The sequence below is a fragment of the Nocardia sp. NPDC047038 genome, from assembly GCF_040644075.1.
In the GTDB taxonomy this organism is placed as follows: Bacteria; Actinomycetota; Actinomycetes; order Mycobacteriales; family Mycobacteriaceae; genus Nocardia; species Nocardia sichangensis.
The window spans coordinates 111,281-200,703 of record NZ_JBEYVQ010000004.1 but is presented as its reverse complement, the minus strand read 5'-3'; the positions used below and the strand labels follow the sequence as shown (position 1 = coordinate 200,703).

The 89,423-nt window shown below is 66.5% G+C and carries 77 protein-coding genes and 9 pseudogenes; 54 read left to right on the top strand and 32 right to left on the bottom strand.

Annotation, left to right across the window (positions count from 1 at the left end; all coding sequences use genetic code 11):
- Positions 1 to 192: 192 nt before the first annotated feature.
- A complete protein-coding gene (locus ABZ824_RS17435; RefSeq protein WP_356964102.1) occupies positions 193 to 501 on the bottom strand; it encodes a hypothetical protein in 309 nt (102 codons plus the stop codon).
- Between the two features lie 344 nt (positions 502 to 845).
- Between ABZ824_RS17435 and ABZ824_RS17430 the strand changes: the two genes are divergently transcribed.
- The 5 genes from ABZ824_RS17430 to ABZ824_RS17410 all read left to right on the top strand — a co-directional run bounded on the left by ABZ824_RS17430 (position 846) and on the right by ABZ824_RS17410 (position 3,854).
- A complete protein-coding gene (locus ABZ824_RS17430; protein ID WP_356964551.1) occupies positions 846 to 1,382 on the top strand; it encodes a putative immunity protein in 537 nt (178 codons plus the stop codon).
- Entirely contained in the window at positions 1,379 to 1,888 is a 510-nt protein-coding gene (locus tag ABZ824_RS17425; protein ID WP_355078110.1) for a putative immunity protein, read from the top strand. The genes ABZ824_RS17430 and ABZ824_RS17425 overlap by 4 nt, the downstream gene beginning before the upstream one ends.
- Before the next feature lie 173 nt (positions 1,889 to 2,061).
- The gene (locus ABZ824_RS17420; protein WP_355078104.1) at positions 2,062 to 2,679 is read left to right on the top strand and encodes a helix-turn-helix domain-containing protein; all 618 of its coding nucleotides are present in this window, start codon (positions 2,062 to 2,064) and stop codon (positions 2,677 to 2,679) included.
- A gap of 11 nt (positions 2,680 to 2,690) precedes the next feature.
- A complete protein-coding gene (locus tag ABZ824_RS17415; RefSeq protein WP_356964100.1) occupies positions 2,691 to 3,338 on the top strand; it encodes an enoyl-CoA hydratase/isomerase family protein in 648 nt (215 codons plus the stop codon).
- 27 nt (positions 3,339 to 3,365) lie between these two features.
- Positions 3,366 to 3,854, top strand: a complete 489-nt coding sequence (locus tag ABZ824_RS17410; RefSeq protein ID WP_356964098.1) for a hotdog fold domain-containing protein — start codon at positions 3,366 to 3,368, stop codon at positions 3,852 to 3,854.
- Positions 3,855 to 3,993: 139 nt separating this feature from the next.
- On the opposite strand, the gene ABZ824_RS17405 is transcribed toward ABZ824_RS17410, so the two are convergent.
- Positions 3,994 to 4,587 (bottom strand): RDD family protein, encoded by a 594-nt coding sequence (locus tag ABZ824_RS17405; RefSeq protein ID WP_356964097.1) that lies wholly within the window; start codon positions 4,585 to 4,587, stop codon positions 3,994 to 3,996.
- Positions 4,588 to 5,165: 578 nt separating this feature from the next.
- Here ABZ824_RS17405 and ABZ824_RS17400 point away from each other — a divergent pair.
- Both ABZ824_RS17400 and ABZ824_RS17395 read left to right on the top strand, forming a co-directional pair.
- Positions 5,166 to 5,636 carry an RDD family protein gene (locus ABZ824_RS17400; protein WP_356964096.1) on the top strand — a complete coding sequence of 157 codons (471 nt, stop codon included), beginning with the start codon at positions 5,166 to 5,168 and terminating at the stop codon, positions 5,634 to 5,636.
- Positions 5,637 to 6,451: 815 nt separating this feature from the next.
- Positions 6,452 to 7,573, top strand: a complete 1,122-nt coding sequence (locus ABZ824_RS17395) for an alpha/beta fold hydrolase (RefSeq protein ID WP_356964094.1) — start codon at positions 6,452 to 6,454, stop codon at positions 7,571 to 7,573.
- A gap of 37 nt (positions 7,574 to 7,610) precedes the next feature.
- Here ABZ824_RS17395 and ABZ824_RS17390 read toward each other — a convergent pair whose 3' ends face one another.
- From ABZ824_RS17390 to ABZ824_RS17375, 4 genes and pseudogenes are all read right to left on the bottom strand, one after another.
- On the bottom strand, positions 7,611 to 8,171 hold the full coding sequence (locus ABZ824_RS17390) for a helix-turn-helix domain-containing protein (RefSeq protein ID WP_356964093.1): 561 nt from the start codon (positions 8,169 to 8,171) through the stop codon (positions 7,611 to 7,613).
- A 128-nt stretch (positions 8,172 to 8,299) separates the two neighbouring features.
- Positions 8,300 to 8,431: pseudogene (locus ABZ824_RS17385) on the bottom strand (ATP-binding protein); the annotation flags it as partial.
- 6 nt (positions 8,432 to 8,437) lie between these two features.
- Positions 8,438 to 9,221 (bottom strand): annotated as a pseudogene (gene istA, locus ABZ824_RS17380) (IS21 family transposase); the annotation flags it as partial.
- A gap of 328 nt (positions 9,222 to 9,549) precedes the next feature.
- Complete coding sequence (locus ABZ824_RS17375; protein WP_355078097.1) at positions 9,550 to 10,035, bottom strand: hypothetical protein; 486 nt, start codon at positions 10,033 to 10,035, stop codon at positions 9,550 to 9,552.
- Positions 10,036 to 10,847: 812 nt separating this feature from the next.
- On the opposite strand from ABZ824_RS17375, the gene ABZ824_RS17370 reads away from it, so the two are divergent.
- The 3 genes from ABZ824_RS17370 (at position 10,848) to ABZ824_RS17360 (ending at position 13,732) form a co-directional block, all read left to right on the top strand.
- Positions 10,848 to 11,021 carry a hypothetical protein gene (locus ABZ824_RS17370; RefSeq protein WP_356964092.1) on the top strand — a complete coding sequence of 58 codons (174 nt, stop codon included), beginning with the start codon at positions 10,848 to 10,850 and terminating at the stop codon, positions 11,019 to 11,021.
- Positions 11,022 to 11,434: 413 nt separating this feature from the next.
- A complete protein-coding gene (locus ABZ824_RS17365) occupies positions 11,435 to 11,662 on the top strand; it encodes a hypothetical protein (RefSeq protein ID WP_356964091.1) in 228 nt (75 codons plus the stop codon).
- A 255-nt stretch (positions 11,663 to 11,917) separates the two neighbouring features.
- Entirely contained in the window at positions 11,918 to 13,732 is a 1,815-nt protein-coding gene (locus ABZ824_RS17360; RefSeq protein WP_356964089.1) for an ATP-binding cassette domain-containing protein, read from the top strand.
- A gap of 208 nt (positions 13,733 to 13,940) precedes the next feature.
- Here ABZ824_RS17360 and ABZ824_RS17355 read toward each other — a convergent pair whose 3' ends face one another.
- Complete coding sequence (locus tag ABZ824_RS17355) at positions 13,941 to 15,533, bottom strand: HD domain-containing phosphohydrolase (protein ID WP_356964087.1); 1,593 nt, start codon at positions 15,531 to 15,533, stop codon at positions 13,941 to 13,943.
- Positions 15,534 to 15,975: 442 nt separating this feature from the next.
- Entirely contained in the window at positions 15,976 to 18,684 is a 2,709-nt protein-coding gene (locus tag ABZ824_RS17350) for a TIR domain-containing protein (RefSeq protein WP_356964085.1), read from the bottom strand.
- A gap of 739 nt (positions 18,685 to 19,423) precedes the next feature.
- Here ABZ824_RS17350 and ABZ824_RS17345 point away from each other — a divergent pair.
- Complete coding sequence (locus ABZ824_RS17345) at positions 19,424 to 19,732, top strand: DUF6802 family protein (RefSeq protein ID WP_356964083.1); 309 nt, start codon at positions 19,424 to 19,426, stop codon at positions 19,730 to 19,732.
- Between the two features lie 517 nt (positions 19,733 to 20,249).
- Here ABZ824_RS17345 and ABZ824_RS17340 read toward each other — a convergent pair.
- The gene (locus ABZ824_RS17340; protein WP_356964082.1) at positions 20,250 to 20,456 is read right to left on the bottom strand and encodes a hypothetical protein; all 207 of its coding nucleotides are present in this window, start codon (positions 20,454 to 20,456) and stop codon (positions 20,250 to 20,252) included.
- Positions 20,457 to 20,771: 315 nt separating this feature from the next.
- Positions 20,772 to 21,536 (bottom strand): TetR/AcrR family transcriptional regulator C-terminal domain-containing protein, encoded by a 765-nt coding sequence (locus ABZ824_RS17335; protein WP_356964080.1) that lies wholly within the window; start codon positions 21,534 to 21,536, stop codon positions 20,772 to 20,774.
- 32 nt (positions 21,537 to 21,568) lie between these two features.
- On the opposite strand from ABZ824_RS17335, the gene ABZ824_RS17330 reads away from it, so the two are divergent.
- Both ABZ824_RS17330 and ABZ824_RS17325 read left to right on the top strand, forming a co-directional pair.
- A complete protein-coding gene (locus ABZ824_RS17330; protein ID WP_356964078.1) occupies positions 21,569 to 22,081 on the top strand; it encodes an FAD-dependent monooxygenase in 513 nt (170 codons plus the stop codon).
- A gap of 306 nt (positions 22,082 to 22,387) precedes the next feature.
- Positions 22,388 to 23,794, top strand: a complete 1,407-nt coding sequence (locus tag ABZ824_RS17325; protein WP_356964076.1) for a selenium-binding protein SBP56-related protein — start codon at positions 22,388 to 22,390, stop codon at positions 23,792 to 23,794.
- Positions 23,795 to 24,125: 331 nt separating this feature from the next.
- Here ABZ824_RS17325 and ABZ824_RS17320 read toward each other — a convergent pair whose 3' ends face one another.
- Entirely contained in the window at positions 24,126 to 24,341 is a 216-nt protein-coding gene (locus ABZ824_RS17320; RefSeq protein ID WP_356964075.1) for an excalibur calcium-binding domain-containing protein, read from the bottom strand.
- 393 nt (positions 24,342 to 24,734) lie between these two features.
- On the bottom strand, positions 24,735 to 26,114 hold the full coding sequence (locus ABZ824_RS17315; RefSeq protein ID WP_356964074.1) for a DEAD/DEAH box helicase: 1,380 nt from the start codon (positions 26,112 to 26,114) through the stop codon (positions 24,735 to 24,737).
- 211 nt (positions 26,115 to 26,325) lie between these two features.
- On the opposite strand from ABZ824_RS17315, the gene ABZ824_RS17310 reads away from it, so the two are divergent.
- The gene (locus ABZ824_RS17310) at positions 26,326 to 26,751 is read left to right on the top strand and encodes a MarR family transcriptional regulator (protein ID WP_356964073.1); all 426 of its coding nucleotides are present in this window, start codon (positions 26,326 to 26,328) and stop codon (positions 26,749 to 26,751) included.
- A gap of 181 nt (positions 26,752 to 26,932) precedes the next feature.
- Here ABZ824_RS17310 and ABZ824_RS17305 read toward each other — a convergent pair whose 3' ends face one another.
- Positions 26,933 to 27,493 carry a TetR family transcriptional regulator gene (locus tag ABZ824_RS17305; RefSeq protein ID WP_356964072.1) on the bottom strand — a complete coding sequence of 187 codons (561 nt, stop codon included), beginning with the start codon at positions 27,491 to 27,493 and terminating at the stop codon, positions 26,933 to 26,935.
- A gap of 181 nt (positions 27,494 to 27,674) precedes the next feature.
- Between ABZ824_RS17305 and ABZ824_RS17300 the strand changes: the two genes are divergently transcribed.
- Positions 27,675 to 28,904, top strand: a complete 1,230-nt coding sequence (locus tag ABZ824_RS17300; RefSeq protein WP_356964071.1) for an alpha/beta fold hydrolase — start codon at positions 27,675 to 27,677, stop codon at positions 28,902 to 28,904.
- 374 nt (positions 28,905 to 29,278) lie between these two features.
- Positions 29,279 to 29,500 (top strand): WXG100 family type VII secretion target, encoded by a 222-nt coding sequence (locus ABZ824_RS17295; protein WP_356964069.1) that lies wholly within the window; start codon positions 29,279 to 29,281, stop codon positions 29,498 to 29,500.
- A 35-nt stretch (positions 29,501 to 29,535) separates the two neighbouring features.
- Here the strand turns inward: ABZ824_RS17295 and ABZ824_RS17290 are convergent, their stop codons facing one another.
- Positions 29,536 to 30,438 carry a LysR family transcriptional regulator gene (locus ABZ824_RS17290; protein WP_356964068.1) on the bottom strand — a complete coding sequence of 301 codons (903 nt, stop codon included), beginning with the start codon at positions 30,436 to 30,438 and terminating at the stop codon, positions 29,536 to 29,538.
- Between the two features lie 188 nt (positions 30,439 to 30,626).
- On the opposite strand from ABZ824_RS17290, the gene ABZ824_RS17285 reads away from it, so the two are divergent.
- A complete protein-coding gene (locus ABZ824_RS17285; RefSeq protein ID WP_355184981.1) occupies positions 30,627 to 30,920 on the top strand; it encodes a DUF1330 domain-containing protein in 294 nt (97 codons plus the stop codon).
- Positions 30,921 to 31,048: 128 nt separating this feature from the next.
- Here ABZ824_RS17285 and ABZ824_RS17280 read toward each other — a convergent pair whose 3' ends face one another.
- The gene (locus ABZ824_RS17280) at positions 31,049 to 31,252 is read right to left on the bottom strand and encodes a cold-shock protein (protein ID WP_067806012.1); all 204 of its coding nucleotides are present in this window, start codon (positions 31,250 to 31,252) and stop codon (positions 31,049 to 31,051) included.
- Between the two features lie 490 nt (positions 31,253 to 31,742).
- Here ABZ824_RS17280 and ABZ824_RS17275 point away from each other — a divergent pair, with 490 nt between their 5' ends.
- Positions 31,743 to 32,150 (top strand): ATP-binding protein, encoded by a 408-nt coding sequence (locus ABZ824_RS17275; RefSeq protein ID WP_356964067.1) that lies wholly within the window; start codon positions 31,743 to 31,745, stop codon positions 32,148 to 32,150.
- 7 nt (positions 32,151 to 32,157) lie between these two features.
- Here ABZ824_RS17275 and ABZ824_RS17270 read toward each other — a convergent pair whose 3' ends face one another.
- The 4 genes from ABZ824_RS17270 to ABZ824_RS17255 form a co-directional block, all read right to left on the bottom strand.
- Positions 32,158 to 32,532 carry a MerR family transcriptional regulator gene (locus ABZ824_RS17270; protein WP_356964066.1) on the bottom strand — a complete coding sequence of 125 codons (375 nt, stop codon included), beginning with the start codon at positions 32,530 to 32,532 and terminating at the stop codon, positions 32,158 to 32,160.
- A gap of 549 nt (positions 32,533 to 33,081) precedes the next feature.
- Positions 33,082 to 34,377, bottom strand: a complete 1,296-nt coding sequence (locus tag ABZ824_RS17265; protein ID WP_356964065.1) for a DUF2254 domain-containing protein — start codon at positions 34,375 to 34,377, stop codon at positions 33,082 to 33,084.
- A gap of 110 nt (positions 34,378 to 34,487) precedes the next feature.
- The gene (locus ABZ824_RS17260) at positions 34,488 to 34,901 is read right to left on the bottom strand and encodes a heme-binding protein (protein ID WP_355078076.1); all 414 of its coding nucleotides are present in this window, start codon (positions 34,899 to 34,901) and stop codon (positions 34,488 to 34,490) included.
- Positions 34,902 to 34,983: 82 nt separating this feature from the next.
- Positions 34,984 to 36,123: a glutathione-independent formaldehyde dehydrogenase gene (locus tag ABZ824_RS17255; RefSeq protein ID WP_356964064.1), complete on the bottom strand. Its 1,140-nt coding sequence runs from the start codon at positions 36,121 to 36,123 to the stop codon at positions 34,984 to 34,986.
- Between the two features lie 349 nt (positions 36,124 to 36,472).
- On the opposite strand from ABZ824_RS17255, the gene ABZ824_RS17250 reads away from it, so the two are divergent.
- The 18 genes and pseudogenes from ABZ824_RS17250 (at position 36,473) to ABZ824_RS17165 (ending at position 52,956) form a co-directional block, all read left to right on the top strand.
- Positions 36,473 to 36,769 (top strand): antibiotic biosynthesis monooxygenase, encoded by a 297-nt coding sequence (locus ABZ824_RS17250; protein ID WP_356964063.1) that lies wholly within the window; start codon positions 36,473 to 36,475, stop codon positions 36,767 to 36,769.
- Positions 36,770 to 37,251: 482 nt separating this feature from the next.
- Positions 37,252 to 37,754, top strand: a pseudogene (locus ABZ824_RS17245) (general stress protein).
- A gap of 3 nt (positions 37,755 to 37,757) precedes the next feature.
- Complete coding sequence (gene dnaK, locus ABZ824_RS17240; RefSeq protein ID WP_356964062.1) at positions 37,758 to 39,641, top strand: molecular chaperone DnaK; 1,884 nt, start codon at positions 37,758 to 37,760, stop codon at positions 39,639 to 39,641.
- An 8-nt stretch (positions 39,642 to 39,649) separates the two neighbouring features.
- Positions 39,650 to 40,165 (top strand): nucleotide exchange factor GrpE, encoded by a 516-nt coding sequence (locus tag ABZ824_RS17235; RefSeq protein WP_356964061.1) that lies wholly within the window; start codon positions 39,650 to 39,652, stop codon positions 40,163 to 40,165.
- Between the two features lie 6 nt (positions 40,166 to 40,171).
- Complete coding sequence (locus ABZ824_RS17230; RefSeq protein WP_356964059.1) at positions 40,172 to 41,077, top strand: J domain-containing protein; 906 nt, start codon at positions 40,172 to 40,174, stop codon at positions 41,075 to 41,077.
- A pseudogene (locus tag ABZ824_RS17225) lies at positions 41,074 to 41,402 on the top strand (chaperone modulator CbpM). The gene ABZ824_RS17230 and the pseudogene ABZ824_RS17225 overlap by 4 nt, the downstream one beginning before the upstream one ends.
- On the top strand, positions 41,384 to 44,017 hold the full coding sequence (gene clpB, locus ABZ824_RS17220; protein ID WP_356964058.1) for an ATP-dependent chaperone ClpB: 2,634 nt from the start codon (positions 41,384 to 41,386) through the stop codon (positions 44,015 to 44,017). Before ABZ824_RS17225 ends, clpB begins: the two are co-directional and overlap by 19 nt.
- Before the next feature lie 14 nt (positions 44,018 to 44,031).
- Positions 44,032 to 44,484, top strand: a complete 453-nt coding sequence (trxA, locus tag ABZ824_RS17215) for a thioredoxin (RefSeq protein WP_356964057.1) — start codon at positions 44,032 to 44,034, stop codon at positions 44,482 to 44,484.
- Entirely contained in the window at positions 44,481 to 44,747 is a 267-nt protein-coding gene (locus tag ABZ824_RS17210) for a UBP-type zinc finger domain-containing protein (RefSeq protein ID WP_356964056.1), read from the top strand. Before trxA ends, ABZ824_RS17210 begins: the two co-directional genes overlap by 4 nt.
- Positions 44,725 to 46,449, top strand: coding sequence for an FAD-dependent oxidoreductase (locus ABZ824_RS17205; protein WP_356964055.1), 1,725 nt, complete (start codon positions 44,725 to 44,727; stop codon positions 46,447 to 46,449). The genes ABZ824_RS17210 and ABZ824_RS17205 overlap by 23 nt, the downstream gene beginning before the upstream one ends.
- 13 nt (positions 46,450 to 46,462) lie before the next feature.
- A complete protein-coding gene (locus ABZ824_RS17200; protein ID WP_356964550.1) occupies positions 46,463 to 46,903 on the top strand; it encodes a DUF1931 family protein in 441 nt (146 codons plus the stop codon).
- A 583-nt stretch (positions 46,904 to 47,486) separates the two neighbouring features.
- Positions 47,487 to 48,122 carry a hypothetical protein gene (locus tag ABZ824_RS17195; RefSeq protein WP_356964054.1) on the top strand — a complete coding sequence of 212 codons (636 nt, stop codon included), beginning with the start codon at positions 47,487 to 47,489 and terminating at the stop codon, positions 48,120 to 48,122.
- Positions 48,123 to 48,305: 183 nt separating this feature from the next.
- On the top strand, positions 48,306 to 48,968 hold the full coding sequence (locus ABZ824_RS17190; RefSeq protein WP_356964053.1) for a YcnI family protein: 663 nt from the start codon (positions 48,306 to 48,308) through the stop codon (positions 48,966 to 48,968).
- 111 nt (positions 48,969 to 49,079) lie between these two features.
- Positions 49,080 to 49,649, top strand: coding sequence for a hypothetical protein (locus tag ABZ824_RS17185; protein WP_356964052.1), 570 nt, complete (start codon positions 49,080 to 49,082; stop codon positions 49,647 to 49,649).
- Positions 49,650 to 50,040: 391 nt separating this feature from the next.
- Positions 50,041 to 50,574: pseudogene (sigC, locus tag ABZ824_RS17180) on the top strand (RNA polymerase sigma factor SigC); the annotation flags it as partial.
- 128 nt (positions 50,575 to 50,702) lie between these two features.
- The gene (locus tag ABZ824_RS17175; protein ID WP_356964051.1) at positions 50,703 to 51,338 is read left to right on the top strand and encodes an ABC transporter ATP-binding protein; all 636 of its coding nucleotides are present in this window, start codon (positions 50,703 to 50,705) and stop codon (positions 51,336 to 51,338) included.
- Positions 51,335 to 52,177: a metal ABC transporter permease gene (locus tag ABZ824_RS17170; RefSeq protein ID WP_356964050.1), complete on the top strand. Its 843-nt coding sequence runs from the start codon at positions 51,335 to 51,337 to the stop codon at positions 52,175 to 52,177. The genes ABZ824_RS17175 and ABZ824_RS17170 overlap by 4 nt, the downstream gene beginning before the upstream one ends.
- An 8-nt stretch (positions 52,178 to 52,185) precedes the next feature.
- Entirely contained in the window at positions 52,186 to 52,956 is a 771-nt protein-coding gene (locus ABZ824_RS17165) for a zinc ABC transporter substrate-binding protein (RefSeq protein WP_356964049.1), read from the top strand.
- A 52-nt stretch (positions 52,957 to 53,008) separates the two neighbouring features.
- Here ABZ824_RS17165 and ABZ824_RS17160 read toward each other — a convergent pair whose 3' ends face one another.
- A complete protein-coding gene (locus ABZ824_RS17160) occupies positions 53,009 to 54,646 on the bottom strand; it encodes a class I adenylate-forming enzyme family protein (protein ID WP_356964048.1) in 1,638 nt (545 codons plus the stop codon).
- The gene (locus ABZ824_RS17155; RefSeq protein ID WP_356964047.1) at positions 54,643 to 56,442 is read right to left on the bottom strand and encodes a CoA transferase; all 1,800 of its coding nucleotides are present in this window, start codon (positions 56,440 to 56,442) and stop codon (positions 54,643 to 54,645) included. Before ABZ824_RS17155 ends, ABZ824_RS17160 begins: the two co-directional genes overlap by 4 nt.
- Before the next feature lie 123 nt (positions 56,443 to 56,565).
- On the opposite strand from ABZ824_RS17155, the gene ABZ824_RS17150 reads away from it, so the two are divergent.
- Positions 56,566 to 57,741: an acyl-CoA dehydrogenase family protein gene (locus ABZ824_RS17150; protein WP_356964046.1), complete on the top strand. Its 1,176-nt coding sequence runs from the start codon at positions 56,566 to 56,568 to the stop codon at positions 57,739 to 57,741.
- Between the two features lie 7 nt (positions 57,742 to 57,748).
- On the opposite strand, the gene ABZ824_RS17145 is transcribed toward ABZ824_RS17150, so the two are convergent.
- Entirely contained in the window at positions 57,749 to 58,804 is a 1,056-nt protein-coding gene (locus ABZ824_RS17145) for a hypothetical protein (RefSeq protein ID WP_356964045.1), read from the bottom strand.
- A 112-nt stretch (positions 58,805 to 58,916) separates the two neighbouring features.
- Complete coding sequence (locus ABZ824_RS17140) at positions 58,917 to 60,143, bottom strand: MFS transporter (protein WP_356964044.1); 1,227 nt, start codon at positions 60,141 to 60,143, stop codon at positions 58,917 to 58,919.
- Between the two features lie 298 nt (positions 60,144 to 60,441).
- Here ABZ824_RS17140 and ABZ824_RS17135 point away from each other — a divergent pair, with 298 nt between their 5' ends.
- Positions 60,442 to 62,352 (top strand): cytochrome c oxidase assembly protein, encoded by a 1,911-nt coding sequence (locus ABZ824_RS17135; protein WP_356964043.1) that lies wholly within the window; start codon positions 60,442 to 60,444, stop codon positions 62,350 to 62,352.
- A 39-nt stretch (positions 62,353 to 62,391) separates the two neighbouring features.
- Here the strand turns inward: ABZ824_RS17135 and ABZ824_RS17130 are convergent, their stop codons facing one another.
- The 3 genes and pseudogenes from ABZ824_RS17130 to ABZ824_RS17120 form a co-directional block, all read right to left on the bottom strand.
- Positions 62,392 to 64,650, bottom strand: a complete 2,259-nt coding sequence (locus ABZ824_RS17130) for a heavy metal translocating P-type ATPase (protein WP_356964041.1) — start codon at positions 64,648 to 64,650, stop codon at positions 62,392 to 62,394.
- A gap of 14 nt (positions 64,651 to 64,664) precedes the next feature.
- On the bottom strand, positions 64,665 to 65,276 hold the full coding sequence (locus ABZ824_RS17125) for a hypothetical protein (RefSeq protein ID WP_356964580.1): 612 nt from the start codon (positions 65,274 to 65,276) through the stop codon (positions 64,665 to 64,667).
- Positions 65,277 to 65,309: 33 nt separating this feature from the next.
- Positions 65,310 to 65,405: pseudogene (locus tag ABZ824_RS17120) on the bottom strand (zf-HC2 domain-containing protein); the annotation flags it as partial.
- Positions 65,406 to 66,203: 798 nt separating this feature from the next.
- Between ABZ824_RS17120 and ABZ824_RS17115 the strand changes: the two are divergent.
- Positions 66,204 to 67,031: an Lrp/AsnC ligand binding domain-containing protein gene (locus tag ABZ824_RS17115; protein WP_356964039.1), complete on the top strand. Its 828-nt coding sequence runs from the start codon at positions 66,204 to 66,206 to the stop codon at positions 67,029 to 67,031.
- Between the two features lie 532 nt (positions 67,032 to 67,563).
- On the opposite strand, the gene ABZ824_RS17110 is transcribed toward ABZ824_RS17115, so the two are convergent.
- The gene (locus ABZ824_RS17110; RefSeq protein WP_356964578.1) at positions 67,564 to 67,929 is read right to left on the bottom strand and encodes a hypothetical protein; all 366 of its coding nucleotides are present in this window, start codon (positions 67,927 to 67,929) and stop codon (positions 67,564 to 67,566) included.
- Here ABZ824_RS17110 and ABZ824_RS17105 point away from each other — a divergent pair.
- From ABZ824_RS17105 to ABZ824_RS17065, 9 genes and pseudogenes are all read left to right on the top strand, one after another.
- On the top strand, positions 67,813 to 69,567 hold the full coding sequence (locus ABZ824_RS17105; protein WP_356964549.1) for a glycoside hydrolase family 15 protein: 1,755 nt from the start codon (positions 67,813 to 67,815) through the stop codon (positions 69,565 to 69,567). The genes ABZ824_RS17110 and ABZ824_RS17105 overlap by 117 nt on opposite strands.
- Positions 69,564 to 70,937 carry a glucose-6-phosphate dehydrogenase gene (locus ABZ824_RS17100; RefSeq protein WP_356964038.1) on the top strand — a complete coding sequence of 458 codons (1,374 nt, stop codon included), beginning with the start codon at positions 69,564 to 69,566 and terminating at the stop codon, positions 70,935 to 70,937. Before ABZ824_RS17105 ends, ABZ824_RS17100 begins: the two co-directional genes overlap by 4 nt.
- Positions 70,934 to 71,107: pseudogene (locus tag ABZ824_RS17095) on the top strand (shikimate kinase); the annotation flags it as partial. The gene ABZ824_RS17100 and the pseudogene ABZ824_RS17095, both read left to right, overlap by 4 nt.
- 107 nt (positions 71,108 to 71,214) lie before the next feature.
- A complete protein-coding gene (locus tag ABZ824_RS17090; protein WP_356964037.1) occupies positions 71,215 to 72,069 on the top strand; it encodes an SMP-30/gluconolactonase/LRE family protein in 855 nt (284 codons plus the stop codon).
- Positions 72,070 to 72,250: 181 nt separating this feature from the next.
- Positions 72,251 to 72,529 (top strand): universal stress protein, encoded by a 279-nt coding sequence (locus ABZ824_RS17085; protein WP_356964548.1) that lies wholly within the window; start codon positions 72,251 to 72,253, stop codon positions 72,527 to 72,529.
- 92 nt (positions 72,530 to 72,621) lie between these two features.
- On the top strand, positions 72,622 to 74,403 hold the full coding sequence (locus ABZ824_RS17080; protein ID WP_356964036.1) for an IlvD/Edd family dehydratase: 1,782 nt from the start codon (positions 72,622 to 72,624) through the stop codon (positions 74,401 to 74,403).
- The gene (locus ABZ824_RS17075) at positions 74,390 to 75,409 is read left to right on the top strand and encodes a C-terminal binding protein (protein WP_356964035.1); all 1,020 of its coding nucleotides are present in this window, start codon (positions 74,390 to 74,392) and stop codon (positions 75,407 to 75,409) included. Before ABZ824_RS17080 ends, ABZ824_RS17075 begins: the two co-directional genes overlap by 14 nt.
- Entirely contained in the window at positions 75,406 to 76,035 is a 630-nt protein-coding gene (gene eda, locus ABZ824_RS17070) for a bifunctional 4-hydroxy-2-oxoglutarate aldolase/2-dehydro-3-deoxy-phosphogluconate aldolase (RefSeq protein WP_356964034.1), read from the top strand. The genes ABZ824_RS17075 and eda overlap by 4 nt, the downstream gene beginning before the upstream one ends.
- On the top strand, positions 76,032 to 77,069 hold the full coding sequence (locus ABZ824_RS17065; RefSeq protein ID WP_356964033.1) for a sugar kinase: 1,038 nt from the start codon (positions 76,032 to 76,034) through the stop codon (positions 77,067 to 77,069). The genes eda and ABZ824_RS17065 overlap by 4 nt, the downstream gene beginning before the upstream one ends.
- A gap of 145 nt (positions 77,070 to 77,214) precedes the next feature.
- Here the strand turns inward: ABZ824_RS17065 and ABZ824_RS17060 are convergent.
- A pseudogene (locus ABZ824_RS17060) lies at positions 77,215 to 77,409 on the bottom strand (IS256 family transposase); the annotation flags it as partial.
- 99 nt (positions 77,410 to 77,508) lie between these two features.
- Here ABZ824_RS17060 and ABZ824_RS17055 point away from each other — a divergent pair.
- Positions 77,509 to 77,856 (top strand): STAS domain-containing protein, encoded by a 348-nt coding sequence (locus tag ABZ824_RS17055; protein ID WP_356964031.1) that lies wholly within the window; start codon positions 77,509 to 77,511, stop codon positions 77,854 to 77,856.
- Positions 77,853 to 78,800, top strand: coding sequence for a sensor histidine kinase (locus ABZ824_RS17050; RefSeq protein ID WP_356964030.1), 948 nt, complete (start codon positions 77,853 to 77,855; stop codon positions 78,798 to 78,800). Before ABZ824_RS17055 ends, ABZ824_RS17050 begins: the two co-directional genes overlap by 4 nt.
- A gap of 228 nt (positions 78,801 to 79,028) precedes the next feature.
- Here ABZ824_RS17050 and ABZ824_RS17045 read toward each other — a convergent pair whose 3' ends face one another.
- Both ABZ824_RS17045 and ABZ824_RS17040 read right to left on the bottom strand, forming a co-directional pair.
- Positions 79,029 to 81,407, bottom strand: a complete 2,379-nt coding sequence (locus ABZ824_RS17045; RefSeq protein ID WP_356964029.1) for a SpoIIE family protein phosphatase — start codon at positions 81,405 to 81,407, stop codon at positions 79,029 to 79,031.
- Positions 81,407 to 85,936 (bottom strand): HAMP domain-containing protein, encoded by a 4,530-nt coding sequence (locus ABZ824_RS17040; RefSeq protein ID WP_356964028.1) that lies wholly within the window; start codon positions 85,934 to 85,936, stop codon positions 81,407 to 81,409. The genes ABZ824_RS17045 and ABZ824_RS17040 overlap by 1 nt, the downstream gene beginning before the upstream one ends.
- A gap of 546 nt (positions 85,937 to 86,482) precedes the next feature.
- Here ABZ824_RS17040 and ABZ824_RS17035 point away from each other — a divergent pair.
- Positions 86,483 to 87,070: a VanZ family protein gene (locus tag ABZ824_RS17035; protein WP_356964027.1), complete on the top strand. Its 588-nt coding sequence runs from the start codon at positions 86,483 to 86,485 to the stop codon at positions 87,068 to 87,070.
- A 216-nt stretch (positions 87,071 to 87,286) separates the two neighbouring features.
- On the opposite strand, the gene ABZ824_RS17030 is transcribed toward ABZ824_RS17035, so the two are convergent.
- Positions 87,287 to 88,357 (bottom strand): hypothetical protein, encoded by a 1,071-nt coding sequence (locus ABZ824_RS17030; protein ID WP_356964026.1) that lies wholly within the window; start codon positions 88,355 to 88,357, stop codon positions 87,287 to 87,289.
- A 22-nt stretch (positions 88,358 to 88,379) separates the two neighbouring features.
- Here ABZ824_RS17030 and ABZ824_RS17025 point away from each other — a divergent pair, with 22 nt between their 5' ends.
- The 3 genes from ABZ824_RS17025 to ABZ824_RS17015 all read left to right on the top strand — a co-directional run bounded on the left by ABZ824_RS17025 (position 88,380) and on the right by ABZ824_RS17015 (position 89,062).
- Positions 88,380 to 88,502: a hypothetical protein gene (locus ABZ824_RS17025; RefSeq protein WP_356964024.1), complete on the top strand. Its 123-nt coding sequence runs from the start codon at positions 88,380 to 88,382 to the stop codon at positions 88,500 to 88,502.
- A 212-nt stretch (positions 88,503 to 88,714) separates the two neighbouring features.
- A complete protein-coding gene (locus tag ABZ824_RS17020; RefSeq protein WP_356964022.1) occupies positions 88,715 to 88,879 on the top strand; it encodes a hypothetical protein in 165 nt (54 codons plus the stop codon).
- Between the two features lie 3 nt (positions 88,880 to 88,882).
- Positions 88,883 to 89,062 carry a hypothetical protein gene (locus ABZ824_RS17015; protein WP_356964577.1) on the top strand — a complete coding sequence of 60 codons (180 nt, stop codon included), beginning with the start codon at positions 88,883 to 88,885 and terminating at the stop codon, positions 89,060 to 89,062.
- Positions 89,063 to 89,096: 34 nt separating this feature from the next.
- Here ABZ824_RS17015 and ABZ824_RS17010 read toward each other — a convergent pair.
- Positions 89,097 to 89,213, bottom strand: a pseudogene (locus tag ABZ824_RS17010) (aldehyde dehydrogenase family protein); the annotation flags it as partial.
- Positions 89,214 to 89,423 lie beyond the last annotated feature (210 nt).

The following is an 89,423-nucleotide window of genomic DNA, read 5'->3' as shown; positions in this document are numbered from 1 at the left end:
TGATCAAGGAAATCTGATCCCTACTTGGGAGTGTCCGCTCAAAACGCATTCCGAACGGCATTTCTATCGACCGGACACACCGCTACCCTTCCGACGTGGGTCGCGGACCATAGCTCGAGTCCAAGTATGCCTAGTACACAGGGCGGCCCCGGAACCGAAGACGGTATTCCGGGGCCGCCCTACGTACTGGGTTCAGGCGCTGGTCGGATGTCCTCGATTCGGATCGTGGCGACGGTGAAGTACCGCACCGCGCGGGAACTGCTGATCTTGCAGCCACTCGCCGGTGAGGGTGTCCCCTGCGGTGGTGAGCGCCTCGTCATGCCCAATTCGCTCGCTCAGAGCGAGCGCCTGGCGTTCGTCCTGCACGAGATGTTCGCGGTCCCATTCCAGGAAATCGGCGAGATCTTGGGTAGATCGACCGATGCCACCAAGATGATCGCCAGCCGGGCTCGTCGCAACGTCCAAGCCACAGATCAGCCGACGGGCCTCGGTCGTGATCATCGAGAAATCGTCCAAGCCTTCCCTGGGCGGCGATTCGAAGCGCTCCTGCGCGTCCTCAACCCGAACGTGAAGCTGACCGTAGACACCTCCGACCAGGGTCAGTGGTCCGATGGCGTGGAAGCGGCGCTGGACGGGTGGGCCCGTCTCAGGTGTGGGGATGCTCGTTTCGGCTGTCCGGTCATTCGCGGCTGCCGTGGAATCACTTTGAGGGTTTATGGTCACATCCCCTGGTTATATGGCCACAACGTTCAACCGAACGTTCAAGGTTACGATCGGAGGGTGTGAACCTCCGGTCAGAGCCTCCCCTCCGGCGCAAGCAACGCACCCCAGACTTCGCGTTGACCATGGACGAGATCAGGGCAGTGACGGCTTTTGCCATGACCTCGGCAGAGCAGGTACTTCCGCTGTTCGAGGCATGTCACCCCGATGACAGCAGACCCCGCGACGCGCTCGCCGCCGCAGCCGCGTTCGTCCACGGAGACCACCGCTCTCGCGCCCAGCGTGTGACGGCACCTGCCGCCCACCGTGCTGGGCGAGAAGCGGCGGCGCCCGTGCCGTTTCACGCCGCGATGGCCGCGGGCGATGCCGCCGCGTCGGCGTATCTGCATCCGCTGGCGGATGCCGCTCAGGTCAACCACATCCTGCGCGCGTCTGCGCACACCATCCGAGTATTCGAGCTGCGCCCCAGCGACGAATACGGCGACTCGGTCGAGCGCATCGTCGACCTCGCGACGCCACTGGTGATCGACGTCCTCCGTCGTTATCCGAGGATCGGTGCCGGCACGAACCGGGTCGGCCAGCTCGTGCACCAGCTCGACAACCGCCTGCGAGATGAGCGCACCCCGTCACCGCGGCACGAGCGAGGGGCGGAGCGGCGATGATCCTGCCCAAGGTCCGAGACCCCCGGATGGTGACGATCCGTCGGGGTGGCCGCCTGACCGATGCCGACCATCAGTTGCTCGCGCTGTGGGCGGCGGCATGCGCCGAGCACGTTCTCGGCCATTTCGAGCACGAACAGCCCGACGATCCACGCCCACGAGACGCCATCGCCGCCGCCAGAGCGTGGGCGCGAGGCGACATGCCGATGATGCAAGCCCGGGCAGCAGGCGGACACGCGATGGGCGCCGCCCGCCCGCTGACCGGCGCGGCCCGGTTCGCCGCCTACGCCGCCGGACAAGCCGCATGCGTTGGACACGTCGCCGAACACGACCTCGGTGCCGCCGCCTACGCGATCAAAGCCGTTCGAAGCGCGCATCCCGGCAATCCCCAGGCGGGCCGGATCGAGCGTGACTGGCAGCGAGACCAGCTCACCGACCCCATCCGCGCCCTGGTCCTCGAAGACCAGGCCCGGCGCAACAGCATCTGCTGGTCGGTCTTCTCCGACTGAGCCGCACGGCATCTCCGCCGTATCGACCGCTGTCCTGGCAGTTTCCGGTCGGGGTGATCCGGTCTTCGAAGGGACCGCGAACGCGGTGCGTGCGGGCTTCACCTCAGCTGGGAAATTCACCATCGACCACCCTGTCCGTAGTTACGGAGCGAATGCTCTGTTATGCTCCGGCCATGCCCCGTCCTCGCGTACACGCTCTGGATCAGCTCATGGATGCCGCAGAACGGTTGGCAGTCGACTCCGGACCCGCTGCGGTCACCGTCCGCGCGCTCTCGGAGGCCGCGTCGGTGTCCAATGGCGCGATCTATCACGCCTTCGGCTCCCGCGCCGGGCTGATGGGACGTGTCTGGCTGCGCGCCGCGCAGCGGTTTCTGACTTTGCAGCGTGAGGCCGCGGATCGTGCACTGGCGCACGGGGGTGCCGTCGAGGCGGTCGTCGCGGCCGCCGACGCCCCTGCCGAATTCCTGGTGCAGCAGCCGGTTTCGGGGCGTTTCCTGCTGACCGTGCCCCGCCGGGAACTCCTCGGTTCCAGCGAGATCCCCGACGACATCGCCGAGCAACTACGCCGACTCGATCAGACCCTGACCGAGCTGTTCGTAAATCTGTCGCGCGGCGTGTTCGACCGCGCCGACCGTGAGGCCGTCGCCGTCATCCGTGATTGCGTGGTGGAACTGCCCACCGCGCTGCTGCTGCGCGGCCGCCGGAGCCCCGATACCGCAGTGCGCCAACGCCTCGCCGCGGCGGTCCGCGCGGTACTGGCCGTACCCCTGCACCCCACCACAACGAAGTGAAAGGAAACACCATGACCGCGAACCTGCACTACCAGGACAAGATCGCCGTACTGAACCTCGGCGACGACGAAAACCGTTTCTCCCCGGACTGGCTCGACACCGTCAACACCCACCTCGACGCCATCGAGCGCGACGCGCAAGGGGTGGTCACCACCGGCAGCGGCAAGTTCTACTCCAACGGTCTCGACCTGGACTGGCTGATGGCCAACGGCGACCGCGCCGAATGGTACGTCGGCCGCGTCCAGGAACTGTTCGCCCGCATCCTCACCTTCCCGCTGCCCACCATCGCCGCGGTGAACGGCCACGCCTTCGGCGCCGGCGCCATGCTGGCCACCGCCCACGACTACCGCGTCATGCGTGAAGACCGCGGCTACTACTGCTTTCCCGAGGTCGACATCAACATCCCCTTCACCCCAGGCATGGCCGCGCTCATCCAGGCCAAGCTCGGCCCCCAGGCCGCCGTGACAGCGATGACCACCGGTTACCGTTTCAACGGTCCGGACGCCCTGGCTGCCGGGCTCGTCGACGCCACCGCCGCCGATACCGAGGTCCTCGCCACCTCCATAACCCGGCTCACCCCCATTCTCGGCAAGGACCCCGCCACCCTCGCCGCCATCAAGACCACCATGTACAGCGCGGTCACCACCGCACTGCGCTGACACCGCTCGAACCGAGGAAGACCGTCGATGACAACCACCACGGACAAGCCGGCCGGCACCAATCTCGCGCTCTGGAACACACTGCAGCGCTTGCCATTCGGCAACTGGTTCTTCACCCAGGCGCTTTGCTTCAAAGCCCCCTATTTCCGCAGCGTGCACCCCCTTCTCCAAGAGCTGCGGCCCGGACTGTGCCGGGTCAGCGCCCCCAACCGGCGCAGCGTCCACAACCACCTCGGCACCTACCACGCCATCGCCTCCTGCAACATGGCCGAGCTCGCCGGCGGCATGATGACCGACGCCACCATCCCCGCCACCCATCGGTGGATCCCGGTCGGCATGACCGTGGAATACAAGTCCAAGGCAACCACCGCAGTGACCGCCGTCGCCTCCCTCGACCCCATTCCCGACTTCGGCGACGAACCCACCGAACTCGTCGTCCCGGTCGATATCCTCGACGCCGACGGCAAAGCCTTCGTCACCGCCCGGATCACCATGCACGTTTCCAAGAAACGCTGACGCCCACACCGGCTCACAAGCCCCTGGCACCACGCTGCGCGAACCAGGTGACCAGAAACGACGCCTCGAGACCGCTTCGGTTGGAGTGCACAATTTCTTGTGCTCCGGTTCAGCGATTGCGAGGCCGAAACGGACTGGTCTATGGTCGCTTTCGCATGTCCACGCGGCCCGGCAGTACCATGGGGATGTCGTTCTTCCAGTCGATCTTTCGCTTGGCCGCGCGTACCACCCGGCTGCCAGTTGCTAGATCGTGTAGGGCCAGGCGTTTTCCCGCGGGAATCGCCGCGAGGAAGAAGCTCACAATGAGCGTTAGGAAGCCGACAACGGCGATCCCATTGAGTACGGCTGATTCCGGATTCGATCCCGAAAGGGACATGAATACGAACGGCAGGAAGATGATCAGCATGCGCGAGGCTGCCGGCAGCAATTCCAGCCTTGGCCGAGCCCACTCTCCAGAAGGTACTACCCGAAGTCCGAGAATCCCTTTGCCGAGAGTCTGTCCGTCGCGGCGGATCAACAGAAAGACCTCCAATCCAACGTAGGCGATGAAGTAGCACAACCACGCCGCTGATCCGTAGACCACCGCTTCATGGGCTTCGGTCGTCAGCAAGGCGACCGGGACCAACAGAATTCCGACGGGTACGGCGACGACGAATGTGAGTAGCAGGCAGAAAGCAAGGTCGAGGAGCCTTGCGGCGAGACGCCGGAAGAACGGAGCGGATTCGTAGGGCATCTGACCTCATCTGTGGCTTTTCTTCGATGGCGAGTTGCCCTCGGCGAGAGCGGCTCTGGGTACTGTGTCGCAATCGCCGCGCCCCCGCGCTTCGTTACTCGACTGACAAAGGGAGCGTGAGCTGAAAGGTCGGTCAAGACAGCCGCGAGTGGCGATCGAATCCAATGCGCTGATCGATCCGGCCATGGACGGCGTGCTGTCCGTCGGCGAGGCGTAAGGGCTGATCCAGCAGGGTCTGTCCGGTGGTGACGCGTTCGGTCGCGAGGCGCGGCGGAGACCGCGCAGCCGCTCCGAAACAGCAGTAGCCGTGGATCGCCGTGGCGGCAGGTCACAAGAGCAACCTGAACGCCGCCACCGAGGCGAGGAGACTTGGGCGGGCTCAGTATCCAATTTCAGAAGTGGTGCGCAGCAGATGAATTCACGTCCGGCGAACGGGCGATAGTGCACTGGAGTCGGTACTCTCGGTCTACAGTGGTCGCTGCGATCTGTGCATTGCCCTGAGTGACAGGTTTTCGGGCGACGCGCCAGTCCGGCGGGTGAGTGCGCGGTCGGACATGGGATCGATATGAGGAGGAATGATGACTGCGGGTGGGTACGGCCAGAATCCGGGGCAGGTGGTCGGTGTCGCTGCGGCCGGGATCGGAGGCCGTGCCGCGGCCAGATTCATCGACTGGATCATTGCCGGCATCATCGGCGGATTACTGTTCTGGGTGCTCGAGCGGGTATCCGACCTGCCGGGATGGGTTTCGATTCTTCCTGGCGCCGGATTCGGGTTCCTGTACTTCGTATTCTTCGAGGTGGTGACCGGGTCGACGCCGGGCAAGAAGGTCCTCGGACTGCATGTCACCGGGGCCGGTGGCGCGGCGAAGCCGAATGTCGTGGAATCGGCGAAACGCAACGCGTACATGCTGTTCAACTTGATTCCGTGGGTCGGCGGTATCTTCTGGTTCTTCGCGGCCATCGCGATCGCCGTCACAGTGACCGCGAGTTCGACGAAGCAAGGCTGGCACGACAACTTCGCGGGTGGCACGCAGGTGGTCAAGCGCTGACGCGAGCGCGCTGGTTGCCTTCGCCCGGACGGTGCGATCACGTCGGCGCCCGGATCGGCCGGATCCGCCGACGACCCGGACATCGGTGCAGCCGTCCCTCCGACACACGCCGCCAGCGCCTCCTCGAACTCGGAGGGACTCAGCGAGTTCTGCCGTAACGCCGCCAGCACCCGCGCGTCATCACGAGCACGTACCCGGCGGGGATGCCATACCGCCAGCGCGGCCGCGCAGCCGACGACGGCCGGCGCGTACACCCCCGTAGATGCGAGTGCCACGGCTTGCCGTTCGGCGATGTCCGCGACCTTGGGTGCAACGACCATCGCGGCGACCGCGGTCATGAACATCAACGCCGCCGCATCCGACCCGCGGCGACCACGTCGTCTTCGCATCCTCGTGCCCCCTTCAGCAGCTTGCCCGGCTCTTGCTCGGCCTGGCCGGTCGGCCGATCTCGATCGTCACGGCTGCCGCCCGATTCCGCCCACGTCGGAGGCCTCTCGGTGATGGCGCCGAGGCAGAACGCGGCGGGAGGTGGGTGGCCGGGCTATCCCGCGGGCCGCAGCGCGTGAATCCAACGCCGAACTGTCAACTCCGGCCCAACCGTGACCCATCTCTTCCGGCTCAACGGTGACCCATCCGAGTCCGACGGCGTCCGGCTAATGCGGATTACAGCGCAATTGGGCGGTTGAGTTGCCGCCACCGTGGATCAGTGACCCCGCCACTTCTTGACTGACGCCCAAGAAGTCCTTACCGTAGCTGCGACCTGCTTCTTGGATGGCGTCCAAGAAGAGTGGTGGTGAAGCGGGAGGACGCGAGTCATGGACATGAGTGGGCCGGCCGATCGGCGCGAGGCGGTAGCGGTGCGGCGGCGTGAGGTTTCGTTCGCCTCTGGCCAGGACGAGTGCGCGGCCTGGTTGTACACCGCGCCTGACCTGAACGGTCCGCGCCCGATGGTGATCATGGGACACGGGCTCGGGGCGGTGCGGGAGATGCGCCTGGATGCCTACGCGGAACGGTTCGCCGACGCGGGGTGGTCGGTGCTGGTGTTCGACTACCGTCACCTCGGGGCCAGCGGCGGAGCACCGCGCCAACTCCTCGATATCGGCCGCCAACGCGCCGATTGGCATGCCGCCCTGGCCTTCGTACGCACACTGTCGGAGGTTGATGTCGACCGCATCGCGTTGTGGGGCAGCTCTTTCGGCGGCGGACATGTCCTTCAGGTCGCCTCCGAAGACACCCGCATCGCGGCGGTCGTGGCCCAGTGCCCCTTCACCGATGGACCGGCGTCGTTGCGCTCGCGTATCCGGACCGGCCCGCTGAGCGTGGTAGCGCTGACCGTGGCAGGCATCCTCGACACGGTCGGTTCCTGGTTCGGCGCGAAGCCGATCCTGTTGCCGATGGCGGGGACGTCCTGGATGCCCGCGTTCGTGGCCTCACCCGACGCCCTCGCCGGTGCTTCCGCACTCCTGCCTGCGGGGACCCGGCTCTCGCGGCGCACCAGCGCGTTGTTGAAACGGCTGCCGTCGGTGCGGGCTCAGGTGTCGAAGAACATCGCGCTGACCGAGATCGACGGTGGGGAAGAACCCGTGACCGGTGTCGGTCGCGACAGCATATGGGGTGTACTGCGCGGCCCGGACGGTGAATTCGATGCCGCCAACGCCCTGGCCGCACGGCTGGTGCTGCACCTCCCGATCGATCGGCCCGGTCGCGCGCTGGCTCGCTTCAGCACTCCGACGCTGCTGTGTGTCTGCGACAACGACGCGGCCGCGCCCGCGAAGACCACGAAGCGTCGCGCGCAGGGCCTGGCACACGTGCACGTCCAGAACTACCCCTGCGACCACTTCGGCATCTACCTGGGCGAGCACTTCGAACGCGCCGTGCGTGACCAAATCTATTTCCTGGCAACACAATTCGACAACACCGCACACAACACGCAGTAGGTCGCCCCTGGCTCGTGGACGTGCGGAGAGCAGGCACTCAGTCGGCGGCTGCGGCGAGACTGCGAGCGCTGTTCAGCAGCGTCTCGATCACCGCGCGCCGCTGGACCTGCTCCGTCGGATGCGTCAGCAAGCCTTCGACAACGAAGACGCCGATCGCGACCAGCGGATCCAGTTCGTCAGCGGGCACGCCGAGCTCGATCAGCTCTGCCCGGAACAATCCTTCGGCCAGCGCGTGGAACTGCTCGTGCCATTCGTGAATGGACGCGGACTCCTTGGCGCGCGTGTGCACCGTGCTCACCAACCGGCCCAGTTGCTCCAATTCCTCGACCAGCCACAACAGCCGATCAGCCAGCCCCGAGCCGAGCATTTCGCTGTAGGAGGCCATCGAGTCGGCCAGGACCGCGTCCAGGACCGCGATCAACACCGCGTCCTTGTCCTGGAAGTACCAGTACAGCGTGTTCGACACGACTCCGGCGTCGCGGGCGATCCGCGACATCGACGCCGCGTCGTATCCCTGCTCGACGAACAACCGCCGAGCAGCCACCACGATCTCCGCGCGCTTCTCTTCCCGATCCTGCGGACGTCTGTTGCGAGGCATCTCCAGTCCTGACCTAGTGCCAGCCCCGATGCTATCTTGACCAGCCCCCAAGAACGGCCCCGGCAGGCGAACGGTCAAGCAGGCGGTCCGACGAACATCCTCAAATGCCGCATATCGCGCGTTCGGGGTCAGGTGTTGGTCTTGGCGGCGGGGACGCGGCCGAGGTCGCGGTCCTTGAGCCGGTAGCTGTCGCCTTTGAGGGAGATGACCTCGGCGTGGTGGACCAGCCTGTCGATCATGGCCGCGGCGACGACGTCGTCCTTGCCGAGCCAGTCACGCAATTGAGCGTTGAAATCAGCTGGGCTGGTGAAGGTTCGGCCAAGCAGGAATGAGGTTTCCGGATAGCCGTTCGCGCGCTCGACGAGGCCCTTGGCTTCGGGATCGCCGGGGCGGCATTGGATCACCTTGATCCCCAGCATCCCGCGGAAGGCGTTCATCGCATCGGTCAGCTGCGGCTTGCCGCCACGCCACTGCCCGACCGCGGACTCGTTGTCCCACACCAGCACTCGCGGCACCCGGCCGCACCCCGAGATCAACGCCCAATGGCCTGCCAGCAGGTCAGGGCTCTGACGCGTCGGGATCATCACCGCCGCGATCATCCGGGAAGACCCGGTCACCATGACCAGCACCGGCGGGCGACAGAGGTGACCGAACCTTAGAGGAATATCAACCGGCGGGAACCACGGATCGCACTGCGCGAGCTCGCCAGCCTGATATTCCGTCCGCGAGGCCGGATCCGGCGGTTTGAACACGGACGCAGCTGCGCGACACGAGCGAAGAACACCGTCTTGCCACGCTGCCAGCCGACCCGTTCCATGATCACCGTCGTCGGCATGTCCGGGAACTCGGCCAGCAACGCACGGATCCGCGGCGCGAACGCATCGACCGCCGACCCTTCAGCACGCGTTCATATCTCGGTGGCTCATGCGCCGCCAGCGCCTTCTTCACCGTGTTCTTCGAGATCTGCAGATGCCGGGCGCTCGCCCGGATCGGCATCCCCTCGCCACGATGCAACCGACGAATCTCCGCCCAATCCTCCACGTTCAGCACCTCACGATTCGTCACAGGGTGGGGATCAGCGTTCACCCGGAACCTGGAGGTCAGTATTGGGCCGGAATCGACACGAACATCCGGTTGCCCGGTCGGGACGCGGCTTGTCGGTGGCTGAAGACCCCCTCTCACGGCTCGCTGATCGGCTGATCGTGTCGGGCTCTCGCGTCATACTGACGGTCGTGGGGTGCGAAGCCGTGCGGGTGCATTCACGCAGAGGGCGGGTTGGCGGCGGTTACGTGAGGGGGTCGGTCCGCTTCACCGATCGCCGCGCACCGCAGCGGCCGGGGCGCCACTCTATGGGTACCGCCGGAGACGGCACTTGCGCTCAGTTCAGTGTGAACGTCGCCGTACCCGAGATCTGCTCCATCTCCCTGTTGTTCGAGTCCAGCGCGACGATTCGAGCCTCCACCCGGCCGACGCCCGGAGCGGTGCCGAAACCGACGATGACGCCGTCCACCGTGTCTTGAACGACACCGTTCACGACGCGGTGCTGCTGCCCGTCCGCGTACCCGGTATCGAGGTTCTTGAAGCGCACAGCGACCTTCCAGTCCGAGCAGTTTTCCCCGGTCTGGGTGACGTTCACCCGCACGCCGAATGTGCCGGCCTTCTCCTGTCGCACGGTGACCGCGTCGATGATCGCCGAGCAGCTGGTCGGAACCAGGCGCGTCAGCGTCGGCGAGAACGGAAAGCCCGGGTCATGCGGTACCGCGGGAGATGGCGCGGCGAACCCGACCATCCCGGCGGCGGTCAACGCTGCGGTGACACCTGCGCGAGCCAAAAACCGTTGCGGCTGTTTGCGATTGAGAGACATGTCCGGTTTGTCGGATCACCGGCGGCCGGTGTTACAACAGTCGTCGCGTTAGTAGAGTCACTGTAACGTCTGGCATGGATACTGGTCGGGATCGCTTCGCCCATCGCGGGTACCAGGAATGCTGGCACTTATTCGAAAGTGTTGTCGTCGCATGCGCTCACGCGCCGCGTGCACCGAATGCCGGTGCGTCCCATCCTGTCGCGGAAGAGCGGCGTCACCTCATAGCGTCGCCGCGCGACCAGGAATGTTGGTTCGCCGAACGATGGTGATTGCCGCCGACCTGATCGAAAACGGACTGGTGCTCGCACCACGTCGCAGGCGGCTAGAAGCACTCTGGTCCCTCATGCTGTCCCGGCACCCGGTTACCAGCAGCAACCTTTACCCCGCCCGATCCGACCGTGGCCGGACCCACCCCCACGCCGCACGGCGCGGAAGCGCTCACCGGCCGGGCACCATGCGGAAGCAGTTCGTTCGATTGATGTCGGGCCATCCGGCCCCAGTCGGATCGGTGTGTCAGCGAGGTCGGATCCTTGCGGTCAGAGCCCGCTGCTGCCGAGGGACAGTACGCTGCTTCCGGCGCTGAGCAGCAGCGACAGAATCGACAAGAAATTCACTTCAGACCCTCTTTCTCCTGGTCACCGCCAGGGCTCTCATAGGCTGGCCCGGGAAGGTTTCGAGCGCTTCGGCGCCTCGTTTGCGGACCGCTGGCTGCAGCGTAAACACTCACCGCGGTCCGCCAGCGGGTTGCACTGCCCACCTCTGGCAACAACCGACACCGAGCAAGCTCCATGGCGTGTCCTGCCGCGCGATCGGTGAACCAGACAAGCTGCCACAACATCAAGCAAGACCCGGCCGAGTGGGCGATCCTCGGCAACGCGCCGTTGCGCATCGGCGGCCTGGGAGAGCGGATATGGCCGGGCCGACAGCAGGAACGAGAGCGCACCGGTAACGAGGTGGTCGAGCTGGGTGCGGTAGGTGTGCGTTGAAACGGACTCGGCACCCAAGGACGCTGCTCGGGGCCTGATCCGGGTGAGAACGACCTGTGACGCACCCGCAGAGGTCGCTACCCGGTCGAGCCGAACTCGGCGTCGCTGCCGTCCTCGATCGCGCCGTCGACGAACAGTGCAGTAATCGAATACATGCACTCCACCGGTGCAGGCAGGTTCGACTGAGGTGTCCGGTAGTGGGTGCCCTGGGATGCCGTCAAGCCAGACTGAACCACCGATCCGTTCTCTTGGCATTGGGCCGCCTCCGGGCATTCTGTTGCAGATCGCGTGCGGCCGCATGAACTGGGTATCACACTCGAACACCGAAAACGGCGAACAGCGGACGGATGAGAGTCACCTGAAGGGACAACCGGACGCTGCATGTCGATTGTTGTCGGACGGAGGAGAGCGTCATGGCGGTGCGCGACCGGACCTACCTCGTTCGCCTCGACCCATACCTGCGCGACGAGAGTGCGCCACAGGGCGGCGTTCGAGGGGTGTTCTTCGACTGGCTGCAGACCGTCGATGCGGAGCCCATCGAGCTCTGCGGCGCCGATCGCGTCGTCATCTGCTGTTCGCCGGAAGCCGCCGACCGCATCCGCGACCTCGAGTACGTCCTGGACGTCGAACAGCGCGCCTAGATATCCGCGCCGATAGCGTCGCCCGAGCAGACGTTCACCCCGGCCGGACGCTGGAGACGGATGATCAGCTGGGAGCGTGTACAGGCGGTCAGGTCGGGTATCAGCCACGTGAGGTGGTCCAGACTGCTGCTGTGGCAGCTGACCACGCTCAGCCCGACCCGGCCACCCCGCACACCCTGTCGCTCGGGCTAGCGCGTGGGCCCGCTGCCCGGGGGGTGATGGATTCTTGGTGGGCGTATTTGAGGCAAACGCCTCATGCGACCACGGAGGCGGCGGACCGATGATCAGGGCATGACGAAGCGAGTTCAGGAATCACGGAGATCACCGGTCACGACCGAATCGACATTCGAACCACCGACCGTCGAGCGAGGCGGTAAGCGTACTTCGGATCACGCACTCGGCGTGCCGGGCGGCGGGCGGGTCGATGCGGTCAACGTAAGCAGGAAGGTCGGGACGCGGCAAATTCTCCAGGAGCTGTCGTTGTCGATCGAACCAGGCGAATTGGTCGCCATTGCCGGCGGCAGCGGCGCAGGAAAGAGCACATTGCTGGAGATCCTCGCGGGACTGCGACCACCATCTGCCGGGGAGGTTCGGCATGACGGCGTCGTGCGCGGGGCCCGAGTCAGCGCCGATTCCCGTATCGGCTACGTGCCCCAAGAGGACATCATCCACCTCGAGATGCCCCTGCGCCGCACGCTGCGCTACGCGGCGCGGCTGCGGCTGCCCGCAGGCACATCGGCGGCCGAGGCGGACCGGGTGGTCGAAGAGACTATGCATGATCTCGACCTGGCTGATCGGGCCGAGGTGCCGGTCCGTGCGCTCTCCGGCGGTCAGCGCAAGCGGGCCAGTATCGCCGTGGAGCTACTGACCCGGCCGCACCTTTTCTTCCTCGACGAACCCACCTCCGGACTCGATCCATCGACCGCAGCCGACGTGATGCGCCTGCTGCGCCGACTCAGCCAGCGCGGAGTCACAGTCGTCCTCACGACGCATGAGCCGGCCGGCATCGACCGGTGTGACCGGGTGGTATTTCTGGCGCGCGACGGCCACCTGGCTTTCACCGGCAGCCCGGCCGAGGCTCGGCGCTACTTCGGCGTGGAGGATCTCGCCGAGGTGTACGACCGGCTGGCTCGTGAGCACACCCCCAAGATCTGGGCGAAGCGATTCGCGGACAGCGGTGGGCAGTCGAAAGCCCGGCCCGGCTCGGCTCTGATGCCCGCACCTGCCATCAGTTCAGACGTGAAGCGCACGGGCCCGGTCCGGCAATGGTGGCTACTTACCCAACGCAATGTCGATGTTCTCGTTCGCAACCGGCTGACCCTGGCGGTCCTGCTCGGGTCACCGGTGCTGGTCACTGCGATGATGGCGACGCTGTTCAAGCGCGGCGCGTTCGATCCGCGTAGCGAAGCCGACCTCGGCCCGGCCCAGATCGTGTTCTGGATCGCATTTGCAGGCTTCTTCTTCGGCCTTACGTACGGCCTGCTCCAGATCGTCGGGGAAATGGCCGTCTTCCGGCGGGAGCGCCTGGCCGGACTCAACGTGGGCGCCTACGTGACATCCAAGGTGACAGCGCTGCTTCCGGTGCTGGCAGGAGTGAGCGCGGTGCTCCTCGGTGTGCTGCGGGCCCTCGGTCGGCTCCCCGCCGTTGGGTGGGACGTGTCCGCCTTCCTGTTTCTGACGATTGTGATCGAGGCGGCCTCGGCGCTGGCCCTCGGATTGCTCGCCTCGGCCGCGGTCTCCAACGCCGCGCAGGCCGCCCTCGCCCTGCCGATGCTCTGCTTCCCTCAGGTTCTGTTCGGTGGCGCCATAGTCCCCGTTGACGAGATGGCCTTCCCGGGACGCCTGATGAGTCTCGGCCTATCCAACCGCCACGCATTCGAAGCGCTGGGTCGCGACCTGGATCTCGACCGGTACACCGCCACGCTGCCGGCCATGTCCGCCTACGGTGACACCTTCCACGGAGGCACCGGCGCCAGTCTCATCGCGCTCGCCTCGTTTGCCGGTGGCCTCATGCTGGCCACGGTATGGGTTTTGGATCGTCGATCCCGGCCCGGCGCGTCCCGGCGATGAAGGCCCAGCGCAGTCGGTCCCGCCAATTCTGAACAGATGTCGGCGGGACCCGGGCGTGCGGCAGTTCCGCACTTCCGAGTACACAGTCTGACGTCCAGACCGGCCCGTCGATACGAGTGCGGGGCCGAAACGGCACTGAGTCGCTGCCTGGGCCACGAACCCGACGCGCGCTGTCGGCTCGGCCAATCGGTGATCGGTCCCGACTGCTTCAATCTCCCACGGCCGCATTGACCGGGAAGCCAGCCAGACCCCGATCGATCGCGGCGAGACTGGCCTGCGTGCGGTTGTTGACACCGAGCTTGGTGTAGACGCGTTCGACGTGGTTCCGTGCCGTTTTCTCGGCGATGAACAGTTCGGCGGCGATTTCTCGGTTCGACCGGCCCTGCGCGACGAGTCGCAGAATCTGCACCTCGCGGTCGGTCAGCCCGGCCGGCCAGGGCGTCCGCCGCGATATCCGCGGACCGGCCACCGCAAGCACGGCCGCAGCCGATTCGGCGTCGAAGCGTCCGGCACGTGCCTCCTTGTGTAACTGATCGGCAGCGTCGCGAGGATCGAGCGGTGGCCGGTCGGGCCGCGGCTCTAGCAGTCCCTGATAAGCCTCCGCCGTGGCAAGCAGCCGGTCCTGGGCGGTCAACTCCGCGCCGGTGATTCCCCGGGGGAAGCCGGACCCGTCGATCCGTTCCCGGTGCTTCATCGCGACGGGCACCACCGACTCCAAGCCGTTAACTCGGCTCAGTATCCGGCCGGTCAGATCTGGATACATCCGTACCCGCTCCCATTCAGCCGTAGTGAGCGGCCCCTTCTTCTCCCAGATCTGATTGGACACTCCCATTTTGCCGAGGCCGTGCACTAGGCCGGCACGGTAGAGAAGCGTGATGTCCGACGGCGACATGCCCAGGTGTCGGGCTGAGGCGGCCACCAGATTCGCGACGCCACGCGAATGCCCCAGTGTGAAAGGAGATTTGAGATCGACGAAATCAGCCATAGCCTCGAGTAACTCGTCGCTCTCCTCGGCCGTCAGGGTTCGGTCACGATCCGGTGCTTGGGCCAACGCGTGGGTCCATACGTCGATTTCGAGTAACCCGTCCACGATCGCCGCCGCGTCACGATCGAACACCGCCGCCACGGCTGGACTGAACTGACTGCCGCGCCGAGAACGGAGCACATCCTTCGCGTGCTCGAGCCCACCCGTCCGCAGGTGTACCTCGATCACGTCTGCGACGTGAGCGATGTGGATCTCGACCGGGATATCCTCGCCGCGAGAACCGTTGGGCAATCCCCGGCCGTCCCAGCGTTCGAAGACATAGGCCAGCGCCTTTCCGACCTGCCCGTCCAAGCCCATCCGATCGGAGAGGACTCGGGCGGAACTGCAATGCGACTGGATCAGTGTGGCGACCTGGCCGCGAGCCGCGACCAGAAAGGTCGTGGCACGGAGGCCGCGCTCCCAGCCCGGCAATCCGCGTCCAACATGACTCATCATCAGCCGCAGAAACGGCAGGCCGGTCATGTCCACCGTGTAGGTGTCGGCCCGGAAGGCGATGTCGTCGCCGAAGAGCGCGGAGAGCTCGTGGGAATCGGCGTGACAACCGATCCATCCGACCAGATTGGCGTAGTACACGGTCGCTCGCTGTTGGAGGTCGAGCCCCATCCGCTCGGCGATCCGTGTCGCGATCAAGGACGACCGAAGCATGTGTTCCATCGGCTGACCCAGACCGAGGTCGATCGCAAGCGATATCGCGGCCAGCAGTTCAGCTCTACTCAGACCCTTCCGCGAGCCGGGCAGCGTCCCGTGCGGGTGCATCTTCCCATTGTCCACCCGAACAACGGCCATCTCGGCGGAAGACGAGACACCGGCCTGATCAGCCCGCGGGCCCCACGGCAAGATCAAGCCATCCGATGCCGATTCAGGGACGTACCTTACACACGCCGACGTCGTGAATCAGCTGCCCGATCCGACAAAGCAGACCTCTACCAGGCCCTCTACGGCTGCCCGTCCACGATCGGGGAGGGGGCGCCCCACTGGCGCAGCGTTTCGACGATTTCGGCCGCCGCCACTTTTGGGAGCCGGATGGAGGGTGCGGGCGACAGACTTAGGAGCGACCGCGTCGTATCTGGGTAGTAGGCGGTGTCGCTACTGGAGTCAGCAGGTCGCCGACGCTGATTCCGCTGCGCGGTATCAGCAGTTGTCGGCGTGAGAGGGTGGGGGACGCTTCGATAGTGCCGTGCGGCCGGACCGGGGAGGGCTATGGGCAAAGTTTCCTGTACTTTGGGCCCTTTGGTACGTACTGCATCCATCGATGCTGTGTGAAGGTGCCGTTGGCCCATTCACAGAGTGCGGACGCGGGGTCGATCGTGAAGCCGATATCCCACAACCGGACTGTGTGATCGTCGCCCCCGGTGGCCAGGTTTCTACCGTCCGGGCTGAAAGCCACGGAGCGGACTTGGTCTGCGTGGCGAGCGAGGGGGGCGCCGATCGGTTGGTGGGTGGTGATATCCCACAGCCGGGTCGTGCGGTCGGCGCTGCCGGTGGCGAGTGTTTTCCCGTCCGGGCTGAATGCCATCGAGTACACCACAGCGGTATGCCCGATGAGCGAATTACCGGTTTCACGGTGCTCGGCGATGTCCCACAACCTGATGGTTCCGCCGCCGATACTGACGGCGAGAGTCTTGCCGTCCGGGCTGAACGCTACCGAGTCGCCACCGAGTTGTGTGTCGATGTACAGAGCGAGCTGGTCGTGTGTCACGTCCCAGAGTTGAGTCGTTCCGGGGTTGGTGCTGATGGCGAGATTTTTGCCATCCGGGCTGAAGACCACAGAGTTCACCACGCCGTCTTGGCTGACGAGGGGGTCGCCGATGGACCGATGGGTGGCCACGTCCCACAGCCGTACCGTGCCGTGACTGCTGCCGGTGGCGAGGGTCTTTCCGTCCGGGCTGAACGCCACCTCGTACATTGCGCCGTCTTGGCTGACGAGGGGGTCGCCGATGGACCGATGGGTGGCCACGTCCCATAGCCGTACCGTGCCGTCGCCGCTGCCAGCGGCGAGAGATTTCCCGTCCGGGCTGAACGTCACTGACCAGATCGCACTGGTGTGCCCGGTGAGGGTGTCGCCGATAGGTTGGTGTGTCGTCACGTCCCACAGGCGCACGGTGTCCCCGCTGCCGGTGGCGAGAGTTTTGCCGTCGACGCTCAACGCCACTGACTCGACCCGATCGGTCTGGGCGGTGAGCAGAGTGCTGATCGGCTGGTCACCCGTTACCTGCCAAGTTCGGATCGTGTGGTCCCAGCTGCCGGTGGCGAGGAACTTGCCGTCCGGGCTGAACGCCAGCGACCATATAGCGTCGGTATGGCCGGTGAGGGGCGCACCGATCTGCTGGTGGGTCGTGGTATCCCACAGCCGAGCCGTGCGGTCGGCACTGCCGGTGGCGAGTGTTTTCCCGTCCGGGCTGAACGCTACGGACCACACATCTTTGGTGTGACCTTTCAAGGCCGTGCCGAGTTGCTGGTGGGTGGCGGCATCCCATAGCCGCGCGGTGTTGTCCTGGCTGCCGGTGGCGAGTGTTTTTCCGTCCGGGCTGAACTTCAGTGAGACGACCGTCATGCTGTGGCCGGTGAGCGGGGCACCGATCTGCCGATGCTGGTCCATGTCCCACAGCCGGACCGTGCCGTCAGGACCGCTCGCAGCGAGGGTCTTCCCATCCGGGCTCCACGCGACAGTCGAGACCATCTGGATGGTTCCGTGCTCTGTGTAGAGGGTGAACGGGGCGCCGATGAGTCGGTGAGTGGCGATGTCCCATAGCCGGATAGTGCGGTCGCCACCGCTGGTGGCGAGGGTTTTCCCGTCCGGGCTGAACGTTACCGAGGCTACGGTATTGGTGTGGCCGGTCAGTGGCTCTCCGATCGGCCGACGGGTCGCGATATCCCAGAGTCGCACGGTGTAGTCCCCGCTGCCGGTGGCAAGGGTCCTTCCATCCGGGCTGAACGCTAGGGAGGGCACCTGATCGGTGTGGCCGGTGAGGGGTTCGCCGATCGGGGACTGCGTACTCGTATCCCAAAGCCGGATAGTGCCCTCGCGGCTCCCTGTGGCGAGAGTCCTTCCGTCAGGGCTGAACGCCATCGAGATCACTCCGGTCATGTTTCGGCTCGTCAGCACCCCCGTTCCGGGATTGCGTGCGGCGACCAGCATGGCATGGCGGGCTCCCGGGCGGGGGTCTATCCGCCACGCGGCCAGGCTGTCGAATCTGGCTCCGTATGGGTCGGACTCGGCCAAATCTTCGCTCGAGTCGATCAGTCCGCGAGCTATCGCTATATCACGCTGTTTGCGAGCCTCGTTGCGCTGCAGTAGAAACCCAACACCCGCAACGATCGACAGGACCAGCAGCACGATAAGTCCAGCCACCGCCGTCCGCCGCCATCGCATCGACCGCCGATGCGCACTGACGTCGGCGCTGTCGAGCTGCTCCATCGGCAAGCCCCTCGGCCGGGACGCCAGCGACGCGACCGCCCTACGGAAACTACTGTCGCGCAATGACCGAATGTCTTCGTCGTGCGCGAATGCCAGTGATACCCAATGTGGTTCAGCTTCGAAGTATCCGCGCAGCGAGCGCGGCAGAGCGGTCGTGACCGTCCAGTCGAAATCACCGTCTCCCCATGCGATGACACCATCGGTCATCGCGATCAGGAACGTGTCCGGGGTTCCGTTGCGCCGCCAGAAATCGACCTCCTTCCCGACCCATGCCGAACTGGCAGCGGTCGGCGAAGCCAGCAGCAGAAAGTACCGCGAATGTGACAGTGCGGATTCGATTTCGGCTGGCAGGTCATGCGCTGCCGACAGGTCGGTCCGGTCACGGAACACCCGTATCGCCCTCGGCTGATTCCACGGCTTGGCCAACCGCGACAACGCCCGCTGCAAGTCAGATGCCAGCTTCTCGTCCGCGTCGTGGCTGTAGGACATAAACACATCGAACTTCTCCGGCCCACGTGCGGGGAACGAACTCGACCAGGATCCGCCCCCAAGTAACCGGCCCAACCGCCAGGCAAACATCACCAGTCACCTCCATAACCGATCAGCTGGCCTCGAATATCGACGTGGTCTATCTCGCTAACGGCTCCTCTCTGTGTCAAGTCTCGGTGAGTAGAGAGGTACTGACTTGTTGAATCGGAGCCGGAGTTCGTGGTCTGCAGCCATGATCTTCGAGGCTGCGGTCGGGGTCGCTCGGCAAACACCTGTCGCCTGCTGGGGCGGACCTTCTGACGGCTTGCGTCCCGGCCGCGGCCGCCGACGGGGGTTGGCGGTCTGGGTTCGGATACGGATCAGATCGTCGCGGTACTCGGTGAGCGTGCGCAGCACCTGCGCCGTCTCGTCGGTGTGCACCGATCGCAGTCCGGTGCTGTTGAGTGCGGCGATGCCGACCGACAGCGCATCGGCTCCGGCGTTCTTGCGGCCGTGCCCGGTGGAAAGCATTCGCACACGGTGGGCGAGTTTCGCTGGCACATCGAGGCATTCGATTCCGTCTTCGGCCAGCCCTTGGCGCGGGCCTTGGCCATGCCTCCTTTGCGGTGCGCAGGTGGCCTAGGTTGGCTTCGAATCCGGCGACCAGTGGTACCAGGTGTTGAATGGCGGCAAAGACCTCGATACTCTGGGCCGATGCTGGCCGAGTTCTTCGAAGGCATGGCGCCAGAAAGCAGGGGCCATGGTCACGTCGGGTGATTTGCCGGGACTGGATCTACCGCATGTCGACGCGCACTCCGAATTAGGCGGCCTCGGCGCCGTCGAGCTGCACCATCCCACCCAGGACATCGACCAAGACGGTCTGCTCGACAGCGTGACCATCACCGGTGACGATGCCATGCAGGTGTGGACCGACGTCGATCACGACGGCTTCGCCGATCACGTCAAGGTGGTGGAGAAGGACGGCGACTATACCGCCTGGGAGTTCCATCGACACCCGGACGGAACCTCGGAGTGGATTCGGACGGATCAGGGGCGGCTGGGCATGTGAGCGGTGCCGCCTTCGCACAGTTGACGTTCGAGATCACCATCGCGGAACCGACCTCATGAGTCAGCACAGCTGCAGTGGTTGGATGCGAAAGCTGTGACTGAAAGAACGACGATGGCTTGACCACGAAGACATCTTGCAGCGGCTCGGGCTGCGGATGGGCTTGGTCGGCGCTCGGCGGGACTGCCGATGAGGTCGGTCGGTGTGCTGGAGTTCGGGTTTCGTGGCGACGCGGGGGTTCGCGGACGAAGAGTTTTTGAGATCGGGTGGCAAGCCATCCCGTTGAGGGAGGGTGCGGCAGCGCCGGGTCGGGCTATGTCGGAACTGCGCCGACACTCGTTGCACGACACCACGCGGATGGTTGTTGATTCGGCGGGATAGCCACTCCCGTCAGCACTTTGCAGCGTCTGAAACAGCTACCAGCTGGTAGTCGGCCACCGAGAGATCCATCGGCCTCCGGGCGGGTGCGGCGGAATCGATCTCGCCGCGGGCGCGGAACCACCCCGATACTGTATCCCCCTCAGCGGCGAAACAGTTCGAACTGGCTGCCGGTTTGACGGCAGAACCAGGTCTTACCCAGCTCTTCTTGACCGAATTTAGCCACCCCATTCGCGACACAGGCTCCGTGAGTGGGGTAGTAGTCAACGGTTTCATCGGCCGCCGCCGAACCAGCCGAGCCGAAGGAGAAGGCCGCGATCATCGCCCCACTGATCAGATACTTCACCATGACGGGGAGTCTATAGCGTGACACTACTGCGCCGCGCATGAAATACGTTGGCCAGGTGCAGGTTCCGTCGGTGTCGAGGACAAGGCGGCCGAAGAAGGACTGTGTTGACCGTGACAGCACAGTTGTTTTCGGAGTTGTGGCATTGATTGCAGGGCTGGCGTGGAGTACCTGCCGCGACAGGTACTCCACGGAGTGATCACGGGTCGGCTCAGCGCGGCCGAACGGCGCCTGGTGGGGGTCGGCGGCCAGCAGGACCCGGTCGTGGATGCGGATCCCCGCGCCGCAACGGACCGGCGCCTGCAGCGACAGGTGCCCCTACTTGCTGACACCGCGGCGGCCGCAACCAGGGCGGGTGATCACGATCAACCCGCCGCCGATCCGCCACGACAGCAGATCCCCGGCCGCCAGTCCAGCGCCGTCAACACGGCTTTGTCGACCACGCGGCCGTTGGCATCGACCGGGCGGATGCCGTGCACGGCGGTGCTCGGCGGGTGTTTCTCCACAACGCCCAAAGGCGGACCAGGTGCATCCGCAACCGATTGATCGCCCACGGCGCGGTCGACCGTCGAGAAGGACGGAAGCACTGGTAGAAGTGCGTCCTCCGTCGCATCCTGGACCGGCTGGAGAACTTGTCAGGCTGAGGTTGTTCATGATCAGGCAGAGACTGAACGCGAAGCGGTCGGGCTCGGTGCCGGAGATCAGCTCGGCGGCATAGCGCCGGGTCTGCGGAAACGTGTCGGCGGGCAGTGCGGTGAACCGGCGCACCAGCTCCGCGCGGCTGACTACCCACTCCTGATCCGGGTGTTTCCGCCGGTGCTGGACCAGTGACTGTTCCAGGGCGTAGGCGCTGACGTAGAGGGACAGTGCGTCCAGCGTCCAGGCGGCCATCCGGGGTTCGATCCCGCCCGCGAGCAGGCTCGCGAACATCCCCTCCCGGCCCCGCAACGCCTCGAGGTTGGTGGGAACCATGGCCAGTGCGGCGCGCGAGACGCCGGGGTATTCCAGGTACTGGTCGCGGATCTGGGTGAACACGTCGAGGAGCTGACTGCGCCACATGGCCGGGTCCGGTTCGGGAAGCACGATCTCTGCGCTGAGCCTGCCGACGGGGACGGGTGAGCCTGCTACTCGGCGCGGTGCGCTTCCGTACCCCGCCGAAGGAGGCGGTCGAGGCGCTGGCACCCGAGGTGACCCTGCCCGATATGCGCGATTACGTGCGCTGGGCCACGATCGTGCCGTCGAACGGCTCACTCGGCACCGCGACCCCGCAGGAGGCCGTGCTGTCCAGGATGCCGGGCCGGCACCCGGACCTGCGGGCGCTGATCGAACAGGCCGATCCGGACAACAGCACCCTGCTCTCCATCCGAGTGGTCGAGCCCGGCGAACGCTGGTCGCCCGGTCCGGTCACGCTGCTCGGCGATGCCATCCACGCCACCTCACCGACCGGCGGCAACGGCGCCAACACCGCCTGCGCGACGCCGACCTGCTCCGCCGCTGCCGCACCGGCGGCCGCGACTCCTCGGCGCGATCGGCGACTACGAGCGCCAGATGCTCGAATACGGCGCCGAGGCCGTCCGCTTCAGCCTCAGGCGCTGCCCGCCATCGCCCCGCAGACAGAACCGGCCTGACACAAACCGAAGGTGCTGACTCTGGCTGACCTCGAAGCCCCATCCGGACATGGGTAAGGCAATCCGTGGGCCGCACGCTGACGATGCATCCAGATTCTCCGGCTAACGCTCTTCGACGGAACTGCGCCCTACCGCGCACTCTGCCGCCGCGCCGGCGGTAGCTGGTGGATCTGCGTCGATAGGCCGAGACTGTAATTGCCTGCCCGCGCCATACGGCACGCGACCACACGGGTCGCGCTCGCCTCGGAACCGCCAGATCGGGCGAGGTGCGTGGGTCTCCGCCTATCGACATAAAGGAGGCTGGAAATGAATCACTCAGACTTGGACCCGACCTTCTATCGGAGCGCAGCGGAGGCGGCGGCCGCGCCACCGGAGCGGCTCGCATACGTTGTTGCGTTCGACCGCGCGGCACAGAAGCCAGATGCGCTGTCAGTAATCGATGTGGATCCGGGCTCGGCTACCTACGGCCGGGTGGTGGGCTGGACCGAGGTACCCGACCTGGGCAACGAGCTGCACCATTTCGGTTGGAACGCCTGCAGCAGCGCGCTGAAGCACGAGGGCCACCAGATTGAGGGACTGGCTCGGCGGTACCTGATCGTGCCGGGTCTGCGCTCGTCGCGCCTGTACGTGTTCGACACCCAGCCCGACCCACGCCAGCCCACCCTGTCCAAGATCGTGGACAGCTCCGAGCTCGCGGCCAAGGCCGGCTACTCCCGTCCACACACGCTGCACTGCGGGCCGGACGGTGTGTTCATGACCTGCCTCGGCGGGGCAGACGGATCGGACGGGCCGGGCGGGATCGCGCTGCTCGATCACGGCACGTTCGATGTGCTGCGGCAATGGGAGACCGACCGTGGGCCGCAATACCTGGCGTACGACGCCTGGTGGCATCTCAACCAGAACACGCTGATCAGCAGCGAGTGGGGCACCCCGGCCATGATCGAGGACGGGCTGAACCCGGAATTGCTGCTGGCCAACAAGTACGGCCACGCGATCCATTTCTGGGACCTCACTGCCGGTCGGCATCAGCAGCGGATCGATCTCGGCGAGCAGTACCAGATGGCACTCGAGCTGCGCCCGTCGCACGATCCGGACGCCGCTTGGGGGTTCGTCGGCGTGGTGATCTCGACCGAGGACTTGTCGGCCTCCGTGTGGCGTTGGCACCGCGATGGCGGCGTGTGGGCGGTCGACAAGGTGATCACCATCCCGGCCGAGCCAGCCGATCCCGACCTGCTGCCGCCGGCACTGAAACCGTTCAGCGCGGTGCCGCCGCTGGTCACCGACATCGACCTGTCGGTCGACGACGCATACCTCTACGTCTCGTGCTGGGGTACCGGGGAGCTGAAACAGTTCGACGTGCGCGATCCGGCTGACCCGAAAGAGACCGGGTCGGTCCGGCTCGGCGGGATCGTAGGCCGCACCGCCCACCCGGCCGCGCCGAACCAGCCGCTTGCCGGCGGCCCCCAGATGGTCGAGATCAGCCGTAACGGTCGGCGGGTCTACCTCACCAACTCGCTCTATGGCGCATGGGACGACCAGTTCTACCCGGATGGGGTTGGCGCCTGGATGGCCGTGATGCGCATCCATCCCGACGGCGGAATGACCATCGACGAGTCGTTCTTCCCGCACGACGAGGACTTTAGAGGTCTGCGGGTGCACCAGGTGCGCCTCCAGGGCGGCGACGCCTCCTCCGACTCCTACTGCTACCAGTAGTCGGGTCGAGCGGGGACCCCTGGATCTCCACCGCGTATGCCCGGTCGGCGAAGTGTCCGCACACGTTCAACCTCGGACACGCTGTTGGCGCTAGGAGATCGTCCCCAGAGGTGCTCGCCGAAAGCCCCAGGCGCCTTGGGGTTGGAACTCGGCAGCCTCGTCGGTGTAGCGGGAGGATCGTCGTGTCGGTTGGCATGCTCGGCCGGGCTGCTTCTGGGGTGGTCAGCAACGCGAAGTCGACGTGGTTGTTCTGTTCTGCCGCCCGTGGTCTCGAGCCGGATTATTCGGAGCCATCCTTCTGCCGCGCCAGCACAAACAGCGTCGGTTTGCCCTATTCGCAGGCGATGCCGTCCTTATCGCGGTCCAGCTCTGATCTGTAGCCGGGTTCTCCCCGCCGTAGCGGCGCGGCGCCCGCGGCCTTGGCGGCGGCGCAGTTGGAGTAGTAGACGCTGGGAGCTGCCGGTCGCGGTGGCACCGGCACGGCCGCCGCCGGAGGTGTCGGTACCACCGCCGCGGGCGGGGCAGGCGCGGTTGCCTCAGAGCCCATCTACCAGTCCTAACGGTGAGACCGCACATCTGGCACCTCGGAAGTCGCTGTGCTGGAGACGGGTTGGTCCTCACTTCGCGCGGAGCTGGGCGCGGACGGTCAGTGTCCGTCTCTGTCGGTGATGTCCGGCCAATCCAGCTTCGCGTGGAATCGGAGGGGAGGGTTGGATCGGTCTCGTGTCCCAACCCTCTTGGCCATGCCTGCAGATTCCGCGGCCGCGCAATCGCACGGCAACCCATCAGGCGCGACTGCCTCGCGCTCGATGGGTTGCCCGCCAGTACCGGCGTCATCAGCCATGTTCACCAGCATTCGATGCCCGGCAATCCGCTGGCAATGCTCAGCGACGCGGCGATCTCGGCATGGGCTTGCCTGGGGGAGCGACCAAAACGGGCCCTATGCGACCGTTCCGCGCGCGGAATGAGCGCGCGGCTTGGCGCGCGACTGACCTTGCGCCGCACTGCCGTTGCGACGGCCGCCGCCTTGGCGCGGTCCGCCGCTGCCCCTGCGCGGTCCGCCACCGCTACGGTACGCTCCGCTGCCGCTGCGGCGGTCGTCTTCCCGTGCCGCCCGGTCGCTGTAGGAGGGCGCGACGAATGGGGCAACCGTGCCGACGAGCTCGGCCACCACGGGCGAATCGGCGGTGACTCGTTGCGGGGTCACAGTGATCTTGGCCTTGCGCATGAGGTCGGCCAGGTCGCGTCGTTCGCCGGGCAGCACCAGGGTGATCACTTCACCGGAGTTGCCTGCCCGCGCGGTACGGCCCGAACGGTGCAGGTACGCCTTGTGTTCGGCGGGCGGATCAACGTGCACGACCAGTTCGACACCGTCGACGTGCACGCCGCGCGCGGCCACATCGGTCGCCACCAGCACCAGGGCATCACCGGCGGCGAAGACCGCGAGGTTGCGGTCGCGGGCGCCCTGCGAGAGGTTGCCGTGCAGATCGACGGCCGGGATTCCGGCGAGGGTCAGCTGCTTGGCCAGTTTGCGAGCCTGATGCTTGGTGCGCATGAACAGGATTCGCCGACCCGAGCCCGAGGCGAGCCGGTGTACGACCTCACGCTTGGCTTCGACGCTCGCGGTTTCGAAAACGTGATGGGTCATGGCGGCTACCGGGGAGTTCGCCTCATCGACGGAATGCAGCTCGGCTTCCGGCAGGAAGCGGCTGACCAGCTTGTTGACGCCGTTATCCAGGGTGGCCGAGAACAGCAGGCGCTGACCGTCGTTCGGGGTGGCCGCGAGAATGCGGGTCACGCCTGGCAGGAACCCGAGGTCGGCCATGTGGTCGGCCTCGTCGATCACGGTGACCTCGACGGCGTCCAGGGAGATCAGACGTTGGTTCATCAGGTCCTCGAGCCGGCCGGGGCAGGCGACGACAATGTCGACACCGGCGCGCAGCGCCCGGACCTGCCGGTTCTGCGGGACCCCACCGAAAATCGTGGTGACCGTCATGCGATAGGCCGCGGCGAGGGGTTCCAGCGCGGCCGTGATCTGGGTGGCCAATTCCCGAGTCGGCGCCAGCACCAGGCCGGTCGGGCGGCTCGGTGCGCGCCTACCGGCGAGACCGCGGCCGAGACGGTCGACCATCGGGATGGCGAAGGCGAGCGTCTTGCCGCTGCCGGTCCGGCCACGGCCCAGCACATCGCGTCCGGCCAGCGAATAGGGCAGGGTGTCGGTCTGGATCGGAAAAGGTTCGGTGATCCCGGCGCGAGTCAACGCCTTCACCAGCGGTGCGCTCACACCGAGCGCGGCGAAAGAGATGTCAGCAGAACTCATAGATGTTGCGGTGCCTTTCGGACATCAGGTGGTGCCCGAGCCGTCTGTGGACCCTTCAGGGTCCGCGCCGGGGGCACGAAGTGGCGAGATTGCCGATGGGCAAAATCGATCGCCGTAAGAAGAGCGGATGCGGCAAGCGCTGGTTGCGAAGCGAATGCGATCTACGACGCTTGGCGTGACATGTCACGCACTTGATCAACAATAGCCTGTGATGGGCGGTTCGTACTCATCGGGTGAGGTTTCTCGCTTCTGGCCAGGGCTGGGTCGCCAGGCTCGTGTTCGAAATCTCCACCCGCGATCAGCTCCCGAGGCCCGCACGACGCGCTTACCGTCGCCGGGTGCGAGCAGATCTTCCTCGACAAGGCTTCTGGCAAGCTTGCGTCTCCTCCCGAACCGGACAAGGTGGTGGTGGCCACTTTGCGAACCGTCCAATGCCACCGTCATCATCGACAAACTCGAAGCCCTGCGACTGATCGAGCGGCAAACCCACCCCACTGACCGCCGGGCCAAACAGTCGACACTCACGTCCGAATGCGCCGAACTCCGGAAGAGAGGGGCCGTGGCGCTGGCGGCCTCCGACCCGGCCGCTGCTCGTGCGGCCGTGCGGGCAATCCTCGACTGGATGGCCGGCGCATGACTATCTGTGCCACACGCTGAGGGTTCGATCTTTACCGCATCGGGCACGGCGCTGATCCGCTTATCGCGCCCGCGGTGCGGTGTGAGTTTGTCGCGAATGGCTTTCCGCCGCTGGTCATTACGCGGGAGCACCGGAATCGGAGTGCACTGCTGATGCCGAGGGGTGTTGACCGCCGCTCGGGTCAATGGCGCGCTGGTTCGATGTCGAGCGCGCGTTGAAGCTGGCTAGCCCACCAGCGCAGGTGAGCGGTCGAGTCTTGCGCTGCCGCGCCGGTGAGGCCGGCGCTCCGACGGAAATCGACGCCGTAGAGCGGCTCGGTTGCCATCGCCTGGTGGAGGGCGGCGACCGCGAGCCGTGTCTCGTCGAGGGAACTTCCGGGAGGCCGACTCCGATGCAGGGCGTCGACGACCGGGTCGAGCATGCCGCCGCCGCGGTCGCGCCAACCCGCCGCGTGCAGCGCCATCGCGAGTTCGCCATAGCCGCCCCGATACACGGACTCGAGCGACTCGACGAGCTCGAGGACATCGGTGCCGTGCTCCAGCCATGCGGCGATGACGTCGTGGAGCGCGGCTCGAAGCCGACGTCCACCATGGCGAAGGAGTTCGGCGAGCAGCTTGTCGCGATTGCCGAAGTGGTGGGAGACGCCGGCGTCGGTCATGCCGACCCGCGCTGCCACCGCGCGCACCTGTACAGCGGCGACGCCTCCCTCGGCCAGCAGCGAAGCCGCGGCATCGAGGATCAACCGACGGGCTTCGTCCGGTGGTCTGCGCGTTCTCGAATTGCTCACCCCGGAATCGTACCTTGACTAGCCAAGGTTTCACTGCGTATCGTTACCTCGACTGCTCAAGGTAAATCGGAGAAGGTATGTCGATGGTCGAAACAATGGTGTTGAGAAGGAGATTCGGCACGGAGGTGAGTCGGCGATGACAGACATGACCCTCACGCTGCCCGACGTCACACTTCGAGCCACGGTGACCGGCGCGGGCCCCACGGTCCTCCTGCTTCACGCGGGCCGAGAGCGTCGCGACGTCTGGGCGCCGGTCACGGAGGGGATGACCGAGTGCGGACTGCGGACGGTGGCCTTCGATCTGCGCGGGCACGGCGAGAGCTCCGGGCGGGCGACCGCATTGCGGGTGATCGCCGACGACGTGATCGAGATGGTGGTTCGCGAACCGGCGCCGATCGTCGTGGTGGGCGCCTCCCTCGGAGGGTTGGCCGCCGTCGCCGCCCTCGCGGAGTCGTCCGTCGCGCAGCGTGTCGCCGGCCTCGTGCTCGTGGACGTCGTCCCCGATATCGATGCGGATCGCGCCCGGCGCTGGCTCGACGACCACGGACTCCTCGCCCGCGATACCGAGCTCGTCGACGACATTCTCGCGTCCCGCTCCGAACTCCACGCGATCATCGCGGCATCGGACCTGCCCATCCTGCTCGTGCGGGGAGGACCACGGTCTCCGCTCGGCGACGCCGACGTGGACCGGCTCCGCATGACCAACCGGCGTGTCACCGTTACCCGCGTACCGGACGCCGGGCACCTCGTCGCTCGCGACGCCCCTGCGGAACTCGCGCGCATCGTTTCGGCGCACGCCACCAAGTGGCTCGGGACCGACGACGTCGTCCGCCGCGCGTTCGAGCTACAGCGCACGCTCGGCGCCGAACAGATCGATCACCCAGGCGGGAGCCTGTTCGAGCACCTACGCCGGGTGCACGCCCTGACGGTCGAATGGAACTCAGCGCCACGAACCCGGCTGGCGTCGATCTGCCACGCGTCATACGGCACCGATGGGTTGCCGCATGCCCTGCTGCCGATCACGGATCGCCAGCGGCTGGATCACGTCATCGGCTCCGACGCGGCGGCGCTGGTATACCTCTACGGCGCATGCGATCGCTCGCGCACCTACCGCGAGCTCGGCCGACGGCCCTTGCCCGTGACCGACAGATTCAGCGGCGGCTCGAAGACGATCGGAGGAACGGAACTCCGTGATTTCGCCGTCCTGACCATCGCAAACGAGCTCGACGTCGCCCGTCACGCCCGGCTGGCACCGTCCATTCGCAGCGATATCCGTGACCTCGTCGCCGCGCTGGCCGTGTACGCGCCGGTCGAGGCGGCGGCAGCGCTTGCCGATGAAGCGCTCGCTCGAGCGAGCGTCGAGTGAGCCCACCCGGCTGCTCGAAGCCGTCTGGGTACTCGGCGAGATTCCGTCCTCGACGGCGCCGCGGCGCGCCGGGCGGCGCCGGCACCCCAGCTGAGAGGCGCACGCTGGTGCCTCGCCGACTTGTTCGCCGAAACCGGCTCTCCTCCAGGTGAAATCGTGCCTCGAGCATATGGCCGACCTCCTCGGCTCGGATCAGCGCGCGGCGTGACTGCAGTGTCATTCCGTCCCCGTGCCGTCGGCAGCTCCGAGGCAGCTTTCCGCGAGCCGGTTTGCCGCCGGTAGTGCGATAGACGAGCTTGGTGCCGCGTCGATGGCGCCAGTTCGATCAGGCCCAGACCTGATGAGCGCCGGGAAGGGCGGGTGGGGTCAGGGCGATGGTCTGGGGCCGGGGGAGAGCATGGCGACAAACGATCAACCGCGGAAATGTCGTTCGCGACGCGGTGACGGCGGTCGGCAGGCAAGCCTTTGACATGGCGCAGCAGCTGAGATCGGGATCGGTGGCATTGGACCGTGAGGTTCAGGCGTTGTTCGATACCTGGAAGGGGAGTGCCGCCGATGCTTATCGCGAGGGGTGGGATGACAGGACGGCGCGGTGAAGGCATGGGACGCGCTGTGCGTGACCTGGTGCGCGTCAGTCCGGCAGCCAGTTCAGCTCGTGCGCGAGGGTTTTGGCGACGGCACGGATGCGGCGGTGTAGCGGCGACTGCTCGCGTGGGAGGACCAGGTGGAGCGTCAGGCTGGGCGCGCCCCGCAGCGGTCGCCAGGTGAGACCGGCCGGTTGTGCCGTGACCGCGGTTTCTCCGGCCGGGGCAAGGGTGAGCCCGTCGCGTAGGTCGCGCTGAGACATGTCGAAAGAGACTGCGAGCGTGTGGAATCGGGGGGTCGGCCGGATCTCGCGGAAAAGTGCGGACAGCTGATCGTGGATCACGGGATTGGCCGCGCGGTCGGGGAGTCGCAGCGGATACGCGGCCGCATCGGCGATCTCGATCTCCGGATGTTCGGCCAGCGGATGATGCTGTGCCAATTGGACCCCGACGCGCACACGCCGCAGCAGGAACCGGCGCACGCCACGACCCGGCTGTTCACCGCGGGTGATCCCCGCATCGATGCGGCCGTCGGCGACCGCGGGAGAGATCTCCGGTGTCGCCATCGGGACCGCGCCGACCTCGAGTCCCGGGCTGCTGCGAATGAGCCTGTCCACCAGGGCCGGTGCCGTCTCGGCTCCCGCGCTGAGGCTGTATCCGATGCGCAGCGTGCCCAGTTCACCGGCCCCCGCATTCCGGGCGATGTCCCATGCCCGGTCCAGCGCCGCCAGCGCGGGCGGCGCGGACTCCGCCAAAGCCGCACCAGCCGTGGTCAATACGACATTACGCGTGTTGCGAACCAGCAGGGCAGTACCGAGTTCCGCCTCCAATCGGCGCATCCGGGCGCTGAGTGCGGGCTGTGCGATCCCGATCCGTGTGGCCGCGCGGGTGAAGTTCAACTCCTGCGCCAGCACCAGAAAGTACCGCAGGCTCACCGTATCCGGCGCCACGTGCCCTCCCTGCCGATTGATAACGATCCGTTCTGAGTCTATCGCGTACCGGTCTTTCCCTCGACCGCGCATCAGGCCCTAACCTGCGCATATGACGATTCGGCTGACCGCAGTACCCGTCGCCGGGATCGATCGATCTGAATATCGATTCGAAGTCGGACGTGTCCGGCCGAACACAGGAGGTTTCCATGGCTAAGGGCTACTGGGTCAGTGTCTACCCCGCCATTTCCGACCCTGAGAGGCTGACTGCCTACAACAAGCTGGCCCGCCCGGCTGTCCAGGCTGGGGGCGGGCGCGTCCTGTCCCGTGGCGGTCGAGTCGTCGCCCACGAGGCCGGAATCACGCAACGCGTCGTTCTGATCGAGTTCGACAGCTTCGAACAGGCCGTCGCGGCATACGAGAGCGAGGCATACCAGAAGGCGCTGGTGGCCCTACCCGACGGCGTCGAGCGCGACTTCCGCATCATCGAAGGCATCGACTGACCGGCGGGCCCAGCCATCGCTGAGCATCTGTCACCTGCACAAACACGGTGCTGAACGAGGTCTAACGAAAAGAGCTTCGCACCGACCTCGGTGCGAAGCTCTTCACAAACAAACGCGATCGCGCGGAATCAGATGGCGCGGACGTCCTGGGCTTGAGGACCCTTCTGGCCCTGTTCCACCGAGAACTCGACACGCTGACCCTCGTCGAGGGATTTGTAACCCGAGCCGCTCACGGCCGAGTAATGCACGAAGACGTCCGGGCCGCCTCCGTCCTGAGCGATGAAGCCGAAGCCTTTTTCACCGTTGAACCACTTCACACTGCCTTGAGCCATGCTGTAAACAACTTCTTTTCTGTAGTGAGCCGAGCAAATTCTTGGTGAAAAGCCCGTACTCAACCTCTCACTATGCCACAACCGTCGCCGTTCGCTCGCCTCACGCAGTGATCGGAGGGCCGGGCCTACGGGCTGCGGACGGCTGAACGTCCCGCCGAGACCGACCGCCGCAGACGATTCCCGTCCCGGCGCCGACCCGTGCGGGTATTCGCCCCGCTCGGCAACCCCGCGAAGCGGGACTTGGCCTCCGGATGTGGACCGCGGGACCGCAGCCGGTCACGCCGGGTGTGCGGCGGGCTGGCGGGACCAGGCCCTGCTCTGCACTCCCGATCGATGCGGGGTACCGGAGAACCGAACGATTCTCAACACCTCACGCGGTCCGCAGTGAGCGTGGATGCGGTGTTTTCGCCGGGGTGTGGTGAGGGTATGTCGCCGATGTAGTGCTGTCCGCGAGAGGCCGGTACTGAGCGAGCGGAAGGAGGGGTGCAGGGTGGGAATTTCGACACTGGATCAGGCGCGCGCCGACGGCGCTGTTGTCGAGTGGGATCTCGAGGTGGTGCCGTTGGGGCAGCTGCGGGCTGCGGTGCGGCGCCTGCTCGCCCCGCTCGCCGGTATCGGGGTCGAGGACGCGGTGCAGGTGTGTGACGAGTTGGCCGGCAACGCTGTCGTGCATGCCCGCGCCCCGCGTGGTTGCCGGTTGATGGTGGCCGACCACGGCGGCTGGTTGCGTGTGGAGGTCGACGATGCCTCGCCCGTGCCTGCGCGGATCCGCCGACCGGATCACACGGGTGGGCGCGGGTTGATCCTGGTCGATCAGCTGGCCACCTGCTGGGGTGTGGACTACCACGGCGGCGGCAAGACGGTGTGGGCCGAACTCGGCACCCGCGGCCTCGGCTGAGCGGAGCTCAGCTGCCGTGGTCCGGCGCGGGCGGGTTTTGCCGGGTGAGTTCGGCGTTGAGCTCGTGGGCTTGGGCGAGTTGGTCTTCGAGGACGGTGATGCGGCACGCTGCCTCTAGCGGTGTGCCCGCATCGACCAGCGCGCGGACCCGCGCGGCGATCCGCAACTGGGAGCGGGAGTAGCGGCGGTGCCCGCCCGGTGAACGCTGCGGTGTCAGCAGGTCGGCGGCGTCCAGGCCGCGCAGGAAGGCGGGGGTGACGCCGAGGACTTCCGCGGCCCTACCCATGCTGTAGGCGGGGTAGTCCTCGTCATCCAGCCGGTCGGCGGCACTGGAAGGGTCGGTCGGGTCGGTCGGGTCGGTGGGGTCGTTCGATTGCTGCACAACACCTCTGGGGTCAACGTCGTCAGGCCCCGGCGCGTGGTGCGCCGGGGCCTGGGATCGAGGGGGTTTTCACGTCGATCCCGCCGGTCGGGCGGTAGAGCCGACCGCGGGAACCACGCCCGGCAACAGCCCGGGACGCGGAATCTGGGAAGAGCTGTTCAGTCACCACCTCCTGAGTTGCCGGACCTGTCTGCGAGAGTTCGTCATCCCCTCCGGCGGTCCGGCCGACTGCACCGGATTCTCTTCTCCGCCGGAGGGGATGTGGATCTTGCTTCCGGTGCAGTTCACCTGCCCGGCCAACCAGACATCTCATCTCCAACGAAAGATAAAGTACACCCCGCCCTCCCGAATGTCTACACCCTGCGATACAGATTTTTCTGCGTCACGGGTAGGGGTTTTCTGCACGCCGTACCTCGGGTAGGGCTGGGATGCCGTGCCGAGCCGCGGCACCCGCCGCGCGGGTCGACCACCTCTGGCACCGCTTCTCCGACGACCTGCGGGCCTTCATCGCCCGCCGTGTCTCCCGCTCGGAAGACGCCGACCTGTCGATCATGTTCCCGCGCCGGCGCGCTTGGTCGCCGCCTCGGACTCCGCTGCGAGGTCGGCGCCCGAACCGATGCCCTGCTGATCGGCGACCAGCGCCGCACGTCGGTCGCGCTGGTCGTCGTAGTTGCGGTGTACGGCGGCGACGAGCACGTCCAGTTGTCGCTCGAGCGGTGGGTGCCGCTCGGGTGGTGCGACCGTCAGGAGGTCTTCCAGTGCGGCGCGTAACCGGCGCGATGCCTGGGGGGAGGCGGCTCCGGCGAGGCAGAGCTCGTCGAACGCGAGCCGGACGTAGCCCGCCCAGCTGAGCGTTCGCTCGATGAGCCGAACCTCGCCGCCGGCGTCGTGGTGCCGGCCGGAGGGGAAGTCGCGGTCGGCGAGCTGCCGCAGGCAGTCGTGCAGGCGGTCGATCACCATCACGGCGGTGGTCGGGTCGGTGAACGGTTGGGCCAGACCACGCTCGGCAATGTCGACCAGCTTGCGGAAGCCGTACGCCGGGTCATCGCCGTGGGTCCGCTCCGCGGCGAGGACGACGAGGCCTGCGACACGGGCGTGGTCGAGACGGACGGGGTCGCCGTGCACGCGGAACAGCGGCGCGCCTGCTGGTACGAAGTCGCCCATGAGGGGGACCATCTCCACCACGCAGCCGGCCTCGGACGCTGCTGCGACCAGCGCGGGACGATCCAGGTCGATAACGAGCCCCGGTTCGGGCGAGACCACGACATCAGGCTGGGCGGGCGGCGGCCCCTTCGCTGGGTACTTGCGGTTCAGCTGCTCGTGCAGATGATCGCCGACCAGGTCGATCAGGCCAGAGGCGCGCAGCGCGTTTCCCGAATGGTGGATGTAGAGGAACAACGTGGCGATGCTGGCCAGCATCAGCAGGTAGGCCACCGACACGGTCAGGCCTGGCACCGTACCCTCGCCCACGGCGTTGACCTCGCGGATCGCGAGGATCGCGAAGATGAACGTCGAGGCGAACAGCCCGTAGGCCAGCTGGCTGCTGCGGTCCTGGAGCAACGCCCGCACGATGCGCGGCGAGAACTGGCCCATCGCGAGCTGGACGGCCACCGTCGTCACCGTGAGTACGAGCGTGGTCAGGGTGACCATCGCGGCGGCGATGGTGCTGAGGATGTTGGACACCGCGTCCGCCGAGCCCGTGATCGTCACCGGGATCAGCCGATCGCCGAACTGCCGATCGATCGCCACGGTCACGAACGAGAGCCCGATCGAGGCCAGCACGCATAGCAACGGCGTGACCCACAGGCTGGACCGCAGCCGATGACGGAACCGCAGGCACACCATCAAACGCCTTTCTCTTCCGGCCGTGGCCGAAAATCGCGGTGCGGCCGGCGGGCAGCGGGGCCGCTTTGTCAGGCTGTCCGCGACGGTGCCGTGTCGACGTAGTTCCCTGCTCACATCGCCGTTGCGGCTGCCTCGGAGACAGCCTTGTCCTGCTCTCCGGTGCCGCCGCTGACGCCGACCGCCCCGACGACTTGGCCGTTGCGCCGCAGCGGCACACCGCCGGCGAAGATCATGATGCGCCCACCGTTGGAGGTATGTATCCCGTAGAACTGCTTGCCCGGACCCGCGTCGGCCGCGAGGTCCTCGGTCGAGATGTCCAGCGCTCGGGCGGTGAATGCCTTGTTGATCGAGATGTCGATGCTGGCGATCCATGCGCCGTCCATCCGCACATGGGCTACGAGGTTGCCTCCGGCATCGACCACCGCAATATTCGAGGGCGACTCGATCTCGGCGGCTTTGGCCTGCCCGGCGGCAATCACCCGCTGTGCATCGTCGAGGGACACCGAGGTCTGGTTCATTGTCATGACGCACCTGTTCCGGTCTTCGCGAACTGCTTGCGGTGCAGTGCATTTGCCATCGTTGCGCTCCTCTCGGTCCGGGGCCGCCTCACGGATGCATTACGACCTTGGTCCATCCGTCGTCGCGGGCATCGAAATGCTGGTAGCCGGACTCGGCCTCAGCCAGTGGGAGCTCGTGAGAGACGATCCACGACGGTTTGGCCCGGCCTTCATGGATCAGGTCACGAAGCTGGCGGTTGTAGTGCTTGACGTTGGCCTGTCCGGTTCCGGCCTTTTGACCCTTGAACCAGAACTTGCCCATGTCGAAGGCGATCTTGCCCTTCTTCTCCAGCTTGTCGGGCGCGTCGGGGTCTTGTGGCAAGAAGATGCCCACCACGCCGATGTGCCCGGTGAACCGCACCGAATCGACCAGCCGGTTCATGGTCATCGCCGAATCCTCATTTCCCTGCGGGTCATGGGCCTGATAGCCGACGCACTCACAACCCTTGTCGGCGCCGTGCCCGTTGGTCTGCTCCAGCACCTGCTCGACCGGGTCGCCCTTCGAGTCGTCGATCGGTATGACGCCGATCTGCTCGGCCAGGCGCAACCGGTCTGGATGCCGGTCCACTATCATCACCTTGCTCGCGCCCTGGATCATCGCCGAATATGCCGCCATCAAGCCCACAGGGCCGGCCCCGTAGACCACCATCGAATCGCCAGGCTGCATATCGGCCAGACGGGTGCAGTGCCAACCGGTCGGGAAAATGTCCGCCAGCATCACATAGTCGTTTTCTTTGTCCTGAGCATCCTCAGGCAGCCGCAGACAGTTGAAGTCGCCGAACGGCACCCGCAAATACTCGGCCTGTCCGCCCCAGAACGGTCCCATCCCGGCGAAACCATACGCGGCGCCCGCCATCTTCGGATCCGGATGCACCGTCAGGCAGAACGCGGTCAACCCTTCCTCGCAGTTTCGGCAGAAACCGCAACCAATGTTGAACGGCAGGCACACCCGGTCCCCGGAGGTGACCTTTACCACCGCATTGCCCACCTCGGCGACGATCCCCAGGTTCTCGTGACCGAGGACCATCCCGGGCTCCAGATCGGTGCGGCCCTCATACATGTGTAGATCCGACCCGCAAATGTTGGTGCTGGTGATCTTTACCAGCACATCGGTCGGCTGCTCGATCCTCGCATCGGGCACATCCTTCACATGAACCTCACGGGGTCCGTCGTACACAAGCGCTTTCATCTCGATACTCCTGACATGCGGCGTTTCCGGTCGACGCCCGGCGGCCACAGGCGGTTACGTGTGCGCGACAGACCGAACGAACCGTTCTGCTAGAGCAGCCGAGGCGACAGCGCACGCAACGGAAGAACACACCAAAACTAAGGCACACCACCATGTTTCGCGTCATGGACAACAAGCAGTGGGTGCATTCCAGGCGTCGCGTTCTCCACCCTGGAGTCTCCTCTTTCGGCTCCGCGATCGCTAGGGGGGTCGAGATCGGTCTCATTGATTTGTGGGCTCGGCTCCTTCTCTTCACCGGTCGATGATGTGATGCTGGATCCTGTCCACCACCTCGAACAGGAGACCCGCCATGGCCACCAAGGCGCTGCTGGTCCGACTCGAAGCCAAACCCGGCAAGGAAGACGCGGTCGTGGAATTCCTCCGATCGGCGCTGCCACTCGTCGAGCAGGAGCCCGGCACGAAGCCCTGGCTCGCGGTACGGTTCGGCCCTTCGACGTTCGGCATCATCGACGCATTCCCAGACCAGGCCGCCCGCGAAACACATCTCAATGGGCCGGTCGGCAAGGCCCTCGGCGAACGCGCCGACGAACTCTTCGCTGCGCCGCCCGAAATCAGCAACCTCGACGTGCTCGCCAACAAGCTCTGAACCACCGACTGGAAACAGCCCCCCGCAAGTTCGACAGAACCGCGTCACCCACCTGACTTGGTGGAGTCCTCGCGCAGGTGGCCGCCGTTCCTGGCGCGAGCGGTCATGGAGCCCGTGACTCCCAGTGCTCCCGTGGCTACACTGTGTGGCGTAGTTGGCTTCCTCCTTTCAACCTGCTGGGACCTTGTCACACCGCTCAGCAGTCCCGATCTTTCGTATCGGAGTTCTATTCGTGGAAGCACCGAAGTAGTGGCTGATGCCCGGAGTGCGCGCACCGGCCGCCTCGAGCGGGTTCCGGCACTCCTATGCCCCAGCTGGGGTGTGGACGCCACCGCCTCCCGTTCTGTCGACGCCTACAGGCGGATGAAGAACTTTCAGCGGTTGAGCCGTCCGTGAGTTCAAGCGGTTGACCGACCGGCCAGACGCCGAACTGGTTCGCGCAGGCTCGGCGAACACCGAATCATCGACGCCCAGGGGGCGTGATGTCAGAGTCCGATCGTGGAACCTCGCCGATACGTCCGAACCAACCTGCCCGCCAGGTAATGGCAACGTTCGACGACTACGCCGACGCTGAAAGCGCCGTCGACTACCTCTCAGACCAGCATTTCACGGTCTATGAACTGGCCGTCGTCGGACGCGACATCGAGCTGGCCGAGCAGGTCGTCGGCCGATTGAACTACGGCCGGGCCGCTCTGCGAGGCGCCGCCGCGGGTGCGCTGACGGCGCACTGTTCGGCTGGATCTTCGGATTACTCGACTGGGTCCAGCCGTTGCTCACCGGCCTCGTGCTCGCCTGCTACGGCCTGGTGTTCGGTGCTGTTGTCGGCGTCCTGCTCGGCCTATTCACGCACGCGCTGCGGGGCGGTCGGCGCGACTTCACCTCAATCCAGTCATTACAACCACGTCACTACGAAGTCCTTGCCGACGTCGAGGTCACGGACGAAGCCGTTCGCCTGCTCACCGGCCGGACCGATCGAAAGGAATGAGTCATGGCGACCGCTGTAGGTATCGACCTGGGCACCACGAACTCGGTCATCGCAAGCTGGCAAGGCGGCGAGCCGGGGGTGATCTCCAATGCCGAGGGAGCGCGGACGACGCCGTCGGTGGTGGCCTTCACCGAGAGCGGGGAGCGGCTGGTGGGTCAGCTCGCCCGACGGCAGGCGATCTTGAATCCGAAGGGCACAATATACTCCGCGAAACGCTTCATCGGACGTCACTACGACGAGGTCTCCGAGGAGGCCAAAGCGGTCAGTTTCGACGTCGTGCCGGGCGACAACGGTGAGGCTCGCTTCGACGTGCGGGGCAAGAAGTACGCGCCGGAGGAGATCAGTGCCCTCGTGCTGCGCAAGCTCGTCGACGACGCGAGCAAGTTCCTCGGTGAGAAGGTCAAAGAAGCGGTCATCACCGTTCCCGCGTACTTCAACGACGCACAGCGCAACGCCACCAAAGACGCCGGCCGGATCGCGGGCCTCGAGGTTTTGCGGATCATCAACGAGCCGACCGCCGCGGCACTGGCATACGGCATGGACAAGCAGACCCACGAGACCGTACTGGTCTTCGACCTCGGCGGCGGCACCTTCGATGTGAGCCTGCTCGACGTCGGCGAGGGAGTGGTCGAGGTTCGTGCCACGGCCGGCGACTCCCATCTCGGCGGCGACGACTTCGACCGACGTCTGGTGGACTACCTCGCCGACGAGTTCCAACGGGCGGAGAACATCGATCTGCGCAAGGACGCCCAGGCGTTGCAGCGCCTCTTCGAGGCAGCAGAGAAAGCCAAGGTCGAGCTGTCCTCGGTGACACAGGCCCAGGTCAACCTGCCCTTCGTCACCGCTGACGCGAACGGTCCCAAGCACCTCACCACCACGATCATGCGATCGAAGTTCGAGGATCTGACGGCGGATCTGGTGGAACGCTGCCTCGGCCCGGTGAAGCAGGCGATGAGTGACGCCAAGGTCACCGCCAACGACATCGACGAGGTGATTCTGGTCGGTGGTTCGACACGTATTCCTGCGGTGCAGGCGCTGGTTCGCCGGCTCACCGGCGGCAAGGACCCCAACATGAGCGTCAACCCGGACGAGGTCGTGGCGCTCGGTGCCGCAGTCCAGGCGGGCGTGCTCAAGGGCGAGGTCTCCGATGTGCTGTTGCTCGATGTCACCCCGCTGTCCCTCGGCGTCGAGACCCAGGGCGGGGTGATGACCAAGATCATCGAGCGCAACACGACGATCCCGGTCCGGCGCAGTGAAGTGTTCGCCACCGCGGAAGACAATCAGCCCGCAGTGGATGTCGTGGTCCTGCAGGGCGAACGCGAACGCGCCGCCGACAACCGGGTGCTCGGTCGGTTCCGGCTGGAAGGCATCCGCCCGGCACCCCGTGGCGAGGCCCAAGTCGAAGTCACGTTCGACATCGACGCCAACGGCATCCTCCACGTCACCGCCCGCGACAAGGACACCGGTAAGGAGCAGAGCATCACGATCAGTGAGCAGAGCAACCTCGACCAGAGTGAGGTAGAGCGCATGCTCGCGGAAGCCGAACGGAACCGGGCCGAGGACGAGGCGCTGCGAAAGGCGGTCGACGCGCGCAACGCGCTCGATTCGGTTGCCTATCAAGTGGAACGGCGACTCGCCGAACTCGGCGACAGTGCCCCACCGCACGACAAGGCACGCGCCGAGATGCTGATCGCCGATGCCAGGAAAGCTGTGGAAGACAATGCTTCCCCCGCGGAGGTAGAGCCACTCACCTCGGAGCTGCAGCAGCTGCTCTATGGGCTCGCACCGGTCCAGTCCGGCGGCGGAGACGGACACCGGGCAGGCAGCGGAGAAGCGGCGTCGTCGGATGACGACGACGTGATCGACGCCGAATTCGATCGAAGCTGAGGCACACGATGGAAAGGTCTGCAGATCATTCGACGACCGAGTCGACTACCGACGGGGATCAGACCGAGACGGCGCCGGATCGCACCGACACGGGGGCCGAGCTGGCTCAACTCGAGGACCGCTGGCGCAGGGCCCTTGCAGATCTGGACAACCTGCGCAAGCGGTTTGCCAAGGATCTGGACCGTGCCCGCGCCGCGGAGGTGGCGAAGGTTTCCGCTGCGTGGCTCCCGGTGCTGGACAATTTGGAGCTCGCGCTGGCCCATGCCGGCAGCGATCCCCAGGCCGTCGTCGAGGGCGTGAAGGCGATCCGGGACCAGGCGGTGCAGGTGCTGGCGCAGTTCGGCTTCGAGCGCCACGACGAGGTCGGTGTGCCGTTCTCCCCGGAGCTACATGAAGTGGTCAGCGTGGTGGCCCAACCCGACCTTCCCTCCGGGACCGTGATCGAGGTCTTGCGCCCGGGCTATGGAGAGGACGGTCGGCAGTTGCGTCCCGCCTCGGTGGTCGTGAGCCGACCCGAGGGGTGAGCACCGATGGCGCGTGACTACTACGAAGTCCTCGGTGTCCCGCGCGGCGCAGGCACCGACGAAATCCAGCAGGCGTACCGCAAGCTGGCGCGCAAGTATCACCCCGACGTGAACAAGGACCCCACTGCGGAGGACAAGTTCAAGGAGGCCAACGAGGCCTACCAGGTGTTGTCCGACCCGGACACCCGGAAACGCTACGACCGATTCGGTGAAGACTTCCGGCGTGTGCCCGAGGACTACGACGAACGGGTCCGGGCCGGCGCCGGTGGGTACGGCGGCGGGGGCAGAAGGGTGCACTTCGGTCGAGGTTTCGGTGGCGAGGGCGCCGTCGACTTCGAGGACCTCTTCGGGCAGATGTTCGGCGGCGCCGGCGGGTACGGGCCGATTCCCGGAGCCGATCAGGAAGCGGAACTGGAACTGACTCTGGAACAGGCGTATCGGGGCGGCAAACGCACACTCAGACTGGACGGACGCCAGTACGACGTCGACATTCCCGCCGGTGTCCTGGACGGCCAGCGAATCCGGCTGGCCGGGCAAGGCGGGCGGAGCAACGGTGACGCGCCGCCCGGGGATCTGTACCTCGTGGTGCGCATCAAGCCGCATTCCCGCTTCCGGATACAGGGTCGCGACATCTACGTGGACCTGCCCGTATCGCCATGGGAGGCGGTGCTCGGGTCGACCGTCGTCGTTCCCACCCCGGGTGGCGAGGCGAAAGTCAAAGTGGCGCCGGGCTCGTCGACGGGAAGGAAGCTGCGGCTGCGCGGAGAAGGAATGCCCAATCCGCGTGGCCCCAACGGCAATCTCTATGCCGAGATCAAGGTGATGGTGCCGTCGAAACCGACAGCACGCGAACGTGAGCTGTTCGAGCAGTTGGCCACCGAATCGAACTTCGATCCGAGGAAAGAGACATGAGCACCCCGACCCCGGTCACCCGGTACGTATTGGTTCGCCGTCCCGGATTGTCGCCAGATGCCTTCGCCGAACGTACCGGGCTACACCCGGACCTGGCACGCAGGCTTGTGGCGCTCGGCCTGCTCGACGCCCACCGAGACGCCGGCGGCGAGATGTCGTTCCAACCATCCGAAGTGGCCCATGCCGCCCGCATCCAACGGCTGCGGACCGGTCTGGGCCTGAACTACTCGGCCATCGGGCTCGTACTCGATCTGCTGGATCGAATCGAGAAACTCGAAGCAGCTTCCCGCGGAAGGAGGGCACCCCATGGACACCGGCAGCCTGACTGAAAAGTCACGAGAGGCCCTGCAGGAAGCCCAGAATGTAGCGACCAGAATGGGTCACACCGAGGTCGACGGAGAGCACCTGCTGCTCGCGTTGGTCGATCAGCGGGAAGGGCTGGTACCTCGACTGCTCGAGCAGGCCGGCGCCAACGTCGATGCCCTGCGATCCGATCTGGAACATGACCTCTCGCGTAGGCCGAAGGTCAGCGGCCCCGGCGCGACGCCCGGTCAGGTGATGATCACCCAGCGCCTGGCCAGGCTGCTCGACGCCGCGGAACGGGAGGCGAAGCGACTCAAGGATTCCTACGTGTCGGTGGAGCATCTCGTGATGGCCCTCTCCGAGGAGGGGTCGGCCACTGCGGCAGGCAGGGTCCTCGCCAGTCATGGGGTCACGCGAGAGTCCTTCCTCACCGCCTTGACCACCGTGCGCGGCCACCAGCGTGTCACATCGGCGACCCCGGAGGGGGCCTATGAGGCGCTGGAGAAGTACGGACGCGATCTCGTCTCCGAGGCCAGGGCAGGCAATCTCGATCCGGTCATCGGCCGAGATGCCGAGATCCGCAGGGTAACTCAGATCCTGAGCCGGAAGACGAAGAACAATCCGGTGCTGATCGGCGACCCCGGCGTCGGTAAGACCGCGATCGTCGAGGGCCTCGCCCAGCGGATCGTCCGCGGCGACGTGCCCGAGGGCCTGCGCGACAAGACGATCTTCTCGCTCGACATGGGTTCCCTGGTGGCCGGTGCGAAGTACCGCGGCGAGTTCGAGGAGCGACTGCAGGCGGTGCTGTCGGAGGTGAAGGCGGCGGAGGGGCGCATCCTGTTGTTCGTCGACGAGCTGCATACCGTTGTGGGCGCGGGATCAGTCGGCGGCGACGGGTCTCTCGACGCAGGCAACATGCTCAAGCCGATGCTCGCCCGCGGCGAACTACACATGATCGGCGCCACCACTCTCGACGAATATCGCAAGCACATCGAATCCGATGCGGCACTGGAGCGTCGATTCCAGACCGTTCTCGTCGACGAGCCCAGTGTCGAGGATGCGATCTCGATTCTGCGCGGACTTCGGGAACGCCTCGAGGTGTTTCACGGCGTGAAGATCAAGGACGGCGCCCTGGTCGCCGCCGTGACCCTCTCGCACCGGTACATCACCGACCGCTTCCTTCCGGACAAGGCGATCGACCTGGTCGATGAGGCATGCGCTCGGCAACGCACCGAAATCGACTCCATGCCCGCCGAACTCGACGAGCTCACCCGGAAAGTGACCCGGCTGGAGATCGAAGAGGCCGCGCTGTCCAAGGAAACGGACGCGGCCAGCAAGGCGCGCCTCGAAGAGCTGCGCAAGGAGCTGGCCGACCTACGGGCCGAGGCCGACGCCAGGCACGCTCAGTGGGAGGCCGAGCGGCAGGCGATCCGGCGGGTGCAGGAGCTGCGGGGAGAGCTGGAACGGTTGCGCCACGAGGCCGAGGAGGCTGAGCGCAACTACGACCTCAACCGGGCCGCCGAGTTGCGATACGGCGAGATCACCGAGCTGGAACGCAGACTCAGGGCGGCGGAGGAGCAACTGGCCACCAGGCAGGGCCGGAACCCGTTGCTGCGTGAGGTGGTCACTGAAGACGAGATCGCAGAGATCGTGGCCGCATGGACGGGTATCCCGGTCGCCCGGCTGCAGGAAGGCGAGCGGGAGAAGCTGTTGAAGCTCGACGAGATCTTGCACGAGAGGGTCGTCGGTCAGGACGAGGCGGTGCAACTGGTCGCAGACGCGGTGATCCGGGCGAGGTCGGGTATCCGTGACCCACGCCGGCCGATCGGTTCGTTCATCTTCCTGGGCCCGACGGGCGTGGGAAAGACCGAGCTCGCAAAGACGCTGGCCAGTGCCCTCTTCGACAGCGAAGACAACATGGTGCGGCTGGACATGAGCGAGTACCAAGAGCGGCACACGGTGAGCAGGCTCATCGGTGCGCCCCCCGGGTACGTCGGCTACGACGAGGGCGGCCAGCTCACCGAGGCGGTACGCCGCAAGCCGTACTCCGTCGTGCTCTTCGACGAGATCGAGAAGGCCCACGCCGACGTCTTCAATACCCTGCTGCAGGTGCTCGACGACGGCCGGATCACCGATTCTCAGGGCAGGCAGGTCGATTTCCGGAACACGGTGATCATCATGACCTCCAACATCGGATCCCTGTATCTCCTCGAGGGAGTCACAGCCGACGGCGAGATCAAACCGGATGCCCGGGAGCGCGTGCTGGCGGAGCTGCGCGGGCACTTCCGCCCCGAATTCCTCAACCGGGTCGACGACATCGTGTTGTTCACCCCGCTCACGCTGCCCCAGATCGAGCACATCGTCGAGCTACAACTCACCGATCTTCGCAACAGATTGTCGCAGCGGCAGATACATCTGGATATCACGCCGGAAGCGCGCCGGCTCATCGCCGAACACGGTTTCGACCCGGTCTACGGCGCGCGGCCGCTGCGGCGGTACATCGCCCACGAGGTGGAGACGAGGATAGGTCGTGCGCTGTTGCGCGGCGAGATCGAACCGGGTGGCACCATCCGTGTCACGGTGGCCGACGGCGAACTCGCCGTCGCGTATGCGGAACCCGCCGTCGCGGCGGCCTGAGAAGAGGTGCCGTCGTGGGATCCGAAATGGTGAAGTGCCCGAACTGCGGCAAGGTCAACAGGGTGGCGGCGGCCGGGGAAGGAGAACCGCGCTGCGGGAACTGCCACGAGCCGCTGCCCTGGATCGCCTCGGCAGGGGACGACGACTTCGCGGAGGTCGCCGAGAAATCCTCGGTGCCTGTGCTCGTCGACCTCTGGGCGACGTGGTGCGGCCCGTGCCGCATGGTCAGTCCGGCGCTCGAGCAGCTCGCCAGGGAACGCGCGGGTCGAATCAAGCTGGTGAAGATCGACGTGGATGCTGCGCCCAGGACGGCCGAACGATTCACCGTCCGCGCCGTACCGACTCTGCTGGTGATGGACCGAGGGGAGATCCTGGCTCGTCAGGCGGGCGCCGCTCCGGCACCACAACTGCGCACATGGCTCGACCAGGCGCTCTCGGAAAAAGCAGGCAAGGAGACGAAGCCATGACTTCTGTCCATGTTGACCCACACGTGACCGCGATCCGGCCCGTCGCACCCCGGACTCCGCAGGGCTGCGAGGAATGTCTTCGCCTCGGCACCCCGTGGGTACATCTGAGGCTGTGCCTGACGTGCGGACACGTCGGTTGCTGCGACTCCTCGCCGGGCAAGCACGCGAGCGCGCACGCTCACGCCATCGGCCATCCGATCGTCCAGTCGATGGAGCCAGGTGAAGATTGGCGCTGGTGTTATGTCGACCAGAACTTCGTCTGAGGGCGCCGCTCCCGTCCGCGACATTCCGCCGCTCGACGAGACTCCGGATGAGCTCGGAGCATACCCGCGGCTGACGGACGACCAGGTCGCGACACTCGAGGTCGGTGGCACGCGTCGAGCGGTTCGCCCCGGCGAGGTGCTGATCCGAGAGGGCGAACCCAGCAACGACTTCTTCGTCATCCTCTCGGGCAAGGTCGCGATCATCGACGAGGGCGACGGAGACGGTCAACGCCGGATACTGCGCGTGCATGGTCCCGGTCGATTCCTGGGCGAGCTAGGACTGCTGGAAGGCCAGGTGGCGTTCTTCACCGCCGAGGCGATCGAGGACGGCGAGATACTCGTCGTCCCGGCCGACCGGGTGCGCGAGCTGGTTTCCCACGATCCCGTGCTCAGCGATCTCATCCTGCGCGCCTACCTGGTGCGCCGGCACCTGCTGATCGGGCTCGGTTCGGGATTCCGGATCATCGGCTCCTGCTATTCGCCGGATACGTTGCGGCTTCGGCAGTTCGCCATTCGAAACCGATTGCCCCACAGGTGGATCGATGTGGAGCAGGACGAACGGGCGGAGCAGCTGCTGCGCAGCCTGGACGTCGCCCCCGAGGACACCCCCGTCGTGATCTGGCACGGCGAGAAGGTGCTGCGCAATCCCACGAATGCGGAACTCGCCCGCGTCGTCGGGCTTCCGGTCCCGGACTCGGTCCACGACGCAGCCCAGGACGTGTTCGACCTCGTCGTGGTGGGTGCGGGACCGGCCGGTCTGGCCGCGTCCGTGTACGGCGCCTCGGACGGGTTGAACACGGTGACACTGGAGTCGTTCGCCGCGGGCGGCCAGGCCAGTACCTCCTCCCGGATCGAGAACTACCTCGGCTTCCCGGCAGGGATCTCCGGCGCCGAATTGGCGGAGCGAGCCGTGATCCAGGCCGGCAAGTTCGGCGCCCGCATCCTGGTGTCGGCGGAGGTGAGCGGTTTGGGGTCCGAGGACGGCCACCACGTGCTCCGGCTGGCGGACGGCGGCACGGTTCGCGGCCGGGCCGTCGTGCTCGCCACCGGCGCGCGATACCGCAAGTTGGCGGTTCCGGGAATCGAGGTACTGGAGGGGACAAGCGTGTACTACGCCGCAACCCATCAGGAAGCGCGGATGTGCGGCACCGACCCCGTGGCCATCGTCGGCGGCGGAAACTCCGCCGGACAGGCCACCGTCTTTCTCGCGGACCGTGTCACCCACGTGCATCTGCTCATCCGCGGCGGTGACCTCGGAAAGAGCATGTCCCGGTACCTCGTCGACCAGATCGAGCGCCATCCGCGCGTGACCGTCCACCGGAACACCGAGATTCGCGAGGTCCACGGCGAGAAGTACCTCGACCGGATTGTGGTCGAGAACAATCAGACGGGCGAACAGGACACCCTCCGGGTACACGCACTGTTCGTCTTCATCGGGGCGGTGCCGCACACCGGGTGGCTGGCCGACGCGATCGCACTCGACGACCACGGCTTCGTCCTCACGGGCATGGACGCGGTCTACGCCCGTGAGGACGGCAACCGGCGGACTGGCGACCGGCCGTCGAGGACGCTCGAAACAAGCCTGCCCGGCCTGTTCGCTGCCGGTGACGTCCGCACCGGCTCCGTGAAACGTGTCGCCTCCGCTGTCGGTGAGGGAGCGATGGCGGTTCGCCAAATCCATGAATACTTCGACAGGAGCTGACGACATGCCAGTGATGGGTACCGTGAAATTCCAGCAATTCTTCCGGGCAGCGGCCGGCCTGCAAGTCGACCGGAACGACGTCAAGCGCTACACGGACTTCATCGACGACAAGATCTACGATCTGATCCTCATCGGCAAGGCCTCGGCAAAGGCAAACCTGAGGGACGTGATCGAACCGTGGGACCTGCCGATCACCAAGGGACTGCAGGAGAGCATCCACCGGTTCGAGAAACTGGATGAGGAGATCGAACTACAGTCTGTGCTCGATCAACTGGCGGCCCGGCCGCCGTTGGACATGGCCCTGTCCGAGGCGACCGAGCAGCGGCTGCCGCTGATTGCCGGAGGCTTGAGCGTGGCGCTGGCGCACACATTCGTCACTATCGAACCGGACCGTAAGAACCCCGGGACCGCCGAATGGAACGTCGCCTTCGACATCTTCCATCTCCTGCTCTGACCACCGCCCAGTAGACCGCCGCTGGCCGCGACTGCTCATCTACTGCGAAATAGCTTGCACGGCAATGTATCCCTTGAGCGTGCGTTGGTAAAGCAAACAAACTCGAGCAGATTGAGTTCCGGGTATGTCAACCCGAGACGAGCGGTCAGCGACGGGCACCTAACCGCCACATAGAGTTGTAAGTGACCCGCCCCATCGGCGACTGGCAATCCCGCATGCTGCTACTGGATCAGCCCCGGGAATGCGACGCGGGCGGCTGTGGTAGCTCTCAGGGTGAGTATGGGCAATCCGCTGTTCAACGTGGTGTCCCGTCCCCGGCGCGTTGGCCCGCTACCGTCGGCGTGATTCACTGCGAAGTCACAGCGTGAGCGGAGCTGACCCAGAAGCTGGGGCCGTGACCGTCGGCACGGGTGACAGCGGGTCTCGGCGATCGCGCTCTCTCTGTCGGTATGTGTTGTGCGTCATATCAGGAACTGGTTCGACAACTTCTCCGACCTTTTGTCGGCTGCGAACCCACGCTGCCACAAGGAAATCGAGAGTTGAGACGACAGTGATGTTTCGTAAGGGCGCTGCGGTGGCCGCCATGGCTATCTCGGCTTTGTGTATCTCGGCGGGAACCGCGACGGCGGATCCCACGCAGGAGACTCCGGATGTCCATTTCCAGGCCAACGTGGTCGACCGCTCGGTTGTGCTCACCATGGATGCCGGGGCGCTCACCGTCAGCGATGACCATCTGCAGTTCATCGATCGGAGCGGAACGTCCGTCGCGACTCTTCCGCTGACCTACGTCCACGGTGGCAGCGCGATGCCGATCGCCGCGCAGCTGGACGGCGATACGGTCACGCTGACCCCGAGCACCGATCCCGCCGACGCGCGCCCGATCAGCGCGGCGACAGCTCAGGAGATCGATGCACTGTCTCATCCGAATTACAACGCGGCCCTCGGCAACTTCAGCATGTCGATGATGGCTGCGGCGACTGTCGGGAGCCTGCTGGGTAGTGCGATCGGCGGCGGCATCGGCTGCGTCGCCGGCGGCATCGTCGGTGGAGCGACCGGGGGTGTGGTGTCGATCGGTCTGCTCGCGGTTCCGGCGGCGATCGGCGGTTGCCTCATCACCGGCGCCGCACTGGCAGGCATCGGCGCGGTCGCGGGCACCGTCATCGTCGGCGTCCCGGCGTTGATCGCAGCCGGTATCCAGTTCTGGAACGACACCCACTGAGCAGTCGGTAGGTCCGGAAGTCGTGGTCGGGTGCCGGACCCTCCACGACGCCGAGCCGGCGGTGCGCCGTCTTCGCCACGACGGCGCTCACGGCAGATGCGCGGTTCTGCCGCAGTTGTGGCATATCGTCGTCGGCGAGCATCTGTTGCGTTCGTTTTCTCACCGTGAGGAGAGGTCTCGACGATGAACAGTTCTTGGCTGGTGCGGGCGGCGTCGGCAGGCGCTGCCGCGGCCTTCGTGACGACTGTGGCGGCCGCTCCCGCGCTTGCGCACATCACTGTCTCTGGGCCTGACGCGTCTCGCGGCGGGTCGGGGGTCCTGGTTTTCCGGGTGCCGAACGAATCGGGCACTGGTAGCCCCACGGTCGAAGTCGCGGTGCAGCTTCCGGGGGTGACGGCGGCGGATACCGAGGCTGCGCCGGGATGGAAAGCGGTAGTGCGGAAAGACTCCGCGCGGAACGTCACCGACATCACCTGGACGGCTGATGCCGGGGGTGGCATCGGGCCGAGTCAGTTCGGGCAGTTCTCCGTGCTGGCGAACGGGTTGCCGGACACCGAGACGGTGACGATCCCCGCGGTGCAGACCTACGCGGATGGTCAAGTCGTGCGCTGGGACCAGAAGGCGGACGGTGATGGGTCCGAGCCGGAGCGTCCAGCTCCTTCGCTGACGTTGGCCGCCAAGCATTCCGGTGGCGCCGACAACCATGGTGACATCCAGTCGGCGTCCTCCAGTTCTGGTTCGTCGAGCGATACGACCGCGCGCTGGCTCGGCGGGATCGGCATTGTGCTGGGCGCCCTGGGCCTGCTTGTGGCACTCGGTATGGGAGTGGCTCGTCGCAGGTCCTGATCATGCTCGGCCGCTTGATGATCGGCTCGTCGGTTTCGCAGCCTGCGGCGAGGCCGTGATCGAAACCCCGCGGGACAGTGCCGGCATATGAGTGTCATGATGGACGGCGTTATGAACACTGTGCCCGCGCCCCGGAACGCGCGGGCGGCACGTGCCATCGTGTTCGCGGGAGTCGCGGTGTTGTTGTCGGCGCTGGGGCATGGGGCCTCGGCGGGGCACAGCGTGTCGGTGTCGGCTTTCATCGTGGCGTTTGCCGCGACGGGTTCGATGGCGTGGGCGCTGGCCGATCGTCAGCGTGGCTTCTTCGCCATCGGCGGTGGGCTTGCGGTGATGCAGGCGGTCTTGCACGTGTGGTTCGGCATGTCATCGATGTCGGCCGCTCACGCCGCTTCCGAAACCATTGATCCGCACAGTGATGGGGGCATGTTCGCTGCGCACGCGGCGGCCGCGCTGGTGTGCGCGGTGTGGCTGTGGCGCGGGGAACTCGCCTTCTTCGCGCTACTGGCGACGCTGTATACACGGATTCTGGCGCCTCTGCTTCTGGTTCTGGTGCATCCGTCGGTCGACAGCGAGCCCCGAACCGTGGTGGAAGCCGACCATCGCATCGAGACGCTGCGCGCGGGCGTGCTGCGTCATGTGATGGCGCGGCGTGGGCCTCCGGTGGGCGCGGTTCGGTTCTGAGAGTTCGCCATCGGAGGCAGCCACGCCTTGTGCTGCCGGTGGAGGCAGTGCTGCCCGGCCGATCGTCGATCGGCGCGATTCGGCGCTGCCGGTATTCCGGGGGCGAACGTAGCCGCTCGTGTCATCGATGCGCGTGAGCAAGCCGTCAGGGTCTGCCGCGACGCCGGTGCGCACACCCGGCCCCCGTCCAGCGGCAGTCGGTCCTCTACGCCGGTGTGCGCACTGCGCGAGTCCGGCTGCCGGTCTCTCCGCACCGCCGAATGGTGGTGTCGCGAACAGAAATTGTGCGAATGTTTTCTCCTTCTCCGCTGTCGGCTGCCTGCCGCGGCGACGGTCCTTCTCCTCGATCGGCTCTGAGCGCTTGGCGCTTTCTCGTGTGCCGGATGCGTCGATGTGGAGGCCGCGGATGTCCGACGAACTCCTGACCGCGCTGGCGTTGTCGGCCGGTGCAGGCAATCGAAAGGCGTTGGAGCAGTTCATCCAATCGACGCAGCGGGATGTGTGGCGTTTCGTCGCGCACCTGACCGATGTCCAATCCGCTGACGACCTGACACAGGAGACGTTCTTGCGGGCCATGGGCAGTCTGCCGCGGTTCGCCGGGAATTCGACCGCACGAACCTGGCTGCTGTCGATCGCTCGCCGCGTGGTGGTGGACCGGTTCCGCAGTGTCGCCGCTCGTCCGAAGACGACTCAGGTGCCGGAATGGTCGCAGATTCTCGAACAGCGGCCTGATCGGCGTACGCCGGATTTCGCCGAGGAGGTGGCGTTGAACGACCTGCTGTGCAGTCTGCCGCAAGAGCGGCGCGAGGCGTTCGTGTTGACCCAGGTCTTGGGTATGTCCTATGCCGAGGCGGCGCAGACGGTGGGTTGTCCGGTCGGCACGATTCGTTCTCGGGTGGCCCGTGCCCGCGAAACCCTCGTCTCGGTGGTGCGGGGGATCGACGGGTCCGCGGCCGACGGTGATCATGTCGCGGAACCGATGGGCGTGGTGGTGCGACTACTTCCGGGCACACCGGTCGGCGTGCGGGTGACGGCCGGTAAGGAGGTGGGGTGATGGCGGGGCTGAACCTGCGCTTGCGGGGGGTGTCGTGCCGGCACGGACGTGTCGACGTGGTCAGTGATGTCGACCTCGACATTTCTGCCGGTCAACGGGTCGCATTGACCGGTACCAATGGCTCGGGCAAGACGACGCTGCTGCGCGCGGTGATCGGCCTGCATGCGGCTGTGCGGGGCGAGATCTCCGTGGGAGGCCGTGGTGGCCGCACATCGGCGGACTATGCGTGGCGGCGGCGGGTGTGCGGGTGGATTCCCCAGCGGCCCGCGGCGGGCCGATTTCCGCTGCTGGCCGGTGAGCTCTTGGCCAGCAGTGGAGACGTCCGTCAGGCGCAGGCGATGGCGACACGGCTGGGTGTGGGCGAGCTGCTCGGCCGACCACTCGACACGCTCTCGGGTGGGCAACTGCAGCGTATGCACCTGGCCCGCGCTGCGGGGTGCGTGGCAGCTGGAGCGAGCGTCGTTCTGGCCGACGAACCCACGGCCGCATTGGATTTCGCGGGTCAGGAGCAGGCCGCCGACGTCCTGACGGAGCTGCCTGTCACCCTCGTCGTGGTCACCCATGACCGCGCCATGGCGCGGCGTTGCGACCGAGTGCTGGAGATGGCCGCAGGCCGACTGCGGGAGTTGTTGTGAACGGGCCTGGGCAGGTGTTCGATCTGCTCGGAATGGGGTCGGTGCAGCGTGCCGGGGTGGCGCTGTTGGTGGGCTCGATCGGGCTGCCGGTGGTCGGTGTGGCCATCGTGGGGCTGGACATCATCCCGGTCCGGTTCGCGATGATGCACGTCGCGCTGCTGGGCGCCGCGGTCGGCATGCTGACCGGATGGGATCCGGCGTTGTGTGGTCTGCTCGCGTGTGCGGTGGCCGGGGCGGGGATCACTCCGCTGGCGCGCACGCCGGAAACCCTCTCCGGCGCAATGGGTTTGCTGATGAGTTCGGCCGTCGCGGCAGCGCTGCTGGTACTTGCGGTAGCCGGAGTGAACGCTTCGGCGGCATTTTCGCTGCTGTGGGGTTCGATTCTCGCGGTCCGGGTCCAGGACGTCGTCGTGTTGGCGGTGCTCGCGGTAGTGGTGCCCGCGCTGTTCTGGTGGCGAAGACGGGATTTGGCGCTGCTGTTGCACGATCGTGAGCTGGCGTTGGTTTCCGGTGTGGCGGTGGGGCGGCTCACGCTGGTTCTGCTGGTGCTGATCGCGGTCGCGGTGGCCGGAGCGATCCGGCTGACCGGTGCGCTGCTCGTGGATGCGCTCACCTTGCTGCCGGCTCTGGCCGCGCGGCGGTTGGGCCGCTCGCTGATTTCGATCATCGTCTGGGCTGTCGGTATCGGCGTTGCGGTGAATTCCGTGGGATTCGTGCTGGCGCTGGCCTTCGATCTTCCTCCTGGGCCGGTGCTGGTCCTCACCGCGGGGGCAGTCGCCTTCGCGGCCCATCTGATTCCTGAACGGAGAACACTCTCATGGCACGCTTTCGACCATTGACCGCCGGTATGAGCCTGACGACTGTGGTCGCGGCAACCGTGCTGCTGAGCGGGTGTTCCAGCTCCGAAAGCGAACAGCACGATCACCATGGACACACCCACCCGGCCGTCGTGGCGACCACCACCTGGGAGGCTGCGTTCGCCGAAGCCGCAGGCGCGGCGGACGTGAAAGTCATTGTTCCGCCGTCGGTTCACCATGCTCCGGACTACGATCCCAAACCGTCGGATCTGACCGCGGTGGCGGAAGCGGATTTCGTGCTCTACGCGCCGTTCGAGCCGTTCGCGGCCGAGATCAAGGAAGCCGCGGGATCGAAGGCCGAATTGATCGAAGTCGATCTGGACAACTCCGCGGCCAAGGTGAAAGCCCAAGTGCAGGCGCTGGGCGAGCGCTTCGGCACCACCGCGGCGGCGCAGGCGTGGATCGCGACGTTCAGCACCGAGTACGACAAGCTCGGCGGGGACCTCCGCTCGGCTTGGCCGGGTGGAAGGCAGCCGACGGTCATCGCCCAGGTGTTCTCGACGTGGGCGGCCGAGCTGGCAGGTGCGCAGATTGTGGGCACCTATGGTCCCGAACCCGTCACGCCCGGTCAGTTGGCGGAGTTGAGCGCGAAGAAGCCGCGGTTCGTGCTCGACAACGCGCACATGTCCACCGGCGCCGTGCTGCCGGACTCGGGCGTCGAACAGGTTTCGATCGTGAACTATCCCGAGCAGGGCCAGGATCTTCTGTCCGTCTATCGGGGTGCGGCAACCACGTTGAAAAAGGCGCTCTCCGGGTCCTGACCAGGCGGATCGTAAGGCGGGGCAGCCGTTTCCACGGCTGCCCCGCCGTTTTTCAGTGCCGGACGGTGGTGAACCGTGTTTGCAGAGCCGCGCGGTCGGGTTTGCCCGCAGGGGTCAACGGCAGGGCATCGAGCAGCAGGAGCGATTCGGGGTGTTTGCCGCGCTCCATGCCGTTGGCCGCCAGATGAGCACACAGCCCTTCCAAGTCGAGCACGCTGCCCGGCCGTGGCACGACGCAGGCCGCGAGTCGCTCACCGAGCACGTCGTGGGGGACGCCAATGCACGCCACGTCGCGGACATCGGGATGTGTGGCGAGCATGCGTTCGACCTCGGCGGGGCTGATGTTCGCGCCACCGCGGATGACGATCTCCTTGAGCCGCCCGACCACGTGCAGGCGGCCTGCGGGGTCGAGGACGCCGAGGTCACCGGTGCGTACCCAGCCGTCGCTCGTGCGATAACGCGAGTCCAATTGCGGGTCCGCGACGTAGCACAGCGGCGTCATCGGGCCCCGGGCGACTATTTCTCCGGTTTCACCCGGCGCCGCGGTCCGGCCGGTGTCGACCCGGTCGATGCGGATCTGCGCCACCCGCGGGTCGGGTCGCCCGACCAACACTCCCGAAGTCCCTTCGCCGGAATCGATTTCGTCGATATCCGTGTGACAGTTGACGCCGTCGGCCGACCCGTAGAGGTTCACCACCGTGCATCCGAATGCTTGTTGTGCCTCCCGGGCGGTGGTGGCGTCGAGTTGGGAACCACCGAGCACCAGTGCCGTCAGTGCGGAGGTGTCGGTCGCGGCTGCGCCGTTTTCGAGCATCATCCGGATCATGGTGGGGACGCCGAGCACGTGCGTGGGACGATGCCGTTGGATCGACGCCAACGCTTCCCTTGGCGAGAAATGATCCAGCAGAATCAGCGTGCCGCCGTGGCGGGCCAGCGTCACAGCAGTGCCGTTGCTGCCGAACGCCGTGGCGAGCGGTACGAGAAACAGGCTGCGGGGCGGTCGGTCGTCGGTCAACAGCGATGCCATGAAGTTGCCGCGGCCGCCTGCCAGCGCGTTGTGCGAGTAGGCGACCATCTTCGGTTCCGACTCCGACCCGGAGGACACCAGGATGCGAGCGGCCGCGTCCGGATCGGGGCGGTCCGGGACGAAATCGTCATAGTCGCCAGGGAACAGCTCGGCGAAAGGCACACAGCTTTTCGGCGCGAAGTCGATACCGACGGAGACTACGAAACGCAATGTCGGCAATTGGCCGAGCAACTGCGCGAGATCTGTTGCGTGGTGGTGTCCACGGAACTGGGCGGCGGCCAGGACACCGACGGCTTCCGATCTCCGCAGCAGCGACTCGGCCTCGCGCATGCCGCGGCCGGCGGGGAACGGCAGGGCTACCGCGCCCAGTGCGGCCAAAGCGAGGTCTGCGATGACAGCGGCGCGGCAATTCGGCAGCTGGATGCCGACGACATCGCCGGCTTGTACGCCTCGGGCGGCCAGACCGGCGGCCAGTTGCCGCGCCAGGGCGTCCAATTCCGCGTAGCTGACCTCGCCTTCGTTGTCGACCAGTGCGGTTCGGTGCGGGTGCTGGCAGCGGCGTGCCCGGAACAGCGAATACAGGTCGAGGTCGGGGTAGCTGCCGTCGGCCGCCCAGGTTCTGCGTAGCTTGCGGGGGACCAGATCGTGTAGTGCGACGCTCATCGGAACCTCCAAGGCGACGACACGGCGACGGCGCCGTGGTCGTCGCGTGTCATGGCGCCTGCGAAGCGAGAATCGGTGGGCAGGGTTGTGAGATCGGTGGTCACCGGGGTGGCGATGATGCCTCGGCCACGAAGCATCGCGCAGGCGTCGTCGGTGGACAGCGCACGCACCTGTGCCGCGGTGTCGGCTGCCGCGACGGCGTGCTCGTCGGCGGGTGCGATGAGCCCGTCAGCGGTCGGCAACGGGCGACGGAATCCGGCGGGGTGACGGAGGGGAAGACCGTCATGCGCCCGGCGCAGAGCCGGCGCGGTCAGCAGTTGCGCGGCGGCCAACAGGGAGGATTCCACGCGCACGCCGCGGCCGGTGCGTTCGCGGGTCAGCAATCCGGCCAGAATCGCTTCGGCGCCCAGCATGCCGCCGAGCACGTCCAGCAGGGTCATCAGTGACGGTGTCGGTGGTTCGTCGGCTGGGCGGGCCGCCGCTCCGACGGCGGTGCGGGCTTGCACCATGAAGTCGGTGCCCATGGGGGCGCCGGGGAGCCGTCCTGCCCAGCCGCTGGTGTAGGCGTAGATCAGGCTCGGGTTGGCGGCCGACAGCGTGTCGGCGGCGAGCCCGAGTTGCTCGGCTTTGCCGGGCGCCCAGTTGTGTAGAAAGACGTCGGCGTCGGCTGCCAGTTCGAGCAACCGCTGCCGGTCGGAGGGGGACTTGATGTCGATTTCGATCGCGTCCTTGCCCCGGTTGAGGGCCAGCCAGCGTGCGGAGATGTCCGAGCAGGTGGGTGGCATGCCACGCAGTGGGTCACCGCCTGGCGGTTCGATTCGCACGACGGTCGCGCCGAGCAGCCCCAGCAGGTGCGCGGCGAGTGGGGCCTGGACTCGACGCCCTGCCTCGAGCACGGTGAACCCCGCCAGAGGGCGCTCGTCGCTACATCGGCCGCGTGCCGGTATCGCCGCGGGGATCCCCGGGTAGGCGGCCAGTTCCCAGGGCAGCGTCGATTCTCCGCCGCCGTGCAGTTCCGCCGAGCGTTCGGCGAGGGTGTGTAATCGGCAGACGTCGGCGCCGGATTCGGCCGCGGCTGCCTGTACCTGTGCCCACGTGCTGGCCAGCGTGGCGTGATGCAGCTCGTCGGGGATCGGAGCGCAGGCGGTGGCATAGCGGAACTGGAAGGGTCGCCAGCCTTTTCGTGCGGCTTGCATCGGTGCTCGCATGGCCTGCCAGAATTCGGCCCACACCGCGACGTCCAGTGCTTCGAGTTCGAATCGAACGCCGTCGGCAGTGGTGAACGGTGGCCCACCGGGCGCCAGTGGGCTGGCTTCATCGTCCTCGGCGCACGCTGCGGCGAGGTACTGCGAGACGGTCAGCAGCGCCACGCGATCGAGCGAGACATCCGCCGAGGTGACCGAGGTGCCCCTCGCGCGGCCGATGAGCGCGGCCAACAGGCCTTGGACGGCGAGCACACCGGAAGCGGTCGAGACGTAGTCCACGGCCAGTCCGCGGGGTGAGCTGTCGCGACGTCCGTGCACGAGCATCAGTCCTGCGGCGGCCTGCGCTGTCGCCTCATCGCACACCTCGCTGTCCGGCCTGCCCCAGAACAGGCGGGTTTCGACTCTCGCGCCGTCGAGGTCGGTGAGAGTCAGCGCGTCATGGTCGGCCGTGGAAGGTTCGGCGCCCAGCAACCGCAGGTGCTGCGCCGCGATCGAGACCGGACCCGGCGGTCCACCGGTCTCGAGCTGCACCCCCTCCAATGGTTTCGCCGTCAGTTGGTTGTCGGAGGTCCGCGTAGCGCCGAGTGTCATGGCTCTCCTTCTCGAACAGAGTGACCGCCGCGGGAACTCGGTGGCGATCGCCGCCGACCACTCCCGCGGACAACAGCAGTCGCAGCGCGGGGACGTCGAGTTCCCGGCAGACGAGGAGAAGCCATGGACCCGTATGCATCCGACACCCGTATGTCCGCCGCCGCGATCGACGGCACGTCGCTGCGTGAGCGTGTGGAAGCCTTTGTGGCAGAACGAGTGATGCCACAAGAGATCCTGCTGGACACAGGTGGCCCGGATGCTGCGGCAGCCCGTCGGCAGTTGGCCGACGCCGCGCGGGCGGAAGGGCTGTGGGGGTTGCCGCTGCCGAGGGAACTTGGTGGTCGGGGACTTTCGTTCGCCGAGTACGTGTGCTTGGCCGAGGCCGAAGGCGCCAGTGACCACGGGCCTGCGGTGCTCGGCTCGGCCTCGCTGTTGGATGTGCGGATGTTGCAGCGCCATGCCGGTGACCGCGTTCGGGAGACCTACCTGAAGCGACTGGTTTCCGGAGAGCTGCATGCGGCGTACGCGATGACCGAACCCGACACACCAGGCACCGATCCGACGTTGACGGCCACCCGAGCGACGGAGGCTCCGGACGGTTCGTGGGTGGTGTCCGGTCGCAAGTGGTTCGTCAGCGGCGCCCAGGACGCCGATGTGATCACGGTGCTGGCTCGCACCGACGGGCGGGCTCCGGACCGGGATGGGTTGTCGTTGCTGCTGGTGCCGACGGACGCTCCGGGCTTCCGGCTCGTGCGTGAGCTGCCGATCCTCGGCGTGGGTGGGCAGTGGGAGATCGCCCTGGACGAGGTGCGGCTGCCGAAAGACCATCTCATCGGCGAGCGGGGACGTGCGTTGCCGATCGCGCGGCAGCGGTTGCAGCTCGGCCGGACGTTGCGCTGCCTGCGCTGGCTCGGCCAGGCGCAGCGGGCCTATGACCTGATGTGCGAGCGAGCTCGCACGCGCGGTCAGTCATCGGGAACGCTGGCCGAACGCCAGCTGGTGCAGCAGCATGTTTTCGAGTCGCTGCTGGCCATTCGGAGCACCCGGCCGCTCGTGCACAAGGCGGCCGCGCTCCTCGACGCAGGTCATGACGCTCGCGTGGAATCCGGTTTGGCGAAGGTGGCCGCGGCGCGGACGCTGCAACAAGTGGCTGATTCCGCGATCCAGGTGTACGGGGCTGCCGGGCTGGGACCGGATACCGCGCTGCCGGGACTGCTGCGAATGGGGCGGATGGCGCGCTTGCTGGATGGTCCGGACGAACTGCATATCTCCTCCGTGGCCAGGTCGGTGTTGCGCTGAGGCCGCGTCAGGTGTCGAAAGGGGCGATCAACCCGGTCTGCATGGCCAGAGCCGCGGCGAAGAAGAAATTGCCCCAGATCAGCTCGTGGTTGGTGGCAAGCCCGCGGCCGAAGTCATAACATCCGCCACCCAGCCTGCCCCCGGGGTGCTGGGTGCCGGGACCGCTCAGGAAGTCCGTGGCAAGCCGTCGCGTGATCTCGGTGGCTCTCAGCCGCATCGCTGCGGACTGTGCTGTACGCGTCTGTGCTGCAGCAAGTTTCAGCAGCGCTACCGCCTCGATCGCGGCGGCCGAGGTGTCTGGTGGCGCGTCAGGATGGTTTTCGGCGGTGGGTACCAGTGGTTGATCGGCGTCGAGGAGTGCACAGGCATCGAAGAGGAATTCCGGGGACAGGTACCGGCATGCGTCGGCCAGTGCGAGCAGGAGCCAGGCCCTGCCTCGGCTCCATCCTCGCTGCGGTTGCGGCGAGGGAAGCCATGTCCCATCCGACCAGGCCCATGCCGGGGTGCCGATCGGTGTTGTCCGCCAGAGGTGCAGGTGTGTTTCGAGATGTTCGCGGGCGATATCCGGGCTGCGTGGGTCTTTGTCTGTGGCCAGAAGTGGTACGAGGCCGGGAATTCCGTCCACGCGAGCGAGGAGGCGTGGGCCACCGAACGCTGAACCCCATGGCAGTACATGGAGATTGTGATCGAAGTCCGAACGGCACTGGCGTGCGGCGCTCTCGCAGAGCGCTGAGGCGCGGGTGTCTTCACCGCGCCCGGCTGCCAGGGCTGTTCCGTACCAGAGGATCAACCCGCGGGTGGAGGTGTCTGATGTCACCCAGTCGGCCAGGCGTTGTGTCGTCTCTGCGGCGGCGTTGCAATGCTCGTGCCGACCGCTAGCTGATGCACGCAGCCACAGCAGGCCTGCCCAGAAGCCGCCGGTCCAGGATCCGCGGGAGGTGGTTGTCCATTCGCCGGAAATACTGTCGGCGTATAGCGGAAACCGGGTGCCCACAGCGGCTTGTGTGCTCGATACACGGTTCATGAGGGCATCGAATGCCTCGCACGCCCAATCCGTCACCATGTTGCGCCCCCGCACCATTCCGTCGTATGCAGCTGTTGAGCTGTACGTGGTGAAAACTGCTGTAGCGGCGTACGTTTCGTGCATTCACAGCGGCGCTTGTCATGCATATTCCTCACGCCCGCTCCTCGACGTGGGCCTCACGTTCGCGCACTGCCCACAACGCCGCGACTGCCGCCGCGACAGCGAATTCCACCGCGACCATCAGCCAGCTGTTGCTGTATCCGATCGAGGGCACCACGGTGCCGAAAAGTGGCGGGCCTATCGCGAATCCGGCGAAGAACCCCGCCGACACCAATGCCGAGTTGCGTCCGGCTCGTCCAGGGGCCGAGCGCTGGATCACCAGCACCATGGACACCGCGTTGCCCGCCATGCCGAAGATGCCGACGGCAATCACCGCGATCCACACCACCCCGGTCATCAGTGCGGAGGCGGCCAGCAGCAGCGCCGCGATGCCGGATCCGAACGCCAATCCGGCGGGCAGGACGACTGCCGCGCGCGGGTTCCCCGCCACACGTGCCCAGCCGATGCGACCTGCGATGCCCGCTACGCCGAGCACGGCCACCAGGGTCCCCGCTGCCGCAGCGCCGAGGCCGAGCCGTCGTTCGCCGAACAGCGCCAAGTAGGTGTTGATCGATGCCATGGCGGCCCCCAGAAACAGGGAGTACACGGCCAGCCAGTACACGATGCCGTCGTTCCCGCGTGGTTGCGGCTCGTCACCGATGCTCGAACTGGTTGTGCCGTGATGCTGTCGCGACGGGTCGGCGGGCAGGGTACGCCACACCCACAGCGCTACTAGCAGCGCGATACCCGCCGCCGTCCACACCGCAGTACGCCAGCCCGCCGAAGCGGCCAGCGCGGTGAGCGGCAATCCAGCGGCGATGGCGCCGAGTTGGACACCGGATTGTTTGGCGCCGGTCACCCCTGCGCGATAGGTCGGCGGGATTGCAGCCAGGATCGCTTTGTTCGTTGCGGGGTTGGCCAGTGCCTGCGGCACGCCGCCCAGGGCCACCGCGGCGAGGAGGACGCCGTAGGCCGGTGCGGCGGCGATGGCGCCGAGGGCCACTGTGACGGTCAGCAGCAGCGCGATCAGGCATCGTCGTGGACCGAGCAGATCCACCGCGCTACCGGCCAGCGGTGACAGCAGCGCGGCTGTTCCGAAGCCCATGGTCGTCGTCAATCCCAATGCGGTGGTGGACATCCCGAGATCCGGAACGAGGCGCGGGCCGAGCGCGCCGAGGACGAACAATTGCAGCATGGAGAAGGCCATGGCCGCTGTCAGTACGCCGGTCACCGAGGCTGTCGTCAGCCGGTCCCGTCCTACCGCGGGGTGTGTCTGCACTGCCGTCCTCCCAGCCATGCCACGCCGCCCATCAGCGGCCCTGAGGTCAGATAGTCGCGCGGCGTGCGGGTTCGGTTCCGCCAGCAGGCGAGTAGCGGAGCCCGGCCCTACCGATCGGAAGCGTCGGCGACGCGGTGGCGTCCGGTCCACCGATGTCGGGAACTTTCCGTCGGTGCGATCCGACCACTATGCGCGAGCTGTTTCCTCTGGAGGGCAGTACTTTCTGGTCGGAGGTCGGGTGGATCCAACGGTGGACGTGAATCGCGGAGATGTCCGTTGCATTGGGATCGTCGCGGTGGTGGTGTCGCTCACGCTCGTCACCGGCGCCGTGCTGGCGATGGGTGAGGTTCCTTACCGCGCGGCCGGCACGACGTATCCCGGGCTTGCGTCCGCGTTGGGCTACGCGCTGTTGCGGACGGTGGCCGCGCTCGCGGGCGCGGTGGCGCTCGGTTCTCTGGTCTACGCGGTGTGCTGTACGCGGGTCTCCGCACAGGGGCAGATCCTGGTCGACGGCTATGCGGGCTTGCGGCTGGCCGAGCGTGCCGGCCTGGTCTGGTTCGTCTCGGCGCTGGTATTGATACCGGTCACAGCAGCGGGTGTCGGTGGGTTGAGCCTGTCGGGCCTGGTGCGCGCGGGCGCGCTCGGAGCGTTACTCGATGCGAGCGAGAAACCCAAGGCATGGGTTGTCGTCGCCGCGCTGGCCGCTGTGGTGAGTCTCGGTGCACGGCTGACGTTGTCCTGGATCGGGGTCGTCTTGCTGACGTTGGTGGCGGCTGTGGGCGTGCTGCCGCCCGCGTTGGTCGGCAACGCGGGTGAAGGGCCGAACCATGATTACGGCACGGGCGCGATGATCCTCTTCCAGGTCGCGGTGTCGGTGGGGCCGGGGTTGTTCTGGTGTGTGGCCGAGCAGCTGCGGCGCGGTGGTTCGGACACGGCGGTCGCAGTTCGGCGCGCCGTGGTCATCGGGATGCTGTGCACGGTGACCGCGGCGGCCGGCGGGCTGGTGCTCGTACTCGTGCTGTTGCCGTGGTCGTGTGTGCTCACGACCGGATACGGACGGTTGGCACTGTTCGCGGGATTGGGGCTCGTCGCGGCGGGGTGGACGCTGTGGCGCTCTTACCGCACTCGGGTGCCGGATGATGGGAATGTATTCGTATACGCCTGTAGCGCAGCGCTTTCCGCAGTGGTGCTGAGTGTACTGGTGGCGATGGCGGTGCAACCGGCGCCCGCGTTCGCCGACCGGTCGTTCACCGCGCAGGAGGTGTTCCTCGGTTTCGAACTGACGGATCGGCCCACCTTGTGGCGGCTGCTGGCGTCGTGGCGTTTCGATTTCGTGCTCGGGACGGCGGCGTTGGTCGCGGTTGTGGCGTATGTCCTCGGCGTGTGGCGTCTGCGTCGTCGTGGGGACCGCTGGTCGCGACGGCGCACTCTGTCATGGATGGGTGGTTGTCTAGCGCTACTGATCGCCACCTCCTCGGGCATCGGCACCTACGGTCTCGCGATGTTCAGCATGCACATGATCACGCATATGGCTTTGAACATGTTCGTCCCGGTGCTTCTTGTGCTCGGCGCGCCGGTGACGCTGTTGCTGCGAGCTCTTCCGTCGGCGGCGCGGGGCGCGGTGCACGGGCCGCGCGAGTGGGTGCTGGCGCTGTTACATGCCAAGCCGACCGCCGTCCTGGCTTACCCCGGCACAGCGATCGCGCTGTTCGTGGTCTCGTTGTACGGGCTGTATTTCACGACGCTGTTCGAGAACCTGACCCGCTACCACTGGGGCCACGTCCTGATGAACGTCCACTTTCTGATCGTCGGGTACCTGTTCTACTGGGGCATCATCGGCATCGATCCGGGTCCGCGCAGACTGCCTCATCTGGGGCGGCTGGGGATGCTGTTCGCGGTGATGCCGTTCCACGCGTTCTTCGGCATCGCGATCATGTCGATGAATTCCGTTGTGGGCCAGCGGTTCTACGGCAATCTCCCGTTGCCGTGGGCGATCGATCTGCTGGCGGATCAGCACGCCGGGGGCGGCATTGCCTGGGTGTCCGGTGAGGCCCCGATTCTGCTGGTGGTGGGCGCGTTGCTGACGCAGTGGGCGGCCCAGGATCGGCGCACCGCGGTGCGCACCGACCGCAAGGACGACGAGTACGGCGATTCCGACCTCGCCGCTTACAACGCGATGCTGGAGCAGCTGGCACGCAGCCGTAGGTGATCTTGCCCGAGCCGTTTGACCAAGATGCCCGGTACCCGATCACCCGCCCAGACGCGCTCGGCGCAGGCGCAGGCTGTTGGAGACGACGAAGAACGACGAGAATGCCATCGCCGCGCCCGCGATCAGGGGGTTCAGCAAACCCAGCGCGGCCACCGGGATGGCGATGACGTTGTAGCCGAAGGCCCACACCAAGTTCCCTTTGATGGTGCGCAAAGTCGCGTGCGCCAGCTCGATCGCGTCGGTGGCCGCGGCGAGGTCTTCGCGCACCAGGATGACATCGGCGGCGGCGATCGCGACATCGGTGCCCGCGCCGATCGCCATGCCGAGGTCCGCGGTGGCCAGCGCCGCGCCGTCATTGATGCCGTCGCCGATCATGGCGACTCGATGTCCGCGCTCCTGCATCTGTGCGATCAGCTCGACCTTGCCTTCGGGCAGTAGCTCGGCCACCACCTCGTCGATGCCGATCTCGTCGGCGACGGACTGCGCGGCATACGCGTTGTCGCCGGTGAACATGAACACGCGCAGACCGAGTCGATGCAGTCGGGCGACAGCAGGAGCCGCGCTGTCTTTCACGGTGTCGGCCACCGCGACGAGCGCGACGGCGACCCGGTCCACCCCGACCAGCACAACGGTGCGGCCGACTCGTTGCTGACGGCGGAGCTCCCGCAGTAAGGCCTGGGGCACGTCGATGCGCTGTTGGTGAAAGAGACGGCGCCTTCCCACGTGCACTTGCGCACCTTCGACGGTGCCGCGTGCACCCAGTCCCGGTAGTGCCTCGAAGGATTCGACCGTAGGCAGGGTGTCGTGGATTTGTCGTGCATGCCGGGTGATCGCGGCCGCGATCGCATGTTCGGAGGCCGATTCCACGGCCCCGGCCAAACGCAGCACCTCGCCGTCGGTGCGCGTGCCCTCGACGGTTACGGCGACGACGCTCATCACCCCGTGGGTGAGGGTGCCGGTTTTATCGAGCACCACGGTGTCGACGTCGCGAGTCGCTTCCAGCGCTTGATGACCCTTGATGAAGATGCCCAGCTGCGCACCACGGCCGGATGCCACCAGCAGCGCGGTGGGTATGGCCAGGCCCAGCGCGCACGGACAGGCGACGACCAACACCGCCAGCGCTGCCGCGGCCGCCCGCTCACCTCCGCTCCCGGTCATCCACCACACGCCGAAGGTCACGCCTGCGAGCAGGAATACGCATGGCACGAAGACCGATGACACACGGTCGGCCACGCGCTGCATGCGCGCCTTACCGGTCTGAGCCTGCTCGACGAGCCGGATCATGCCCGAGAGTTTGGTGTCGGCACCGACCGCGGCGGCCTCGACGATCAGCCGCCCGGTCAGCGCGGTGGTGCCGCCGATCACCGCCATACCCGGCGTGATGTCGACCGGAAGGGATTCGCCGGTCATGGCGGAGGCGTCGATGCTGGATTCGCCCGACACGACCAGTCCATCAGTGGCGATCGTCTCACCTGGGCGTACCACGAATCGCTGCCCCTCCACGAGTTCGTTTATCGGGATGCGCATCTCGCGCTCGTCGCGGGTCAGCACAGTGACCTCGCGGGCGCCGAGTGCGGCCAGTGCCCGCAAGGCGCTGCCCGCCGAGCGCTTCGCCTTCGCCTCGAAGTATCGCCCCGCGAGGACGAACGCGGTGACGCCCGCGGCGACTTCGAGATAGATGGCGTCGCCGGCCCAGATCGCAGCCCACACTCCGTCCGGCGCGGTTCCGGTCCGGGATGGGTGCAGATACATCGTGTCCAGCGACCACAGGGTGGCGGTGAGTACGCCGACCGAGACCAGGGTGTCCATGCTCGCGGCGCCGACTTTCGCGCCCGTGAACGCGCGCCGGTGGAACGGCGCCGCCGACCACAGCACGACGGGCAGGGCCAGCGCGGTGAGGATGAACTGCCAGCCGGGAATTCTGGTGGACGGCAGAGTCGCGAACATCACCGACAGGTCGGCCAGGGGGAAGAACGCCATCAGGGCGACCGTGAGGCGGCGCAGGAGGTCCTTGACCTCGGCGTCCTCGGGGGTGGCGCTGATCGCCTCGGTGTGGTCGATGATGGGTGACGCGCCGTATCCCGCGGCGTCGACTTCTGCGCAAAGGTCTTCGGCGGTGACATGGTCGGCGGCATCGATCGTGGCGACTCCGGTCGCGTAGTTCACCGATGCGGTGACGCCGTCGACTTTGTTCAGCCTGCGTTCGACTCTGTTCGCGCATGCGGCGCAGCTCATTCCGGTGACGGCGAGCGAGATCCGGTTGGGCGCGTGGGTTGTCGAGTCGAGCTCGATGGTCATGTGAGCCCCTCTTATTATGCGGCGGGATCTTGGGTCGAGCGCAGATGATCTGCGCGTCTGCCCAATCGGGCGCCTGTGGGCAGGACGAATTCAGTGGGTGCGCGGTCGCCGACCGGAGGAGAGGTGTCAGGTCGTCGCGTGCGGTGGACGATGGTGACCAGTGCGAGCGCGACGACCAGCACGCTGTGCGACGCGACGCGCGGCAGTGGCACCACGCCGGAATGCAGGTCGGCGACAACGAAGGCGCTGAGTACGGCGACGACTGCGGCGAGCACGGGCAGTATTCCCGCGGCCGCCGATGGACGTATCGCACAGGCGAGCAGCCCGACCCCGATGGCCAGGTTCCACGCGGTGCTCTCGTTGAGCAGGTGGCGAGTCATTTCGGCACCGTGGTGGCTCATTCCGAAGTCGAGACCTGCGATTTGGGCCAGTGCGAGGGCGACCTGCACGACACCGAGCGCGCCGAGCAGCAGTCTCGTCAGCTCGACCCGCGAACTCGGCACGATTGCGCGCAATGCCGAGGAGACCGATCGCCTCGGCCGTTGCAGCTCGGCTGCGGCGAAGATCACGTCGGTGAGGTCGGGTGCGCGCGACCGGCTCCCGCGCACGAGCTTCGAAACCTCCACGGCCGTGAGGTACCAGGAACAGCACTCTCGGCACTGCTCCAGGTGCTCATCCACCCGCGTCGAGGGGACGGCTTCGGGCTCACCGTCGATCCGAGCCGACAGTGCTGTCCGGCAAACTTCGCACTCCACGTGCAGATTGTCGTCCACTCCGACACTCGAGTTCCCCGAAGGCCGCGATTACCGTCCCGCGGGAAACCGCAGCCTCAGAGTGGACTCGGCTCGGAGGCGTGTGTGGCGCCGATCCAGGGCAAGAGTTGGTAGATCGTTTCGTCGGTGAGCGGTAGCGCATGAAGCCGGTCTCATGCCCTGGCGCGTCGTCGGATGCGGTGTAATCGCGCTGACCGACCCGCCTGAAGAGCCGGAACACGAACCGTTCTTGTTCACGTGGCGGTAGATGGTGGGCCGGGTGACGCCGACCCCGTGCTTCCAACTCCGGAGGTGGATAGCCTCCATCGAGAACGGACGGCTGATGGGAGTGGACGTGAACATCGAGGAAATGCTGGACCGGCTCGGCTCGGTGATCGGGCCTCCGCCTGTGGGCGGAGTGGTATGAAGCCTCTGCGACCTCTTCACAACTGTCAATGGCTGGGCTGGCGAGCGTCGGGTGCCGGTCCGTGAATCACCCTCTACCAGGGCACATCCCGAACTTCGTTGGATTCTCGGTGAGTCCGGAACCCCTTCCAGGGGCATACGAGCAGGTCAAATATGGGGATGGCACCAACAGCGAGCCCGGTGGCTGAGCGTTTGGTCCCCGAGTGATGGGTCAGAGTGCTTGGGTCGTGTAGAGGGTGGCGGTCGCGATGGCCAAGCCGCCGAGGGTGAAGCGCAGTGCGGTTTCCGGTAGCCGGGGTTGCAGGTGTGCGCCGAGGTATCCGCTGGCCAGCCCGCCGATGCCGCAGCCAAGGCCGATGATCCAGTATTCTCGCGGTGGCCGGCGGGTTGTCGGATATCCCTCAGGTGGTCAGTGTTTACGCGACCGGCGGCGGCCGTGATCTCACCGCTCTGGTCGTCGCCGGTGATATGAACGCACTGAGCTCATTGCTGCTGGAGCGCCTGCCCTCTGTACCCGGTATCGCTTCTGCGGCAGCACATATCGGCATCGACTGGTACAGCGGTGTGCATTGGCGGTTGGGTGCTATCGACACTGAGCAGAAACGCTCGGTCGCCGAGGAGTCCGTCAAGGAACAGCGATCGGCGACGCGTATGCGGGTGTTCGATGAGGCCGATCGGCAACTCTTTGTCGCGTTGCAACAGGACGGCCGCGCACGCTATCGGTTTCTCGCAAGTGAATTGGGGACTTCCGAGCACCTCGTCCGGCGTCGGCTCGAAACACTGTTACGGCGCAGAATGCTCGATTTCCGTACGGATTTCGCGCGGACAGAAGGCGGCTGGCCCGCGGAATTCGTGTCGTGGCTCGAAGTTCCGCATCATCATCTCGCCGAGTTCGGCGCGGAGATCGCCCGCTGGCCGACCACCCGCATTTGCATGTCCACCGTAGGAACCGCCAACCTGATGGTCATGTCCCAGGTCCACCAGGTCCGCGATCTTTCCGACATCCTCGACCGGATCCGTGACCACCTGCCGCGCGCTACCGTGGTCGACCAGCGACTGGTCCTGCGGCCGGTCAAATCGTGGGGCCGTCTCCTCGACAACGACGGAAGGGCAGCGGGTGTCGTGCCGGTCGACCCCTGGGCTGCCGCAACGGCGGCCGGCCGAGCAGGTTCATCTGTTGGCGGACCGGGGCAACACCTGTAGGGTCCGCTGCACGCTCACCACGGTTGTGCCGTCAACGGCAACTACCGTCGAGGGATTCAGTGAAATCTGACGTTCGCGGGACGGAGCCGAAGCTCGGTCGATTGCGTCCGCAGTTTCTCACGTTGCAGGGCCGTAACGATCCCCCTGCAGAGGGATCGGGAGCTGCTAAATTCGGTCCGTTCTGCCCTCGATTGCCCGTTCCGTCACCGTAGAGCGAGGAGAGGCGGCGATAATAAAGGCTTTCGTCATGAAGGAAATTGGGGCGGTGGAGTTCGCCGGAAAGCCCGTCCCGGAGCCCGGCCCGTTCGATGCGGTGGTTCGTACAACATCAGCCCTCGTCTGCACATCCGATACCGATAGGTCCGGGGCGGTATCGGTCCGCGACAAAATCTGACGGCGGGCCATGAGGCCGTTGGGTCGTTCATACGGTTGGTGCCGAAGTCGCCCGTATCCGGCCGGCCGGCCGGGTCCTGTCAGGGGCGATCACCCCTGATCGGGGTGATCCGGCTTCACGGAACGGCGCCTGCCTCGCCTACTGCAGGCCGGCCGGGTCGATCCGACAGCCATGACGACACATGAGTTTGCATTCGACGACATGGAACGAGCGTTCGAGGTGTCGGACAAGAAACTCGACGATGTCGTGAAAGTGCTGATCCGCTTCGGATGAGAACCGCTGCCGCTTCGCTGTATGCGCTATGGAAGAGGTGACATGCAGAATCCTGATCCGCCTTTTCGGCCGATCCGACGCACCGACGGTTACCTTCCGCTCGAAGACTACGGGTTGGTCGGGGACGGAGCCACCGCTGCCCTGATCGGTGTTGACGGTTCGATTCCCTGGTTGTGCATCCCGCGGTTCGACGCCGAACCGCTGTTCTGCGGATTGCTCGATCACGCCCACGGCGGGTCTTTCACCGTCGCACCCACGGATTTGCTCGAAGGCCGCCAGCGCTACCGGCCCGATACAGGGGTGCTCGAGACCGAGCTGCGCTGCGCCACGGGTGTGCTGCGGTTGACCGATGCGATGGTGCTGCGTTCAGGCGCCGACCTCAGTGAGGATGCCGCAGCGGATCGGGCGGAACTCGTGCGCAGCGCGAGGGTGGTCGAGGGCTGGGTGCGGGTGTCGGTGAATGTCACGCCACGCGGTGGGGCCGAGGTACGACCGGTGTTGAGCGGCCTCGAGATCCGCCCGCACACCCAGCCTCGCCTACGGCTGCATCTACGGAGCAACCGCCCGATGTCCGGGCTGCACACCACTTATGACCTGGCCCAGGGCGAGCAGTTGGACCTGGGATTGTCCTGGGGACGGTTTCACCGCCACCATCGGTTCGACGCGGGATCGTTGCTGCGTGATACCGCGAATGCCTGGCGGTCGTGGCTCCACGACTGCGACTATGCGGGCCCGCAGCAGCAACTGGTCCGGCGTGCCGCGATCACGCTCAAGATGTGCGATCACTGGGCTGGCGGGGCGGTGATCGCCGCACCGACGTCGTCGCTCCCGGCGCCGATCGGCGGTATCCGCAACTGGGATTACCGGTATGTCTGGATCCGCGACGCCGCCTACGCGGTATTCGCCTTCCGCCGCATCGGCTTTCATGGCGAGGCAGACGCATTCCTCGGCTGGGTCCTCGACGCCGTCGAACGGGGAGACCAGCCTCGCATCATGTACGACCTCGACGGCGATCCGGTACCGGACGAGGTATCCGACGCCGGTCTCGAAGGTTACCGGCGTTCGGCGCCGGTCCGCTGGGGCAACGGCGCCGCCGATCAACGCCAGCACGACCTCTACGGTGAAATCCTTGATTGCGCCGACCAATGGCTGCGCGCCGGTGGCGAGTTACAGCCTGTCCTCTGGGCCGGCCTGGCGGGTTTGGCGGATACGGCCGGCCGCGCGTGGGAACAGCCGGATCAAGGAATCTGGGAGGTCCGCAGCGAGGGCCGTGCATTCACCTACAGCGCGGCGATGTGCCAGGTCGCGCTGGACCGGGCCGCGTCGATCGGCGAACGTTTCCGGTTGTCCGGACCGGTTGGTAGCTGGCGCGCCACCGCCACGCACATCCACGAGTCCATCCTGAAGCGTGCCTGGAACGAGCGGGCTCAGACGTTGAGTGCCCATCTCGACGGAGGTTCTGCCCTGGATGCCAGCCTGCTCGCGCTGCCGCTGCGCCATGTCGTCCCCGCCGACCATCCGCGCATGGTGGCAACCACTACGGCCATCGCCAACCGCCTGGACGCAGGCGGGGGACTGCTCTACCGGTACCTGCACGACGAATCGCCCGACGGCCTGGCCGGCGACGAGGGCGCCTTCGTCCTGTGCAGCTTCTGGTTGATCGATAATCTGACCCTGCAGGGCCGTATCGAGGAGGCCGAGCAGCTCTACGACTCCCTGTGCGCCCGCGCCAGCCCCCTCGGCCTGTTCTCCGAACAGATCGACCCGTCCACCGGGGCGTTCATGGGCAACTTCCCGCAGGCGTTCAGCCATATCGGCGTCATCGCCAGTGGCGTGAACCTCGCACGTGCAAAGGCGGCCACACGATGATCCGACGACTCGTCATTTTCGGCGGCACAGGTGACCTGGCCGGACGCTACCTCCTACCGGGGCTGGCCGCCCTCCACGAAACCGGCCGTCTCGGCGCGGGCTTCGAGGTCGTCTGCGCCGATCGGAAGGGGCACGATGACGAACAGTTCCGGGCGTGGGCTGCGACCCAGTTCGAACAGCATGCCCCGGAGATCTCGGACGACACCCGGCAGGCGATACTCGCGGCTGCGCGATACCGGCAGGCCGATATCGGCGACCCGGCACAGGTGGCCGAAACGATCGCCGGCGCGGGACCGGTGGCCGTCTACCTGGCGCTGCCGCCGGCGTTGTTCCCCACCGCGATCCGGACACTGCACGCCGCGCACCTCCCGGACGGAAGCCGGCTCGTGCTCGAGAAACCGTTCGGGGAGGATCTCGCCAGCGCGGAAAACCTCAACCGGCTGTTGGCGGACCTGGTTCCCGAACAGGCAGTCTTCCGGGTGGACCATTTCCTCGCCATGACGACTGTGCAGAACGTGCTCGGGAGCCGGTTGGCCAACCGGGTGCTCGAATCACTGTGGAACAGCGCGCATATCGCCGAAGTCGAGATCATTTGGGACGAGACCCTCACCCTCGAGGACCGCGCCGGGTACTACGACAGTGTCGGTGCGCTCGAGGACATGGTGCAGAACCATCTCCTGCAACTGCTCTGCCTGGTGGCCATGGAACCCCCGATCTCCCTGTCCGAACGCGATCTGCGCGATCGCAAGGTCGACGTACTGAGATCGATCCGCACTCTGACCGACGACGATATTCCGCACCGCACCCGTCGCGCCCGATACAGCGCCGGCGTGATCGGAGACCGCCACGTCCCCTCCTACGCTGACGAGCCCGGGGTGGATCCCCAACGGCGCACCGAAACCTTCGCCGAAGTCCACTTGTCGATCGACAACTGGCGATGGGCCGGTACGAACTTTGTGCTGCGCACCGGCAAAGCCCTCGCCGCCGACCGCAAGGAAGTCGCCATCCATTTCCGTGCGGTCCCTCATATGCCCTTCGGTCACCACGGGACGGCAGCACCGAACGTCCTGCGTTTCGGGCTCGACCCCGAAAACCTCACTCTCGCCCTCACGGCCATCGGTGCTGCCGTGGACACTCTGGTCCCGGTCACCATGACCGCACCTGTTCATCCGCCGGATCTCCCCGCCTATGGACGGCTGCTGCTCGATGTACTGCTCGGAAATCCGGCCCTGTCCATCCGCGGGGACGAGGCGGAAGAGTCCTGGCGGGTGGTGACTCCCATCATTTCGGCCTGGTCCCGGGACGTGATACCGCTCGATGACTACCTCGCGGGAGCCCCAGGACCAGCGGGCGCCACCCTCGGTCGATGAACACTCCCGCGCCCGCAGCATCCCTGACGACCGGCCCGCGCCCGCCGTGCGTGGTGGTCATGGGGGTTTCCGGCACCGGAAAGACGACCACCGCGCGCATGCTCGCAGATCTGCTCGCCATCCCCTTCGTCGACGCGGACGACTTCCATCCGCGGGAGAACATCGCCAGGTAAGCCAGATGGGTCACGGCTCCGAGAACCGTCGCCTATCTGGGTAGCAGTGGTTTGTGGTCGAGCTCGATGAGGTGAGGGAAAACTCGAAGACAAGGGGACAAGAGATGACGCCGAAGACGGATGTGTACGAAGCCGTTGTCGACGATGCCGAACTCGGGGAAGGCCCTACCTGGGACCTCGCCGCCGGTCGGCTGCTCTGGGTGGACATTCTCGGTTGCCGCATACACAGTTTCGATCCACTGTCCGGTGCGGACCGGCACTTTGCCACCGACCAGCATGTCGGCGCCGCGAAACCGTGCCTGAGCGGCGGACTGGTAACCAACATGCGCGACGGGATCGGTCGCTACGACGCGGCGAACAACTTTCGCTGGCTGCACCACAGCCCGGTTCCCGGCCGTCGGGGAAATGACGCCGCGGTCGCTCCGGACGGCACGCTGTGGGCGGGCACCATGCGCTACGACGAAAGACCAGGCGGCGGTACGTTGTCGCGCATCATGCCGGACGGAACGGCCATGCTGGTACTTGACGACGTGACAGTTGGCAACGGCATCGGCTGGAGCCCCGACGGGCGCCGAATGTACTTCGTGGACACGCCAACCCGGCGTATCGATGTTTTCGACTACACGGACGACGGTGCCTCCGGCCGTAGGCCATGGGTGGAAATCGAACCGGGAGCGGGATTTCCGGACGGACTCACCGTTGACGCCGAGGGTGCCGTATGGGTCGCCCTCTGGGACGGTGGTTCGTTGCGCCGCTACACCTCGGAGGGTCGGCTGGACCGCGTCGTGCCACTACCTGTTCGCAGACCCACGGCCTGCTCGTTCGGCAGTGACGGCCTGTCGGATCTGTACGTCACAACGGCGCGGGTCGGACTCACCCACCCCGACCCCCTTGCTGGTTCCTTACTCGTGCTTCCCGACATCGGGCATGGTCTGCCTCAGCCCGCATTTGGCGGCTGATCACCTGAAGATGGCGGCGCCGGTACCCACCGCCACCCACGCCGCGCACGTCGGCACGAAACTGAGCCCCACCGCCGATCAGACCTGATTCACGTCATCGAGGTCCCCGGCGAACGCAAGCTGCGCACCCGTGGTGTGAGCGAACAGGGGCTGAGCGAACTACACCGTTCCCACGAAGCGACTGTCCGCCCGCACCTCGATCGCCCACAATTCGGCTCCGCCCCCCACACGCACGATCGTCGACCCGGGGCCGTCGGAGGCGCGAATCATCAGAACAGCCGAAACCTCAGGTTCCGATCTGATCGTCATCGGTTCCCGACGATCGTCCCGGCTTGGCCACGCGGTACCGGGGGCGACCTCGCGTGGCGTACTCCTACACGCCACCGGCGACTATCGGAGAACGCCGGTGACTTCACCTCGACCATCGCCGAGATCTCAGCCGGACCCCGCGCGTATATAAACAGCTGTCTTTCGCAGCATTTCTCCAACTCGCCGCCCTGACCTGCGACAAGAGATGCCCCACATAAGACATCCTCATACGTTATGTCGCCGATGAAGCACTCCGCGGGGGAGCTACGCAGCCAGGCATGGTGGGACAACTCGGGAAATCGGGAGATGACGGCTCTCTACCTCGAGCGGTTCCTGAACTACGGCCTCACCCGGGCAGAACTCCAGTCGGGCCGGCCGATCATCGGAATCGCTCAGACAGGTAACGATCTGGTTCCTTGTAATCGGCACCATCTCGCTCTCGCCGACCGGATCAAGGACGGGGTCCGCGACGGTGGCGGCATTCCGTTCGAGTTCCCCGTCCATCCGTTGCAGGAGACGGGAAAACGCCCCACTGCGGCGCTGGACCGCAACCTCGCCTATCTCGGACTGGTCGAGGTGCTCTACGGATATCCACTCGACGGAGTGGTTTTGACCACCGGCTGTGACAAGACCACGCCCGCCTGTCTGACCGCGGCGGCGACAGTGAACATCCCGGCGATCGTCCTTTCCGGAGGACCTATGCTCAACGGCTATCATAAGGGCATGCGGACGGGGTCGGGGCTGGTGATCTGGCAGTCGAAGCGGCTGTTGGCCAGCGGTCAGATCGACTACGACGAATACATCGCACGGGTGAGCGCCTCCGCGCCCAGCATCGGGCATTGCAATACGATGGGCACCGCGCTGTCGATGAACAGCCTGGCCGAGGCCCTGGGAATGTCCTTGCCCGGTTGCGCGGCGATCCCGGCCCCGTACAACGAGCGGGCGCAAATGGCCTACGCTACGGGCTTGCGGGCGGTGACCATGGTCCGAGAGGGCCTGACTCCCCGCAAGATCATGACCCCGCGGGCGTTCGAGAACGCGATCGTTGTCGCATCGGCGATCGCGGCGTCGACCAACGCGCCCATCCACATCAACGCCATCGCACGTCATGTCGGGGTGGACCTGTCCAACCGGGACTGGCAGCGCGTCGGACGCGGCATTCCGGTGCTGGTGAACCTCGCTCCCGCCGGGGAGTTCCTCGGCGAGGATTTTCACCGCGCCGGCGGTGTCCCCGCGGTCATGCGGTCACTGCTGGACGCGGGGCACCTGCACGGCGACCCCGTAACCGTCTCGGGTCGAACCGTGGCGGAGAACCTGGAGGATGCCCCGCCCGCCGACCCGGCGGTCATTCGCCCGATCCACGACCCCGTCAGCGCGAACGGTGGACTGCTCGTCATGGCCGGGAACCTGTTCGACTCCGCGATCATGAAAACATCGGTCATTACCGACAACTTCCGGGCCCGAGGCCTGCCACACGCCGATAATCCGTCGGCGTCGGACTTTCGCGCCATCGTCTTCGACGGGCCCGAGGACTACCACGCTCGCATCGAAGACCCGGAGCTGGACATCGACCAGGACTGCCTCCTTGTCATCCGCTATACCGGGCCCGTCGGATATCCGGGCTCGGCCGAGGTCGTGAACATGGAGCTTCCCGCCTCGCTGGTCCAACGAGGCATCACATCGCTGCCCACGCTCGGAGACGGCCGGCAGAGCGGCACATCGGACGCACCGTCCATCCTCAACGCCAGCCCCGAGGCCGCGGTCGGCGGGAACCTCGCCATCTTGCGTACCGGTGATCGGATCCGTATCGACCTGGACAACGCGCGGGTCGACGTCCTCCTGACGGAGGAGGAGATCGCCGCGCGGTGGGCCGACTACACACCACCGGCACTGGAGCACCAGACACCCTGGCAGGAGATCTACCGTTCCACGGTCGGCCAACTGGACAGCGGAGGTTGCCTGGAGCTTGCCGTGTCGTACCAGGACCTGGTCCATACCAAGGGGATTCCCCGTGACTCGCACTGACTCCCGCGAAACGATCCTGATCGCCGACTACGACTTCGGCGATGTGGACATCGAACGCGCAATCATCGAGGGCGCCGGACTCCAGCTCCTTGCCGCGCAGTGCAAGAGCGAGGACGAGGTGATCGAGGTGGGGCGAGAGGCCGGCGGCATCTTGACCCAATATGCACGGGTGGGATCGCGCGCCATCGCCGCATTGCCCCGCTGCCGGGTGATCGCCCGTTACGGCACCGGCGTGGACATTGTCGATGTCGACGCCGCGACCCGGCACGGAATCCAGGTCACGAACGCACCGAACGATTGGTGTGCCGAAGAGGTCGCCGATCATGCCGTCGCGCTCTGGCTCGCGGCCGCCCGCAAGATCTGCCAGTACGACCGGGCGACCCGAGTGGGCGAATGGCACTGGAAGACTGGACAGCCCATCCACAGATTGCGGGGCCAGGTGCTGGGCCTACTGTCTTTCGGCTCGATCGCACGGCTCATCGCCGAACGCGCACAAGCGTTCGGCGTCGAGGTCTGGGCACATGACCCATTCCTCGACCAGAACGAGATCCGAGCATCCCAGGTCCGGCCGGTTTCCTTCGACGACCTGGTGGAAGGCGCCGACTACGTGGTGATCCAAACACCGCTCACCCCGCAGACACACCACACCTTCGACCGCGCGACGCTGCGCCGGATGAAGCCGACCGCCATCCTCGTCAACACGGCACGCGGACCCATCGTGGAGGACACGGCGCTCCAGCAGGCCCTCACCGAAGGCTGGATCGCCGGCGCGGCACTGGACGACCTCGAGGAAGAACCCGCGAAACAGCGCGTATGGCGCCCGACCAATCCCCTCCTCGAACTGCCCAACGTCATCGTCACACCGCACGCCGCCTACTACTCCGAAGAATCAATAGGAGCGGTACGGACCATCGCTGCCGAAGAGGCCGTACGGGTTCTGACCGGGCAACCGCCACGATTCCCGGTCAACGAGGTATCGCCGAGTGCCGGTGCCGGCCGGGGATGACGACTGCAATCGACTCCGTGTTGCAGGGTTCTCGGATCCTGCCCGTACTGACCGTGCCCGACCTGGCCACCACCCACCTCTTGGCCGAAGCGCTCGCGGCGGGCGGCGCCCGGTGCGCCGAAGTCACCTTCCGCACCCCGGGCGCCGAACAGGTGCTCGAGACGATGGTGGCGCACGGCGGCCTGACCGTCGGCGCGGGCACCGTGGTCACCCGGGGTCAAGCGGAGCGTGCCGTAGCCGCCGGAGCCCGCTTCGTCGTCTCGCCCGGCTACGACGAGGAGGTCGTAGCACGGTGCAAGGAGCTTGGGGTGCCCGTGGTGCCGGGCATAGCCACCGCCACCGAGCTGATGCGCGCCCTGCGGGCAGGCTGCCAGACCGTCAAGCTCTTTCCCGCCGAACCACTCGGCGGATTGCGAACGCTGCGGGCACTCGCGGCGCCCTTCCCGCAGGCCCGATTCATTCCGACCGGCGGGATCGAAGAGCGCCACCTGGCTTCCTACCTCGCCGACCCCGCGGTCCTTGCCGTCGGCGGCAGCTGGATGGCGACCGTAACGCACCTGGAGCGGGGCGACTACGAGGAAATTCGCCGGCTGACCGCCGAGGCTGTCGATCGGAGCACGCCGTGACCGACGTCATGGCCCTGGGCGAGGTGATGCTGCGCTTCGACCCGGGCGAGGGCCGCATCCGCACCGCCCGCACCTTCCAGGTCTGGGAGGGCGGCGGTGAGTACAACGTCGTACGAGGCCTGCGCCGCTGCTTCGGACTGCGCACCGCGATCGTCACCGCCCTCGCCGACAACGCCGTCGGCCGACTGGTCGAGGACCTGATACTCCAGGGCGGAGTCGATACCTCGCTGATCCGCTGGATGCCGGGCGACGGCATCGGCCGCACCGCCCGCAACGGGCTGAACTTCGTCGAACGCGGCTACGGCATCCGTGGCGCGCTCGGCGTCAGCGACCGCGCGCACACCGCCGTCAGTCAGCTGCGCAAGGGTGATTTCAACTGGGACGCCGTCTTCGCGGCTGGCCCGCGCTGGTTCCACACCGGCGGCATCTTCGCCGGCCTCTCCGAAACCACCGTCGATGTCGCCGAGGAGGCCATGACGGCCGCCCGCCGCCACGGGGTCACCGTGTCCTACGACCCCAACTACCGCGCCAGCATCTGGGCCGACAGAGGCGGCGCGGACAGGGCCCGCGAGGTCGACCTGCGACTGGCCCGGCACGCCGACGTCATCGTGGGTGCCCTGGGGCTGGCCGGCACGCGCCCGGGTGATGTGCGTGTCGGTGCCGAGGAGATACCGGACGCGCTGGTGGAGGCGGCGGGCCGGGCCCCCAACGCGTCGGTCGTGGCGACGACGCTGCGCGAGGTCTACTCGGCCGATGTCAACGACTGGTCCTCGGCCGCTTGGTCCGCCGAGACCGGCTTCGTTTCGGGCCCCCGGATGCGCGGCCTGCATGTTCTGGACCGCGTCGGTTCCGGCGATGGCTTCGCCGCCGGACTGATCCACGGTCTGCTCACCGGCGCCTCGATCGAACGCGCTCTCGCCTACGGCACGGCCCACGGTGCCCTCGTCATGACGACACCCGGGGACGTCTCCATGGCCACGCTCGCCGAGGTCGAAGCACTCATCGAAAACGGATCAGCCCACGTCACACGCTGACCGCGATGGTCGACCACCGAGACGCGGTGACAAACTCCAAATACGCTGGCAACCACGAAATTTCGGAGCACTGCATCGCGACACTGAGGTGGCCCTGCCTTCTGGTCGGGGACTGTCACGCTAAGGGTGTTTCCGGCGTTCTCTATCAGTAGGTTTGGGCGTCGGGCCAGCGGTCGGCGAAGGTGATCGCGAACGCGTTGACCGCGGGCTTCCAGCGCATCGTCCATCGTGCCCGACCGGCGCCGGTCGGGTCGAGTGATCGGGTGATCAGATACAGGCACTTCAGCGCGGCTTGCTCGGTCGGGAAGTGGCCTCGGGCTTTGATCGCGCGCCGGTAGCGCGGCCGATCTGCGCTCGAGCCCGCGACCGGCGGCTGCGAACGCAAGCGTAAGATCCTGCGCGTCCTGTTCGTGATGGCCGATGGGAGGTCGGTGAGCCAGTGGATCCCGCGCTCCGGCTCAGTCGGGCTGCCCCGGGTCCCTCGACGCTTCGGACGTCTCGGATCTGCAGTCCCCCTGGCCTGCGATGCGCAGGCTCGGTCGACTTCACCACCCGCGAAACCTGGCGCGAGGCTGTCTCGGAACTGACCGCCAGGGACCACGACGTCCACTTGGACCTGTCCGGCCTTACGTTCATCGACACTTACGGAACCTCGATTTTGGTAGAAGCCGCCACCCGATCCTCGGAGGTTCGACGAATCGTGGTACATCGGCCCCCGGCGATGATGCTTCGGGTACTCGCGGTGTTCTGGCCCTCTCTACAGACGATCGAGGTAGTGCACACATGAGCTTGCCTGGCGTTACCGACCCATTCGTGCACCCCGCGCTGTTCTACCGCGACACGGCGGAATATCTCGCGGGCACCCTCGGCTTCATCCGCCAAGGACTCGAGAACGGCGAACCGGTCGCGGTGGCGGTCCCCGGTCCCAATCTGTCGCTTCTGCGCACTGCACTGGGCTCCGACGCCGCCTCGGTCCAGCTGATGGACATGACTGTCGAAGGCCGCAACCCGGGCCGCATCATTCCGGGCGTGCTTCGCGCCTTTGCCGACAAGTACCCCTCCGGACGCGTGCGAATCATCGGCGAACCGATCTGGGCCGGACGCTCGTCGCTGGAGTACCCAGCCTGCGTTCAGCACGAGGCTCTGATCAACGCGGCATTCACCGGGCGGGAAGTGAGCATCCTGTGTCCCTATGACACCGAGCGTCTTTCGACCCAGGTCTTGAACGACGCGCACGCTACCCACCCTGTGCTCATCGATCACGCGGGCCGGCGAACGAGCAGCGCCTACAACCCCGACCACATCGTCGACTTCTACAACAGAGAACTGCCCTCCCCGCCCGCGGCCTCCGCAACCGTAGCCTTCGACGCGACGTCGCTGCCCCACATCCGGCGCCTGGCCATCGATTACGCCCGCGACGCCGGCATGCCAGAGCACCGCGAGATCGATCTCGAACTGGTGATCGCGGAGACCACCACCAACTCGGTCGTCCACGGCGGTGGGCACGGCAGGCTCACGATGTGGGCCGAGCAGAACCAGATCCGCTACCAGATCAGCGATCAAGGACACATCACGAATCGCCTCGCGGGCCGCCTGCCCGCACAGTCCTATCGCCCAGGCGGCCGCGGGCTGCTGATGGTCAACCAGCTCACCGACCTCGTCCGAATCCACACCACCCCGCACGGCACCACCATCCAGCTCCATTTCGGCTTGGATCGCGATTCGCCTTAGCACCGCGCTCCGCACCCGGCGGCACCGGCCGTGCGCACCAGCACCTTGCGGCGCGCCGACGCCCCAGCCGCTCAGCGAGCCGGAGCGCGCAAGGGCTGTCGGCGGACCGGCCCGTGACGAGTTCACTGCACTTTCGGCCTCGCGAAAGGTCTCGGAGGCAGAACTTTCCACCGTCGCCGCGTGCCGAGTTCGTACCGGACTCGCACCGGCGTCCTCGGTCGGCCGGCCTCAGCTGCCCGGGGAGTCTTGACCCGGCCCCACTTGAATACCCACCACGCACGTGTCGTCGTCGGTATCGGCATCGCTGCCGTCGAGCAATTCGTCCAGGCGCTCGTCCAGGGTTCCGCTGAGCTGTGCCGACCTCACGAGCAACCGTTCGATGCAGTCGTCCAGCAGCCGGTCTCGGCGCTCGATCAGCCCATCGGTGTAGAGCAGGAGAGTGTCGTCCGGCTCCAGTTGCAGTTCGGCTTCCTCGAACGTCGTCTCCGCCACAGCGCCGAGGAGCATCCCTTGGAGCAGGGGCAAGCTGGACGCCTGGCCTGCGCGCACCAGCACCGGCGGCAGGTGGCCCGCGCGGGCCCAGCGCAGGACGCGGGTCTGTGGGTCGTAGAGCCCGCAGATGGCGGTGGCGAAGATGTTGTCGGTCAGGTGGTGGGCCACCAGGTTCAGCCACGTCAGCATCTGCCCTGGACCTGCGCCGGTGGCGGCGAGGCCACGCAGGGCGTTGCGGAGCACCACCATGCCTGTGGCTGCCTTGACGCCGTGGCCGGTGATGTCGCCGACGGACACCATGATCTGCTTGGAAGGCAGCACGACCGCGTCGTACCAGTCTCCGCCGACGGTGTATTCCTGCTCGGCGGGCCGGTATCGCACCGCTATGCGCAGACCGAACGCCTCGATGGACGGCTGCGCGTCCGGCATGATCGCCTGCTGGAGCTGCCGGGCCAGCTGGCTCTGTTCGGCGGCGTGCTGCTCGCTGTGCGCCAGCCGGTCGCGTGTCGCGGACAGCGCGACCTCGGTCCAGTGCTGTGCGGAGATGTCCTGATAGGCGCCGCGGATGGCGGCCAGGTGGCCTGCCTCCAGGACCGGCTCGGCGACGATCCGGATGTGCCGGGTCACGCCGTCCGGCCGGATCAAGCGGAAGGCCGTGGAAGCCGAGCGGCGGTAGCGCAGCAAGGTCCGCAGGAACCGGTCGACGGCATTCGCATCGTCGTCGTGGACGTGCCCCGGCAGTTGCGCGAGCGGGATCGGCTCCGCGGTGGGCGCAAGCCCGTAGAGAGCGAAAAGTTGACTGCTCCAGGTGATCTCGCCGCTTGCGGCGTTCTCTTCGAACCCGCCGACGCGGCCGAGGCGCTGTGCGTGCTGCAGCAGCGCCGCCAGCCGCGCCGTCTCGTCCTCCACCCGCCATACCAGCAGCACGGTGTCGCCGTGGCGGCTGATGCTGAGGGCGGTCGAGACGGTCAGCGGTACTTGGCCGACCAGTTCGGTCAGCATCATTCGGTCGGTACGGTAGGTCTCGCCGGTGGCGAAGACGTGCTCGATCCGCTCGAACAGCTGCCCGTCACTCGCCGCCATGGGGTACGCCTCGAGCAGCAACGCGCCGTTGACCAGGCCGGGCGGACGCCCGGCCGGGTCGACGAAGCAGCTGTTGACGTGGTGGATGCGGAAGTCGGCGAGCGCGCCGTCCTCGCCGAGGTGGGGCAGCAGCACGAGCGCCGGGTCGAAAAGGCCGTCCGCGAGTCGCACGAGGTCCGCGACACCGGGGTCCGGCGCCCGCGCAGCGGCGAGGTCCGACTCCAAGGTGTGTGCGCACAGCTCGGCCAGTGCCTCCAACTGCCGGTGCACCTGGGGCGGCTGTGGTTCGAGCGGTTGCGGCCAGCACACCTCGAGGACGCCGAGCAGCTTGCCCCCCGCGCCCGCCGGAATCGCCGCCCGGCCGCCCTCGCGGTCACCGATGGACGGCGGCCCGGCCCGGTTCAGGTCATCGATCCATACCGCGTTGCGCTCCATCAGCGCCTGCCGGGCCGGAGTCACCACACCGGGCGGCACGTATCGCCAGCGCTCGGCCTCGTGGGGGCCGATGCCGGCGAAACCGGACAGGGTCAGCGACGCGTCGGCGCCTGCGGACCAGATCGCCACGGCGGTGGCGCCCAGCGGCGTCAGAGCGTGCTCCAGCACCGACTCCGCGACACGTTGACTGTCACCGGCTGCAAGCAGCCCGCTTTCGGCCGTACGCAAGCGCACGGCCGCGGATGGCTCTCCCGGTGAGGCGGCGCGCAGCAAGAACTCGCCCACCACCGCGCTGACCTTGTCCTGGGCCGACTGGTCGACCAGTTCGGCGGCCAACTCGAGCGGTGTGATGCCCGCTCGCTCGGCGAGGGCGTCGAGTTGCCGTGCCGCCTGCGCGGGCCCGCAGTGCAGCCGTTCGACCAGAACGCCCTTGGCCATCTCGATCAGCGCGCGTCCGTCGGCGGTGGCCTGGGCCTGTTGGATTTGCGCACGCAGCCGCTCTACGGTGGCCGCGAGGCGGTGGACCGCGGGGCCAACGGGCGAGTGAGCGTCAGCTGCCGCGCCGGCCTCGGTGTAGGGGTTGTCCAGGTCGGTCATCAGGCATCCAGCCAGTGCTGGATGCACGCGATCAAGGCGTCCGCGTCGACCGGTTTGGTGACGTAGTCGTTGGCTCCGGAGGCGAGGCTCTTCTCGCGGTCGCCCAGCATCGCCTTGGCTGTCACGGCGATGATCGGCAGGCTCTCGTACCGTGGCATCTCGCGGATCGTCGCCGTCGCGGTATAGCCGTCCATCTCGGGCATCATCACGTCCATCAGGACCAGGTCCGTCTGTGGGTGGGCGATGAGCTTGTCGATGCCCTCCCGCCCGTCCTCCGCGTGCAGAACGCTCATGCCGTGCAGTTCGAGGATGCTGCTGAGCGCGAAGAGGTTGCGGGCGTCGTCGTCGATGATGAGCACCGTGCGGCCGGCGAGCTTGCCGTCCGGCCGCTGTGGCGCCGGGGCGGATGCATCTTCGCGACGGACCAAGGGCAGCATGTCGCCGGGTGCCTCGGCGGTGACGTGCAGCGCGATCCGCTCCCGCAGATCGTCCAGGCTGGACAGCAGCTCCAGCGGCTGGCTTGTGGCGCGATGTTGCAGCATGCGTTCCTGCTCGGCGTCGAGCCGGCGGTTGTGAACCAGTACCGGGACGCTTCTCAATGCGACGTCCCCGTCCATCGTCTCCAGGAACCGCAGCGCGGCGCCGTCGGGCAAGTCCAGCTCGAGCACGACGCAATGGAACGCTTCGGCGGCCATCGCCGCCACCGCCTCTTCCACCCCCACCGTAGTGACGACCTGAACCGGACCACGCGGGTCGTTGCTGTCGGCCAGTTCGGCGACAGCGCTCTGCGCGACCAGCGACAGCAGGCCTTGCGGGCGCTCCTCGACGACCAGGAGCCTGCGGTGCTGTTGAGGTGTGGGAGCAGGGGTGCGCTCCGGCCGACTGTCGGCCTGCTGCGTGTCGTCCCGCTCGCGAGGCGGCGCCTCCTGGAAGTCCGGCCGCGCGACCGGGAGGTAGAGGGTGAACGTGCTGCCCTCGCCCAGCGTGCTTTCGGCGCTGATGGCGCCGCCGAGCAGGTAGGCGATCTCCCGGCTGATCGACAGACCCAGGCCGGTGCCGCCGTACTTGCGGCTGGTGGTGCCGTCGGCCTGCTGGAAGGCGCCGAAGATCGACTCGAGCTGGTGTTCGGCGATGCCGATCCCGGTGTCGATCACCCGGAACGCGACGGCCGGGCCGTGCTGGCGCACTGCGGCGGGCAACTCGCTCGCCTCCGCCGGTTCGATCCGCAGCTGTACCGACCCGGTCTCGGTGAACTTGACCGCGTTGGACAGCAGGTTCCGCAGCACCTGCCGCAGCCGCGAGTCGTCGGTGAGCAGGTCCGACGGCAGGCCGGGTGCGGTCGTGACGCGGAAGCGCAGACTCTTCTGGGTGGTCATCGGCCGGAAGGTGGCCTCGAAGTAGTCCAGCAACTGACGCAACGACACGCGTTCGGGCGTGAGGTCCATCTTGCCCGCCTCCACCTTGGACAGGTCGAGGATGTCGTTGATCAGCTGGAGCAGATCCGAGCCCGCCGAGTGGATGATGCCCGCGTACTCCACCTGCTTGGGCGTGAGATTGCGGCTCGGGTTCTGGGCCAGCAGCTGGGCGAGGATGAGCAGACTGTTGAGCGGGGTGCGCAGCTCATGGCTCATGTTGGCCAAGAATTCCGATTTGTACTTCGACGCGAGCGCGAGTTCTTGGGCACGGGTCTCGAGTTCCTGCCGCGCCTGCTCGATCTGAAGGTTCTTGGCTTCGATGTCGCGGTTCTGCATGGCCAGCAGTGCCGCCTTGTCCTCCAGCTCGGCGTTGGATCGCTGCAGTTCCTCCTGCTGCACTTGCAATTCCTCGGAACGGGCTTGCAGTTCGGTGGTCAGGCGCTGGGATTCGACCAGTAGCTCGTCGGTGCGGGCGTTTGCGATGATGGTGTTGACGTTGACGCCGACCGTTTCCATCAGCTGGTCGAGGAAATCCCCGTGGATGCGGGTGAAGCGGTGCACGGAAGCCAGCTCGATCACGCCGAGGACCTGTTCCTCCACCACGATCGGCAACATGAGCAGGTTGACCGGTGCGGTCTGCCCGAGCCCGGAGGAGATGGTGACGTAATCGCCAGGCACATTCTCCACCGCGATCGTGCGGCGACTGCGTGCGGCCTGGCCTACCAGGGATTGGCCGAAGGCGAACCGCGACGGGCTGCCCGGTTCCTCCGGGCTGCCATAGGAGCTGATCAGCCGCAGCTCCGGCCGCTCGTCGCTGTCGTCGGCGAGGTAGAACGCGCCGAACTGCGCGGAAACCAACGGCACCAGCTCGTCCATGATCAGCCCGGCCACCACGTGCAGGTCGCGTTGACCCTGCATGAGACCGGAGATACGAGCGAGATTGGTCTTCAGCCAGTCCTGATCCTGGTTGGCCTTGGTGGTCTCGCGCAGCGACTCCACCATCGCGTTGATGTTGTCCTTCAACTCCGCGACCTCACCGGAGGCCTCAACGGTGATGGAGCGGGTCAGGTCGCCCTCGGCAACGGCGCTGGTGACCGCGGCGATCGCGCGGACCTGGCGGGTCAGGTTGCCCGCCAGCTCGTTGACGTTCTCGGTCAGCCGTTTCCATGTGCCCGAGACGCCCTCGACCTCGGCCTGGCCGCCCAGCCGCCCCTCCGATCCCACCTCGCGGGCGACGCGGGTGACCTCGGCCGCGAACGCGGACAGTTGGTCGACCATCGTGTTGATCGTGGTCTTCAACTCGAGGATCTCGCCGCGCGCGTCCACGTCGATCTTGCGGGTCAGATCGCCTTGCGCGACCGCGGTGGTGACCTGGGCGATGTTGCGGACCTGGTTGGTCAGATTGTTCGCCATGGAGTTGACGTTGTCGGTCAAGTCCTTCCACGTGCCCGCCACATTCGGCACGCGTGCCTGGCCGCCGAGCATGCCCTCGGTGCCGACCTCGCGGGCGACGCGAGTGACCTCGTCGGCGAACGCGGACAGCGTGTCGACCATCGTGTTGATCACCCCGGCAAGCGCCGCGACCTCGCCCTTCGCCTCCACGGTGATCTTCTGACTCAGATCACCGCGCGCCACCGCCGTGGCGACCTGAGCGATCGAACGCACCTGGCCGGTCAGGTTCGACGCCATCACGTTGACGTTATCGGTCAGGTCCTTCCACGTGCCCGATACGCCCCGCACAGTCGCCTGGCCACCGAGATTGCCCTCGGTGCCGACCTCGCGGGCCACGCGGGTGACCTCGTCGGCGAACGCCGAGAGCTGATCGACCATCGTGTTGATGGTCTCTTTCAGCTCCAGGATCTCGCCGCGGGCGTCCACCCTGATCTTCTGACTCAGATCGCCACGGGCCACCGCGGTGGTGACCTGGGCGATCGAACGCACCTGCGCGGTGAGGTTGTCGCCCATGACGTTGACCGACTCGGTGAGGTCCTTCCAGGTACCGGAGACGCCCTTCACGTCCGCCTGCCCGCCCAGCCTGCCCTCGGTGCCGACCTCGCGGGCCACGCGGGTGACCTCGTCGGCGAACGCCGAGAGCTGATCGACCATCGTGTTGATGGTGCTCTTCAGCTCCAGGATCTCGCCACGGGCGTCCACTCTGATCTTTTGCGACAGATCACCCTGCGCCACCGCGGTTGCCACCTGAGCGATCGAACGCACCTGCGCGGTCAGGTTGCCCGCCATGAAGTTCACCGAGTCGGTGAGGTCGCGCCAGGTGCCGGAGACGCCCTTCACATCCGCCTGGCCACCGAGGATGCCCTCGGTGCCCACCTCGCGCGATACCCGCGTGACCTCGTCGGCGAAGGACGACAGCTGATCGACCATCGTGTTGATGGTGTTCTTCAGCTCGAGGATCTCGCCACGTGCGCTCACTGTGATCTTCTGGCTCAAGTCGCCTCGCGCCACCGCGGTCGTCACCTGCGCGATGTTGCGGACCTGGTCGGTCAGGTTGCCCGCCATGAAGTTCACCGAAGCGGTGAGGTCGCGCCACACGCCACCGACGCCGGGCACCTCCGCCTGACCGCCGAGCCGGCCCTCCGAGCCGACTTCGCGCGCGACGCGGGTGACCTCGTCCGCGAACGCGGACAGCTGGTCCACCATCGTATTGACCGTGTTCTTCAGCTCGAGGATCTCACCGCGTGCGTCCACGTCGATCTTCTGGGACAGGTCGCCCCGCGCCACCGCGGTCGCGACCTGGGCGATGTCGCGCACCTGGCTGGTGAGGTTGCCCGCCATCGCGTTCACCGAGTCGGTGAGGTCCTTCCAGGTGCCGGACACGCCGGGCACCTCGGCTTGACCACCCAGCCGCCCGTCCGTGCCGACCTCGCGCGCGACCCGGGTGACTTCCGAGGTGAACAGCGACAGCTGGTCCACCATGCCGTTGAACACCGTCGCGATCTCGCCGAGCAACCCGTCGGCGTCCGTCGGCAACCGGGTGCCGAAATCGCCGTCGCGCACGGCTGTCAATCCGGCCAGTAGCTGGCGCAACTCGACCTGATCCGTGGCCGTGACAGCCTGCTTCGATGCGGTGCGGGCAGGTGCCGCCGTGTCTGTCATGCTCATCCTCGCTCTGCCCCACCCCATTCGGACGCGATGCCGCGCACGACGGGATCGCCGACCAGCGGTGCTGTGCTGGCTGCTGAACACAGAGACACCCGCGCATATCGCTTTGAAACTATCATTCACGAGACGCGATGCCCGGCGTCCGGTTTCGCGGAACCGATTTGGAAGGGCCCAACGGCCCAGCCCGCAGCAGCATGGCCATCAGGTTCGGCACGCGAAAGGAGCGCTGCATCCAACCATACGGCTGTGACGCGTGCGCGGCATGCAAAGGGGACGGAGGTCGCCAATGGTAAGCATGCGAGATCGGTCGAGAGAGGGACCTTCGCCGAGGCTCGTTCAATCCAGCTGAGTTGGGGGCCGGGCACCGCCCCGTGACCACTTCGCTCAGCGCGCACAGCGGCTACTTGAGACGGGTGTCGGGCTTTTGCCGCTCACCTGACTTCAGGAACCTCCGCCAGCATGGGTGGCGATGGGTGGAGCTGTGCGGGTGGCGATTTCGGCCAAGTCTGTGGCGCTGGTGATTTGGGTGATACTGGCGGGGTGAACGGGACATGGGAGGCGTGGGGTGGGGTCGTGGTGGCCGCGGTCGCCGCGATACCGGTAGCCGGTCTCGTGGCCTGGTGGCTGGTGGGGCGGCGCGGGTGGCGGGCGGCGCTGTGCGATGTCGGGATGGTGACGGGTACGGCGCCGTGGTTGTGGATGATCCTCACGCCGACCGGAACGGGTCGTTCGCTGAATCTCGTGCCGCTGCGTGATCTGGCCGAGCAACTGGCCGACGACCGGGTGATCGAGCAGTTCGGCGGGAATCTGTTGGTCTTCGCCGCACTCGGCTTCCTGTTGCCGGTGCGCCGACCCTGGTTCGCCCGCTCGTACCGCATCCTGTTGGCGGGAGCAGCAGCTTCGATCGCAGTGGAGATTGCACAGTTCGCCCTCGCTATCGGCCGTCACTCATCCGTCGACGACGTGCTGTTGAACGCGGCCGGTGCATGTCTGGCGGGTCAGCTCTCACGACATCTGTGGGCGTCGCGCGCAATTACCGACCGTTCCGAGCCGGCTTTACCCGAAGAGCCGACACGCGGCATCGTCTCCGAGCGATACGGCGTCCTCCAGCCGACCTTCCCCGAGTAGGGAGATCATCGAGAAGTGTGTGCGCTGGGGCGATGCCAGCCATGCGCGACGAGCTGCCCCGATCAACAGATCCCACACTGGAGACCGATCCCGCTGGCTGCACGGAAATCGGCATGAGCGCGCACTTGAGTTCACTAGAGCCAGCTTGGTGATCGGCCGGGGGAGTGGTTCCGAGGTGTTGCCGCGGCGGTTGGACCCGTGAGCCGCGTGTAGAGATTATTCGGCTTCGGAACGAGGAGTCGAGCTCTCAACAGGGGTTTGACGTGCAGCGCGAGCGAAACCCTGTTCCCCGTCGGGTGAAAGCGGTTCGCTGCCGGGTGGGTGGATGGGCTCCGGGCGAGTGACGACCAAGCGGCGGATGGCTCGCATGTACTCGTCCTCGGGTGAAAGCGGTTCGCTGCCGGGAGGATAGAGCGGCTCCGGGCGAGTTCCGAATAGGTAGTCGCGGAAGGCTCGCACGTACTCGTCCAGGTGCCGTTGATCGGCGAACCTGGTTTCGGTCGCGTCGAACCATTCATCCGGTGTCGGGCGCCACGCGATCATGTAGTCGAGAGCTTCGCGCACCATGTCCCCGTAGGTCGGATCCGTGGCGCAGACGGCGCGAAGCGCTGGGGCGCTGAGCCGCATTCCGCGGCCGTACTCGGCGTGGTGCATGGTCACCAGCGGCCACAGCAGCCCATTGATATGCGGGATTTCGTCCCGCCATGTGGTTTTCGTGTGCAGTGTCTCGCTGACCCGCATTCGGCGGCCCGATGCTGTGACGGGTGTCGGGTATTCGGAAGGCGCGCCTCTTCGGTCGATGGCGCGGGTCGGCCCGGTTTCAAGGTTCACGGGTGGATACCACACGCCGCGCCACACCGGTACTCCGAGATAGCGAGGATTCACCGGCAGTGGCTCGGCCAGTGAGATGTCGGCCGTAATTCGGTGCACAGGTGGCATCGGTTCGTCGGGGAACAGCTTCACCACCATCGACAGGCAATCCGGTACGTCGAATCCAGTCACGCCGACGCCCTGCCGGAACCGTGGGTCGGAGCACTGCTGTGGGTCGAATCTGATCCAGTACCGCCGCGGCGTGGTCATCCGCGATTTCCTTCCATCGGCATCAATGTCGAACGCTGACCCGATGGTCCCAGAGCTGATCGGCGTATACCACTCGATAATCGGCTGAAGCGGATGTTCGTCGAGTTCGGACGTAGGGTGAGGTCCCGTGGAGTCAGACAGCAAGCTAGAGGACTTACGGTCAGTGCTCTCCTGCGTTTTCGAGAAGCTCGGTGCCGAGAGCCTCACCGAGCCCGACCGGGTCGAGTTGGTGGCGCGCGCCGAGGTGGTTCAGGACCAGATCGACGCGATCGAGGATGTCATCGACGACGAGGAGCGCGTACGCGTGGGAACGACGCCCGTGCCGGAGCCTTCGGGTGATCGGCTGTTCTGAGGCGGCGCTGAACCGCGCGGGTCGCGACAACACAGTGCGTTCGAAGCCGAGACTCGGAGTGCTTGCGCAGCGCATCAGCGCAGTCCTCGTTCTGTAGCGGTGGCCGCCGATGCGCGCGGCGCCAGTGTTGAATTCGGTGAACCGCTTCAGATTGTTCATGCCGCACGAATTCGAAAGCCGCCGTGTCAGTGGGCTTCTCTGCGCTGTCGCCCATGACCCGCTTCCGAACCAGACCGCACCGCACTTCTGCCGACCATCTCGCCCTCGAGCTGGTCGGCACCGATCCCACTGAGATGAACGCTCCTCTCTCATCTGGCGCCACGCTGCCCGTGGCGCTGCCGGGTGATGGTGGGCTCTCGTCGGTGGGGATGGTGTGAGAAATGTTCAGGCTAGAGCGCGAGGTCGGTGTCTCCTACAGCCAGATCTATGTCGAGAGTGCCGCCGGACGCATCAACTCGCGCATGGACGAGGCGTTCGCCGAGCAGAGTTCAGGACTGTGCGGTGCCGCGGTACCTGGCGCACTCTTGGCGCAGCGGCGGTTGAGGGCACCCCTTGGTTGATGCCCACCAATCCGGTCTCGAGTGCGTCAGGTGCTCTATCCGAATCGCTCGTGAAGACGTATCCGGCGAGGTCCAGGTCCGAGGCGTTACCGAGGCGGATCGCCTCTTCCTGCGTCGAGAAGCGTTGGACGGCGGCAACAGGTCCGAAGATCTCTTTTGTGGCGATATCGGAGGTGGCGGAGACGGTGGCGCTCCCCGGGGCCGTGGAACAAGGTCGAGGCTGCAACGGGATCTGGCTGCCCACCGATGACACGGCGCGCGGGCACGGCATCCAGTGATCGTCGCCGACACCTGGAACGGCTGGTACTACAGCTGCGCCGACGTCTGGGTGACCACGGCGGCCTTTCTGTTCTGCGGGGCC

What these genes read in the sequence shown, in the direction of transcription:
- ABZ824_RS17435 (WP_356964102.1), bottom strand. Translation starts at nt 501, where the DNA reads ATGATCACGACCGAGGCCCGTCGGCTGATCTGTGGCTTGGACGTTGCG.
- ABZ824_RS17430 (WP_356964551.1), top strand. Translation starts at nt 846, where the DNA reads ATGGACGAGATCAGGGCAGTGACGGCTTTTGCCATGACCTCGGCAGAG.
- ABZ824_RS17425 (WP_355078110.1), top strand. Translation starts at nt 1,379, where the DNA reads ATGATCCTGCCCAAGGTCCGAGACCCCCGGATGGTGACGATCCGTCGG.
- ABZ824_RS17420 (WP_355078104.1), top strand. Translation starts at nt 2,062, where the DNA reads ATGCCCCGTCCTCGCGTACACGCTCTGGATCAGCTCATGGATGCCGCA.
- ABZ824_RS17415 (WP_356964100.1), top strand. Translation starts at nt 2,691, where the DNA reads ATGACCGCGAACCTGCACTACCAGGACAAGATCGCCGTACTGAACCTC.
- ABZ824_RS17410 (WP_356964098.1), top strand. Translation starts at nt 3,366, where the DNA reads ATGACAACCACCACGGACAAGCCGGCCGGCACCAATCTCGCGCTCTGG.
- ABZ824_RS17405 (WP_356964097.1), bottom strand. Translation starts at nt 4,587, where the DNA reads ATGCCCTACGAATCCGCTCCGTTCTTCCGGCGTCTCGCCGCAAGGCTC.
- ABZ824_RS17400 (WP_356964096.1), top strand. Translation starts at nt 5,166, where the DNA reads ATGACTGCGGGTGGGTACGGCCAGAATCCGGGGCAGGTGGTCGGTGTC.
- ABZ824_RS17395 (WP_356964094.1), top strand. Translation starts at nt 6,452, where the DNA reads ATGGACATGAGTGGGCCGGCCGATCGGCGCGAGGCGGTAGCGGTGCGG.
- ABZ824_RS17390 (WP_356964093.1), bottom strand. Translation starts at nt 8,171, where the DNA reads ATGCCTCGCAACAGACGTCCGCAGGATCGGGAAGAGAAGCGCGCGGAG.
- ABZ824_RS17375 (WP_355078097.1), bottom strand. Translation starts at nt 10,035, where the DNA reads ATGTCTCTCAATCGCAAACAGCCGCAACGGTTTTTGGCTCGCGCAGGT.
- ABZ824_RS17365 (WP_356964091.1), top strand. Translation starts at nt 11,435, where the DNA reads ATGGCGGTGCGCGACCGGACCTACCTCGTTCGCCTCGACCCATACCTG.
- ABZ824_RS17360 (WP_356964089.1), top strand. Translation starts at nt 11,918, where the DNA reads ATGCGACCACGGAGGCGGCGGACCGATGATCAGGGCATGACGAAGCGA.
- ABZ824_RS17355 (WP_356964087.1), bottom strand. Translation starts at nt 15,533, where the DNA reads ATGCACCCGCACGGGACGCTGCCCGGCTCGCGGAAGGGTCTGAGTAGA.
- ABZ824_RS17350 (WP_356964085.1), bottom strand. Translation starts at nt 18,684, where the DNA reads ATGTCCTACAGCCACGACGCGGACGAGAAGCTGGCATCTGACTTGCAG.
- ABZ824_RS17345 (WP_356964083.1), top strand. Translation starts at nt 19,424, where the DNA reads ATGGTCACGTCGGGTGATTTGCCGGGACTGGATCTACCGCATGTCGAC.
- ABZ824_RS17340 (WP_356964082.1), bottom strand. Translation starts at nt 20,456, where the DNA reads ATGGTGAAGTATCTGATCAGTGGGGCGATGATCGCGGCCTTCTCCTTC.
- ABZ824_RS17325 (WP_356964076.1), top strand. Translation starts at nt 22,388, where the DNA reads ATGAATCACTCAGACTTGGACCCGACCTTCTATCGGAGCGCAGCGGAG.
- ABZ824_RS17320 (WP_356964075.1), bottom strand. Translation starts at nt 24,341, where the DNA reads ATGGGCTCTGAGGCAACCGCGCCTGCCCCGCCCGCGGCGGTGGTACCG.
- ABZ824_RS17315 (WP_356964074.1), bottom strand. Translation starts at nt 26,114, where the DNA reads ATGAGTTCTGCTGACATCTCTTTCGCCGCGCTCGGTGTGAGCGCACCG.
- ABZ824_RS17310 (WP_356964073.1), top strand. Translation starts at nt 26,326, where the DNA reads ATGGGCGGTTCGTACTCATCGGGTGAGGTTTCTCGCTTCTGGCCAGGG.
- ABZ824_RS17300 (WP_356964071.1), top strand. Translation starts at nt 27,675, where the DNA reads ATGACAGACATGACCCTCACGCTGCCCGACGTCACACTTCGAGCCACG.
- ABZ824_RS17295 (WP_356964069.1), top strand. Translation starts at nt 29,279, where the DNA reads ATGGTCTGGGGCCGGGGGAGAGCATGGCGACAAACGATCAACCGCGGA.
- ABZ824_RS17285 (WP_355184981.1), top strand. Translation starts at nt 30,627, where the DNA reads ATGGCTAAGGGCTACTGGGTCAGTGTCTACCCCGCCATTTCCGACCCT.
- ABZ824_RS17280 (WP_067806012.1), bottom strand. Translation starts at nt 31,252, where the DNA reads ATGGCTCAAGGCAGTGTGAAGTGGTTCAACGGTGAAAAAGGCTTCGGC.
- ABZ824_RS17265 (WP_356964065.1), bottom strand. Translation starts at nt 34,377, where the DNA reads ATGGTGTGCCTGCGGTTCCGTCATCGGCTGCGGTCCAGCCTGTGGGTC.
- ABZ824_RS17260 (WP_355078076.1), bottom strand. Translation starts at nt 34,901, where the DNA reads ATGACAATGAACCAGACCTCGGTGTCCCTCGACGATGCACAGCGGGTG.
- ABZ824_RS17255 (WP_356964064.1), bottom strand. Translation starts at nt 36,123, where the DNA reads ATGAAAGCGCTTGTGTACGACGGACCCCGTGAGGTTCATGTGAAGGAT.
- ABZ824_RS17250 (WP_356964063.1), top strand. Translation starts at nt 36,473, where the DNA reads ATGGCCACCAAGGCGCTGCTGGTCCGACTCGAAGCCAAACCCGGCAAG.
- dnaK (WP_356964062.1), top strand. Translation starts at nt 37,758, where the DNA reads ATGGCGACCGCTGTAGGTATCGACCTGGGCACCACGAACTCGGTCATC.
- ABZ824_RS17235 (WP_356964061.1), top strand. Translation starts at nt 39,650, where the DNA reads ATGGAAAGGTCTGCAGATCATTCGACGACCGAGTCGACTACCGACGGG.
- ABZ824_RS17230 (WP_356964059.1), top strand. Translation starts at nt 40,172, where the DNA reads ATGGCGCGTGACTACTACGAAGTCCTCGGTGTCCCGCGCGGCGCAGGC.
- clpB (WP_356964058.1), top strand. Translation starts at nt 41,384, where the DNA reads ATGGACACCGGCAGCCTGACTGAAAAGTCACGAGAGGCCCTGCAGGAA.
- ABZ824_RS17210 (WP_356964056.1), top strand. Translation starts at nt 44,481, where the DNA reads ATGACTTCTGTCCATGTTGACCCACACGTGACCGCGATCCGGCCCGTC.
- ABZ824_RS17205 (WP_356964055.1), top strand. Translation starts at nt 44,725, where the DNA reads ATGTCGACCAGAACTTCGTCTGAGGGCGCCGCTCCCGTCCGCGACATT.
- ABZ824_RS17200 (WP_356964550.1), top strand. Translation starts at nt 46,463, where the DNA reads ATGGGTACCGTGAAATTCCAGCAATTCTTCCGGGCAGCGGCCGGCCTG.
- ABZ824_RS17195 (WP_356964054.1), top strand. Translation starts at nt 47,487, where the DNA reads ATGGCTATCTCGGCTTTGTGTATCTCGGCGGGAACCGCGACGGCGGAT.
- ABZ824_RS17190 (WP_356964053.1), top strand. Translation starts at nt 48,306, where the DNA reads ATGAACAGTTCTTGGCTGGTGCGGGCGGCGTCGGCAGGCGCTGCCGCG.
- ABZ824_RS17185 (WP_356964052.1), top strand. Translation starts at nt 49,080, where the DNA reads ATGAACACTGTGCCCGCGCCCCGGAACGCGCGGGCGGCACGTGCCATC.
- ABZ824_RS17175 (WP_356964051.1), top strand. Translation starts at nt 50,703, where the DNA reads ATGGCGGGGCTGAACCTGCGCTTGCGGGGGGTGTCGTGCCGGCACGGA.
- ABZ824_RS17165 (WP_356964049.1), top strand. Translation starts at nt 52,186, where the DNA reads ATGAGCCTGACGACTGTGGTCGCGGCAACCGTGCTGCTGAGCGGGTGT.
- ABZ824_RS17160 (WP_356964048.1), bottom strand. Translation starts at nt 54,646, where the DNA reads ATGAGCGTCGCACTACACGATCTGGTCCCCCGCAAGCTACGCAGAACC.
- ABZ824_RS17155 (WP_356964047.1), bottom strand. Translation starts at nt 56,442, where the DNA reads ATGACACTCGGCGCTACGCGGACCTCCGACAACCAACTGACGGCGAAA.
- ABZ824_RS17150 (WP_356964046.1), top strand. Translation starts at nt 56,566, where the DNA reads ATGGACCCGTATGCATCCGACACCCGTATGTCCGCCGCCGCGATCGAC.
- ABZ824_RS17145 (WP_356964045.1), bottom strand. Translation starts at nt 58,804, where the DNA reads ATGGTGACGGATTGGGCGTGCGAGGCATTCGATGCCCTCATGAACCGT.
- ABZ824_RS17130 (WP_356964041.1), bottom strand. Translation starts at nt 64,650, where the DNA reads ATGACCATCGAGCTCGACTCGACAACCCACGCGCCCAACCGGATCTCG.
- ABZ824_RS17100 (WP_356964038.1), top strand. Translation starts at nt 69,564, where the DNA reads ATGATCCGACGACTCGTCATTTTCGGCGGCACAGGTGACCTGGCCGGA.
- ABZ824_RS17090 (WP_356964037.1), top strand. Translation starts at nt 71,215, where the DNA reads ATGACGCCGAAGACGGATGTGTACGAAGCCGTTGTCGACGATGCCGAA.
- ABZ824_RS17080 (WP_356964036.1), top strand. Translation starts at nt 72,622, where the DNA reads ATGAAGCACTCCGCGGGGGAGCTACGCAGCCAGGCATGGTGGGACAAC.
- eda (WP_356964034.1), top strand. Translation starts at nt 75,406, where the DNA reads ATGACGACTGCAATCGACTCCGTGTTGCAGGGTTCTCGGATCCTGCCC.
- ABZ824_RS17050 (WP_356964030.1), top strand. Translation starts at nt 77,853, where the DNA reads ATGAGCTTGCCTGGCGTTACCGACCCATTCGTGCACCCCGCGCTGTTC.
- ABZ824_RS17045 (WP_356964029.1), bottom strand. Translation starts at nt 81,407, where the DNA reads ATGACCGACCTGGACAACCCCTACACCGAGGCCGGCGCGGCAGCTGAC.
- ABZ824_RS17040 (WP_356964028.1), bottom strand. Translation starts at nt 85,936, where the DNA reads ATGACAGACACGGCGGCACCTGCCCGCACCGCATCGAAGCAGGCTGTC.
- ABZ824_RS17020 (WP_356964022.1), top strand. Translation starts at nt 88,715, where the DNA reads ATGACCCGCTTCCGAACCAGACCGCACCGCACTTCTGCCGACCATCTC.
- ABZ824_RS17015 (WP_356964577.1), top strand. Translation starts at nt 88,883, where the DNA reads ATGTTCAGGCTAGAGCGCGAGGTCGGTGTCTCCTACAGCCAGATCTAT.